Genomic DNA, 112,822 nt, shown 5'->3' on the forward strand with positions numbered 1-112,822 from the left:
GGAAGGCCGCCGCGACCAGGGCGTCCCGCATGGGCGGCTTCGCGGCCGCGGCCTCTGCCTTGCTGCTGGAGCTCATGGAGGGGAACGTAGCATTCGGTCGGCGCTGATGGCACTCAGTTCCCTGTAGTGAGGGAACTGAGTGCTCCCCGTGAAGCCTCCCGGCAGATCCGGCGTAACCTTCCTGCACCGCCCGAAGCCCGCCTCCGAGGAGACCCCGCATGCCCGCCGCCCGCCCCCGCGTCCTCTACGTCACTGATCTGGCGTACCCGGCGCGCGGACGCCGCTACTGCGACGAGGACATCTTCCTCACCTCCCGGCTCCGCGCGGACTTCGACCTCGCCCTGTGCCATCCGCGGGACGCCGCCGCCCTGATGGATGCCTTCGACGCCGTCGTCGTCCGCAACAGCGGCCCCGTCCTGGCGTACCAGGAGCAGTACGACGCCTTCCGTGAGCGGGCGCTGCGCGGCGGGACACGCGTCTACAACCCGCTCACCGGCAGGGCGGACATGGCAGGCAAGCAGTACCTCCTCGACCTGAGCGCCGCCGGCCTCCCCGTCATCCCCACCGTCGACCGCCCGGCCGACCTGCACCTGCTGCCCGAGGCCGACCAGTACGTCGTCAAACCCAAGGTCGGCGCCGACTCCATAGGCCTGCGCATGGTCACCGCCGACCGCCTGCCCGGCCTCACCGACGGGACGGTCCTGGTGCAGCCCCGCATCGACTTCACGTACGAGGTCTCCTTCTACTTCGTCGACGACGACTTCCAGTACGCCCTGTACGCGCCGGACCCGGACCGGCGCTGGCAGCTCCAGGCGTACGAGCCCACCGACGAAGACCTGGAGTTCGCCCGCGGCTTCATCGAGTGGAACACCATCGGGCACGGTATCCAGCGGGTCGACGCCTGCCGCGCTCCCGACGGGCGACTGCTGCTGGTCGAGCTGGAGGACCTCAATCCCTACCTGTCCCTCGACACCCTCGACGAGACCCGACGGGACGCGTTCGTGGCCGCGCTGACGCAATCCCTGCGCCGCTTCCTCGCCGGCTGAACCCGGGCGGCGGTACGCGCGTATCTCTCCCCGGGGGATCCGAGGTACCGAAGGAGAGCAGCGTGCCGACACCGCCCGAACCGGGGGAGCCGTACGACCGCCCGGTCCTCGAACCCATCCGGGTGCTGCGCCCCCGCCGCACCGACGCGCTCGCGGAGCTGTTCCGGGAGATGACGCAGGACGCCGCCTACGATTCCGTGCCGCTGCGCGGCGCGTCGCCCGCGGCGGAGGAAGAGACACAGGAACTTCCGCCCATGAACGACAGGCGTCCACGCGTCAGCCGCGGGCCGGGACTGCCCCGCGTCGCCGTCGCCGTCGGCGTGACGGCGGCGGCCCTCGTCGGCTTCGGCTGCGCCCTCCTGCTGCCCCGCATGAACGACGACACCGCCGCCGCGACGAGCCCGCCCGCCTCCGTCCCGACCTCCTCGGCGTCCACCGACCCCGACGGCGCCGGAACCCTCCGCGCGGGCGACACCGGCCCCGAGGTGACCGACCTCCAGGAACGCCTGCTGCGCATCCCGAACGTCTACGACCACGGAGCCACCGACGGCCGGTACGACACCGACCTCACCGCGGCGGTGGCCCGCTTCCAGCTCTGGTACGGCATCCGCGGCGACGAGTCCGGCGTCTACGGCGACGACACCCGCCGTGACCTGGAGTCACGCACGGGCGGCGGCTGAGACGGGCACATCGAACGCCGGGCAACATCTGGGAGGACGACGGTGACCGGGGCAGCGGCGGCCCCACGCCGAGCCGGGGGCCGACGCGACGGGGCGGCCGGTCCGCCTCGGACCGAGAGCGACTGCCATGACCGGCTCCCGCCTTCCGGGCCTGCTGTCGCCCGCCGTATCCCCGCCGACCCTCGTCGGGGCGTGTTCTGGTCACGGGCGGTATCGAAACGACGGCGGAACACGGCGTCAGCCGGAATCCGTCGGCACCCGGATGTCGACGACACACACGTCGTCCCGCCGCTCGCCCCGCAGCATCGAGGCGAGCAGCGGCTCCAGCGAGCCGGATACGCCGGTCCGGTGGGTCTCGGCGGCCCGGGCCAGTCGTTCCAGGCCACGGTCGATGCTCTCCCGGGGCCGCTCGACCAGACCGTCGGTGTACAGCAGGATCCGGTCGCCCGGCTCCAGGCGGCACTCGGACTCCTCGAAGACGGGGGAGTCGCTCGCCCCGAGCAGCATGCCGCCCGGCCGGCCGAGATGGCGTGCCTTTCCGTCGCGCAGCAGCAACGGCGGCGGGTGTCCCGCCTGGGCCCACACCAGCCGTCGTTCGGCGGGGTCGTAGCGGGCCAGGATCATGGTCGCCGTGCCGTGCGGGTCGCGGGAGTGCAGCAGCAGCGCGTTGAGCCGGGCGAGCGCACCGGTCAGCGACGACCCTGTGATGATCATGCCCTTGGCGGTGAACCGGAGCTGAGCCATCGAGGCCACCGCGTCGATGCCGTGACCGGCCACGTCGCCGACCACGAACAGGGCCTCGCCGTCGGGAAGTTCGATGGCGCTGAACCAGTCGCCGCCCACGTTGAGATCCGACTGCGCGGGCAGATAGGCGATCTCGACCCGCAACCCGGCCAGCCGTACGGGCTTTTTGGGCAGCGGCAGCAGCGCGTGCTGCAAGCGGGCGGCCATCGTGCGCTCGGCCTGCAGTACCCCGTGCTGGGTGAGCATCGCCCGCTCGCTCTCGACGAGGGCAAGCTCCGCGCTGCGCTGCGCGGTGAGGTCCTGTACAAAGCCGTGCACCTCGACGGGCGTGCCACGGTTGTCCGCCACCGCCTCGGCCACGGCCCGTAGATGCCGGACGCCGTCCGCGGTCCTGATCCGGAACGGGAGGTCGAACTGCCGCCCCGAACGCATGAGTTCACCGACCGCCTCGGTCAGCGCGGGCATGTCCTCGGGCAACGCGAGCCCGGGCAGTTCGGCGAGGCGGACCGGGCCGCGCGCGGGATCCCGGTCGAGCACGGAGAAGGCCTGCGACGACCAGGCGGCCTCGTGCGTGAGCAGGTTCCAGTTCGCCCAGCCGAGGTTGCCCAGCCGCTGGACGTCGGCCAGCCGCTGCTCCTGCCGGTCCGAGGGGGCGTGCCGGAGCCAGGTGAGGATCAGCCCGTCGCCCAGCCGCGCCACCCGTACGGAGTACGTGGACAACTCCGCGACACCGTCCACCACCTCGTGCCGCGCGAACGGTTCGCCCTCGTACGGCTCTCCGGTGGTGAGCACGTGCAGGCACCCCGGCCACAACGATTCGTCCGCCACGGTCGGCCAGCACTCCAGCATCCGCAGACCGACCAGTTCGCGTCCGGTACGGCCGACGGCATCGACCGCCTCCGGGGTCGCGGCGTCGATGCGATAGTCCTTGACCTCGCCCGAGGCCGCGCGGTCGGGGGTGAGCAGGAGCGCCGTGCCCGGCAACGTGTCGAACACCGCCTGCATGGTGTCCGTGTCAGGGTCGCCGACGGGCTCGCGCCGGGAGTGGAAGGCGTGCAGACGGCCCACGCAGAGCCGGGCGACATTTCGCAGGTGTTCCCGGGCGGGCGGTGTGAAGGGTCCGCCCTGTCTGCGCAGAACCCCGATGGAGAAGTCCGTCGGGCCGCCGGTCACCACGGGCAGCCAGGCGCGGGACAGCCACCGCTCGGGCGGGCCCCCGATCAGCAGGTACCGCTTCCGGTCCTCCTCGAGGTCCTCCAGCCAGCGAGCCTCCCGCGCCTGGAGCGCGTCCAGAGCGGCCACACCGGCCAGCGGCGGCACCTGGCGCCACTGTTCGGCCAGCGTCTCGTCGATCCCCGCGTGCCCGACCAACTCGAGCCCGCCGGTGGGCAGCTGGGCGTAGATGATGACCGCGTCGGCTCCCACGCTCGGCGCGAGGTGCTCCAGCAGGCGCGGGGCGAGATCCTGCGTGGTACGTACCCGGACCAGGGCCTGGCCTAGCCGGCCGAGGGCCTCGGTGTCCTCCGTCGCGGCCGGGTCCCGTGCGGCGTCGTCGCCGTCGGCCGAGGTGCCGGTGGTGGCAGGAGCCGGCTCCGGTTCGGCGGGGTGCGGTGCCGGCAGCCTCCCGAGGGTGAGCCGGCACTCCTCGAGCAGGGTGCGGTTTCCGGTCTCGGCCCGCCGCAGCAGTTCCTCCTGCGCGGCGTCCGCGGTGCAGCCGGTCAGCGCCATCACCACGCCCTTGGCCCGTTCCCGCACGGCCGCTGTCGCCGCCAGGTCGTGCAGCCGGTCCAATTCTGCGCGCTGGCGGGCCACGACCTTGGTCAACGCGACCAGATCGGGCACGGCACCGGACTCCGCCGGGATCGCGGGCTCGCTCGTCACGCGATGAGCATGGCACATGAAACGCGGTTCGATCGCGGTCGTGGTCCTCGGACTTGGCTCCACCGCGCTCCTGCGCGTGCTGCCCGGAAGGATCACGCCGGCGGTGCCGCGCGACCGCCGCTCCCCGTGGGTCCGGGTCTCCGTCCCCGTGGTCGCCCGGCGTTCGTTGCCGGCCTCGGCGGCGACGCCTTCGACCCACGCGTGTCCTGGTCACCGGGGGTGCCGCGCAGAGCGCCGCTCAAGCGGCCGGACCGGCTCCGGCGGTCAGCGGGCGGTGCTGTGGTCGGCCAGCGCCTCGGTGACCGCCCGGACACTGCGCGCGATGTGCTGGAGTTGCAGGACCTCGGCCGCGTACAGCTTGATCGTGTGCTCGATGACCGACTCGGGCAGGCCCAGCCGCGGCAGGTCGGCGCGCGCGGTCTGCAGGGCGGTGCGAGCGACGCGGACCTCCTGCTGGATCTGGATCTGCGCGTGCCGGGCCAGGAGTACGGGGTGACGCAGCAGCACCGGGTAGCTCGCGTAGCGCGCCGGCACCAGTTCCCGAAGCCACTTGGCCGCCGAGCGTTCCCAGTCGTAGCTGCCGGGCACCTTGACCTGGCACGGCCAGTCCGGGCTGATGCGCGTCGTCGTGAGAGTCATGATCATCGCTTCCGGGTGTGCGGCGTCGGGACGGGTGGTCCGACGTTGGGGGGCGGCCCCGGTCCAGGGGATGACCGGGGCCGCCATGGGCGCTGGCGCAGGCGGCGCCCGACCGGGCGCCCCGGCGCCGACGTGGGTAGGGGACGGCGGCCTCGGGGCGGTGCGGCCGTGAGCAGTATTTATATATGCCGTCGGCTTTGCAAGGAGCATGAAAATTTTCATGCGCGATATGCGTTGAACGCTCCGCATGTTGATGCCGTTCGACCAGGGCCGACTGTGTGCCGTCGGGCGCCGTCGTCATTCTCGCAGGAAGAACTGGTGCTGCTCGGAGATCTGCTCGTACTCCTCCAGCCGCGCCTGGGTGCGCTCGGGTCCGGCGTCCGTCATGGCCTGGAGCAGCGCGGCGGCCAACACGCCCGGCGCGGCATAGGAGTCGAAGACGAGCCGGGAGCCGGTGCCGGTGGTGAAGGTGACGTCGGCCTCGTCGGCGAGCTCCCCCAGCGCCAGGTCGGTGATCAGTGCGACGCGCAGCCCCGCGCTGCGCGCCACCCGTACCGCGGCGAGGGTCTCGTGGGCGTGCCGGGGCATGGAGAACGCCAGCACCCAGGTACCGCCCGCCTCGCGGGACTGCAGCAGCGCGTCGTAGGCGACGCTGCCGCCGCGCGTCACCAGCCGCACGTCGGGATGGATGCGGCGCGCCGCATACGCGAAGTACTCGGCCAGCGAGACCGAGATGCGCAGCCCGAGAACCGTCAGCGGCGTCGACTCCGACAGCTCGCGGCCGATCTCGATGACCTGGTCGGGGTCCGCGAAGTCGCGGCGCAGGTTCTCCAGGTTCTCGATCTCCGCGTCGACCGCCGCCTGGAGTTCGTTGCTCCGGTTCACCTCGGCCGGTCCGGGTCCGCCGGCCAGGGTGCCGAGCGCGATCGCCTGGAGCTTCTCCCGTAGCGACGGGTAACCGCTGAAGCCCACCGCGGCGGCGAACCGCGTCACCGAGGGCTGGCTGACGCCGACGCGCTCCGCGAGGTCGGTGATCGAGAGGAAGGCCGCCTCGGTGATGTGCTCGATCAGGTACTGCGCGATGCGCCGCTGCCCGGGGGACAGATGGGGCCCGTCGAAGAGCGCCCTGAGCTGGGAGGTGGGGGAGGCCTCCGCCTCGGGGGCCGTCTTCCCCGACGTGATCGCTGAGGCCTGTGCGCGTGCCTGCTGCAGCGAGGGCACCGGTGCGTCTTCTTTGTCTCCCACAGGGACTCAACATAGCTCACTCACCGTGGCGACCAGGGCTTGTGGCCCAGGCCGACCGGGACGCGCGGGGGATATCCGGACGCGGCCCGGGCACCCGACGCCGAGGAACAGCGACGCCGAAGCAGGCAGGTGACCTCGCATGGGTGCACTCAGTGCACTGGAACTGACCCTGGAGCAGCACTGGGCGGCCCTGTGGGCCCGCATCGTCGGCAAGGAGCCCGTCGAACTCCTCGCCGCGCTGCGCCGCGAGTGCGACGACCACGCGGTGGTCTGCAGTGAGCGCCTCGTCGTGGTCCCCAACGCCTACGACATCGAGCTCGACGCCACCGTCCACGACGAACTGACCCGCCGGGGCAGCCGGGTGGGCCAGGCCCTGACCGACAACCTGGTCCGGCACGCGGAGCGCCAGGGTTACGAGTGGGCGGGGCCGCTCACGGTCCACATCGCGAGGTCCCGGAACGTGCCCAACGGCCGCTATCGGGTGGCGAGCCGCGTGATGCCGCACGTCAGCGCCGAGGGATTCGAGGACGCGGCACGCCAGGAGCGTCACCGCCGGTAGATCGTGATCGAGTGACCGACCTCGTCGACCGCGCGACTGCCGTCGACCAGCTCCGCCAGCCGCCCCTTCGCCTTGGCCACCGCGGAGTCGGACACGACCAGCAGCCCGTGCACGTCCCGGGCGGGCACCGATCGCGGATCGGACGCGTGGATGCCGTAGAAGGACGGCACACCGCTGCCCTTGTACACCAGCCAGATCCGCTCGCCCGGGTACCGTTCGCGCAGCCGGTCCGCCAGCCTGCCCAGGTCCTGGCCCCAGTCCACGTTGGAGTCGTGCAGCCGCAGATGCGTCCTGGCCGGCCCGCCGAACGCCTCGTTGGAGTACGGCAGATATAAGGGAAACGTCCGCAGCGAGCTGACCGCCACGAACAGCACCAGGGCCCCCGTCACCGCCGGCCCCCACCGCCACCGCACCGCCAGGACACAGCCCGCCGCCACCGCCAGGAACACCGGCATGAAGAGCGCGTAGCGCGTACCGAAGTCCCGCGAGCCCTGCATGGCCGCCGCCAGCAGCACGGCCGTGGGAGCGAGCAGATACGGCGCGGCGGGCCGCAGCCGCCGTACCGTCACGAGCGCGACCCCGCCCGCCGTCCACAGGGCGAGCATGCCCAGAGGCGTCTTCACCAGCAGCGCGACCGGCAGGTAGTACCAGAGCGAGCCCGTGTAGAGCCGGCCGAACAGGAAGCCCTGCCAGGGCTCGTTCTCGAAGCCGAACTGAATGCGCATGCCGTCCCGGTACGCCGCCGGGAAGGGCAGCAGACGGACCAGCAGCCCGCGAAGCCCGTGCACGGCGGGGACGTGTTGCCGGGACGTCCACCGCAGCTGGGGATCGACCACCAGATAAGCCGCCCATACGACGACGACCGCGGCCAGTGCCACCATGCCCGCGCCTGTCGCAGCCCGCAGAAGCTGCCTGCGCCGGTCCGCGGGACGTCCGTGCCACACGGACCCGGCGGCCAGCGCCAGCAGCACCGGAGTCGCGGGCAGCGCGGTCATCTTCGTGGCCAGGGCCGCGCCGAGCGCCACGCCGCCGAGCGGCAGATACGGCAGCGCGCGTCGACGGGCCCGCCACAGCAGCCAGACCGAGGTGAGCAGGAACCCGGTCGCCGGGGCGTCGAGCGTGGCAAGCGAGCCGTGTGCGATCACGTCGGGGGAGAAGGCGTACAGGGCGAGCGCCGCCACCCCGCCCGTCGCGCCGACGAGGTCCCGGGCGAAGGCGAACACGACCAGGCCGAAGACCAGCGTCAGCGCGATCACCGGCAGCCGGGCCCACAGCATCAGTCGCCACGGGTCGTTGCCGGACTCGTACAGCAGATGGCGCCCGACCTGGCCCTGGTCGCCGGCGAAGGACGTGTCGACGTGCGGGTCGGCGAGCGCCACACCGACCGCGATCACCAGCTTCCCGAGCGGCGGATGCTCGGGGTTGTAGCGCAGGCTGTGCTCGTGCAGATAGACGGCGGCCGTGCCGACGTACACCGGTTCGTCGATGGTCGGGGTCTGCCGTACGGCCGTCGTCACCATCGCCACGGCCATCTGGACGAGGAGCAGAGCCACTACGAGCGGCAGCAGCCACCGCCGGTGCCGTCGCAGCCGCCGCCCGGCCGGATCGCGGGTGGTCACCGCGGCGGAGTGTTCGTCACGGTCGAGAACGACCGCCTGCTGTTCGCTCGCCATCATCCGCCCCGCGGCCCCGCCGGCCCGCGCGGTGGCGGGAGTGATCCGGAGCCGCCTCATGGGGCCACTCTGCACCAGCTCCCGCCACTGCGGGCGTCACCGCTTCAGGAGACGTACCGACAGACCTTCCGTCGTGTAGACAGGTACGGCCCGCAGCGTGTCTGAGTTCAGCTCCACGCGGTCGAACTGGCCGCGCAGTACCTGGGCGGCGATCACGGGAACCGTGGTGCCCGCGACCGGCGGACGCTCGGCGTCCAGGCGCAGCGACAGCACGCTGCCCCGGCCGAGCAGCACGCGGCCGGCCACGGTCAGGACGGGGCCGTGGTTCTTGCGCAGCGTCAGATCCAGCACCGCGCCGGACTCCTGGACGTACGCCCCGCGCACCCGCACCGGGCCGCTCGCCCGCAGCGTTCCGCCCAGGACCCGGACCTCCCCGTGCCCCAGCGCCTTCGCCGAACCGGCGACCAGCGTGCCGTCCGCCACCACGGTGCCGCCGGTGTACTGGTTGGCCCCGGTCAGCGTCAGCGTGCCGGTGCCGCGCTTGACGAGCCCGCCGCGCCCGTCGATGTCGTTGCGCCAGCTGTCGTCGGCGCGAAAGCCACCGGCCGCCGCGTCCAGCGTGACGGTCACGTCGGAGTCGAAGGAGCCGTAACCGTCGGCCGCCGCGAACAGGTTGAGGCGCCCCCACTGCTCGAAGCCGTCAAGAAGCACGTACCCGGAGGGCAGCGCGGTCGTGCGCAGCACCTCGCGCCGCTGCGCCGCGTCCAGGTACGGCAGCCGTGTCTCCAGCAGCACCTCCGCGCCCTTGGGCACGGTCAGCGGTTCGTCACGCCCGTGCCGGGTGAGCACGTACGTCAGCCTGGGCCTGAGTGCCCGGGCGTTGGCGTCCCGGTCGGCGTACGGGTCGGTGTCCGTGCCGGAAGCGTGGGCGTAGGCGTACAGCGTGTCCGCCGTCGTGCCCGTCTTCTGCTGGAAGTACGCGAGCGCCTGGGCGCGTGCCGCCGCCTTGAGGTCCGCGTTCGCCGGGTCGGCCAGCGTGGCGGCGGCCAGGGCGGTGGCCATGATGCGGCCGCCGATGACGTCGACGGTGGAGTGCATGCCGGCCATGATCCGGGTGTGGCTGAGCTCGAACGCTCGCGCCACCAGCTCCTGGAAGCGCTCGGGCACCGCGTAGGCGTAGGCCAGGCCCGCCAGGTGGAAGGCGTTGGTGTGCCCGCTGGGGAAGCCGCCGTCGTCGACCGGGGCGGTGCTGCGCTGCCGCAGCAGCTGCGGGGCGACGACCACCTTCGAGTCGTAGACCGGGTAGCCGAGCGCGTCGGTCCGCCCGGTGTCGACGACCTCGCTGTCCTCGTTCATCCGCCACGGACGCGGGTACTGGAAGGCGTACTTGCCGGGGTTGCCCGAGGCGTACGGGCCGCGCACGGTGTCGACCAGCTTGGCCACCTGGCCGAGGTCCGAGGTGTACGAGCCCGCCCCCAGCGCGGACCCGGCGGGCGCGTCGGCCGGCACGGCGTCGCTGATCGTGGTCGCGGGGGTGGTGTCCGGCGCGCTGGTGATCGAGGTGACCGCCTTGGCACCCGACCGGTACAGCTCGGCCAGCGGGCCCAGACCACCGATCATCGCGTAGCTCTGGTGCTGCCGGTCGTAGAGGAAGGCCTGCTTCGCCTGGGCCTCGGTGCGGGCGCCGGTGATCCGGGCGCAGTAGCGCATGTTGGCGCGCAGCACCTCGGGCCGGAGCGGGGTGCCGGTGTTCCAGGCGGAGCCGGTCTTCCACACCTCGGACATGCCGCCGAGGATCCGCACCACCGCGTTGGTCTCGGGCGTGAGGTTGGTCAGGACGTTCGTCCTGTAGTCGTCGACGAACGCGGCCGGCGCCGTGGCGGCCTTCGCGTCGGCGGCGGCCAGCCAGGTGGTGAAGGTGGGGGCGGCCAGCAACGCCGCCGACCCGCCCAGGGAGGTCCTGAGGAACTGTCTGCGGTTCACGGCGGATGTCGGCATGCGTGTGCCTCTCTTGAGTTCTTCGGCCGTGTGGCCGGTGAGTTCTTCGGCCGTGTGGCCCGAGGAGGTCGTGCGATCGAGGTGACTCGTGATGAGTTCTGTGCGGTGACAGACGAGTCAGGTGATGCGTACGAGCGAAGATCTACGGCCGGGTCGTGTCCCGTCGGCGAGAGCGCGGCGGCTGTGACGTGTCCTGCGGGTGAACGAGCCGTCCCCGTCCCACAGGAACGAACACGGGCACCGACGGACGGGCACCGGCTGAGGCGGACTCAGAGCAGCGAACGCGCCAGCGCCACCGCCCCGTCCACCGGCGGCACCCACAGCGGCATCGGCCGGGCCGAGGGCACGGCGTCGGCGAGCGATGCGGTGAAGGCGTCGTACAGGGCGGGCTGGGCGAGCACCGTGCTGCCCGCGACCACCACGTCGTCCACGAAGACCCCGCGGTCGGCCAGCCGGGCGACGAGCGCGGCCAGCGACCGGCCGGCCTCGGCTATCACCGCGCGGGCGAGCGATGAACCCCCGGCGGCGGCCGCGAACACGACCGGAGCGTGCCGGCCCCACTCGGCGGAGACGTCCGTGGCGCTCTCCAAGGCCGCGCCGAGCCCGGGTACTTCGGGTACGCCGAGCGCGGCGACGAGCCCGAGCGCGAGCGCGTCGGGCTGCTCACCGCGGTCGTGCGCCGCCCATGCGCACCGCGCGGCCTCGCGAACGAGGCCGGCCGCGCCACCCTCGTCGCCGAGCACCGCACCCCAGCCCCCGACTTGAACGGGGCTGCCGTCGGGCAGCCGGCCCACCGCCACGGAACCGGTGCCGGCGACCAGGCCGACACCCTTGTCCAGCCCGGCGGCGGGGACGAGGAGTTCGGCGTCGCCCACGACCAGGGCGGGCACGTCGAGGAGACCGGTCAGCGCGGAACGGATCCCGGCGCACTGGCGCGGGGTCTCGCAGGCGTGTCCGCCCACGGCGACGGCGGCCGGAACCGCGCCTGGCGGGAGGGCCTCGCGGACCAGTGCGGTCAGCCAAGCGGCGGCGGCCCGGGGTTCGTGGGGCCGCCATCCACCGCTCGTGCGGACATGGTCGGCGACCAGGTCGTCCCCCGCGAGAGCGCGGAGGCGCGTCTTGGTGCCGCCCACGTCGATACCGACCGCAAGGGGTGTGGAGTCCTGCACGGATCCTCTTTCGTCGTTGCGATGCGCTGCCTTGCGCTGCGACGGCGGGCGAACCGTGCCTGGATGAAAGGGAGTTGAAGAATTCGGGAAGCCCCGGGACGGGCCTCTGACGGACCACGGCAGGCGAGTACCGTGAAGTTCGTTAGGAAGTTAACTAACGAAGTAGGGTGCGTCAAGGGGTGGCCGACACCCGGCCCCTGAGCGGTGAACGCCCCGAGGGGCCGCGCGCAGTGGTGACCGCGCGCTGTCAGGACATTCAATCATTCGTAACTTGGCGGACACAATCCATCGGGGTGTGCTGCCGAGGAGGTGTGGGGGTGCTGTGGAACGCGACCTGAAGGCAGGGCCGCGCCTGAGCGAGAGCGCGGGCGCGGTGTTCGCGGTGCTGGCCGGGGCCGGGAGCGCGACCCGCCCACAACTGGCGGCCCTGGCGGGCCTGTCCAAGCCGACCGTGTCCGCGGCCGTCGCCGAACTGGAGCGCACACGGCTCGCCGCCCGCTCAGGCACTGCCCACGGCGCCACCGGCCGTTCGGCGGCCCTCTACCGCCTCGGCCCCGCCGCGGGCTGTGTCCTGGCCATCGACCTCGGCTCCACCCACACGGCGGTCCGCGCCTGCGCCCTCGACGGCACGATCCTCGCGGCCCGCACCACGTATGGCGGCGGCACCGGGCCCGCGGACTCCGCCCGCGCCGAGCCGGGTGGTGAGATCCGGCCCGGGGGCATCGGTCTTGTCGAGCCGGGTGGTGAGATCCGGCCCGGGGGCATCGGTCTTGTCGAGCCGGGTGGTGAGATCCGGCCCAGGGGCACCGGTCGCGCCGAGCCCGACAGTGTCACCCGGCCCGCCGACTCCGCCCGCGCCACGCCCGCCGTCGGCACCCGCCCCCGCGACACCGTCCGTGCCGTTCTCGACGAGCTGGACCCGGGCACGGTGCGGGCCGTTGTCATCGCCGTCCCGGACGTGGTCCGCGAGGTCGCCGCCCTGGGCCCCCGGCCCGCCACGCCCGCGATCGCCGCCGCCGTCGATGCCCTCGACCTGCCGCCGGGCGTCGCCGTCCACATCGAGAACAACGTCAACTGCGCGGCCCTCGCCGAGCTTCATGAGGGCGCGGCCCGTGGCCGGCACACCTTCGGCTACCTCCAGGTCGGCCACGGCATAGGCCTCGGCATCGTGGTCGGCGGCCAGGTGCTGCGCGGGGCGGGCGGCGCGGCCGGTGAGATCGCGCGGTTGCCCTACCCGTGGGCGCAGGGGCAGGACTCCGTGCTGGAGGGCATGGAGGAGTACGCCGGTGCCGGCTCTCTCATGCGCCGCGTGGCCGCCGGCTGGAGCGACGAGGACGGCCCGGCGCCGCGGGACGCCGCCGAACTGTTCGCCCTGGCCGGCGACGGGCATGCCACGGCGCGCCGCTACGTCGACACGCATGCCCGCGAGGTCGGCCGCCTGGCCGCCGCGACCACGGCGGTCCTGGACCCCGGCCTGATCGTCCTGGGCGGCGGCATCGGCGCGAACCCACGGCTTCTGCCCGGTGTCCGCGCCGAGCTCGCCCGTCTGAGCTGGCCCACCGAAGTGGTCGGCAGCGAGGTCGGCGACAACGGCACCGTGGCCGGTGCGGCCCGCCTGGCGGTGGCCGGAGGAATCCAAACCGTGACCCAGGCCGCGGCAGCCAAGGATTGACGGGCTCCGGCTCGGTCTGCCAATGTCCGGACAAGCGCTTTCTAAGCCGGTCGGGACACCGGCTTGGGGTGAGCTTCCCGCCCGTACTCGACGTACGGCAACCGCACCAGGGCGTGCTTGTGCGGCGACGGCCACAGCGGCCGGGGACCCTCTCCTGTCAGGATGACGCGGCCGGGCGAGGCCGCGCCCTCGGAAAGCGAATTTCCTGCAAAATGCAGCACCCGTGCCGCCTCGGTCGGCGCCGTGCTCCGTCCCCTACGACGAAACAAGGGATCGAAGATGACCAATGTGGGTGTGCGGGGCTCCCGCCGACTCGGCCGCGGCGGCATAGGCCGCCTGGTTCCCCTCGCTGCCGTGGCCACGGCAGGTGCCCTGCTGCTCTCCGGCTGCGGGTCCGGATCCGACTCGGGCGGGACCTCCAAGTCGCTGACGTTCTGGATCTCCACGGTTCCGGGGCAGGACGCGGGCTGGAAGAAGATGGTGGCGCAGTACAAGAAGGAAACCGGCGTCAACGTCAAGCTCGTCAACATCCCCTACGACGGCTACGCGACGAAGCTGCACAACGCCGCGCAGGCGAACTCCCTGCCCGACGTGGCGGCCGTGCCGGCGCTGGACCCGATCTGGTCGAGCAAACTGATCGACCTCAGCTCCATCGCCAACAACAAGACCAACAAGATCAACGCCAACTTCCTCGCCAAGGACTCGTCCGGAAAGGTGCTGTCCATCCCCTCGGACGTCACCGCGTCCGGCCTGTACATCAACAAGTCGCTCTTCGAGAAGGCCGGCGTCTCCTTCCCGACCTCGCCCCAGAATACCTGGACCTGGACCGACTTCATCAAGGCGGCGGACGAGGTCCGCGAGAAGACCAAGGCCAAGTACTCCCTGACGTTCGACCAGTCGCCGTCCCGGCTCCGCGCCATGGTCTACGAGATGGGCGGGCAGTACGTCCACGCGGACGACTCCGGCAAGTTCTCGGTGGACGACGCGACCAAGAAGGCCGTGAACACCTTCGTCGGATGGAACGACGACAAGACCATGCCGAAGTCGGTGTGGACCAGCGGCGCCGACCCGTCGGCCATGTTCCAGAGCGGTGACGTCGTCGCCTACTGGTCCGGCGTGTGGCAGGTTCCCGCCTTCGCGGAGAGCATCAAGAAGTTCGAGTGGGCGAGCGTCCCGACTCCGGCCCAGCCGGTGCAGGCCAGTGACGTCAACAGCGGCGGCATGACGGTGGGCTTCAACAACAACGCCGACGCGTCCGCCGCCGCGAAGAAGTTCCTGTCCTGGCTGTACGAGCCGGCCCACTACCAGGCGCTGTGCGAGGCGTCCGGGTTCCTGCCGGTCGAGAGTGGTCTGAACCCGACGTACCCCTTCAAGTCCGAGGCGGCGCAGGCGGCGTTCAAGCTGTACAACGAGTCGATCCCGCTCTACGCCCCGATCTCCGGCTACTTCAACGGCGCGCAGACGAACTGGGTGCTGAAGGGCAAGAGCCTCACCGAGGACCCGACCAAGACGGAGCTCGGCAAGGCGGTCAACGGCCAGCAGTCGGCCGACAAGGCCCTGGAGAACATCGTCGCCGGCTACAACCAGCAGGTCGGCGGCTGATCGTAGGCCGGCGGGCCGGGCGGCGGGGTCTCGACACCGCCGCCCGGCCCGGCCGCCCGGCCAAGGCCGGGCTCATGGCGTGAGCCCCAGGAATCCATTCCACCAGCACGGAGTCAGGAAGATGACAAAACGCGCCTCGGACGTGTCCGCGAGCCCGCCGAGCCCGTCCAGGAGACGCAGCAAGTACACGCTTGCGCCGCTCGTCCTCATCGCCGCCAATGTCGTGCTCTTCGCACTGTTCTTCGTCTGGCCGGCGGTGATCGGGCTCGTCTACTCGTTCACGAACTACACGGGAGTGGGGGCGTTCCAGTTCATCGGACTGGACAACTACAACAACCTGTTCGGGGACTCCACGTTCTACGACGCGCTGAGCCGGACGCTGCTGTACGCCGTGCTCTTCGTACCGCTGAACTTCGCGGTCTCGCTGCTCGCCGCCAACCTGCTGGTGAGCAAGAACGCCAAGGGCGGGTCGGTCGCGCGCGTCATCTTCTTCATCCCATGGCTGCTGTCGCCCATCGTCGTGGGTGTCCTGTGGCGGTGGATGTTCGGTGAGAACTTCGGACTGGTCAACTACGTCATCGAGAAGTTCGGCGGCAGCGCCGTTCCGTGGCAGTCGAACGCGGACCTCTCGCTGATAGTGGTCGTGATGGCGGCCTCCTGGGCCTGGACCGGATTCTCGATGCTGCTGTTCATCGCGGCGATCAAGAACGTACCGGTGTCCTACTACGAGGCGGCCTCGCTCGACGGCGCCGGCCCCTGGCGCCAGTTCTTCAGCATCACGCTGCCGAGCATCGCGCCCACCTCCTTCATCGTCATCCTGCTCAACACGATCAACGCGATGAAGGAGTACCCGGTGTTCGTCGCCCTCAACAACGGCGGACCCGGCACGTCGAACAACCTGCTCGTCCAGTACATCTACGAGACCGGCTTCAAACGGGGCCAGATCGGCTACGCGAGCGCCGCGTCGTTCGTGCTCATGCTCATCCTGATGGCCGTCGCGATCATCCAGCTGATCGTCAATCGGCGGGTGGAGAACCGATGACAACTACAGATTTGCCACGTCCGGTCGACGCCGATCCCAAACGAGCCGTCTCCAAGAAGCGGCCCCGTGGGGCGGCCAGCGGCGGGCTCCGGCGGGCGGTGGCCCCGACGACACTGCTGTGGATCCTGGCGTGCCTGTACGGGTTTCCGGTGCTGTGGTTCATCCTCAGCTCCCTCAAGCCGTCCAGCGACCTGTTCTCCTCTCCGCTGACGCTGGTTCCGCACAACCCCACCCTGTCGGGTTTCAAGGCAGCGTGGGACAGCGCCAACTTCTCCCAGTACTTCATCAACACGGCCATCGTGTGCGTGATCACGACGATCCTCACGGTGGGCGTCAGCTGCTGCACCGGGTACGCGCTGGCCAAGTACGACAACAGATGGCTCAAGGCGTTCTTCATCTGCATCCTGGCCACCACGATGCTGCCGTCCGAGGTCATGCTCGCCCCGGAGTTCCTGGTGGTCCGCAACCTCGGCCTCTACAACTCGTTCGCCGGCATCATCCTCCCGGCAGTGCTCACCGCGACCGGATGCTTCATGTTCCGCCAGTTCTTCCTGACGGTTCCCGACGAACTCGTGGAAGCCGCACGCATCGACGGCGCGCGTGAGCTGGCGATCTTCGCGCGGATCATGGTGCCGCTCTCCCGGCCCATCATGCTGACCCTCGCCATCCTGTCCTTCCAGTGGCGCTGGAACGACTACATCTGGCCGCTGCTGATGCTCAACGACCCGAACAAGTTCACCGTGCAGATCGGCATCCAGAGCATCGTCGGCGCGCAGAACATCAACTGGTCGGTACTGCTGGGCGCCTCGGTCATCTCCATGATCCCGCTGATCCTCGTCTTCCTGGTCTTCCAGCGCTACGTCATGGGCGCCGACATCAACGCCGGACTGAAGGACTGACCGTGCCCACTCCGCTCGACCACGAGTTCGTCCGCGCGGCGGCCCGCGCCGCCGACCGGCCGGCCGCCCCGCTGGCGGCCCGCCCCGACGAGGAACCCGCCGGTGTGCCGCACCGTGGTCTGGCGCGGCGGGTGAAGACCCTGATCGCGGCGTACCGGTCCCCGGACTCGGAACTGCACGGCAGCGGACAGGCCGTCGCCGCCGCGACGACCCACCTGCGTGCCCTGCGGGCCACGCAGACCGGCACCGGCCTCTTCGCCGGCGGCGACAACGTGCAGTCGCCGCCGGACTCCGGCTTCACCGTCAACGACGTGTGCGACGCGCACGTCCTCGCCGCAGGCGCGGGCCCGGAACTGCGCGACGTCACGGCGGCGCTCGCCGAGATCGCCGGCGCCGCCACCGGCAGTCTCCTCACCGGTGGGGTGCACACCCCGAACCACCGCTGGGAGCTGTCCGCGGCGCTGGCCCGGCTGCACCGGTCGTTCCCGGACGACCGGCTGCTCGACCGCGTCGAGGAGTGGCTCGCCGAGGGCGTCGACATCGACGAGGACGGCCTGTACTCGGAACGCAGCGCCAACTACGCCGCCCACGTGTCGAACCCGTCGCTGCTCCTGCTGGCCGAGGTCCTCGGTCGCGCCGACCTGCTGTACGCCGTCGAACGCAACCTCGCCACCACCCTGGACCTGATCAGGCCGGACGGCACGGTGGAGACCGTCCACTCGCGACGACAGGACCAGAACCACCCGTTCCCGCTGGCGCCCTACCTGCCGCACTACCGGCTGCTCGCGATCCGCACCGGCCGGGGCGACTTCGCCCGGGTGGCGCGGCTGGCGGCCGCCGGCGGCATCGACGACCCCGACCTGCTCGCCGAGACCCTCCTCACCCCGGACCTGTGCCGTGTCCTGCCGGCCCCGGCCGCGGAGACACTCCCGCGCGACCGGTACCTCACCACCGCACGCCTCGCCGCACGCGCCTCGGCCACCGCGCACACGGTGCTGTACGGCGGTTCCGACGTGCCCGAGCACCGGCGCATCCGCTCGGGCCTCGCCTGCAACCCCACCTTCCTGCGCCTGTTCGCCGGCGCCGCCGTCCTCGACGCGGTCCGCCTCTCGCGCGGGTTCTTCGACCTGGGCCCCTTCCGCGCCGCCGACATGGAACAGCCCGCCGACAACAGCTACCGGCTCACCCAGACCCTCACGGCCGCCTACTACCAGCCGCTCCCCAAGGACGAGAGGCGGGACGACGGCGTCTACCGACTGGTGGACGACGGACGCTTCTCGGCCTCGATGGCCTTCCCGGACCGCCCTCAGGACGAGGTCTCACACACGACCCGCGTCGAGGTGGACCTGAGGGAAGACGGTGCCGACCTGCGGATCGACATCAGCGGACCACCGGTGCCCTGGGCCCTCGAACTGACCTTCCGGCCGGGCGGGGTGCCAGAGGGCGCCGTGCCGATCGGCGACGGACGCTGGTGCCTGACGGGCGGGCCGATGACCTACCGGGTCGGGGACGACGAGATCCGGGTCGAGGCCGACGTCGAGGCAGGCGGACCGCTCGCCGGGCCGGACCGGAGCGACGTACTGCGCTACGACCCGGGTGAGGACTACACCGTGGTGGGCGGCACCGATGCGACGACCGGGAACCGCGTCTACATCGGTGGACATGGCCCGCACACACTGACCGTCGCACTGCACGCCCACCGGCCCGCACCTGTCGGGTGACCCCGACGAACCACGCCATGGCCACCCCAGGCATGAAGGGTTGATCCCCGTGCACCTCACACCCCCTCCCGTGCACCTCCTCCACCAGCGCGGCCCCCTGCACGACCTGCCCGACACCCCGCAGGCCTACGACGCCGTCCTCGCCGACATCACCGAGCAGGCGCTGGCCCGCCTGACCTCGGAAGGCAACCTCGAACACCCCGACTGTGTCGACGACATCGGCGACACCTCGCTCGGCATCACCGCACTGCTGGCGCTCGCCTGGCAACGCTCCAAGGACCCGCGCCTGCCGGAGACGGTCCGCCGCAGCCTCGCCTTCCACCTGCGGGAGCGGGTGTACCGGGAGGACAACCCCGGCTACCCGAACCTGAAAGCGCGGGGCACGGGCCTGCCGTACGCCCGCTACGTCCTGGAGGCCGGCGCGCACCCCATCGGTGACTGGCCGAGCACGGTGTGGGCGCTGCTCCAGGCGGTGAACGTGCTGGACACGGCGGACGGACTGGTCGCCGACGAACAGCGCGCGGAACTGATCGAGGTGGCGCACGGCTACTGGCGCTGGCTCACCGAGGCGACCTTCTTCAACCCGCAGGAGGCCGGCAACCAGGCCATCGGCTGCGTCGTGGGCGGCCTGATGCTGGCCCGACACCTCCCGCCGGCGGAGGGGAAGGCGGTGCGCTCCCGGGCGATCGAGTTGTACGCCGACGAGATCCGCGCCCACCGCGTACGCGACCGGGGCGCACTGCTGCCCCCCGAGCACGGCGGCGCGTACGACAACAACTACGGCCCGATCTCGTTGTCCTTCCTCGCCCAGGCCCACCGGGTCAGCGGCGAGGAGATGTTCGCCGAGGACGGCGACGCGCTGGCCCGCTACATCGACGCGCGCCTGACCAACGGCGGCTTCGACAACGGCGGCCCCCGCTACAGCGAACAGCACTCCGCCTTCGAGTCGGTCCTCGGCCTGCGCTACTTCGGCCGGCGCATCGGTTCCGACCTGGGCCGCTACCGGGGTGACAGCCGCTGGGGCCGCCACGCGGTGAACGCCGACGGCGGCATCGACGGCCACTTCGCCTTCATGCTGGTCTGGCAGATCCAGGACAGCACGCGCTGGCACCGGACGCCGTCCGCCTCGACGGCGCGGCACCAACTGCGCGCGGGCACCGTCTCGGTGGCCTTCGACGACCGGATGACCCCGGCGGTGGTCGAGGCCGCGGGCACGTACTACCTGCCCGCGGCCGTGAACCGCCAGCACGGCTTCGGCCCGGTACTCGACGGCTTCCTGCTGTGCCGCCCCATGGGCGAGGTCCGCGTCCGCGACGTCCGCGCGGACGGTCTGACGGCCAAGCTGGTCACGAAGCCGGTCGTCGGCCGCGACCACGTCCTGCGGCACGTGCGGTCCCTGTATGTCACGGACGGCACGAGCCTGTGGCTGACGGTCGCCGTGGAACGGCTGGACGGGACGCCGTACCTGCTGGCCGGCCTGCCGTACGCCACGGACGACGGGGACCGGGTACGCAGGACCGCGCAGGCGCAGGTGACGAGTGCGGGTGCCCTGCGGCTCACGCACCCGCGGTCCGAGGGCGTCGACCACTTCGACGCCCGCACGGAAACCACCCAGCAGCAGGCCGCCTTCGCCCTGGCCGCCGATCCGCGCGGTTACGGCAACCCCGACGAGGGCTGGCGGCACCTGGTGTCCTCCACGGCCCTGGAGGCCGACCCGGCCCCCGACGCCCCGCAGGAGCTGCACGTTTTCGCCGTGCGCTACGGCCCCAAGGGCCTGTTCACGCCCGCATTCGAGCATGGTGAGGCCGGTCTGACCGTGCGGACGGAGGCCTACACCGCGGTGATCGGGGAGGCGGCGGGCGACGCGTCCGGGGAACCGGAGTTGACGTTGCACGGATGAGGGCCCGCGACCGGCTCCGTCAGATCGGCGGACCGAGGAGCGCCCCGTCCCCGCTCCCCGGTCTCACCCACGACCATGGCCGTCCACTCGCGCGGCAGTACAGCGAACTCGTCGAATCCCGGTCGGCCGCGAGCACGGTGACGGTCCGAGCCCCGTGCGCTCAGCCTCTCGCCCCCGCGGCCGGCAGCGCGGCAACCGGCACGACCAGGTCGGCTCGCCCCCGGGTCTCGGCCACCAGGTCGGCGTTGCGCTGGTCCGTCCCCAGCACCCACGCCACGGCCTTCTCGTGCTCCTTGCCGAACTCCTCGTGCCGGGCGATCAGCCGCCGGATCCGCTCCTGCTCGTCCACCTCGCAGAACCACACCTCGTCCAACTGCGGCCGCACCCGTGCCCACGCACCCGTCTCCAACAGCAGGTAGTTCCCCTCGGTCACGACCAGCCGGGCCGCCGACGGCACCGCGATCGCCCCCGCGAGCGGCTGCTCCAGGACGCGCTCGAATCCGGGGGCGTACGTGATCTCGTCCCCGTCCGACTCCTCCCGCAGCCGCCGCAGCAGCGCCGCGTAGCCCGCCGCGTCAAAGGTGTCGGGCGCGCCCTTGCGGTCCCGGCGCCCGAGCCGTTCCAGTTCGACGTCGGCGAGATGAAAACCGTCCATGGGGACATGCGCGACCCAGTCGGGGCCGCCCCCGTTCAACTCCTGGACGAGACGCTCGGCGAGCGTGGTCTTGCCCGCCCCCGGACTCCCCGCGATACCGAGAATCGCCCGGCGGCCGCCGTTCTGAGCCAGCGCGCGAGCGCGGATGAGCAGGTCGTCGAAAGTCAGGGGCACACAGCAGAGTGTGTCACCGATGAACCGCGGTACGGCGAGGAGTCTCGCCGGCAGCGGGCTTCGGCGGGCTGCGCCGCCACGACGGCACCCTCCGGTTCGCGCCCCGCCTGCCCGAGCGGATCGGCCGCCCGGCCGTCACGCCTTCACGCTCCGACTCCGCTCGCCGTCGGCGGTTTCGGTGACGCGTTGGGCCTGTCCACGGCGACGACCGCGTTCAGCGTGCTCGTACCCGCCGCGGTCCTCGCGGGCGGCGGGTACGCGGCGACCCGGCGCGGGCTGCCCGACTGACGTCGCCCGGCCGTACGGGGTCCGGGTCCCGGTGGCCGGTTTCCCGCCGGGCCGTGTCAGGTAGTAGTGGTGTGTCGGAAGGTCCGGAGGCGAGGGGGAGTGGCATGGCATCGAATGACAGCGGCGGCCGTTTAGGGGAGGACTTCCTCACCCCGGGGAGCTCGTCGTTCAGTGAGTTCCTGGCGGCGCACCGGCCGGAACTGCTGCCCACGCGCCGTCCGTTCCCCGACGGCGTCCGCGCCGCGCCGGACCGGTTCCCGCACGGCACCACCGTGCTGGCCCTCGCCTACCGCGACGGCGTGATGATCGCCGGCGACCGCAGGGCCACGATGGGCAACCTGATCGCCCAGCGCGACCTGGAAAAGGTGCACCCGGCGGACGACTTCACGGCCGTCGCCTTCGCCGGCACCGTCGGACTCGCGCTGGACATGGTGAAGCTGTACCAGGTCGAGCTGAAGCACTTCGAGAAGATCGAGGGCATTCCCATGACGTTCGGTGCGAAGGCGACCCGGCTGGCGGGGATGATCCGGCAGAACCTCGGCCAGGCCATGCAGGGCCTCGCCGTCGTCCCCCTGCTGGCCGGCTACGACGTCGGTGCCCGCGACGGCGGACGGGGCCGCATCTTCGGCTTCGACGTCGCCGGCGGCGCGTACGAGAAGTCGGACTTCCACGCCGAGGGCTCCGGCTCCCCGTACGCCCGGGGCGCGCTCAAGAAGCTGTTCCACGCGGGCATGACCCGGCGTGAGGCCGCCCTCGCCGCGCTCCAGGCGCTGTACGACGCGGCGGACGACGACTCCGCGACCGGTGGGCCCGACATCAACCGGCGGATCTTCCCCATCGTGTCGGTGATCACTGGGGAGGGCTTCGAGCGGCTGCCGGAGCCGGAGACGGAGGAGCTCAGCCGCGAGATGGTCGAACAGCGCCGGAGCAGGCCGGACGGCCCGAACGCCGCGCCGTGAGTTTGGTGGACGGCTACGTCGGACACCGCCGGACGACGATGTCCGACGAGCTCCGCCAGGCCAGGGCGCACGCGCGGCAGACCGCCGTGACGCACCGCGCCACCCATCTGACCGGCCCCGCCGTCACACGCGCAGCTCCAGCTCCTTACGCCACTTGAGGATCTGCTGCCGCGGATCCCCGGTGTACGACCACGGTGTGCGCGTCGCCCGCCGCCCGAGCATCCGCAGCAGCGCGGCGGCGACGTCCTCGGCGCCCGCCAGACAGGCCGCGTGCGCCAGGTAGTTGAAGTCGCGCAGCTCACCCGGCTCGATCGGACCGTCCGCCCGGGCCGGGATCCAGCGCTGCCAGGTGCGCCGTACGTCGCTCACGGCGCCGTCGTGGTTCCAGTGCTGCCCGAGACCCACCGCGGCCTGCCTGCCCTTCGCGGCGTCCAGGGCGTAGCGGTACTCCTCGACCCGGGCGTACTGCACCAGGACCGGCAGCGCACAGCCGGGCGGTGCCGCGCCGGCCGCGTCACGGGCGAAGTCGTACATGAGGCCGTGCGTGCCGTGCCAGCGTGAGGAGTAGTAGTGCAACACCTGGAGGTGACCCTCCACGCTGTACGGGTCGCGCTGGTGCAACTCGTCCCACCAGCGCGCCAGTTCCTGCCGCCGCACACCCGACGGATACAGCCGGGCCACGGAGATCAGGGAGATCCACGGCGTCGGGTCCTGCGGCGAGGCCTCCACCGCCCGCAGGCACGCCAGCACCGCGGCGTCGACCCGCTGTTGGTCGATGGGCACGCCTCGGCCCGCCGCGATGGCCAGGTTGAACGCCCGGGCCGCCTCCGTCGCCGCCCGCAGCACCTGTGCGTCGGCGCTGTGCGGCTCGGCGGCCAACCAGGTCTCCACCGTCGAATTCTCCGCGCAGGCCTGCGCGAGCAGCCGGACCCGGTGGCCCCGCGCCGACCAGTCGGGGCCCGTGGCCCGCAACAGGTCCCGCAGGCCCTGCCAGCGGCCGATGACGATGTCGTGCCGGGCGGAGGTGAGGGGCGTGTCCCCGCAGTCGGGGTCGAAGTCGGGAGCGAAGCGGTCTCGCGCCATCGGGTTCCCCCTCAGAAGTCGGTGGGGAGACCCTCATGGGCGACCGAGCCGGCGGTCGCACGGTCGGCGCGGACGTACTCCGTCTCGACGGTGCGGGTGGCGTCCAGCCGGGCGGGCCGGTAGTAGTCGCTGCCCTGCTTCCAGTACCAGAACATCGGGACCAGCCCGACGGCCAGCCCGCCGATGCCGATCGCGACGGCCGCACCGCTCAGGTCGCCCAGCGACTCGACGAAGATCCAGAACATGAACAGGGCGCCGAACAGCGGCCACACCCCGCCGAGCAGGAAGTTGGCCGGCGACCTCAGCAGCATCTTGCGGTAGGCGACGACCACCGCGAGGCCCGCGAGACCGTAGTACACGGCGATCTGGAGACCGATCGCCGAGATGGCGTCCGCGAGGATCTCGCCCACCGAGCCCAGCGCGTTGGAGGCGACGAACATCGCCAGCGCCACCCCGCCGACCACCGCGATCGCGACCCAGGGGGTGTTCCAGGTGCGGTGAACCCGGCCCAGCGCGGCCGGCATCGTACGGTCCCGGCCCATCGCGAACAGGGAGCGCGTGACCTGGATGAGCGTGGTCTCCAGCGTGGCGATGGTGGACAGCATCACCGACACGATCAGCAGCTTCCCGCCCCAGCCCGGCCAGATCTCCTCGCCGAGCGCGCCCAGCACGTTGGCGCCGTTCTCCTCGATCTGCTCGGACGACAGGATCACGTTCACCGCGATGGTGAACACCTCGAAGAGCAGGAAGACGATGCCCACACCGATGAGGCCCGCGAGTCCCGTCGTACGACGGCTGTTGCGGGTCTCCTCGCTCAGGTTGCTGGTGACGTCCCAGCCCCAGTAGTAGAACGCGGCGACCAGCGCGCCCGACGCGAACCCCGCCACCCCGTCGAAGTGGCCGAAGCCCAGCCAGGACCAGTCGAAGGCGCGGGCGTTGCCCGAGTGGAAGAGCGCGAGCACCGCGAACAGGGCCAGAACGGCGAGCTCGACGCCCGACATCACGAGCTGAGCGCGGACGGTGAGCCGGGCGCCGCCCAGCACCACGCCCAGCATCACCAGGAACCAGGCCGCGCCGACGAGCGTCGACAGCGCGGTGTCGTCGGCGAGGTTCTCGTCGAAGAGGGCGAGCGTCATCGACCCCGCCGGCAGTGAGCCGGCCACCATGAAGATGGTCGCCGAGACCACCAGAGCCCAGCCGCTGATGAAACCCAGAAAGGGGTGGAGCGTTCGCCCCACCCACGAGTAACTGGCGCCCGCGTTCACGTCGATGCGACCGAGATAGCTGAAGGCCAGCGCGATGCCCAGCATGGGTATGGCGCAGTACAGCAGCGCCGCGGGGCTGGCGAGACCGACCGCGCCCACCAGCACCGCGGTGGTCGCGGCCAGCGAGTACGCCGGAGCGCTGCCCGCGACCGCCATCACCACCGTGTCGAACGTACCGAGGGCGTTGGCCTGCAGCCCTCTGCCCCTGCTGTTGCTCATGGTTGTGCTGCTTTCCGTCGTGCACGACGCGAGGGCGAGGCGACCTGGCCCCGACGACGTATGGGGGTGGGGGGTTGCGGCCGCCTTGAACCGGAGAGGGTTGGCCTCGGGTCAGGGACGGCGAAAGAGCCGGTGGTTACCGTTCAACCGCTGCGTCGGCGGACGGTCACACCGAGTGTGCGAGTGATGATAGCCCCCGCGCTCACCTTGGCAAGACGGTGGCAGACGCGGCCCGGGTCGGGGGCGGAAGGACGAGTTCCGCGGTCAGTCCCCGATCCGGTCGAGTTGGCGCAGCTTGTTGGTGGCGTCCAGGGCCGCGACCTTGTAGGACTCCGCGAGCGTCGGGTAGTTGAACACCGCGTTGACCAGGTAGTCGACCGTACCGCCGCACCCCATGACGGACTGTCCGATGTGGATCAGCTCGGTCGCCCCGGTGCCGAAACAGTGCACGCCGAGCAGTGTGCGGTCCTCGGGGGAGACCAGCAGCTTCAGCATGCCGTGCGCGTCGCCGATGATCTGCCCGCGGGCCAGCTCGCGGTAACGGGCGATGCCGACCTCGAACGGCACACGGTCCTCGGTGAGCTGGTCCTCGGTCCGGCCCACGAAACTGATCTCCGGAATGGTGTAGATGCCGATCGGCTGAAGGCGGTGCATCTGCCCGACGGGCTCCCCGCAGGCGTGGTACGCCGCAGAACGCCCCTGCTCCATCGACGTCGCGGCCAGCGCGGGGAAGCCGATGACGTCGCCGACGGCGTAGATGTGCGGCACCTGGGTGCGGTAGTGCTCGTCGACCGCGATCCGGCCGCGCGCGTCGGCGGCCAGTCCCGCCTTGTCCAGGTCGAGTTCGTCGGTGAGACCCTGTCGGCCCGCCGAGTACATCACCGCGTCCGCGGGGATCTTCTTGCCGCTCTCCAGGACCGTGAGCGTGCCGCGCGGATGACGTTCGACGGCTGCGACGGTCTCCCCGAACCGGAAGGCGACCGCGAGGTCCCGGAGGTGGTACTTGAGCGACTCGATGACCTCGACGTCGCACATGTCGAGCATCCCGGCCCGCTTCTCGACCACGGTGACCTTGCTGCCGAGCGCGGCGAACATGGAGGCGTACTCCATGCCGATCACGCCCGCGCCGACGATCACCATGGACCGCGGGACCCGTTCCAGGGTCAGGACGTTGTCCGAGTCGAGAATCGTCCGCCCGTCGAACTCCACGGTGTCGGGCCGCGCGGGCCGGGTTCCGGTCGCGATCACGATGTGCTCGGCGCTCAGCAGCCGTTCCTGCCCGGTCACTTCGCGCAGGGCGACCGTGTGGTCGTCGACGAAGCGGCCGGTACCGGAGTACAGGGCGATGTGGTTGCGGGAGAGCTGGTTGCGGATGACGTCGACCTCGCGGCCGACCACATGCTGGGTGCGTGCGGTCAGGTCGCCGACGGTTATGTCGTCCTTCAGCCGGTAGCTCTGCCCGTACAGATCGCGCTGGGTGAGTCCGGTCAGGTACAGCACCGCCTCCCGCAGCGTCTTGGAGGGAATGGTGCCGGTGTGGATGGAGACCCCGCCGACCATGTCGGGGCGGTCGACGACGGCGACCCGGCGGCCGAGCTTGGCGGCGGCGATGGCGGCCTTCTGGCCGCCGGGTCCTGATCCGAGGACGAGCATGTCGAAGTCGGGCACCCTCAGGAGTCTGTCAGTCCGGAGGTACCTTTCGAAAGGGTGTACCGGGCTTGCGGTACCGGGCTTCTACGGCAGCAGCTTCTCGATGGCGGCGGGTCCCTCCCGGTCCAGCTTCCGCTGGGCCCATTCCAGATTGCGCGGGGTCAGGTCCCGGCCCGTGGCGAGCACCAGGTCCTCCGGTGCCACCTCCGTGCCGGTGCGGGTGTGGAGCAGGCTGTCCGGGGTGACGCGCTCCTCGGACGGCCGGGACGCGTCGGGCTGTGACGTCTCCATGATCTCTGCTCCTCGGGGTCCGGTGGGGACTGCTTCGGCCCGGTGCCGGCACCGGGCCCACTATCACCATTCATCGTGCGAGCCCGGTGCGCATCCGGAGGCGCGAGTGCCCCGTCACGGGCCCGGGACACCTGGGTCATCGAAGCGGCGTCCCATGGATGACGAGAGCGGCCGTGGACACCGCGGTGGCTGCACCGGCCGCTGCCGCACTGCGACGCCGACAGGGAGCAGGAGGCGCCGTCCGCCGGCCTCAGCGACCCCGCGGCGGCTCGAGAGCGAGAACGAGCATCGTGACGTCGTCGCGTGCGGTCGTCGTACCGCAGAACCGCAGGACGTCGGCCCAGACATGGTCGGCCAGGGCCTGCGGGTCCACGGCGTGCTCGGCGGCGAGGGCGGCCAGCCGCTCCGGCAGGGGGTAGAAGGCACCGGTGGCGTCCCGAGCCTCCCAGACGCCGTCGGAGGCGAGCACCAGCTGGTCGCCGGGCCGCAGGCGCACCGTGATCGAGTCGTGCGCGGTCGGGTCGGGCAGTCCGATACCGAGTGGCGGCCACGGCGTGCTCGCGATCTCCGTGGCCGTCCCGTCGCGCAGCAGCAGCGGCGGCGGATGACCGCAGATCACGATCTGCACGGTCCCCGCGCCGGGCGAGAAGTCCAGCAGCACGGCGGTCGCGAACAGCTCGTCCCGGCGGTTCTGCGCCGCGTCCAGCAGCAGCCGCCGGTCCAGGCGGCCGGCGACCGCCTTGAGGTCGGGGTGGTCCAGCGCCGCCTCCCGGAACGCCCCCATCAGCAGCGCCACCGTGGCCACGGCCGCCAGCCCGTGCCCCTGCACATCGCCCAGGACGGCCCGTACGCCGTGCGGACACTCCCGCACGTCGAAGAAGTCCCCGCCGACGAGTGTGCCGCGCTGCGCCGCCCGGTACAGGGTCGCGCAGCGCACCGGCCCGACCCGTTCGGGAACCGCCGGCACGACCGCGCGCTGCACTGCCTCAGCGACCGTGCGCTCCAGATCCAGCTGGGCGTCTCGGCGGCTGCGCACGAACGACACGAAGACGCTCAGCACGGCGACGAAGCAGATGGTGAGCAGGTCGGTGTTGCCCGGGTGGTTCAGCCGGAACGCGGGGACGATCAGCACCGTGACCGCGACGAGGCCGAGCAGAGCGGTCGTCATCGGCCCGTACGACAGCACCGCCAGCGGCGGGATGGCGCCCAGGAGAAAGCCGATGTCGAGCGGATCGGGGCTCAGCAGCGTGGCGACCGCCACGCCGGCGATCAGGGCGGGTGGCAGCGCCCGCACCCACCGGGGCGGCGGCGCGCCCCGCAGCCAGCCCCGCCGGTCGCGGCGGGACGACATGGCGCGCAGGCTTCCCACACCACCACGCTCCTACGGCGGGCCGCGAGCCGCACGTCCGGGCACCGCCCCGGCCCGCCCACCCACGGAACCTCGATCGACCCGGCACTGCCCACCTGCCCGACGGTGCTCCCGCCCCCGCCCCCGATGTCGGTGGCGGGTGCCATGCTGGGGCATCGGAACCAGGCCCGGTCCCCTTCGATGTGCAGCCGCGACGATCCGCTGGAGCGAGGGGCCGCCCACAGGTAGGTCCCTGCTCGTACGGGATGCAGCCGACGCCCCCTCGCCGGACCTGGTGGAACGCCCTGTTCAGGCGCCGTGGGCGGTCAGCCGGGCCTCGGTCGCCGCGAGGATCTCGGTGACCCGGAGGGCGAACGCGGCGTCGCACGGATGCGGGCTGCCCGTGCGGGCGGCTTCGCGGAGGCCGTCGATGGCGCGGGTGAAGGCGGAGAGGGGGCCTTCGGAGCTCTCGGGGAGGAGGGTCACCCCGTTCTCGCCCCGGAGCTCGACGGCCGCCCCGGCCGCGGCGGGCGGCGCGGTGAGGCTGAGGGTCAGGGTGCTCGAGGCGCCGCCGACGTGCTGGAGAACCACGTGAACGGTGTCCCCGGGCCCGTGCGCCGCGGCGGCCACGTGCCGGACGTCGCCGAGCACCGGGAGCAGCACGGACAGGGCGTGCGGGCCCACGTCCCACAGCGCGCCCTTCTCCCGCCGCCACGGCGAGGCCGCGAACGGGCTGTCGCCGGTGTACAGCGCGCCGAGCCACTGTGCCCGGCCGGTGAACCAGCCGTCCGCCCGCGCCTGTTCGGTGATCCAGGCCTCGGAGTCGGACCGGAAGCGGGTGGTGAAGAAGACCACCGAGGCGACACCGGCTTTTTCCGCCGCCTCGACCACGGCCCGCCCCTGCTCGACGGTCGTGGCGATGGGCTTGTCGAGCAGCAGATGACAGCCGGCCCGCGCGGCCCGCGCCGCCAGGCCGGCCTGGACGTCCGGAGGGAGGGCCACGGCCACGGCGTCGACATCGGCGAAGAGGGCGTCGACGTCGTCGTAGGCCCGCGTGCCGTGAAGGTCGGCCAGATCCTTCGCCGCGTCGGCGCGACGGCCCCACACACCCGCGAAGTCGACCTCGGCGTGGGTGCTGAGGGCGGGGGCGTGGACCATGTGCGCCCAGGGGCCGGTGCCGAGCAGTCCGATGCGCATGCCGTCGCCTTTCCACGGTGCCGGGCGAGATGCCGACCGGTGCCGTAGCGGTGGCCGGTCGTGAGCGACCCTCGCACACGAGACCGCTGCCGCACAGCCCGTCGGCCGGTTCCGTGGCTCAGGCCGCGCGAGGTGCCGGGGGAGTCTCGGTGTCCGCTTCGGGCGCCGGGCCGGGCGCCGCGTCCCTGTGGCCGCCCCGCACCAGGCGCAGCGGCCGCCGTCCGGCGGCATGCCGACGCTTCGAAGGAGTGGGATCGAGCAGGCGGTCCTCCACGCGGTCCATCACGATCAGCAGGACGGACAGGAGTGGCAACAGCAGTACGGCGACCAGGAGCATGGCATCCCCCTCGACCAGGCGACACCATGCGGGTGCTCCGATCCCGACCGCTGATGCGTGCCCGGCAGGTGAAGAATCAGTGACGGTCCGCACGTCACCTCAACACAGCAGCCGACGGCGACCGGTTGACCTGTCCTCATGAGCAACCTGCCATCAGTGCAGGGTCTTTACGTCGAAGACTGGAACCGCCGAAGGTCAAGTCCCTACGATGTACTGTCTGTCACGCCGGTCCAGTTGGCGCGGCACCGAGCTGGGGGAGCGATGAACACCGAGAATCAGCTGTCCACGAAGATCGACGCCAATGTGCCGACAGCCGCGCGGATGTACGACCACTACCTGGGCGGCAAGGACAACTACGCGGCTGACCGGGCCGCGTGCGAGGAGCTCGACAAGGTCGTCCCCAGCACCCGCCGTCTGGCCGTGAACAACCGGCGCTTCCTGCAGCGGGTCGTCAAGACGCTGGCGACCGACTACGGGATCCGCCAGTTCCTCGACCACGGCTCAGGCCTGCCGACCCAGGACAACGTGCACCAGGTCGCCCAGCGCATCGACCCCAGCACGCATGTCGTCTACGTCGACAACGACCCGATGGTGCTGGTGCACGGCCGGGCGCTGCTGGAGCAGGACGAGCGCACCACCGTCATCCACGCCGACATGCGTGCCACCGAGGAGATCTTCTCCCACCCGGACACCCAGCGTCTGATCGACTTCTCGCAGCCGGTGGCCGTGCTGTTCAACTCGGTCTTCCACTGCGTCCCGGACAGCGAGACCGACGGTCCGCAGGCCGTCGTCCGCCGCGTGACCGAACGGCTCGTGCCTGGAAGCTACCTCGTGATGTGCCAGCTGGTCAGCGAGGACGCCCAGGTCCGGGAGTTCGTCACGGACTTCATGGACAAGGCCACCCAGGGACATTGGGGCCGGGTGCGCCAGGAGAAGGACGTCGCCGAGTTGTTCGAGGGCATGGACATCCTCGAGCCGGGGCTTGTCGAGGTGTCCACCTGGCGGCCGGACAGCGAGGTCGCTCCCCGTCAGCTGACCCAGGAGTGGATCGAGTTCGGCGGCGTGGCCCGGCTCCGCTGAACCACGACCGACACCGACCCCCACAAACCAGAACGCAGTGCCACCCACGGCCGCGCGCGACGCCGGAAGTGAAGCGCGCGGCCCGGGCGGCGGTCACCGTCACGGGCGCGGGTAGCGCCCCTCCATCGTGTCGCGCAGCAGCCTCAGCGAATCGCGTGGGTCAAGGGCCTCATCCGCCAGCCGGTCCAGCGCGAGCCGGTACTCTTCCGTCTCGTCGCGGTCCTCGAGGAAGTTCGCGCTCCTTATGTGCTCGAGGTAGACGACGTCGGGCAGGTCCAGGCCGCCGAAACGGAGATACGTGATCGGTATGGCGGGTGCCGACGCGTTCGTCACGTCGAGGGGGACGACCTGCACCGTCACATTGGGCCGCTGAGCCATCTCGGCGAGGTGGGCGAGCTGTTCGCGCATCACCGCGCGGTCGCCCAGCACCCGCAGCAGGACCGATTCGTCGACGATCGCCCACAACTGCGGGGCGTCCGCTCGTGACAGCAGCTGCGCCCGGCGCATACGGAGCTCGACCCGGCGCTGCACCTCGCCGGCCGGAACGTTCGGCAGACCCCGCTCCACCACCGCCCGGGTATAGGCGGGCGTCTGCAACAGGCCGGGCACATACTGGATCTCGAAGGTCCGGATGGTGGCGGCAGCCTCCTGCAGCCCGACCAGACGGTCGAACCACTCCGGCATCAGGCGCTTGTCGTAGCGCTGCCACCACCCCGGCTCACCCGCCCGCTGAAGCAGCTTGAGCAGCACCGAGGCCTCGTAGGCGTCCGTGCCGTACAGCTCCAGCAGCGCGCGGACGTCCCGCTCCGTCGGCGGCCTGCGGCCCTTGCCCGACTCGATGCGCGAGAGCTTCGCCCCACTGAACCCCAGGGCGCGTGCCGCCTGGTCCTGGGCGAGGCCCGCGTCCTCACGGAAGCCGGCCAGCTGGACGCCGACCAGCATCTTCAGCAGGGTCGGCGCGGGCTCCGGTCTGTCCAGATAGGGTTCGAGGCGGGAGATGCGATGCGACTCGGCGGACATCCTGGCTCCCAGTGGACCGGCAGAAGTGGCAATTACCCTACCGCAATCCTTCGGTCCCTTTCGTATGGAACGCGAAAGTCAGGGAGTCGGGTTCCGCCCCGGTGCGCGCCCGGCAGTCGTCGGCGCTCAGGCAGCGCGGTTCACAGCAGATGGTCGAACTCCCCCTCCTTCGCCCCCGCCAGGAACGCGGCCAGCTCGGACGGCGTGTAGACGAGCGCGGGCCCATCGGGATCACGGGAGTTGCGCACCGCGATGTCTCCGTCGGTCAGCGCGGCGACTTCGACACAGTTGCCCTCGGCGTTGCTGTGCCGACTCTTGATCCAGTAGGCGCCCAGCGAGCTGGCGCGCACCCCGTTCCGCACTCCTGGCACCGAAGTCTCCTTGCTGTTCACGTTCTTCGAGGTGCTTCGCGCACGCCCGGCTGATTTTCGCGCAATTTCTCATGCAATTGCACGCGGGCGCCGTCAGCGTGGATAATAGCCGCGGCGTCAACCCCCGTGTGGACGCCGGGAACCTGCCCTCACCTCAGGGAGATGTCGTGTCGTCACCTGCGTCCAGAGCGGTCCGGTCGCTGAGCGAGGGCGCCATACGGTCAGGTGGCACCGGCACCACCGAGGCGCCGGCGCGAACGGTCCACTGCGCGCACCCCGGGGAGCGGCCGCTTCCGGAAGCCGGGGCGCCGAGCGGCTCCCGTGTCTCGGCCGCACTGCACATCACGTGCGACACCGAGGGGTTCGCCCTCGCCCGTGCCTTCACCCGGGGCACGCTGCACGACTGGTCACTCGACCACTGCGCCGACGAGGTGCTGCTGGTGATGAGCGAACTCGCCAGCAACGCCGCCGAACACGCGGTGCCCCAGGCGGTGGACGGCGACCCGGACGTCCGGCTCGGGCTGGACCTCGCGCCCGCGCACCTGTTGCTGACCGTCTCCGACCATGCCGACAACCCGCCCGTGCACCAGCCCGACGATGACGTCGCTCTCGCGGAGAGCGGGCGCGGCCTGAGCATCGTCGAGGCCTTGTCCGAGGATTGGGGCTGGACCGCCAGACCCCCCGCGGGCAAGACCGTCTGGGCCAAGTTGTCGACCCGTCTCCTCACCTGACACGACTGCCGTGGAAAGGCCCCTGCCATGCGCCCCGCTCCGATCGGACAGCCGAGTACGAAGCGCGCAGATCGCGACACGCCCGCACAGGGAGTGGCCAGGGCCGCGCCCCTGATGGCGCTGGGACAGGTGCCCTGGCACGAGATCAAGGACTCCTCCGGCTCCGCCGCCGCGATCCCGCTGCTCCTCAACAGCGTCGCCTGGGGCGACGCCGACACCGCCCGGAGCGCGCTCGACGACTTGCGGAAACGCATCTGCCAGTACGGCTTCGTCGTCGAGCAGGCCACCGCCGCCACGGTCCCCTTCCTGTGGGAACTCGCCCAGCTGCCGCACGTCACCTGCCGGGCCCAGATCATCCAGTTGCTGAAGAGCATCGCCGATGCCCGGCAGTGGGAGAGCACGGCCGCCGTCTACCCCAAACTGCTCAACCACCGTGAGAACCACGTCGTGTGGGAGCGCAAGGCACGGCAGGCCGTCCGCGCCCGCCGCGGTGAGCTGCGCCGCCTGATGGCCGAGGACGACGCCGAGGTCGCCCGCGCCACGACGGAGCTCGCCCGCACGCTGGGGGAGTGAGACACCCGCTGCCTGACGGCACGGTCGAACGCCTGTCACGCCGCGCTGCTCCTGCGGGTCCGGTCCCGGCATGCCGAGTCGTGGTCGGTGCCCAGGCTGGTCCACCAGCGCTCGCAGCACGCGGCGTCCAACTGCGTCCGGACCGCGACGTCGAGGGCCGTGCCGACGTGCGCGGGCGGCGCGGCGTTCAGCCGGCGCAGCCGGGCCACGGCCCTGCGGTGGTCGCACAGGACGCTCTCGCGCAGCACGGCGATGACCGGCACGAGACTCGCGGCCGCGAACAGGCACCCGGCCCACGCGGACCCGTACCGGAACTCGAGGGCGGCGGCCCAGGCCAGCCCGGCGCTGGTGGCGAGGTAGAGGGCGCAGAGGAAGCGGCTGGAGCGGGGCATGACGTACACCGTTCGTTCAGAGGGGCGTGCCCTTGTTCAACTGCTTTCTGGGCATTTGGAAGCGGTCGGTTTCGGGCGTCATGCATGCCCGGTGCCGGTCAGGGCGCGCTGCTGACCCGGCCGGAAGCCCGGTCTGTCGGCGACTGTCCACTTCTCTCCCGGAATTAACACCCAGGTGGGCGAGGGCGCCTAGACTCGGCAGCCGTGCCGAGGCGCAGCAGCGCTCGAGGCGTACCAGACGAAAGGCGCGTTGCCGGGTGTTCCACGATTCCCCCATCTACGACCGACTCATCGCGGAACGCGGCGATGTGCCCACCCAGGTGCGCCGGGAGGCCGAACGCGTCAGCAGGGAACTGGAACTCGTGCTGCGACCCACGCATGCGCTCGGTTACCCCGACCCCTCACCGCGCCCGTCCTCGCCCGGTGCCGGATGGCAGCGGACGGCCCTGCTGCCCGGCCAGCTGCCGCACTGATCAATCGTCGAACGATTCAGCCGTTCGCCATACCCGAGCAGTTGACATGCTCCGGCCGCTGCTCCGGCACCGACTGGGCCAGCCATTCCGCGATGCCGCGGGCGATGGGCTGGCCCGTGTCCACCTCGACGAAGCCGAACTGGCCCGACTGGTTGCACTCCAGGAACCACCAGGTCCCGTCGGCGTCCTCGGCGAAATCGAAAGCGCCGTAGGCCAGTTCCGCCTCGCGGAGGTAGGCGTGCACGCCGGTGGCGATGCGCGGCGGCACCTCGACGGGGTGCCACGGCACGGCGGACGAGGCGTAGCGGACGTCCACCTGGTCGGGGTCGGCGTTCGGGTCGGTGGCCTTGCGGGCGGCCAGCATCCGGTCGCCCGCGACGGTGAGCCGGATGTCGGCACGTTTGGTGACCCGGCGCTGCAGCAGCGTAGGGCCGTAGGCGACGGCGGTGAAGTCGGCGTCCGGGGCCACCCGGCTGGTCGGCACCGCCCTGGGCGGATCCTGTGGGTGCGCGCCCGAGACGGGTTTGACCACCAGGTCCGGATAGCGTTCCGCGAATTCGCGGGCGGCCTGCGGGAAGGTCGTGATCAGGGTGGCCGGGACAGGCAGTCCGGTGCGCTGGGCGAGCCGCAACTGCCAGGGCTTGTGCCGGGCACGGAAGGCCGCGTCGGGATGGTTCATCCAGCGTGCTCCGCTGTCGCGGAGCATGCCGTAGAGCGCCTGTGAGGACTCCTCGGTCAGCCAGGCGGAGGACCCGGCGGCGCGTGCGGCCGGGGCGCCGGGCCTGCGCACCCAGACCGAGCGCAGACCGTCGATGCTCACCAGGCGGCCCGCGGAGGACAGATGGCCGCGAAAGGTGCCGTGGACATACTCACCGGAGAGCGCGACGCCGTTGGTGAGGTCGGCCGGATCGAGCCGGACCACGGGGACGCCGGTCGCGTTCAGGTGGACGACCACCATGTCCGCCGTGACGTCCTCTTCACAGGTCAGGATCAGTACGGTCATTGTCGGCGGCTCGTGTTCAGTCGTCGAAGTGGGTCTTGGAGCCCGCCGTCGAGGTGGTGGTCCCCAGTTCTCTCAGCAGGGCGTGGTCGCGGGCGGCTATCCGGCCGTCGAAGAGTACGTTCAACTGCAGTCCGGAGTCGTAGGCATACGGAGTTGCGAACTCCAACTCCGCCGCCGGGCGTGCGTAGTTGAGCGCGAACGGTTGCATGGTCTCTCCCTCTTCGGTACTGCCTCGATCAAGCGGTGTCGCCCGGCCACCACACTCGGCCCGCTGTCTTGCAGCGACCCCCCAGGTACTTATACGAATCGAACGAGTGATTGGTTTCCTTACTCTGCGTGACGATCGGCGCTTGGGGCGCCGGTGCGTCAGCCCTCGGCACCGGTACGGTCGGGAGAGCGGTGCAGGGTGCGGAGGGCGAGCAGGAGCACGCCGATGTCGTCGAGATAGACAGGATCGGGCAGCACGTCGGTCGGCAGTACGAAATACAGGACCGCGCCCCAGAAGACCCAGCGCGGTCCGGTCGGAAGTCCCGCGCGCCGCAGGCCCCGTCGGGCACGGACCAGCCGCACCAGCACGCCGACGGCCACGGCGAACAGGGCCACCGCCGCTACCACGGCGACGGCGACGAACGTGGTGGTCGAATCCACGGACCCTCCCTCGCGCGGTATACCGCGCCGCGTCTGGTCTTCCCCGTTTCTTTCCCCCGCTTTTGTTAGTCGAATGCCCGTTTTTGTTGGAGGAACGCCCGTTTCCGGCAGGGGCTTCACCAGGCTGCTTCACCCACGTGGCGAGATGGGCGACGGGTGCCCAGGAAGGGGCAGGGGGCAAGGGACTTGTCCGCTGCGCGCTCAGGGGGCGCCGGTGAGGTCCTTCAGCCCGTCAGGCCGAGGTGGGATCGGCCTCGTCGATCCAGTGCGCCTCGATGTCGGGGACGTCGGCGTGCGCGGGCACGCGGTAGCACCCCAGGTCGGACTCCGACCGAAGGGGGATCGCTCGTGCTGTCCTCGGTCAGTGCCCTGCCGACGACCCGCCCCAGCCGTCGGCCGGGGGCTCCGCCCCGGCTCCCCGGTCGGTGGCGTCGGCAGTCCCCGCCGGGCGCAGGCCCTTCGGGCCGCTCTTGAAGCGGTCCAGGGTGCGGGTCAGCTGCTGGAACGGGAAACCGCCCTGCCTGCCCGGCACGGGCCGTGCAGCGCCGGCGGACTCGCGGTAGGCGGCCAGGGCCTCGTTGGCCCGCTCGGCGGCCTCCCGGTACAGGTCGCGGGACTTCGTCATGGCATCGAGCGCCTCGGCGTACATCGCCACGAGCTTGCGCTCGCGGTCGAGCTCCTCCTCCAGCGTCAGCAGCCGCCAGTCCTCCCGCAGCGCGGTGAGGGCAGCCTCGGCACCGGTCGGCAGCGGCCTCGGCAACGCGGCGAAACGTGTCACCGCGTCTAGGAGGTCGGTCGGCTCCGAGCCGTCCAAAAAGACACTGCGTACGGCGAAGTCGGCGCCGTCGTACTCGGGCGCGGCCGGGCTTCCGGGCAGTACCACGGCGCCGCCGCGCGGCAGCTCCACACCGAAATCGCGCAGGGCCCAGTTCACGGCGCGCAGTTGGTGCGGCGCGGCGCGGTGCTCCACGACACGGTGGTGCAGGCCGGGTCCGAGCAGCGGGGTCAACGGGCGGCGGCCGCGCTGGTCGGGGGTCATGGCCTCGTGGACGACGACGTGGACGGCCCAGCTGCCGCGCACCGCGGTGCGCAGCAGGCGCCGTAGCTCCTTGTCGTCCTCGGGGAGCGGGTTGGTGTCGAGGAACCTCAGGCGCGTGGCCGCCTCGTGGTCCCAGGCGGTGTCGCGCTCCTGGGGCCAGAACATGGTGGCGGGGGAGGGCCAGCGCTGGTCCCACGGCTGCTCGGCCTCCGCGACCAGCGCCCAGTCCTGCCCGAAGGCCGAGTCCTCCGTGAGCGTCAGCCGGGCCCGTACGGTCACGTCCGGCGCGACCAGCCAGCGGGCCTCGAAGATCCGTTCGTCCGTGGCACTCTCGGACTCCGGCACCTCCAGGAAGTCCCGGATCGCCTCGGCGTCCTTGAGCAACTGGAGGTTCTTGCGCAGGACATCGGCCGCGGCCGGTCCGAGATGGCGGCCGCGGACGAGCCAGACCGTGGGGGGAGTGGTGGGGTGCGTGGTGGGAGTGGTCGGCATAAGTCCATTTTGGGGCGGGGGCGACGTGCGACTGCCAGTATGTCGCCGCGCGTCGCGCACGATCAGGCGGGGGTCGCCCTGCGGGGACGTGAATCGTCGGAGAAGGTGGGCAGGAGCACACCGGCCGACCGCACATCCGAAGGAGTGATCCATGAAGCTGGACCTAGAGGGACGGACCGCGCTGGTGACGGGCTCCTCCCAGGGCATCGGAGCGGCGATCGCGGCGGGCCTGGCCCGCGCCGGAGCCCGGGTCGGCGTCAACGGCCGCGACCCCGACCGGCTCGCGAACAGCGTCGAGGACCTCCGGGCCGAGGTGCCGGACGGGGTGTTCGTGCCCGTCGCGGCGGACCTCGGCATGGAAGAGGGCGCCGCCCGCGCGGTCGACGCGTTGCCCGACGCCGACATCCTCGTGAACAACCTCGGCATCTTCGGCGCCCGCCCCGCGCTGGAGATCAGCGACGACGAGTGGCGCCGCTACTTCGAGATCAACGTCCTGGCGGGCGTCCGGCTGACGCGCGCCTACCTCCCCCGGATGACGGAGCGCGGCTGGGGGCGCGTCCTGTACATCGCGAGCGACTCGGCCGTCGTCATCCCCGCCGAGATGATCCACTACGGTGTGTCGAAGACCGCCCTGCTCGCGGTGGGCCGCGGTTTCGCCAAGGAGGCGGCCGGTACCGGCGTCACGGTGAACTCCGTCATCGCCGGGCCGACGCACACCGAGGGCGTCGAGGACTTTGTATACCAGCTGGTGGACCGCGACCTGCCCTGGGACGAGGCGCAGCGCGTCTTCATGCGCGACCACCGCCCGCAGTCGCTGCTCCAGCGGCTCATCGAGCCCGAGGAGATCGCGAACCTCGTCGTGTACCTGAGCTCGCCCCTCGCGTCCGCCACCACGGGCGGTGCCGTCCGCGTCGACGGGGGATACGTCGACTCGATCCTTCCGTAGCGCATCCCCCGGTCGGCCGACCCGGTGCCGCCCGGCGCGTGCCGCACACCGGGTGCGCGGTGTTCACTCCACCCCACCGGCGTTCACCCGTGTTCGCGGCACGCTCCGGCCCCGACAATCGTCTGGCGAAGGGGACCCGCCCACCATCCGCGTCGGGGCGGGTTCCGTTCGCCCCCGACCACATCCGCGCATGCGCCACCGGAAAATCTGGGCTGCGTCCCCGGAGCGCCCCGGTCGTGCCGCCGGTGTGGAAGAAGGAGGGAAGGCACGGACATGAACACCAATGTCCTGCGTACCGCCGACGGCTGATCACCGGAACGGGCCACGGCTCGGTGATCGCGGCCGGTGTGCAGGGCGTCGGAGTAGTGATCGGCGCACCAGGAGGGAGCGGAGGGTGGGAGCGGGGCGCGTGGTGACGGCCTGATCCGGCCACCGCCGCCGTGGCCGCCGTGTCGTGCGTGCTGTTCGCGGCGCTCATCGGCCGGTGACCGCCCGCAGCCGGCCCAGTTCGGCGGCGAAGCGGGTGCCGGGTGCGGACGCTGCGACCGCCTCCGCGTCGGCAGCGGTGTCGACGTCCCGAAGGAGAGGCAGATCGCGGACGCGCAGACCGGCGGCGACGAGTCGTTGCCGCTGGACGGTGCCGGTGGTGGGCGTCGACATGGGGACGCCGCGCAGCAGGGCCGGGTCGGGGGAGGCGAGGCCGAGGGACCAGAATCCGCCGTCCTCGGCCGGTCCGAAGTACGCGTCGTGGTCGGCGAAGTCCACGGTGAGCAGCTCGGGTGTCACCTGGGGGGTGTCCATGCCGATCAGCAGGGCCGGGCCGTCGCATCCGCCGAAGGCGGCGGCGAGGCGCTCGTCGAGGCCGCCCGGACACTGCGGTACGACGTCGAAGCCGGGCGGCAGCCAGGGCCCCGGCCTTCCGGCGAGGACCAGGAGGCGTCGCTCGACGGGGGTTCTCAGCACCGTGCGCAAGGTGTCGGCCAGCGCGGCTTCCGCGAGGAGCGCCGCTTCCCGCGGGGTGAACGGCGGCGTGAGCCGGGTCTTGACGTGTCCCGGCAGCGGCTCCTTGGCGATGACGAGCAGGGTGGTCATCGGACGGTTCCTCCTCGTAGTGGTCCTCGCGGTGCCGCGGACGCTCGCGGTGCTTCGGCCAGGACGCGTCTCATGTCCCGTACCGCCTGCCAGGTGCCGCGCCAGGTGCCGGTCACCTTCGAGGCGCCGGCGCGCGGCAGGTACGGCACGTCGTGTTCCGTGATGCGCCAGCCGGCGTCGGCGGCGCGGACCACCATCTGGAGGGGGTAGCCGCTGCGCCGGTCGGTGAGGTCGAGGCCGAGCAGCGCCGAGCGGCGGGCGGCGCGCAGCGGCCCGAGGTCGTGCAGGCGCAGTCCGGTACGTCGGCGCAGCATCCGGGCGAGCGCGAGGTTGCCGACCCGGGCGTGCGCGGGCCAGCTGCCCCGACCCTGCGGGCGGCGTCGCCCGAGCACCAGGTCGGCGTCGCCGTCGCGCACCTCGTGGACGAAGGGGACGAGCAGCGCCGGGTCGAGGGAGGCGTCGCAGTCGCAGAAGCACACCGTGCCGGCGGTGGCCGCGGTCAGCCCCGCGTGGCAGGCGGCGCCGAACCCGCGGCGCTGCTCGCGGACGACGGTCGCGCCGAGCGCGCGGGCCAGCTCCGCCGAGCCGTCCGTGGAGCCGTTGTCCACGACGAGGGCGCGCCAGCCGGGAGGGATGCGTTCCAGCACCCAGGGCAGGGCCTCGGCCTCGTTCAGGCACGGGAGGATCACATCGACGTCGGGTGGTGCGGTAGAGGTCGTCACGGTCTTCACTCCACGGACGCGAAAGCCGCATATCGGGCGTCTGTTCCTTACGGTACGCGGACGTCGGAGGTGGTGGGCGGCCCGGGCGGGGGCCTGCTGCGACGCCGGCCGTATGGAGCAGCAACCGTACGAGCCGACGGCCGCCCGGGCCGTCGCTGCCGGGCGTGGGCCGGCCGGAACCGCCCGGGTCCTCGTCGTCGACGACCCCACGGTCTCCGAGGTCGTCCCGGATACCTCGACCGCGCCGGCCACCCGGTGGACCGGGCCGCCGGCGGACCGGCGCCTGGTTACCGGGCGTCCCCGCGCAACCGGGCCCGCGCGAACTCCCGCATCCCCTCCGCGAACCCGATCCCCGCCTTCCAGCCGAGGTCGGAGCGCAGCCGGGAGGAGTCCGCCGTGATGTGGCGGACATCGCCGAGCCGGTACTCCCCGGTGACGACGGGCTCCGGCCCGCCGTACGCGGCGGCCAGCGCCCGCGCCATTTCGCCGACGGTGTGCGGCTCGCCGCTACCGGTGTTGTACGCGGTGAGCGCTCCGCCGGGCGAACTCCCCTCCAGGGCGGTCACATTGGCCGCGGCCACATCCCGTACGTGCACGAAGTCCCGCCGTTGCCGCCCGTCCTCGAAGACGCGCGGCGCCTCGCCCCGGGCGAGCGCGGAGCGGAAGAAGGAGGCGACGCCGGCGTACGGGGTGTCGCGGGGCATCCGGGGGCCGTACACGTTGTGGTAGCGCAGCGACACCGCCGAACCGCCTGTCGACCGGGCCCACGCGGCCGCCAGATGCTCCTGGGCCAGCTTGGTCGTCGCGTACACGTTCCGCGGGTCCACCGGGGCGTCCTCCCCGACCAGGCCGGGCGACAGATCCTCGCCGCACACGGGGCAGGCGGGCTCGAAGCGCCCGGCCGCCAGGTCGGCGACGGGCCGCGGCCCCGGCCGCACCACCCCGTGGCGCCCACACACGTAGCGCCCCTCCCCGTACACCACCATCGACCCGGCCAGCACGAGCCGTCGTACGCCAGCCTCGGCCATGGCGGTGAGCAGTACGGCGGTGCCGAGGTCGTTGTGGGAGACGTACTCAGCCGCGTCGGCGAAGCCGCTGGCCAGCCCGACCATGGCCGCCTGATGGCAGACGGCGTCCACCCCGGACAGGGCACGGGAGACCGCCGCCCCGTCGCGGACGTCGGCGCCCGGGTCCTCGCGCACGTCGAACACGACGGCCTCGTGCCCGTGCTCCGCCAGCGCCTCGACGACATGGGACCCGATGAACCCGGCACCGCCGGTGACCAGTACACGCATATCCGCACGCTAGGCCCCGGCCCTCGGCTGCCACAGCGCCACGCCGGGCACGTTGCCGTGGGCGGGGACGCCGGCGAGATCCTTCAGCACTCGGGCCAGGTGCAGCAGGTTCCAGGCCATGAAGGTGGTGCTGCGGTCGGTGAAGAAGTTGTCCGGGCCGCCGGTGCATCGGTGGCGGGCGACGAAGCGGTCACACAGCCCTCCCAGAGCCTGCCGCCGCACGTCGCGCGGCGACGCGTCCACATCCGGGTATCCCTTGACCTGTGGAAAAGCAGGTAGGGCGGTTGCGACCCGCAGCACCCCCGGGTTGTGCCGCATGTTCCACTGGAAATTGCCAAAGCCCTCACCTGAAGCCGACACATTCCGTAGTCTCGGCGTCACGTTCGCGGTACATCCGTGCGGGGAGGGGGTTCCTGCATGCCCGGAATCGACGAGAGTCTGCTGGACGCCATGCGTGTGCCGGGCGCCCGAGGAGCGTCGGTGGTCGACTGGATCAGTGGGCTCGCCCTGGGCGTGGTCGGCGAGGCATCGGGCGGAGACCACGAGGCGACGGCCGTGGAGACGGCGGAATTCGCCCGCGCGGCCCTCGAAAGCCGCGCCTTCGCCCCGGCGGGCGACGATGACCGTCCGGAGCCGGATCCGGGCGTGGCACCGCCCGTTGAGGACCTGATCGTCACGACCGCCGACTCCTACCACGTGCTCCGGTTCGTCGTCACACCCTTCGACAGCAGCGTCTTCCTGCACCTGTGGCTGGACCGCACCGCCGGAAACCTGGCCCTGGCCCGCATTCGGCTGGCCGAGACGGCGGACCGACTGGTGCTCGGATGAGCCTGTCACCGCTGACGGACGCCACAGTCCTGAACTCCCTCGAAACCCTCGCCGCCGACCGCGCGACCGGCGCCCTCACCAGCGAGCGTGGCACCTTCTACCTCCTGGCCGGAGACGTCGCGCACGTCGACTCCCCCTTCGCCCCCGACCTGGGCGTGCTGCTCACCGGCAGCGGCGCCGTCGACCGCGACGGCTGGCGGGAGGCACTCGACCAGGGCGGCACGCGCCGGCGCGTCGGCCGTCAACTCGTCGACAGCGGACGGCTCGCCGCCGGGGCACTGGAGCTGTGTCACCTCGGCGTGCTGTTCGACGCCGCTTACTTCGCCCTCGGCCACACCGGCCGCGCCCCGCGCTTCCGGCCCGGCATCGCGCACTGGCTCGGTGCGGTGCGTCCCGTACCGGTGGACACCGTCGTACGCGAATCGCAGCGGCGGCGTGAGCAACTCCAGCGCATCTGGCCCGAGCCCGACATCGACAGCTCCCCCCTCGTGCGGGTCCCCGGCGCCCACGCGGAAGCGCTGCCCACCCGGCGCGACCGCACGCTGGCACAGGTGGACGGAGCGCGTACGGCGGCCGAGATCGCGTCGGCGCTGGCCTGGCGGACGTTCCCCACCCTCGTCGAACTGCGCCGCCTCGCCGCCGACGGACTCGTCACCGCCGTATCCGCCCAGCCCGTGCCACCCGACCCGAGCCTTCCCTGGCACACGGCGACCCAGGACGAGGTCGACACAGCCCTGCTGCGCCGGCTCCGAGACGCCTTGGAGGCACTGTGATCCGCGCGCGCCGACAGCGTGCCGAAAGGAGACTGTTCATGGCCGTCGAGGCCGACGTCCTGAGCGAACTGCGCCGACTGCGCACCCGCATACCCCAGCTGACGGGGTCCCTGGCGGCCAGCGCCGACGGTCTCGTCCTCGCCCAGGACCTGCCGGACGCCGAATCGGAAGGACTGGCGGCCCTCACCGCGGCAGCCCTCGGCGTCGCCCACCGCATGGTGGACACCGCCAGGCGCGGCGAGTTCTGCGAGCTGCTGGTGCGCGGCGCCGACGGCTACGTCGCGACATACGCGGCGGGTCCGTCCGCCGTGCTCACCCTGCTCGCCGACGGCCGCGCCAACGTCGGCCGGCTCCATCTGGAGGGCCGGCGCAGCGGTGCGCGCATCGCGGAACTCGTCGCGGCCCAGGCCGATGCCGACCCGGTCGCGCACGCCCCCGGGCGGACGATCGCCGCGAGCGACACGACGGCACCCGCCGATCAGGGCCGCACCCTCGGCACACTGCCGCTGCGCATACCGCAGCAGTCCCGGCACCGGCTCCGGCCGGACACCGGCGGCTGAGCGCACCGCACGCCCGATCCCACTCTTCACCCCCTTCACCACTGACTGATCCGGAAGGACCTGACGCATGGCCAACTTGGAGACCTCGCTCAAGGAATGCCTGAGCTCCATCGACGGCGCGACCGCGGCAGCCCTCGTCGACCACACGAGCGGCATGGCGCTGGGCACGATCGGCGGCGGCAAGGACTTCGACCTGGAGGTCGCCGCAGCGGGCAACACCGACGTCGTCCGGGCCAAGCTGCGCACCATGGAACACCTCGGTCTCCAGGGCGAGATCGAAGACATCCTGATCACCCTCAGCACCCAGTACCACCTGATCCGCCTGCTCAAGGGCCGCGACGGCACAGGGCTGTTCCTCTACCTCGTGCTGGACTCCGGACGCGCCAACCTGGCGATGGCCCGGCACCAACTGCGCAAGATCGAGAGCGACCTGGAACTCTGAGCGTGCCGCTCCAGGTCAGCGCCGGCCGCGCCGGCCGGGCATCTCCCGGTCGGCGGCGTCGCCGACCGGCGGCCCGCTGAATCCGCCGGGGACGAGGCGCGGCGGCCCCACCCGAGGCGCCGACGTCGTGGGCGCGGAGCGCTGCTCGGGCGGCTGCCCGAGCGGTGCCGCCCGGCCCAGCACCCGGGTGTGGGGCATCAGCGGGGCACACACGGAGCAGACCTCGCTGAGCGTCCACACCTGGCCCACCGACGGATCGTGGCGCAGGACGAGGACGACCACACCCCCGCAGGAGACCCGGGTGCCCTCGTGCAGCACGCACCTGTGCTGGCGGCACGAGCAGGCGGCGTCGGGACGTACCGCCGCCGCCCTGGCATGGGCGGCGGCATGGGCTTCGGCGAACCGGCGCAGGGCGGCGACGTCGCGGGAACGAGGAGGCATGCTGCAGGGCGAGGAGCAGCTGACAGAGGCGGTGCGGTCGCGATGACCCGTCACCCGGATCGTCCAGGACCGACCGGGGCGACGAGCCGAGGGCGCGTCAGGGTACGTGAGAGCCAAGACCACATGTCCTTCGCGGGAGGTCGGGAGGTGTCGGGCGGAAGAGCCGCTGAAGGAGATCTACCCGGACTCACGTCACTCACAGCATGCGCGAGACGTCGGATTTTCCCACGCCGGCGCATACCGGCAGACGGCTCGTCGACGGCTGCCTGAACTCGTCGCACCGCCGTCCGCGACCGAGTTCCGGGGCGATTCGGTCGCCCCATGTCTGACGCCCGATTGACCACCTCCTCCTTCTCCTCCTTCCTCGTGCCCGGCATCTTCCGGGCCTGGCCCGGGCGGCGGTCCCGTTCAGTGAGGGAAGGCGCGTGGCGGGCGTTGCCTCGGCACCTCGTCGCGGAACTCCTCGATGACCGAGCTGATCTGTCGGGTGAGGGCGGTGTTCTCGAGCCGGTCCAGGTAGAGGTTGCGGCGGGCCAGGCCGAGGGCGTCGACGCAGAAGTACAGGGCCATGAGCGGGTTGACGAACAGTTCGCTGTTCCTGGTCCGCTCGGTGAAGCGGACGTCGCCGAACTCGCCTCGTACGGCGGCGGCGACGGACCCGTTGACGATGCTGGGGTGGTCCGGCGTGCACTGCTGGGCGTGGGCCACCGCGTCGACGTAGAGGGCGCCCTCGCGGCTGTCGTACGGCAGGGAGAACGCCCCCAGATAGGCGCCCTCGCGTTGGAGAGCGGCCAGGTTCTCCAGCACCAGGGAGTGGTTGACCCCGTGGTACGCGTCCACCCCGAAGCCGAGGCACGCGACCAGCCGGTGCTCGACCTCGCTGAGTCCGGCGACCGCGCCCAGGCTGGCCATGTCCTCCTCGGGCGTGCCCAGTCCGTGCTCGTCCCCGCGCATCAGTATGTCGGTGCCGCCGTCCACCAACACGATCGCGTCGACTCCGCCCAGGTGCTGCAACAGTGCGCGGTACGCGGCTCGCAACGGAGTCACGCCGGTACGGGAGAAGGCGTACACCGTGGCCGGCAGGCCCTGCTGCTCCAGCCACCGCGCGAGGGTGCGCTCGGGGAAGTAGTCGCCACGCGCCGACGTGTCCGGGCGGACGGCGGCGACGTCCTGCTCCAGCCACACGTCCAGATCCAGGCCGTACAGGTCGGCGAAGGACAGGTTGGCCAGGTGGACCTCCTTGCCGGCCGACCGCAGGGCGAGGGCCAGCGGAAGCCCGGCGTAGACGTCGAAACCGCCGCCCGCACCGGCGACGAGGATCCGCCGTGCGTCACGCAGACGGGTGAAGAGGGGAGGCTCTTGGAGGGTGAACACCGGGGGAAGTTAACAGGGCTGCGGTACGGGACCCACCGGTTTTCGCGGATGGCTGTTCGAGTTCGGCGGGCCGGCGCTCAGACCGGTGCCGAGAACGCGAACCGGACGTCGGTCAGCCGCTCCGACACCTCCCACAGGCGGCGCCCCGTCCCGGCGTCGGCCGCGGCGTCGGACAGCCGTACCCGCTTCGGTGCGCCGCGCAGCTCGCCTCTGCCGTCCGGCCCGATGAACTCGCCGCTCTCGACGTCCGTGGCGGTCGCCGCGTACAGCTGGGGCAGCGCGCCCCGGTCCGGGGACTGCGCGAGCGGGGCGAGGACGCGGCCGTACAGCACGCGCACGAGGCCGACCGGTGCGCTCGTCTGGAGGTTCGTCGAGGTGTATCCGGGGTGCGCGAGCACGCTGCGCACCGGGCTGCCTGCCTCGGCCAGGCGGCGGTGGAGTTCCCGGCCGAAGACGGCGTTGGCGAACTTCGACTGGTTGTAGAAGGCCATGGGAGAGTAGCCGCGTTCGCCGGTGAGGTCGTCGAAACGCAGGCGTCCCTGCCGGTGGTTGAGCGAACTCACGGTGACCACACGAGGCTCGCGCCCCGCGCCCAGCAGGTCGAGCAGCAGGCCGGTGAGCGCGAAATGGCCCAGGTGGTTGCAGGCGAACTGCAGTTCGTGGCCCTGTGCGCTGAGCGTGCGTGGCGGTGCCATCACCCCCGCGTTGTTGACGAGGACGTCCAGACGCCGGTGATCGGAGCGCACCCGGTCGGCGAAGGCGTGCACCGAGTCGAGGTCGGCGAGGTCGAGGTGGCGTGTCTCGAGATGCGCGTGCGGTTGTTCGGCGGTGATCTGCGCGACCGCTCGACGGCCCTTGTCCTCGTCGCGTACCGCGAGGATCACCCGCCCGCCCTTGCGGGCGAGCGCCCGGGCGGTGGCCAGACCGAGGCCGCTGTTGGCCCCGGTGATGACGGACACCCGCCCGGTCTGGTCCGGAATCTGGTCGGCGGTCCAGCGCTGCTGCTTCGGCATGCGGCATACGCTGCCGCGCATGGCACTAGGTGTCAAGATGGCACTCGACGCCATGTGTGGCATCCAGGTATTGTGGTCCGGTGACCTCCCGTCCCGACATCAGCCTGGCCGAGCGCAAGCGGCAGCTCGTTGCGAACGAACTCACCGAATCGGCCTTGCAGTTGCTGGCGTTGAAGGGGTTCGACGCGGTCACTGTCGACGAGATCGTGGCCGCCGCGGGCGTGTCCAAGCGGACGTTCTTCCGCTACTTCGCGTCCAAGGAGGATGTGGTCGTCCAGTTCCTGGCCGGCATGGGCGCCGACATTCACGCCGAGTTCTGTGCCCGCCCGCGCGACGAGCGGCCCTCCGTGGCGCTCCGGCATGCTGTCCTGGCCCCCGTCGAGGCCTGCGCCGACCATCCCGACCACGCCCAACGGGCCCTGCGCGTGGTGCGGTTGATCCTGCGCACCCCCGCCCTGTACGCGCGCTTCCTGGAGCGCCAGGCGCAGTGGCGTGACGACCTGGCGGCGGAGCTGGCGCACCGTCTGGACCGCGACCCCGCCGGCGATCTGTACCCGCGGCTCGCCGCCGGAATGGCGCTCACCGCCTTCGACGCGGTGCTCGAACGCTGGAGCGGAAGCGACGGCGCCGAGGACCCGGCCGACCTGACCGACCGGGCCTTCGCCGTCCTCGCCCCCGCGCTGGACTCCGTCTGACGGGCGGGCAGCGACAGCCGTTCGGTGTGCGGGCGGCAAAAACGACGGGCCCGGCGGCAGAACTGCCTCCGGACCCGTCGGTGTCGGCCGGCTGCGGTCACCCGCGGCCGGCCGGCGTGCAGCGATTCACGCGCCGCTCTCCCTGAGCATGTCCTCACGCTCGACGAGCTTCACGCGTTCCCGGCCCTGGGGCTCGCCCAGCGCCTTCTCGGCGGCGTCCAGCTTGTACCAGCCGTCCCAGGTGGTGAAGCGGACGCTGCGCTCGGCGAGGAACGCGTCCACGGCCTCGGGCTCGGGCGAGGCCGGCGCGTGGAGGCGGCCGTTCGCGTGGTCGTCCAGAAGGTTGGACACCGTCTCGTTGGCGTCGCCCTTGGTGTGGCCGATCAGGCCCACGGGACCGCGCCGGATCCAGCCGGTGACGTAGACGGACTGCAGGTGCGCGCCGCTCTCCTCGATGACCCGGCCGCCCTCGTCCGGGACCGTGCCGGAGTCGATGTCCCAGGGCAGCTTGGGCAGCTTGTCGGACAGATAGCCGACGGCGCGATAGATCGCGGTGACGTCCCAGTCCTTGAACTCGCCGGTGCCCTTGACGTTGCCCGTGCCGTCGAGGGCGGTGCGCTCGGTGCGCAGGCCGACGACCTTGCCGTCCTCGCCGAGGACCTCCGCCGGCGACTCGAAGAAGTGCAGGAACAGCTTGTGCGGCCGGTCGCCGACGTCGCGGATCGCCCAGTTCTCCAGGGTCTTGGCGACCATGTCGGCCTGCTTGTTGCCGCGCCGGGTGGCGATGGAGCCCTCGTCGTAGTCGATGTCCTCGGGGTCGACGATGACCTCGATGTTGGGGGAGTGGTCCAGCTCCCGCAGCTCCATCGGGCTGAACTTCGCCTGCGCCGGTCCGCGGCGGCCGAAGACGTGGATCTCCAGCGCCTTGTTGGCCTTGAGTCCGTCGTAGACGTTCGGCGGGATCTCCGTCGGCAGCAGCTCGTCGGCCGTCTTGGCCAGGATGCGGGCCACGTCGAGCGCGACGTTGCCGACGCCGAGGACGGCGACCTTCTCGGCCTCCAGCGGCCAGGTGCGCGGCACGTCGGGGTGGCCGTCGTACCAGGACACGAAGTCGGCGGCGCCGTAGGAGCCCTCGAGGTCGATGCCGGGTATGCGCAGCTCCCGGTCGGCGGTGGCGCCGGTGGAGAAGATCACGGCGTCGTAGAAGGCGCGCAGGTCGTCCAGGCTGATGTCGGTCGGGTAGTCGACGTTGCCGAAGAGGCGGATCTGGGGCTTGTCGAGCACCTGGTGCAGGGCCGTGATGATGCCCTTGATGCGGGGGTGGTCAGGGGCGACGCCGTAGCGGATCAGGCCGAACGGGGCCGGCATGCGCTCGAAGAGGTCGATCGAGACACCGGGGTCGGCGGCCACTTCGGACTTCAGCAGCGCGTCGGCGGCGTAGATCCCGGCGGGGCCGGCTCCGACGATGGCTACCCGCAGGGGGCGGGGCATGATCAGGTTCCCTTCGAGCGGTGACAAGCTACTCGACGGGAAGCCTAAACTAAGGCAAACCTTAGTAGGTACGCGGGTCCGGTCTATGAGCTCATAAGCGTCATTTATGGGTCGGCGGTGGGTGTCAGGGCAGCTGCTGCTCCGCCCAGATGACCTTGCCGTTGGGCGTGTACCGGGTGCCCCAGCGGTCGGCCAGCTGTGCGACGAGGAACAGGCCGCGGCCGCCCTCGTCGGTCATGGCCGCGTGGCGCATATGGGGCGAGGTGCTGCTGCTGTCGAAGACCTCGCAGATCAGACTGCGGTCGCGCAACAGGCGGACGCGGACGGGGGCGCCGCCGTAGCGGATCGCGTTGGTGACCAGCTCGCTGAGGATCAGTTCCGTGGTGAAGGTCAGCTCGTCCAGGTCCCATTCCGCCAGCCGGCGCGTGACCCGGGCCCGTACGTCCTTCACCGCGGCCGGATCCATCGGCACCTCCCACTCGGCGACGCGGTCGGCGCCGAGCGCCCTGGTGCGGGCCACGATCAGGGCGATGTCGTCGCTCGGCCGGGCCGGAAGCAGGTCGTCGAGCACCACCTGGCAGGTGTCCTCGGGTGACGCCTCGGCGCGTGTCAGGGCGGTACGCAGCATCTCCAGGCCGGTGTCGATGTCCCGCTCGCGGTCCTCGACCAGTCCGTCCGTGTACAGCACGAGCCGGCTTCCCTCCGCCAGCTCCACCTCCGCCGTCTCGAACGGCATGCCACCGACACCCAGTGGCGGTCCGGCCGGGACGTCCAGGAAGTCGACCCCGCCGTCGGGCCGGACCACGGCCGGCGGCGGATGGCCGGCGCGGGCGAGGGCGCAGCGCCGGGAGACGGGGTCGTAGACGGCGTACAGGCAGGTCGCACCCGTGACGGGCGCGCCGGCCCCCTCCGCCGCCTCGTCCTGGTCGATACGGCCGACGAGTTCGTCGAGCAGGGCGAGGAGTTCGTCGGGCGACAGGTCGAGGGCGGAGAAGTTGTGCACCGCCGTACGCAGCCGGCCCATCGTGGCCGCCGCGTGCAGACCGTGGCCCACCACGTCGCCCACGACGAGCGCCACCCGGGCGCCGGACAGCGGCAGTACGTCGAACCAGTCGCCGCCGACCCCCGCCTGCGCGGGCAGATAGCGGTAGGCGATGTCCAGGGCGCCCTGGTCGGGCAGATTGCGGGGCAGCAGGCTGCGCTGCAACGTTTCGGCCATGCTGTGCTCGCGCGTGTAGCGGCGGGCGTTGTCGATGGAGACCGCGGCGCGGGCGACCAGCTCCTCCGCGAGGGCCACCTCGTCCTCGTTGAACGGTTCCGGCTGCTCCGAGCGCCAGAAGCTGACCACGCCCAGCACCAGGGCTCCCGCCCGCACGGGCACGGTGATCAGTGAGTGGATGCCGTACCTCACGACCTGTTCGGTGCGTTCGAGATCCTGGGCGCGCCAGCCCGGCGCCTGGTCGAGCCGGGGTTCGCTGACGGCCCGGCCGGTGGTGACGCTGCGCGCCTGCGGCGAGGACGCGACGAACCGGATCTGCTCGCCGACCGCGTAGAGAGGGGCGTCCTTGCGGATGCCGCTCGACGCCGTACGGCGCACCACGTCGCTCGCCTCCGGCTCCTCGCCGCCCAGGACGGCGTCGAAGAGGTCCACGGTGGCGAAGTCCGCGAACCGGGGGACGGCCAGTTCGGTCAGCTCCTCCGCGGTCCGGGTCACGTCCAGGCTCGTGCCGATGCCCACCCCGGCGGCGTAGAGCAGGTCGAGGCGCTCACGCGCCGCCTCCGCCCGGCCGGACAGGGCACGCAGTTCGGTGGAGTCGCGCAGCGTGGCCACGCTGCCGGGCGGGCCGCCCTCGAGGTCCGTGGGCCGCTGGTTGATCGCCAGCAGCCGGTCGCCGACCAGATGCACCTCGTCCGTCGCGACCCGGCCGGAGGAGAGCAGGCCGGCGGTGTCGGGATCGAGGCCGAGGTCGAGTGCATGGCGCCCCTCGGCGTCGTCGGGCAGGTCCAGCAGCCGACGTGCCTCGTCATTGACGAGCAGCAGATCGCCCTCGCCGCTGACGATGATCACCCCTTCCCGTACGGCGTGCAGGACCGCGTCGTGGTGCTCGTACATCCGGGTCATCTCGCGTGGCCCCAGGCCGTGGGTCTGCCGCAGCAGCCGTCGGCTCGCCAGCGCCGTGCCCGCCGTGGCCAGGGCGAGGCCCACGCCCGCGGCGCCCAGCAGGATCGGCAGCTGCCGCTCCGCGGCACCGCCGACGTGCGCCGTGGTGATGCCGGCCGACACCAGACCCTCGACCGAGCCGTCGGGCGCCTTGACCGGCACCACGGCCTGCACCAGCCGGCCGATGGTTCCGTTGATCTCCTCGACCACGGTGCCGCCGGCCAGCGCGGGCTGGAGCGTCCCGACGAACTTCTTGCCTATGCGGTCCGGGTTGGGGTGGGTGTAGCGGACCCCGTCGGTGTTCATCACGACGATGAAGTCGACCTTCGCCGCCTGGCGGGCCGCCTCGGCGCGTGGCTGGAGTACGGCCGTGGGGTGGGGGCTGCGCAGCGCCTCGCGGATCCCGGGGGAGTTGGCGAAGGTCTCGGCGACGGCGAGCGAACGGTTGCGCGCGTCCGTCGTACTGTCGTGCCGCACCTGGAGCACCAGCGCCACCACCGCGGCCACGACCAGCAGCAGCACGATGACCACGTTCAGTACGAACACCTGCGCGGCGAGGCTGCGTCCGCCCAGGGCGGACCGCAGTCCCGCGACTTTTCCCCACCGCGGTCGGCTCCCGCCGTCCCGGTGCCCGGCCGACGTACGGTCCACCGAGCCCGACCGCGTCTGCCGCTGGCGCTCGCGCGTGCGTCGGTAGCGGTCTGGAGCGCGCTGGGTGCGCTGACCGCCGGGACGGGTTGACCGAGGCTCCGCTCGACCCGGGAGTCGAACCATGTGCCATGTCTACACTGCCGGACGCCGGGTGGCGAGGGGCGTCACCCCTTGTTACAGACCGCATCCTCGCCGGGCGAAGGGCCTACGGGCCGTCCGTGGGACCGCTGTGGAAGCCGCCGCGTCCGTACGGCGGGCCGGCTGATCGGTGGGGTGAGCTGTGGGAGTTGCTGCTTGTGCGGTGGGTCGGCGGTGCGTTGCGGAGGCCGCTGTCCGCGCGTCGGGCGTGGCCGGACCGTGGCGTCGGCAGGGGACGCCCCCTTTTCTTGACGCGGCCCGGTCGGTCGTGGCGTCAGTCGGGCGGCCGGGGCATGGCATGGCGGGTGGCCAGCAGGAGCGCGATGTCGTCGGGCCGGTCGGCGGCGTGCCGGGCTGTCGCGGTGAGCCGGTCGGCGAGACCCGCCAGCGAGGGCTCTCCCTGGCCGGTGACGGAGGGACCGGCCCTTTCCAGGGCCACGCGCAGCGCACCGATGCCGTCGTCGATGTCGAAGCCGGGCCGCTCGACCAGCCCGTCCGTGTAGAGGGCCAGGATCGCGCCGGGCTCCAGCAGCAACTCCATCACCGGGTAGTGGGCGTCCGGAGTCACTCCGAGGACGACACCGCCGGGGATGTCCATGACGTGCGTACGGCCGTCGGAGCCGCGCACCAGGGGAGGCGGGTGCCCCGCCCGGGCGACCCGGAGCCGGCCGTTGGCGGGGTCCAGCCGCAGGTAGCAGCAGCTGGCGAACTGGCCGGGGTCGAGGTCGATGAGCAGCCGGTTGGTACCGCTCATGACCTCGTCGGGCGGACGGTCGCCGAGCGCGAACGCGCGGACGGCGCTGCGCAGCTGCCCCATGGTGGCGGCCGCCTGGACGCCATGGCCCTGCACGTCCCCGATCACCAGGGCCAGCCCGTCCCCTGCCTCGACGACGTCGTACCAGTCGCCTCCTACGTCCATTCCCTGGGTGCCGGGCAGATATCGCCCGGCCGTCTCCACCTGCGGGTGTGAGGACAGGCGCCGGGGGAGGAGGGCCTGCTGGAGGCCGCGGGCGAGGGCGGCCTCGCTGTCGTAGCGCTGTGCCTTCTCCATAGCGTGGGCGATCAGCCCGGCGAGGGCCGTGAGCACCGTGCGCTCCTCGGTGCTGAAGCTGCGGGGATGCTCGAAGCCGAGGATGCAGGAGCCGACCGGACGCCCGGAGGCGATCAGCGGCAGGAAGGCGCGCGCGCCCTGCGTGGCGTCCATCGCCATGCCGGGGTAGGCGGCCTGCATCTGCTCCATCGAGTCGAAGAAGAGCGGACGGCCGCTGGTGAGCGTCTCGACGCCCGGCAGCCGGGCGTCGAGCCCCACGCCCTCGAAGGGCGCGAGGAACCCCTCGGGGAACCCGTTCTCCCAGGCCAGGTAGAGGTGCCGGTCCTGCAACAGGTAGATGGCGAGCCGACGGCCGCCGAACGCGGGCAGCAGTTCCTGCGTCACCACTGCGGACACCTGTCGGGCGGTCACCGCCTCCGTCAGCGCGATCGCCAGCACGATGGGCCGGTACTGCGGGGCCGTCGGGGCGCCGGACGTGGGACTGCCGATCCGGGGCACGCCGTCGGCCGAGGGGCCGCCCGGTGCCGCCAGGTGCGGGTCGGCGAGGTCGTCCATGCGGCTCGACGGCACGACGGTGCAGGTCAGGATGTCCGGGCCGGGGTAGACGGACAGGGCGAGCCAGTCACCCTCGTACGACTGGTCCTCGTCCGTGGCAGGGCGCCGTACATGGAAGTGCACCGGGTCCGGCGACAGCAGGGCTCCCCGCAGATGGTCCTCGAACGCGGGCTGACGCAGCCAGGGGACCCCCTCCCACACCGCACGGCCGAGCAGCCGGGCCCTGGACCTCCCGAGCAGGTGCGCGGCCCGAGGATTCGCGTACATGACCAGCCCCAGCCGGTCCAGACAGAACACACCCTCCGGGAGCAGCCCGGCCGCCGCGTCGGCGGGCGAGTCGGCACTCGGGTCGCGCAGGACGCCTTTGGCGGGGGTGAGGGCGGACGGGGGATCGGTCCTGGCATCGGAGGGGGAACGCGCCGCGGCATCGGTGGCGGGATGGAGGGCTGGACCGGTTGCGGAACCGGGCGCCGGACCGACCCCCGAACCGGCCTCCGAACCACGCCCAGGCCCGGGGGGTCGCAGTTCCAGCAGCCGTAGTGCGCCGTCCGCCGCGCGTACCGGCAGCGGGAGGGGTGGTGGTCTGCCCTCGGCGGCTTCCCGTAGAAGGGCCAGGAGCTGGGGGAAATCGGAGGGGGCGAGGGTACGGGCCAGGTCGCGAAGGGTGGTGGGGAACTCTCCCGGGGGCAGGCCCAGGAGAGCGTGCACGTCGCCGTCGGGGGTGACCAGGTCCGTCGCCGGGTCCCAGGAGAAGTGTGCCGTGCGGCCCGAGCCCGGGCGCGTCGTCGGCGGCCGTACGGACAGAGGACGGTCGTCCCAGGTCAGGGGCGGTCCGTCGGCCTCCAGACGCCGCAGTGCCACCCCCAGGTCGGCGGCCAGGTGCGCCAGTCGGTCCTGGTCCGCCAGCAACTCGCTGGTGTCCGCGGCGGCGGTGCGCAGCATCGCCAGAACGCCGAACGAGGTGGACCCGCCCACGACGGGAACGTAGAGCGAGCCGAACTGGAAGGGCAGACCCGCCGCGAACTGCGGGTAGCGACGCATCGCCTCCGTGGCGTTCGGCAGGGCCACCTGGACGCCGAGCCGGTAGGCGTCGGCCACCGGGAACGGCCGGTCCGCGTGCAGCCGCCACCACGGGTGGAACAGCGGCGCCGGCAGCCCCGCGAGCACCGCGAGCCGCAGCAGCCCGGGTGTGCCGGCTCGCAGGTAGACACCCGAGACGCGTCCGCCGACCGTGCGGATCGCCTCCGTCGCGGCCTCGGTCAGCAGCGCGGCCAACCGTCCGGGTGTCCTTGTCCCGTGCCCGGCGCTCCCAGTCATCGGCCCTACCTCGTCCCGGCGCCGCTCGCGTGGGCTGCACACAAAAAGAATGCGCCACACCAGCACCGGCGCGCATCCGCGCGGCTCACGGAAACCGCGGGGCGACTCGGCTCGGAAGGCGGATACGGGCGACCCTCGGTGGGTCGGGGGCGGATGACGAAGTCCCTCCCGGGCGGGAATGCCCCGGGGAGGCCCGCTGTTGTAGCGCACGTGACTGACATGCACCGATCAGTGGGTGCGATGTCGGTGAGAGGAGGACCCCATGGCCCGCAACGAGGTCCGTCCCGTCGTGACGCTGAAGTCGACGGCCGGGACCGGTGTGACCTACGTGACGCGCAAGAACCGGCGCAACGACCCCGACCGGCTGGTTCTGCGCAAGTTCGACCCGGTGGCGGGGGCGCACGTCCCCTTCCGCGAGGAGCGATGACCGGAGCCTCCGCTCCGGGGCGCCGCTGACCACCGACCCTCGACCGAACCGAAGGAGAACGCAGCCATGAAGGTGCGCAAGTCCCTGCGCTCGCTGAAGTCCAAGCCCGGGGCGCAGGTCGTACGGCGACGGGGTGTGACGTTCGTCGTCAACAAGAAGAACCCGCGTTTCAAGGCCCGCCAGGGCTGACCCGGTCTCATCCCGAGCCGTCCGTGGGGGCGGCCGCCACGCGCTTCCTGCGAGCCATGCGCTCGTCGTGCACGAACAGCGCCAGCCCGCAGGACAGCAGTACGGCCGCCGCCCACACCGCGCGCACGCCCACGGTCGTGGTGAGCACAGCACCGCCGAGAGCACCCGCCATGAACGCCACGATCACCGCCGTGAACTGGCGGCCCCGGCGTGCCGCCTCCCTGTCGTGGCCCACGAAGGCCTCGTAGGCACTCTGCGTCGCGGTCCGGAGGTTCCCCGTCGTCATCGTGCTGTTGTAGGCGGTGTCCACGAGTTTGCGGAACGCGGTGATCTGCACCGACGCGGTGAACGCGATCAGCACGGTGACCAGCATGTCCGGGGCGCCGACGGGGACCAGCCCCACTCCCGCCAGCACCACGATCTCCAGCCCCAGCGCCGCCCGGGTGGGCCGGCGCACGACATGGGCCACCCGGGGATGCTTGAGCGTCTCCGCGGCCAGGACCCCGGCGACGAAGGCCAGGATCGGCGGCACATGGTGCAACGCCTGCCACCACTGCCTGTGCGCCGCCTCGATGCCCAGCAGGACCACGTTCGCCGTCTGCGCGCAGGCGAAGACGCCGCCCCGGCTCACGAAGGTGTACGCGTCGAGCGCGCCGCCGACCATCGCCAGGAGCACGCCCAGTCGCACCGACTCCGACGTCGGTGGCGGTTCCGGGACGCTCACCATCCACCTCCAGCGACCATGACTCGGGGCGGCCTTTTCCCTAAGCTCTCACCCGTCCCGTACTCCTGTTACGCGCGACACGGCTACGCCCCGAGCGTGGCCAGCGCCGCGAGCAGTCGGTCGACGTCGTCGTCGCTGGAGTACGGCGCCAGGCCGACACGTACCGCGCCCTCGCTGCCGAGCCCGAGTCGGACAGAGGCCTCCAGCGCGTAGAAGGAGCCGGCCGGCGCGTCGACTCCGTGGTCCGCGAGATGCCGCGACACGTCCGCCGACCGATGGCCGTCCACGGAGAACAGCAGGGTCGGGGTGCGGTGCGCGGCACGGGAGTACACCGTGATGCCGCCGAGGTCCGCCAGCCCGCGCTCGATCCGCTCCCGAAGGGCGTCCTCGTGGAACTCGATCGCCGCGAAGGCGGCCCGCAGGCGTTCCCGGCGCGTCCCTTCCGGGCCGGGCGCCAGATCGGCCAGGAAGTCGACTGCCGCGCGGGCGCCGGCGAGCAACTCGTAGGGCAGCGTGCCCAGTTCGAAGCGTTCCGGCACGGCATCGGTGGACGGCAGCAGCTTGTCGGGCCGTAGCGTCTCCAGCAGCTCGGGCCGGCTCGCCAGCACGCCCAGGTGCGGGCCGAGGAACTTGTACGGGGAGCACACCAAGGTGTCGGCACCGAGTTCGGCCAGGTCGACGGCGGCGTGCGCGGCGTAGTGCACCGCGTCCACGTGCAGGAGCGCACCGCTGCGGTGAGCCAGCTCGGCGATGGCGAGGAGGTCGGGCCGGGTGCCGATGAGGTTGGACGCGGCGGTGACGGCGACCAGCCGGGTGCGTGACGACAGCACCGCCTGGATGTGCTCGGGCCGCAGCTCGCCCGTGCCGGGATCGAAGTCCGCCTCCCGGACGCGAGCACCGACCGCTTCCGCCGCCTGTATCCAGGGACGGATGTTGGAGTCGTGATCGAGCCGCGTGACGACCACCTCATCACCCGTCGCCCAGGTCTTGGCGAGGGTGCGGGCCAGGTCGTACGTGAGCTGAGTGGCGCTGCGGCCGAAGATGATGCCGCGCGGCTCGGTGCCGGTCAGGTCGGCCAGGGCGGCGCGACCGGCGTTGACGATGGCCTCGGCGTTCCGCTCGCCCTCGGTGGTGTGCCCCCGGTTGGCCAGCGGACCGGCCAGCGCTTCCGCGACGGCGTCGATGACGGGCTGCGGCGTCTGGGTACCGCCGGGCGCGTCGAAGCGGGCGGAGCCGGACTTCAGGGCGGGGATCCGAGCGCGGAGCGCGCCGACGTCGAGGGCCATGTCAACTCCAGGGGCAAGGGGTGCTAGGGGCCTGCGTCCCGCTCGTACTCAGCGGTTATCGCACATGATCGCAGTTCGTGCGTACCGCCTCTGTCCCCTCCCTGTCTCCGTGGCCCCTGTCTCCCTGGCCCTGTCTCCCTGGCCCGTGTCGCCTGTTCTTCCTGTGCCTTGTAGAACGTCCCGGTAGAACGTCAGGCGTGCAGTTTGGCCCTCATGCCGCCCACCGCGGCGGCCGGGCGGGCGGTGGCACGAGCCGTGCCGCGCACCAGGTGCGCCTCGCGCCGCAGATCGTGGGCCGCGTGACGGCCGCGCCACAGCAGCGAGGGGGCGCCTGCGGTGTCGTCGGCCGCGATCAGCAGCCCGCCGAGCATCGAGAGGTTCTTGAGGAAGTGGATGCGCTGCCGGGCACGCTCGGCGGGGTCCTCCGCCTCCCAGAAACGGTGGCCGGCCAACGTGGTGGGCACGAGTGTGGCCGCGATGGCCAGGGCGGCCGGCCGCGGCACCCGGCCGGTGGCCAGCAGGAGACCCGCGGCCACCTGTACGGCACCGTTGAGCCGTACGACCTGTTCGGTGCGGTCCGGCAGGGCGGCCACATGCGCGGTGACGGGCCGGACGATCGGCTCGGCCATCGGTGCCAGCGGCTCGGGCCGCCGGACGGAGTCCAGACCACCGGCGACGAACATCGAGGCCAGCATGGGGCGGCCGACCCGGCGCAACAGACTCATGGCGCTCTCCAGACGTGTCGGTGCGGACAGAGACGTGTCGGTGCGGACAGCACCGGACGGGTTCCCACCGGGGCCGGAAGCATGCGGCAGCCCAGGACCTTGGAATGCTGAGTTCCCCTTCAGTGACTCCCGGTAATACCCCCTGCACGGCATATGAGGTTGCTGTGAATTCATGAGGCGCTTGAACGCACCGGGACCGGACTGCGTATGGGACGGGGGATTTTCATACCCAGAGCCCGGCCACGACGCGTAGGAGTACTTCCGTGGGACGCAGCACGCGCAGACGCCCAACAGGCGCACGACGCGCGACCTTTGCAGCCGCCGCTCTGATACTGGGCGGCGGCGGACTGGTCGTGGCGAACGTGTACGCCTCCGCGACCGAAGGTGGCCTGGGCGGCGACACTCAGCAGTCGGACGCCAACGGCGGTGCAGGGGAGGGCGCTTGGGGGCCCGGCACGATCGACTGCCCGGACGTCGGTGATCGTCTGACGGCGGTGCCGGACCCGGCGCGCCCGGAGGTCGACAAGGAACTCGCGCTGCTGGACCAGCAGATCGCCGACGCCTACCAGCGGCTGCAGCAATCGGCGGGCGCAGCACAGGAGGACAGCGGCTTCGCCGACAGCACGATCATGAATCCGCTGAAGGACAAGCGGGCCGCGACGATCGAGCGCATCGCGATCGCCATCGACCGAGTGGGGGACCGTCCGGAGGGCCTGGAGACCCTGGCGCCCTGCACACTGCGCGACCAGACGCAGGACCAGGACAAGGGGCAGGACCAGGGTCAGGACCAGGGTCAGGACCAGGACCAGGGGCAAAACCCGGGCGGCAACGGTGGACAGGCCGGAAACGGCCCCGTCGCCGGCGACTTCGCGGACATCACCACCGCCCAGCCCAACGCGCCGGGCCCGAGCCCCCAGGCGGACGCCTCCCGCGGCACGTTCACCACCAGTTGCGGGGTGAACGCGGAGGGACTGTTCAACTCCGACAACGTCATCGTCGCCCCGGGCGTCACCAATGGAGCCCACCACTTCCACGACTACGTCGGCAACCAGTCCAACAACGCCTTCTCCAGCGACGACGATCTGGCGAACGCCGACACCAGCTGCCAGGACGACGGCGACAAGTCCTCGTACTACTGGCCCGTGCTGCGCCTTCAGAACGGCACTCAGGAGCGGGACGCCGGCGCGCCCGGCGGCGGTACCGAGGGCAACGCCGGTGAGATCGTCACGCCCAAGGAGGTCACGCTGACGTTCGTGGGCAACCCCCGCGGCCAGGTCACGGCCATGCCGCGGCTGCTGCGCATCATCACCGGCGACGCCAAGGCGTTCGTCAACGGCCCCGCCAACGCCAACGCGTCGTGGAGCTGCACCGGCTTCGAGGACCGACAGTTGAAGGACAAGTACCCGCTCTGCCCGGACGGCAGTGACGTCGTGCGCACCTTCAAGTTCCAGAGCTGCTGGGACGGCCGGAACATCGACAGCGCCAACCACCGTACCCACGTGGCGTTCGCCGCCGCCGACGGCTCCTGCCCGGAGGGCTTCCGGGCCATCCCGCAGCTGGTGCAGCGCATCGTGTACGACGTGGACGCGCCGAGCGTCCAGGACGGCGGCCGGACGACCCCGCTGTTCGCGGTGGACTCCTTCCCCGAGCAGCTGCACAAGCCGGTAACGGACCACGGCGACTTCATCAACGTCTTCGACGAGGGCCTGATGCGGGAGATGGTCGACTGCGTCAACGACGGCCGGCAGTGCGGTGCCGGCGCCGCGCCGGGTACCGGGAACGGGGATGGCGACGGCAACGGCGACCAGGGGCAGCAGACACAGGCCCCGGAGCCTCCGAAGGGCGGGGACGGCGGAGCGGAGCAGCCCGGAGACACCGGAGACGACGACACCTCGGCGCCTCCCACCGACACGCCGAGCACTCACCTCACCGCCACCGCCACCGCCACCGGCGACGCCCAGCCGAAGGTCTACGCGTCCCCCTCGGCCACCGCACGCCCGAAGGACGCGTCGGCGCAGGCGGGTTCGGACGCCAAGGGCGGCAACCTCGTCACCACCGCCCCCGACGAGACGACCGCCTCCGAGCAGGCGCAGGACACGGGCGAGGGCGGGAGGGACACGTCCGCCGCGACGCAGACGCCACCCCGGACCGAACCGCAGACCGCACCCCAGACCGAACCTCAGGCAGTCAAGGGCGGCCTCGCCGAGACGGGGGCGCAGCTGTGGCCCGCGGCCGTCGGTGCCGTCCTCGCGGTCGCCGGCGTCGTCCTGCTCACCCGCACCCGGCGGCGCCCCATGTGACGCCCTCGCGGACGCCAGGGGCGCGGCGCCCGGATCAGTACCAGCGATCCGGGCGGCGCCCTGTCGGTCAGCCCGCGCGCCCCTTCTGCAGCCCACCGACCCCACCCGGGCGAGCTGTTCAGCCTGGAGTCACAGGACCTGCCGGTCCCGGCCGACCGCCGACCGCCCTCACGCCTGAGGGGCGAGCTCGGCCATCGGGCCCCAGCCGTGCTGGTCGGGCACGTTCACGTTGATGATCTCGGGCGTCTCGGCGACCGCGCCGGCCATCGCGGCAAGGCCCGCCTTGAAATGCTCGGACTGCACATGGGCGGCCCCGGCGTCCTCGTCCGCGAACGCCTCCAGCAGCGTGAACCTGTTCGGGTCGTCGACACTGCGCGACCAGTCGAAGAACAGATTGCCCGGTTCCGCGCGAGTGGCCTCGGTGAACGGACCCACCAGCGACAGCCACTCGTCGGCACGCTCGGGACGGACGGTGAAGCGTACGGCGATGAAAATCATGGCTCCACGATGCATCGGGCGACGGCGGAAGGCCAACCGCGGACACCCCCGGACGGCCGTGCACACGGCTCGACCGGACGGTACGGGTCGTGTGAAGGGCCCGACCGAGGGAAGCTGTAAACGTGGCCGCTCGCTCACCAAGGGGGGATCATGGCATTCTTCGCGACCTCACGGCGAGATCCGTTGCGACTGCAGTCCGTCACCGACCTCGCCCAGGACAACGAACGGCTCGAGGAGGAGAACGAGCAGCTCCGGCAGGCGGTGGCCTCGCACGCCGTCATCGACCAGGCCATAGGCGCCGTGGTCGCCCTGGGACAGATCCCGCCCGAAGAGGCCTGGCGGGTGCTGCGGGACGTCTCACAGCGCACGAACACCAAGCTGCGCACGGTCGCCGAGCATGTTCTGGAGTTCGTTCAGTACGGCGCGCTGCCGGAACCGGAGCTGGACGAGCTGAAGAAGGCGATCAACCGCTACCGGATGTGCTCTCGCACGCACCTGTCCGATCCCTGACCGTCACGCCCGCGACCCTGACCGTCACGTCCGCGCCAGGGAACGCGCGACGCGGAATCCGACGTCGTCGACCCGGAAGGTGGGGTGGCTGCGCCGCCGCACGGAGGCCCGGCAGCTCCAGTGCTCGTCGAACCAGCCGCCGCCGCGCAGCACCCGGTAGCTGCCGTACACCTCGGGGTCGTAGACGTCCCAGCACCACTCCCAGACGTTCCCGAGGAGGTCCGAAAACCCCCACGGGTTGGGCCGTCTGCCGCCCACCGCGTGGATCCGCTCCCGCGAGTTGCCCCGGTGCCAGGCGATCTCGTCGAGAGGGCCGTAGCGGGGGCCCGTCGTACCGGCGCGGCAGGCGTGCTCCCACTCCGCCTCGGTCGGCAGCCGGTAGCCGTCCGCCGACGTGTCCCATTCGACGTCCCCGCCGTCATCCCCGCCGCAGTCCTCGCCGCCGTCCCCTCTGTCGTCTCTGCCGTCCTCGAAGCGGTACGCGGGGGCGAAGCCGTCGCGGAGGGACAGGGCGTTGCAGAAGCGGACCGCGTCCCACCAGGAGACGCCCTCGACGGGCAGCCGGTCCCCTTGCGCGGTGCTCGGGCGCCGACCGGTCACCCGTGCGTACGACGCCTGGGTGACCGGTACGGCAGCGAGTCGGTAGGGCGCGAGCTCGACCGTCCAGCTGCGCCGCGTTCGCCGGTCGGACAGGGTTACCTGCCCGGCCGGGACCGTGACCAGCTCACCCAAGTCCCTTGTCGCGGAACCGAAGTTCACGCGGGCCGTGCCGCGCTGTGGATCGCGGTCTGCCCGGCGAAGAAGATCGACTCCTCGCGTACGGGAGCGCCCGGGCCCGGGGCGTGGATCATCGTGCCGTTGCCCGTGCAGACGCCGACGTGGCTGACATCGCCGTAGAAGAAGATGAGGTCGCCCGGCTGGAGGTCGGTGAGCGGAATCGCCGCGACCGTGCGGGCCTGGTCGATCGCCGTGCGGGGGAGCGCGACCCCGGCGGCCTTCCATGCGGCCTGGGTCAGGCTGGAGCAGTCGTACGACTCCGGTCCGGTCGCCCCCCACAGGCACGGCCTGCCGATCTGGGCGCGGGCGAAGTCGAGGGCCTTCGCGGCCTTGCCGCTGTACGTCGCCTCCGGCACGCCGACGGGGACGGAGACGACGCTGAACTGGCCGGTGTCGACAGAGGCGTTCTCGTACCCGGCGTCGAGCGGGAGGCTGAACTGCCCGGTGTCAGCACGGCTGTTCGGGTAAGTCGTGTCGGCGGTGAAGCTGAACTGACCGGTTGTGTAACCGGTGTCGAGGAGGGGGCTCTCGAGAGGGACGCCGAACTGGCCGTTGTCGACGGGTGCGTTCGTGTACCCGGAGCCGACGGGGAGGCCGGTGTCGAGGCCGATCGCCGGTTGCGTGAGCCAGCCGATTCCCTCGCCGCGCGGAGGATCCTGCTGCTCGGGGGCCGGCCAGAGGGGTTCGGCCGTCGGCGCGGCCACGAGCGCGGCGGGCGGTGCGCCCCGCAGGGAAATCTGCCGGGGCAGCAACTCCCTTGCCGCGGTGAGCTTTTCCTGGATCTGTTCCTTCGTCGCCCTCAACGCCGACTGCCGCGACGTGGTGACGGGCGCGGACGCGGGCAGCACGGCCGGGAGAGCCGGAGGAGCGTAGGGCGCCGAGAGAGCCGGGAGCGCGTCTCGCCGGCTCTCCGGCGCGGCCGGCAGCGCGGCTACGGGCCCGGCGGTCAGCTCCGGGACACGTTTGGCGGGTGCCTCCAGTTCGAGGCGCTGCGCCGGAACCGTGGCCGGGAGTTCCGTCGGGCGCGCGGGGCGGGCCGCGGCCGGAGGGGCGGGCGTTCTGTCGGCCGGCAGCGCCGCCGCGACCGTCGGGCCCAGCTTGGCGCGCGCCACGTCGAACCACTGCCGGGCGACGGTGTCGAGGGCGGGGTCGGCCTGCCTGCGTTCCGTGGCGCGCATCGATGCGGCGGGCCTGCGTGTCCCCGCTGTCATCGCGCGGGTGGCGTTGTAGTTCCCCGTGTCGGTCTCGGCGCGGTCGTAGAGCGTGTTGATCCGCTGCCGGATCTCCTCGCGGCTGACCGCGTCCGTTCCGGGGAGGCCGAGACCTTCGGGGCGCGTGTCGCGTTCCGGCGCCATCGGCGACGTACTCCTTCCGTGCACCGCCTACCGAGTTAGCTGTCGGGTTCGGGCGGAGGTTCCGGAAGGCGTGCCCTACGGCCCTTGCCCCGCAGGGCAGTTGGGCCGATTCACCCCAAAGATCGGTCGGGTCCCCGGCTCCGGCGGCCGCAGTGGTTCACCGGACTCGGCGGAGGCTGCACGGCCCGGCGGGATTCGCCGGAGGGATCCGAGCGGCCTGACGCCAACTTAGCTAATTTGTGCGGCTCGTGTGAAGGTTGAAGAGCGGAATGTCCGATACGTAATTGTGACCTTCGTTTCCCTGTGGCCTCTTCCGGGCCGGGCGGCCGCCACCGGAGCTGTTGAGACTGCGCGTCCTCCGGTTCCGCCAGGCCGGGCGGGGTTGCGGCCGGTCCGAAGGACCTCCTGGACTTCGTCAACGACGTCGTCAGACCGATCGACGGACTCCGGCAGGTGCGGTCCTTCCTGCACTTCGGGATCCACACCCACCGGTTCCTCTGGACGTCGGCTGACTTCGGGGCAGGTTCAGATACGGCGCACGGTGTGCAGCTTCGTGGCGTACGTGCCCGTGCCGTCGAGCAGCGACGCGCCGCCCAGGTCGGACATGGTGGGCCCGTTGACCGTCTTGCGGCTGGAGACGAAACGGCGCTTGCCGGCCGCGTCCGTGCCCAGGTAGATGCCGACGTGGTCGACGGTCACGGTGTCCGTTTCGGCGTCGTCGTCGCCCGAGTCGGCGTTGAACAGCACCAGGTCGCCGGGCTGGAGCAGCGCCGCCGCGGGCGGATTGGTGCCGTCGGTGCGGTCGATGACCACTCCGGGTGCGTAGTCGACGATGTGGCGCGACTTGCGCGGGATCCGGTTCCCGGAGGTGTCCTCGCCGGCGGCCAGGGGCACGCCCATGTGGTAGCCGTAGACCATCCGCGTGTAGCCCGAGCAGTCGAGGTTGCCGACCTGCTTGCTGGACGGTCCGGTGTAGGTCCCGTCGGGGAAGGTCCAGCCCACGTTCATGTACTCGTGGAAGTCGGCGCCCTCGTAGCGGTAACCCTGCGGGTCGAGGTAGCCGTACCCGGCCTCGCCCAGCACCTGCTTGCCCTGGGCCGGTCCGGCCCCGGCCGTGACCGCCGGAGCGTCGCCGAGGAACATCGCGGCGTAGGCGAGGACATCGGGGACGGTGGAGCCCGCCCAGCCGCGGATCGTCTGCTCCAGCTGCGTCGTCCACGTCCCGTCGAACGGCTCGGGCAGCACCCGCACCCAGTCGCCGTGCGTGACGGTCGGCGGGGTCTCCCAGTTCGCGGCGTCCACCTCGTAGCGGCTGACGGACAGCGTGACCGGCAGGTTCGTACAGCCCTTGTTGGCCAGGGCGCGCAGGCCCACCCGTCCCTTGGCGAAGGTGGGGTCGGTGACGTCGACGGCCCACGCGGTCGGCTCGGCCGACGCCGACCGCCAGGCCTTGGCCTGGATCCTGGTGCCCTCCCGGCGCACCCGGATCGTCCAGTCGGTCCCCGCGGGCACGCTCGTGTCGAGCGTGAGGGCGGCGGCCAGCTGGGTCACCGCGTCGTCGACCTCCTTCTCGACGCGCAGCTCGACCGCGCCCGAGGTCAGGAAGGACAGCCGGGCGCGGTAGTTGCTGTGGGTGGTCTGGTAGCCGAAGGTCAGCCCGAACGAACACGCCTGGCCGGTGGGCACCTTGTCGAACCGGGCCGTGCAGCGGGCGTCGACGTCGGTGATCTCGTCGTCGCGCAGGCTGGCGTGCCGGCTGTAGTTCTCGGTGGTGAGGCTGACGACGCCGCTGCCCGGCACGACCGAGTAGTCGGTGTCCGCCGGCCCGAGCGTGGACCAGCTGCCACCGCCGGGCGAGGTGCCCCAGTACTTCCGGTCCGCCAAGTCGAGCGAGAGGTCGGGCAGAGTGCGCTGGAAGTCGTCCACGAAGGGCCGCTTGTTCTCCGCGAACGTGCGCTGCGGGCCGGGCAGTACGACGGTTCGCGCACCGTGGGTCAGCAGCGCGACGCGCCTGCCGCCGGAGGTGACCTCGGTGCGGGCCGGGGTCCCCGGGAGCACGGTGGCGGTGAGCGGGCTGCTCAGCGTCACCGGGGTGAAGTAGGAGGCGTCCAGTGGCGGCAGGGTCACCGAGGAACGGGCCGAGGACAGACCGGCCGGACCCGAGAACGGCTCCACGGCCGTGGCCGCCCCGGCGGCACGGGCCGGAGCCGAGGCCGCTCCGACGAGCGGCACGGACGCGGCAGAGGCCGCGAGAGCGGCGAGAAGTCTTCGTCGAGAGGTATGAGACATAGGGATCATGATCGGGGTAGGCAGGGCACACGGACGGCGGCCCCCTGGCTTCGACCGTTATCGGGTGGAATGGCTGCGGCGTCCGGAGCCCATCCGGCGGGCCCGGTGCGGTCGGTGAGGCCGGCGAGGTCGTTAAGGTCGTTGAGGGGGGAAACAAGGTGGCTGACTGGATGCCGCGGGAGGAGTGGGTGAGGACACAGCCGCAGGCGCTCATCGCCGCGTGCGTCCTGGTGCTGGACGGGGACGGCCACATCCTGCTGCTGCGTTACGCGCCGGGCCAACCCAACAGCGGGAACTGGTGGCTGCCGGGCGGGATGCTCGACCACGGCGAGGACCCGTGGACGGCGGCCCGCCGTGAGATGCGCGAGGAGACCGGCATCGAACTCGGGTCCGAACCCGCTCTGATCGGCATCGACCACCGGGTCGATGTGCTGGGCACCGGCCCGGTTCTCGACTGCTTCTTCCACGGCGGCACCCTCGCCGACGACGTACCCGTACGGCTCAGCTCCGAGCACGACCGGCACGACTGGTTCGCCCTCGGCGAGCTGCACAACACGCCACTCGCCGCCCAACTGCCGACGCTCGCCGCGCTGCACTCGGCTGCGGCGGGCGGAACGGTGGTGTGTCTGCGGGAAGGGCGTCCCCTGTGACAGCCGGCCCCGCCGTCCAGGTCGGCTGCGCGTACCTGGGCGATCCAGTGCACGACGGCTCGCAGATAATCGGCTGTCCCGGCGGCCCCAACGGCAATGGCCGCAACTGCTCCTGGCGCTGGTGGTACCCGGATATCACTGTGGCCACCGGTAATCTTGGCGTCCATTTCTGACGCATCGGACCGCTCCCGGCCTACTTCGGGCCCTGGGCTGACGGTGTGAATTGCTCTCCAGGGGCCGCGACAGCAGTCCCGCGCTCCACCACGACGCGGCTGTCGTAGTGCTTCGACAGCCGTGTCGCTTCCGCGTCCGTTCCCGCCTGCGTCATCATTTCGACGCCTGAACCGTCGCTCAGCGGTCCGCCCCCGGTGATGACGATGCCCCGCTCCCGCCAGTACCCCGTGTCGGCCATGATCTTCCGGACCAGGGCCAACATGGTCATCTCGGACAAAGCCGAGTCTTTGAACACCAACTTCACTCCAGACACACGGGAGCGGACGGCCGTGTCCAAGTCGCTTCCCGGCTTCCGGTAGACGGTCATCACACCGCCTCGGTGATCGAGGACGGTACTCGCGTACCAGTCCTCATACCGAGGGCGGACGATCGTATCCACCTCATCCGCTGCCGCCGAGAGCGTGGGATCGTTACTCACCGCGGAAGGCGGCGCCGACGGTCCTGCCGACTCTGCGCCGATTCCTGACGCGCCACTGGAGGCAGCGCCGCATCCGACCAACACAGCGCCTATGGCAACTACTCCAGCCAGCCGCTGCACGACACACCAGCGCTTCACACGCGCCTCCCTGAGACTCGGCGTACGTAGCTACGACGTAGCACCCGCCTCTTGGTTCATCACAGGCCGAATGATTCTTGACAAACTTGATTCCACATAATGGACAACCTCTACGACGGCTCCTATCGCACGGCCCTCCGCCCGCGCCCCTGCCCTCGCCGTCTGCGACTGTCACATCGGCTACGTCCACCTGGAGACGCTGCCGCTGTACGACGTGTTCGCGGGTGGCGTCCTGGAACGGATACCGGTGTCACAGAAGGGCAGGGCGGGCGGTGACTGAGGCACCGGGGCGTCGTCCACATCGTGGTGGACGACGAGACGCGAGGAGACTGCACGCGGTGACGGCGTGCGAGTTCGTCACGCCGGACGCCCCGCATCGCCCCCCGCGCTGCGATTGGGCATGGCGAGCCATGCCCTCACCAGGACCGTCAAGGACCGGCCCGGCGGTCCGCGTTCGGGCCGACACGGGGAGCCGAAGGAGGCCTTCCGCGTCCTGGCCGCCCTTGCGCCGAGCACTGTCGCGTCGTCGGTTGCGATCGCGGCGCGGCGTCCGGCCTTCCGGCTCGGCTTGCGGTGGGGAGGCCGGGGCGGCAGGGTTCGGGGATGTGCCCACTCTGCTGATCGTGCATCACACACCCTCGCCCAACTGCCAGGCCATGTTCGAAGCCGTCGTCTCCGGCGCCACGGACCCGGAGATCGAGAACGTCGACGTCGTACGCAGGGCGGCGCTGTCCGCCACGGCGTCGGACGTGTTGTCCGCCGACGGATACCTGCTGGGCACCCCGGCGAACCTCGGCTACATGTCCGGCGCCCTGAAGCATTTCTTCGACCAGGTCTACTACCCGTGCCTGGACGCGACCCGGGGACGGCCGTTCGGCTTCTACGTGCACGGCGGCAACGACGTCACGGGAGCGGTGCGCGGCATCGAGTCGATCACGACGGGCCTCGGCTGGCGGCGCGCCGCCGAACCGGTGACCGTGACCGGGGAGCCGGGCAAGGCCGACGTGGAGGCGTGCTGGGAGCTCGGAGCGACGCTGGCCGCCGGACTGATGGACTGACGTCCTTCGTCACCGGCGCATCTCCTCGTGCCACCCGGCGGCGACCGCCCGCGTGCCGCCACCCGTGGCTCACCTCGAGGAACGCCCGGAAGGACGGGGCAGCCGGTGCCCGATCCACCCCTCCGACCGTCGGGCAGCTGGGGGACCGGCGGCCGGCCGTCGAGCCCCCGCAGGTCAGTGTCCGCCCAGGCCCGGCAGGCAGGATCCGTCGGCTGTGCGGCCGATGACCTCCGCGGTCGCCCGACCCGTGCTGTCGACCGTGCCGTTGACGCACACCCGGCCTTCGCCGCCGCCGACCAGCATGTCCCGCAGCGGGTCGAACTTGTCGCCCTGCACCTCGATCTTTTCCGACCGCATCCCGAGGGCGTCGGCGGCCGCGGCGCGCAGGCCTTCCTCCGTGGTCCCGGTCGCCGCGAGCTTCTTCAGGGCCGAGGCCAGCCGCTCGGCACGCGGTGCGGCCTGCGCCTTCTGCTGGGTGGTGATGGGCATCGGCGAGCGGTACGCGTGGTTCTCCGCCACCCGCTGGTTCCAGTCGAACGTGATGCACGGGGTCGGCGTCGGCCCCTCTTCCTCGGGAAGCGGACAGTAGCCCTTCGCCGCCGCCGACGCTCCTGGACCACCCGCGCGGGGATCCGCCGACGGATCGGCGCATCCGGTGGCCGTGACGGCGATCAGTACAAGGAGCGGGGCCGCGACGAGCTGGGGCCGTATCCGTGTCATGCGCCAATCATGGCAGGTTCATGGCTCCCCCCTTCGCCTCGGCAGGCGTCGTGTTCCGGCGGCGCCCGAGGAGCGGTGATGCGAGACTCCCCGTACGGTCCGGAGTTCCGGTCCCGGAACGCGGCAGGGGCCGGACCGCAGTCCTGCAGGAGGTTCGCGGTGATGGTGGAACAGGTCGACGCGGCGGACGAGGCCGAGGCTCTCACCGGCGTGTTCCTCTTCCGCGTGCCCGAGAACGCCTGGTGGTGGTCCGACGACATGTACCGCATGCTCGGCTACCACCCCGACGAGGTGCCGGCGACCGGCGACATGCTGGACCGGCACGTGCACCCCGACGACCGGAAGAACATCCGCGGGGTGTGGGACCAGGGGCTGAGCACGGGGCTGCCGTTCAGCACGTACTACCGGCTCCTGACCCGTGCCGGGGAAGAACGGCACGCCGTGCTCGTGGGCGACGGCCGCGTCGACGACGGTTCGGTGGTCGTGCTGCGCGGGTTCGTCGTGGACGTCACCGAACCGGTCCAGAAACAGGCCCAGAAGTCGGCGGACGCGGACATCGCGCGCGCCCGCGCCTCGCAGGAGGACGTGGACGTGGCGCGCGGTGTCCTGATGGCGTTGTACGGCGTGAACGAGGACGTCGCCCTGCGAGTGCTGCGTCGTCACTCCCAGCAGACGAACGTGAAACTCCGAGCGCTCGCCCACGCGGTCGTCGACGCCACACCCACGCCTCCCGGGCACGGGCAGCACGACCTCCACCAGCGGATCGCGCGGGCCCTGTATCCGGAGGAATGAGGGGGCGGGCCGACCAACGGCGGCTCCAGTCTCCTTCCGACGCCTTCGAACTCCTTCCCAGCGGCCCCGATCCGGTCCGTGATCGGCATTGTCAGTGGCCGCAAGTATGTTCAGCCGTGTCCCGCCGATCCGGGGTGACAGTCCCCTGGGCGCAAAGGAGATGGCGCGTTGTCAGATTGGGAGAGGTCGAGCACGGCACGGGTGATCCCACCCGCCCGGCCGCGCAAGCTCGCCAAGGTCCCGTTCGTCGAACTGGCCGACGGACGCCTGCAGGGCGTGGTGTCCAGCGGCTCCGACATCGAGCGGGTCTATGTCTCGTCGGTCGCGGCCCGGACGTACGCGTTCGCCTGCAGCACCAACAACAACCGGCCCTGCGGCGGAGCGCGCGGCTCGTTCTGCAACCACATCCGCGCCCTGATCAGCGAGGCGGTGCTGCAGTACGGCGCCGAGCGCGTCGCCCGCTATCTGCGGGTCGAGTCCGTGGACGGAGAGCCCAGTGCGCAGAGCCTCGCCTCCGACATGATCGGCACCCGCCCCGCACAGGCGGACAGCACGGCCGCCGCTCCCGTCTTCAGCCGGTTCCTGCGTCACCTGGCCTACCTGGAACTCGCGCCGACCACCGTCCCGTTGCCGGAGATGCAGTGGTTCCCGCCGACCAGGGCGGTGGCGACAGGGGTGCCCTCGCGCGAACTCGGTTCGAGCGTGGAGGAGCGTACGGACCTGCTCGCCGAACCGATCACAGGGCTCGACGAAGCCCTGGCCGCCGTCGACGCCTTCGACCGGGCTCTCGTCGGCGGTCTGCTCCGCCCCCGGTCCACCCAGGCCGCCGAGCTGACGGAACTCGCGCACGCCGTCGCGGGCACGCCCCTGGCCCCCAGGGTCGCCGAAGCCGCCGAGAAGGCGGCGGCCGGAGCCGCGGGCGAGGACCACTTCGTCGCCCTCGCCGCCGCGCGTACCGCACTCCTCGGCTCCGTCCACGACGCCCTGGTGACCCGGGTCGAGGAGGCGACGGGCCGGGCGCGTGGTGCGGAGACGGCCCCGACCCCCGCCGAGCAGCAGGCCGGGAACCTGCTGGCCGCCGCCCGCTCGTGGCTCTCCGACCTGGCACGCACCGGATGGCAGGGGATGGACCACGACGTGGTCTCCGGATCGGCACAGGTCGTCTCCGCGATGCTCCCGGACCCGTCCATGCGCCGTCTGGCGACCCTCCTCGACGGGTTCGCCGCCGAACTCGCCGCATCCTGCCCTGGCACGGCCCTGGAACGGATCCCGGCACGCCGCTGGGCCGACCTGTGGTCACGGGCGATGCTCCTGACGCTGCCCGGTGCCGCTGACGTGCCCGCCGCGGGGACGGCCACCGGCCGCCTGCTGCCCCTCGGCGTCGACATGCACGAACACGCGACCGCCGCACAGGCCCAGGTCCACGCCGTGTTCGAGCCCGCCGACGGCGCCTCGCCCCGCCTGGTGCGCGCTGGTGTCGCGGTGCCGAAGCCGGACACGGTCGTCGGCGCCGGAGTCTGGCAACTGCTCCGCCCGCACATGTCGTTGCTGGCCGCCGTCGGCGAGGGCCGCTCGATGGACATCGCCGACATGCCGATCACCGCCGAGGGCGACCTGATCTGGAGCGACGAGCACGCGCGTCCGGGCGAGCCGGCCGACGCCTTCGCCACCGCCCGCGTCGCCCTGTCCACCGCGAAGGCCTCGGCGACCGCACCGCTGGACCGGCATCCGGCGCGCATCGCCGTCCCCGTCTTCCTGGAGGGCTACACCGTCCGGAAGGGCGAGCAGAAGCACACCGCACCGGACGGCCGACCGGGCGACGGCATACTGACGTTCACTGTTGCCGGGCAGCCTCTCGCCGTCGACACCGACCGCATTCCGGCCGCCGGCCCGCTCACACCCGACGCCGTCGCGGCTTCGAGCGCGTGCATCGGGCTGCTGCGCTGGGACGCCGGGACGTTCGGCGTCCAGCCCCTCGCCGTCGAGACGACCGTACGGAAGAAGGCCGTCGCGATCCACGCCGGGGGATGGGCCGGCGGCACGACGGACAAGGCCGGCGCCAAGGCGGAGAAGGCGGCCACCGACGCCATCGTGGTGTTGCGCGAGCGCGCCGGAAGGCTGCTGCGGAAATGACCGACCGGACGAACGAGCAGAACCCGGAAGCGGCACCGCACGACAATCGCCGTCAAGTCCTCTACTGGCGGCTGCTCGCCCGTCTCTTCGACCACGAGGAGCAGGCGACCCTGGAGTCGTCGAGCCTCGCCGTCGTCGAGAACATGGGCTTGCCGCCCGCGCTGCTGGACCCGCAGGCGTCCGTCGACTCGATCGTGCAGCGCCACCCGGAACTGGCCGCCGAGTTCGACGGCCTGATGGTCCCCGAGACCGAGGCCGAGTCCACGGAAGAAGGTGACGGCGGACGCGACCGTGCGGCCGAGGTGCGGCGTGCCGCACTGGTGTCGAAGGTGCTGCTCAACGTCTTCGCCTCCGCTTCCGGCACCGTGACCGCCGGACAGCTGTCGCGCTGGCAGTCCGACGCGGGCTGGCTGGAGCGTGCCCTCGGCTGCAAGCCCGGCGAGCTGCGCGGCGGCCGGGCCGGCAGAAGCGCCGGGGGACCGGGCGTGAGCCCGACCGGCTCCGGCGGCGGCGGTACGACGCCTGACCTCAGCCGGTTGATTCCGGCGATCGGGCCGGAGCTCGGTGCCATCGAGGCCGACCTCGTCAAGCGGATGCACCTGCGCGAGGTGCTCGCCGACCCCAAGCTGGCAGCTCAGCTGACGCCCAGCATGTCGCTGATAGAGCAGCTGCTGCGGGACAAGAACAACCTGTCCGGTGTGGCCCTCGCCAATGCCAAGGACCTGATCCGCCGCTTCGTCGACGAGGTCGCCGAGGTGCTGCGCACCCAGGTGGAGAAGGCCACGGTCGGCGCCCTGGACCGCTCGGTCCCGCCCAAGCGGGTGTTCCGAAACCTCGACCTCGACCGCACGATCTGGAAGAACCTCACCAACTGGAGCCCGGAGGAGGAGCGGTTGTACGTCGACCGCCTCTACTACCGGCACACCGCCCGCAAGACCACGCCCCAGCGGCTGATCGTGGTCGTGGACCAGTCGGGCTCGATGGTCGACTCGATGGTGAACTGCACCATCCTGGCGTCGATCTTCGCCGGGCTGCCGAAGGTGGACGTCCACCTCATCGCGTACGACACCCAGGCGCTCGATCTCACACCGTGGGTGCACGACCCTTTCGAGACCCTGCTGCGCACCAACCTCGGCGGCGGCACCGACGGCACGGTCGCCATGGCGCTGGCCCGGCCGAAGATCGCCGAGCCCCGCAACACCGTCGTGGTGTGGATCTCCGACTTCTACGAATGGCGGACCGAGCCGCTGTTCGAAAGCATGGCCGCCATTCACCGCTCCGGGGCCAAGTTCATCCCCGTCGGCTCGGTGACCAGCTCCGGCCGCGCCAGCGTCAACCCGTGGTTCCGGGAGCGCTTCAAGGACCTCGGCACACCGGTCATCTCCGGCCACATCCGCAAGCTCGTCCACGAGCTCAAGACGTTCCTCGCTTAAGAATTTTTCAGAAAGGCACTGACATGTCCGACCTGTTGCGCGCCCCCGCCGAGCTCAAGTACGCCGAGGAACTGGACTGGCTGGAGTCGATCGACGACGGCCCCAAGCCCTTCGCCTGGCGTCTGTCGCCGAAGATGGTCCGCCTGTTCGTCCTCGGTTCCGAGCCCTCGGACGGCCTGGACCGGGAGATCTCGCAGAAGTGGTTCGGCGACCGCAGCTTCGTCGAGCGTTCCATCGTCACCCTGGCCTCCGACCGCGGCCTGCTGCTCATCGGCGACCCCGGCACCGGCAAGAGCTGGCTGGCCGAGCTGCTGTCCGCCGCGATCAGCCGCAACTCCACGCTCGTCGTGCAGGGCACGGCAGGCACCACCGAGGACCACATCAAGTACTCGTGGAACGTGTCCATGGTGATCGCCAAGGGCCAGTCGAGGGAGTCGATGATCCCCTCACCGATCATGACCGCCATGGAGTCCGGCGCGATCGGCCGTTTCGAGGAACTCACGCGCTCCACCAGCGACGTCCAGGACGCACTGATCTCGATCCTGTCCGAGAAGTACATCTCCGTCCCGGAGCTGGACAGCGACAACATCGTCTTCGCCAAGCCGGGGTTCTCCGTCATCGCCACCGCCAACAGCCGCGACCGGGGCGTCAACGACCTGTCCTCGGCGCTCAAGCGACGCTTCAACTTCGTACGCATCCCGGTGATGACCAACAAGAAGAGCGAGGCGGAGATCGTCCGCTTCCGCACCGAGGAACTGCTGCGCCGGCACCAGATCGAGCTGGACGTACCGCCGACGCTGCTGGATGTGCTGCTGCAGAGCTTCGCCGACCTGCGCGCCTCCGCGGCCGCGGCCGGCAGCGACGACGAGAAGCTCGAGTCCGCGCTGTCCACCGCCGAGCAGATCGGCGTGCTCGAGGACGCGATCCTGCACAGCAACTTCTTCGGCGAGCGCGCGCTGACCGCCCACACACTCGCCTCCTCGCTCGTGGGGTCGCTGGCGCGCCGCGAGCCGGAGGACCTGGCCATCCTCAACAAGTACCTGCACGGTGTCGTCGAGCCGCGCAGCAAGGAGGAGGGCGGGTCCTGGCCGGAGTTCCTGGAGGGCGGCCGCGACGCGATCGCCACCCTGTCATGAGCGGCCCGAACGAGGGTACGTTCACCGCACTGCGCACCCAACTTCAGGAAGCCGCCACGGCGTTCGCCGACGGACCCGGCGCGTTGGAGGGCATCCTCCTCGGCATCGTCGACGACGTCGACCGCGCGGTGCGCGAGCCGCTGGAGATCTTCCCGGTCTGCCATCACTCGCCCGCCTCGGCGATCGCGATGGCCCGCAGGCTGCGCGAGAAGCAGCCGAAGGTCGTGTACCTGGAGCTGTGCGAGGACATGGCACCGCTGCTGACCGAACTGCGCAACTGCCGGCTCCCGGTGGCGGTGCAGGCGTTCGCGACGGAGACCGAGGGCTTCCCGGCCGAGTGGTCGCCGCTGTCGGTGGTCGCGCCGATCACCGAGGCGTCGGCCGAGTACCAGGCGATCGCCTACGCCCTCGACACGCCGGGCGTGGAGCTGGTCCTCGTCGACCGCTCCTCGGACCACGTGTTCCAGTGGGACGCGCGCGGGGCGCAGTCCGCCGAGCCGGCCGATCCCGATGCCCCGCCGGCCGAGGAGGAGGCCGCGCTGCACGGCGACGCGGTCGGCGTGGAGATCGGCGACCTGCGGCCGCGCTTCGCCGAACTGGAGGAGCACCTGCTGCGCCACGGCCGGGTGCGGCACTGGTCGGAATGGTGGCACCAGTACGTCGAGCTGCCGCTCGGCGACAGCGACCACGACACCTACCGGCAAGTAATGCTGCTGATCGGCAGCCTCTTCCGGCGCCTCGCTCCCGGTGACCCCCACCGGGTGCGCGTGGACGAGGACCGCGAGCGCTACATGTGGACCAGGATGCGCGAGCACCTGACCGCGACCGGCACGGATCCGGCGGACTGCCTCTACGTCTGCGGCGCGTTCCACGCGGCCAGCCGTGTCGCGGAGTTCGGTGTCCAGGGCGCCGACACCTTCGAGATCGGTCCGCGCACCGCGACCAAGTGGCAGCACGGTCTGATCCCGTCCAGCCACGCCGCGATCGAGGCGCAGTTCGGCCTCGCCGCCGGCTCGGTCTCGATCGCCGCCACAGTGTGGGCGAAGAACGTGCGGCGCACGCGCGTGGAGCCGTTCCGCCTGGCCGGACAGGCGGGCACGAAGAAGACCAGGGCCAAGAAGGCCGCCGCCGCTCCGGTGCCGACGGCTCCGGCCGCGGACAGGCTGTCCGGTTTCCTGCAACGACCGCCCGTCCTCGACCGCCTCGACGAGGCCGAGCTGCTCGGCTGGTCGGTGGAGATCGTGCGCGCCGCACGTCGCAACGGCTACCTCGCCTCCACCGCCGACGCCATCGCGGTGTTCGAGACGTCGATCCTGCTCGCGGGCATGCGCGACCGGGCCAAGCCCACGCCGTACGACTTCCAGGACGCGGCCGTCACCTGCATCGAGAAGGACACCGTGCCGGGCCGGCGCGACGTACGCCGCCTCGTGGAGATCATGATGGGCGGCGACCGGATCGGCCAGGTCGGCTACGACGCGCTGCCACCCTTGGCCCGCGACGTGCACGACCGGCTCACGCCGCTGAATCTGAAGCTCCAGCAGCGCGGCGTGCAACGGGCGTTGCTGGACATCGCCTCCCGGCCGGAACTGGAGCGCTGCTCCGACGCGCTGTGGATGCTGCGATACCTGATGCCACAAGGCGCCGCGCGCCCGATCATGGGGGAGCGGCGCCTCGGCGAGCGGCCGATCCAGGAGTCGTGGGACCTTGCGCTGGGCACCCACCAACGTGCCCTCATCGAACTCGGCTATGAGGGCGTGAGCATCGAGCAGGTACTGGAGCAGCGCCTTCGACGCACGGCGTACGGCCCGCAGGCGACCGCGGCGACCGTCCTGGCCGCCGTCGAGGACGCGACGCTGTACTTGCGCAGCCGCCGCCTCGCCGACGAGCTGGGCACCCGCGCCCTGGAGGTCCTGGCGGCCGAACGCAGCGTCGACGGCGCGCCGGAGGTCCTGCGCCGGGTACGCCGGCTGCTGGCGTACTACCGCACCAGCGAGCCCGTACTGCCGCCATGGATCGAGTCCTTCGTCAAGGCGGGATACGCGCACTACTGCACCCTGTTGCCGACGGCGTTCACCGACGAGGACGCGACCGTCCGCCAGGTCGCCGCGATGCTCGGCTTCCTGTTCAGTATGGAGAGCCTGGCGCTGTCGCTGGGCTGCGACCGGACCCAGCTGGAGCTTGCGGTCGCGCAGTCTCATCCCCAGGACCCGTCGAAGACGGCGCTGCTGTGGGCGGCCCAGGCGCAACTCGGGCACCTGTCCCGGGCTGACCTGCGGACACGGTGCGACGAACTGCTGGGCAACCCCCTGGTGGTGCCCGCCTATCCGCGCTACCTCAGCGGTTTCGTGCACGCGCTGGAGCCGGTACCGAGCCTCACGGACTTCGTCGTGGAAGCGGTGTCGAACGCGTTCGCACGGTTGCCGGATCCCGTCCTCCTGCCGTGGCTGCCGACCCTGATCACCACCCTGCGGTCCGGCGGCGCCGAGCTGGCCCCGCTCCTGATCCGTGAGGCGGGCCGGATCTTCCCCGGCCGGCTCGAGGCGCTGGACGAGTGGGTGCCGCCGTGGCGGGAACGGCAGGAGCCGCAAGCCGGGCGGTCGGCGCGACGCGCGGGCTCCGGCCGGGGTGCCGTGCTCCTCGCCGCCCACCCCGCGACGTGCGACGCCGTGGCGAGCCTGCTGGGCTGCGACGGGACCTGGGAGACGGCGGATCCCGGCCCGCAGGGCGTGGCGCTGGTGGGCCGTCATCCGGATACGGCGACAGCCCTGGAGGCACTGCTGGCGGCGCGCTGACTGCTGCGGGGGAATCGGGCAGCGGGGCCCTCATGCCGGATCCGCCGTGGTGACGCGAGGGCGGATCCGGCTCGCGCGGAGCGGGAGAGCGGGAGAACAGGGGAGCGCGGGAACAGGAGCGCCGGGGGAGGAGGGGAGAAGCGGAGGCGGAGAGGCGGGGGCGGACCGGCTATCGGGGCGTCAGCGCGCCCCGCAGGCCGGGAGTGACGGGAGCGCCCCGCGCCTGCTCGACTCCGGACAACGGAACGGCTACGGGATCGACGGCCGGCATGCCGGAGAAGATCTCCGGCATGCTTCGCGACCGCCGGTCCCGGCCGCTGCGGTCGAGCACCGGGGCGGCAGGCGCTTAACCCGACTGAGCGCCCTGAATGGTGCGATCGATCGGCGTGACTGACGGTAGATCACGTCAAGGTCGGGTCAAGTCAGCTGATGAAGCGCCAGCTGCCCGGCTGCGATGGAAGGACCCTCACATGCGATCTGCCCGCATGCTGCTCGCCACGGCAGCGGCCACGGCTGCCCTTGCGGTCGCCACACCCGGGGCTCACGCGGCCGGCGACGACCGGGACAACGAGGACTCGTCGTACAGCAAGGAGCAGGACAAGGACAGTGACCAAGACTCGTCCTACAGCAAGGAGCGCGACGAGGACAGCAGCTACGACTCGCCGCGCGGTGGAGTTCACGCCGGTGGCGGTGCGCTGACCGCCCTGAGCAGCGACGACTGGGGTTCCGCGTCGGACTCGAAGCAGGACTCGGAGACGGACAAGGACAAGGACAAGGGCCAGGACAAGGACAGCGGGTACGACAAGGACAAGGACAAGGACAGCGGGTACGACCAGGGCAACGACAGCGGGTACGACAACGACGAGGGGAGCGACGAGCGCGACAAGCCCAGCGGCGGCATGCACACCGGAGGGGGTGGGCTGGCCGCACCGGGCGTCACCGCCGGCGGGCTGGCCGTCCTCGGTGTCGCAGCGACCGGCGTGTACGCGTTGCGTCGAAAGAAGGCAGCCGAGGGCGCGGCCTGACCATGCCTGACGTGATAGCAGCCGGGTCGCCACCGGTTGCCTTCCGTGGCGGCCCGGCCTGCTTCCCGCATGCCGTGCCTGCTCAGCTGCCGAGCCAGAGTGAGGTGGTCCCCATGGCAGCCAGTCCTCCTCCCCCTTCCGGAACCCAGCCGGCGCCCTCCGACGAGGGAACCCGCTCCTCCACCACATGGCTGTGGGGCGCGGCCTTCATGGTCCTGGCGGTGCTCATGCTCAGCGGCCGCAACTCGTCGTCCGATCCCGCTTACCCACCGCGCACCACACAAGCCGGCGCGTCGGCCTCGTCGGCCGCGCATCCGGTGGGAAAGCATCTGCCGAGATCCAGACCGAAGCGCCTGCTCATCCCCAAGATCTCCGTCGACGCTCCCTTCACCGACCTCGCCCTCGGGAGTTCGGGGCACCTGCAACCCCCGGCCGCCGACGACGTCAACCTGGTCGGCTGGTACGCCGAGGGGGCGTCCCCCGGAGAGGCGGGCACCGCGATCATCGCCGGGCACGTCGACACGGCGACGTCCGCGGCCGTGTTCGTGGACCTCTCCGAACTGGAGAAGGGTGACAAGTTCTACGTCGCGCGGGCAGACGGACGCAAGGCGTCGTTCGTGGTCGACGACGTCGAGACGTTCGAAAAGGATGACTTCCCCGACCGGCGTGTCTACGCCGACACCCCGCAAGCCCAGGTTCGACTCATCACCTGTGCGGGGGACTACGACCGTGACGTGAAGGACTACACCGAGAACCTGGTGGTCTTCGCCCATCTCATCTGATCAGGCCGACAGTCCAGCAACGGGGCGACGGACGCCGCGCGCAGAGGTGAGGTCAGGAGGTCGCAATGGTGGCTCCCGGAGATGTCGGGCGCCCGCAGCTGCGGCACGTCGTCCTTGTCGACGATCACGGCGCCACCGTCCCCGTTCGACGAGGCCCGGGCCCGTGCGCTGCCGCGCACCGCTCACACGAACCTGACGGGATGGACGTCCGTGCGCGCGACGGCCGCGTCACGCTCGGCGGCCAGGGCCGTGCGGCGTTCGTCGGACATGTAGCCGTCGTAGCCGGCCTGTGAGGTGAACTCGATCAACTGGATCTCGGTCGGGGCCGGATCCTGGCCGTCGGTGCGGGCCCGCCGCACAATCCGGCCGCCGTGCTCCTTCAGGAGCGCCAGAACCTTGTCCTCGTAGGCGACCAGGGCCTCGGTCGCGCCGGGCCGCGCCCACAACAGCACGCACAGTTGTATCTCCACGGCCCCCGACCCTATCCGGCTTTCCGAAGAGCGGAACGGCCCCGACCTGCATCACCGACGAGGTCTCCGCGTCCAAGCAGAGGGAGACTCGTCCGAGAGGCCGGGAGCTACGGTGATGACCGGTACCAGGGAAGGGCCGCGCGGTGTGGACCGGCGGCGTGAGGTTCGCAGGCGAGCCGCGGGGGTGCCGGCCGCCCGCCGCTCTCGGAAGCGGGCGGAGCGCCGGCGCCGTACGCCGGGAACGTCGGCGGAAGTCCGCCGCCGCGGTCGTGCCGTGAGGCGGCGGGTGTGGGGATCGCTGGCCGCGCTCCTCGGCGTCGTACTCATCGTGTTCGCGGCGATGACACTGCACGCGCCGGGGGACAATCCGGAGCTGTCCGTGGGAGTCGCGCTCGCCCTGCTGGCGCCGGGTGTCTACGGCGTGTGCGTGGGCGTCGTCGTCCTGCGCCGTGCGCGCGAGGAGTTGCCCGAGTCGCTCACCATGTGGGGACTGATGACATGGTTCGCCATGGTCGCCGCGATCCCGGCAGTCGCCTACGGGTCCACGTTCGGCGGACCGCTCATCGTGGGAGGGGTCTGGGGCGCGTTGCTGCTCCTCGGCTGCCGGCTCGTGCGCCGCGAGACGGACGACTGACCACGGGTGCTGTCGGCGGCCTCTCAGCATGTCGAGAGCGGTGAGCGCGCCATCCAGTTCGATGCGCTGCTCACCGGACTTGATGTCGCGGCCGAGGAGGCTCGCTCGATGGTGCGCAGGAATTGGCCATCATGCAGGAATCGGCCACCATACCGGCCACTACAAGGCGCAGGACCGGCTGCGCCGAGTTCGCCCTGGGCCCCTCAGGCCGATGTCGGCCGGGCGGCTCCCCGGGCGTTCGCCGCCGCGGTCCGCACATCGAGCGTGGCGGCCAGCAAGGGCAGTGCCCGGGCGAGTTCGCCGTGGTCGTCGATGGCGTCGAGGAGGCCGGTCTGTTCGGCATGGACGCGGTCGGCGGCGCGCTCGTGCAGGGCGCGGCCGCGGGCGGAGAGGTAGAGCAGGACGCGGCGGCGGTCGGCGGGGTCGGGGCGGCGGTAGACGAGGTTGTCGGCGACCATGCGGTCGACGAGCTTGGTGAGGCTCGGCGCGGGCATGAGCGCGTACTCGGCGATCTCGGTCATCGGGTGGCCCCGGCCGTCGGAGGTGCTCGACAGGACGCGCCACTGCTCGACCGAGCACCCCTCTTCGGCCAGCACGGCGGCGAGGCGCTGGACAAGGCGCCGCTCGGCATGGCTGAGCAGGTGGGCGAGATCCTGCGACGGTACGGACCGCATTGCCGGTGTCCTTCCGGTAGGTCTACTGTCCGACAGGTTAAAGGGCCTCCGCGAGGGCGCCGGGGCCGAGAGCGGGATCCGCGTCCCCCTTGCCCTCATGGAGGTGGGCTGTGCATCTGGGGCCGCCAGTACGGAACGGCAGCGCCGGCGAGACGCTGGCCGTGGCCCTGGTCGTGCCCTTGCAGGGCCCGGCGGGGGTCTTCGGGCCGGCCTGTGAACTGGCCGCGCAGCTGGCGGCGGAGGAACTCAACGCCGCGGGCGGGGTACTGGGGCGCGAGGTCCGGCTGGCCGTGGTCGACGGCGGGGCGCCGCCGGAGCGGGTGGCGGCCGAGGTCACGGCCCTGGTGTCGCTGGGCGCGGTGGACGCGGTGGTGGGCTGGCACACCTCGGCGGTGCGCCAGGCGCTGGTCCCGCGCCTCGCGGGCCGGGTGCCGTACGTGTACACCGCCCAGTACGAGGGCGGCGAGCGCGCTCCGGGCGTGTTCCTCACCGGGGAGACCGACGCGGCGCAACTGCTCCCGGCGATGCGGCTGTTGGCCGAGTCCGCCGGCGTGCGGCGCTGGTGCACGGTCGGCAACGACTACGTCTGGCCACGGGTCACCGCACACACGGCTCGCCGGTACGCCCGTGCGTGCGGTGGCCGGCTGCACGACGAGGTGTTCGTGCCGCTGGGGACGTACGAGTTCGGGCCGGTGCTGCGGCGGATCGAGCGGTGCGAGGCGGACGCCGTGCTGATGCTGCTGATCGGGGACGACGCCGCGCGCTTCAACCGGGCGTTCGCCGCGTGCGGACTGCACCAGCGGTGCCTGCGGCTGAGCACGCACATGGACGAGAACATCCTGCTGGCCACCGGCGCGGAGTCGACCGACGGGCTCTGGGCGACGGCCGGGTACTTCGAGACGCTGGCCACCGCCGAGAGCCTGGACTTCGGCGGTCGGTACGCGGCGCGGTTCGGAACAGAGGCCCCGGTCGTGGGCAGTCTCGGCGAATCGTGCTTCGAGGGCCTGCGGCTGCTCGCGGCGCTGGCGGAAGAGGCCCGGTCGCTGGACGTACGGGCGATGTGCGCGGCCGGCGACACGGTCTCCTACGAGGGGCCGCGGGGAGCGCTGCGGCTGCGTGGCAACCATCTCGACCAGCGGCTCTATCTGGCGCGGGCGGACGCCTTCGCGTTCGACATCGTGGCCCAACTCTGACCTCCCCTCCCACGTACCCGTTGACATTAACCCGTCGCAGAAATATTTTCTAGGGGAAGTATTTGACGCGGACCGGATACTGGTCGGCCTAGTTTCCAGAAATAAAGGGCCCGCTCATCAAATTCTTTAAAAGGCCAGCTCAGGCCGGTATCTACGCGCGTCGCAGAAAGTTTGGACAAGGCGCCTCCTTTTAAAGAACACGAAACCGTCGAGAAACAATGCGGCTGGAATCTTCCGTGGACCGCCCCGGGTCGTCCGGGGCGGCGGCCCTGGCTACGGAAGAGGGAAGCGCCGTGACGGAGATTGTCGACAACCAGGCACCGCCGGGAGTGGCGGACGCATCCGTCCGGGAGGCCGGTACGAGCGGCCGGAAGTACAACGGCTGGACGCAGAACGACACCCTGGAGGACTACTCGCTGCGCTACGCGCCCAAGTCCTTCCGCCGCTGGACGCCCTATGTCGTGGCGACCACGGCCCTGGGCGGCATCGCCTATCTGGCGGACTTCGCCATCGGTGGCTCGATCGCCATCTCCCACGGGTTCTCCAGCGCCCTGGTGGCCATCCTCGCCGCCGCCGTGACCATCTTCCTGACCGGCATCCCGATCTCGTACTACTCGGCGAAGTACTCCATCGACATGGACCTGCTGACCCGGGGCGCGGGCTTCGGCTATCTCGGCTCGACGCTGACCTCGGTCATCTACGCCAGCTTCACCTTCATCTTCTTCGCCCTCGAAGGTTCGATCATGGCCCAGGCCCTGGAACTGGGCCTGCACATACCGCTGGCCGTGGGCTACGTCATCTGCTCGCTGATCATCCTGCCGCTGGTGGTCTACGGCATGACGGCGCTGTCGAAGATGCAGGTGTGGACCCAGCCGATCTGGCTGGTCCTGATGGTCGCCCCGTTCGTGTCCATCGCGATCCAGGAGCCCGGGAAGTTCTCGGAGTTCACCCACTTCGCGGGCAACTCGCCGACCGGGTCGAGCATCAGCATGCTCGGCGTCGGGGCGGGTGCCGGCGTGGCCCTGTCGCTGATCGCGCAGATCGGTGAGCAGGTCGACTACCTGCGCTTCATGCCGGACAAGACGCCGGAGAACGCCAGGAAGTGGTGGGGCGCGGTGCTCTCCGCGGGCCCCGGCTGGGTGGTCCTCGGAGCGGCGAAGCAGATCGGCGGCGCGTTCCTCGCCTTCTACATCGCGGGCAGCGTGGGGCTCGCGAAGGCGAACGAGCCGATCCAGCAGTACGTCTCCGGGTTCAAGACGTTCGCCGCTCCTGTCGCGCTGGGTCTGGCCACCTTCTTCGTCATCCTCTCCCAGATAAAGATCAACTCGACGAACGCGTACTCCGGTTCGCTGTCCTGGTCGAACTTCTTCTCCCGCCTGACCCATCGTCACCCCGGCCGGATCGTCTACATCTTCCTCAACGTCGGCATCGCCCTGGCCCTGATGGAAGGCGGCGTGTTCGGCTTCCTCAACACGGTCCTGGGCTTCTACTCCAACGTCGCCATCGCCTGGATCGGCGCGGTCGTCGCCGACCTGGTCATCAACAAACCGCTGAAGCTCAGCCCCTCGTACATCGAGTTCAAGCGGGCCCACCTGTACAACTTCAACCCGGTCGGCTTCGGTTCGATGCTCATCGCCTCGGCGGTCTCCATCGCCGCCTACTTCGAGGCGTTCGGAGACTACGGCAAGGCCTACTCGCCGTTCATCGCGCTGTTCCTGGCCATGGCGCTCTCCCCGCTGTTCGCGGTGCTCACCAAGGGCAAGTACTACATCGCCCGCATCGACGACCTCGAAGAGCCGCTGCTCGCCGCGGACGGACTGCCCTCGGCGGCCACCCTGACCTGCTCGGTGTGCACGGACACCTTCGAGCGGCCCGACATGGCGAACTGCCCGTTCCACGCGGGTGCGATCTGCTCCCTGTGCTGCAGCCTGGAGAAGGACTGCCACGACTCCTGCAAGAGCGGCTCGGCCACCGGTCCGGTCGACCTCGCCCTGCCCACCGTGCGGTCCGCGGACTGACCTCCGCTTCGTCCGACGACGCCCGGCCGAGTCTCGCGACCCGGCCGGGCACGGTGCCACGGACGCGATCCGCAAGCCGCCACGGTCCCTTCGCTACGTCGACGAACGCGCGCCGAGAGCCGCCGTGAACGGGGTGACCGGGTGCTCCAGGCGTGCGTCGTCCACCGTGATGTCCACCGTCTCGTCGAAGAAGGCGAGAAGTACCGCGACGGCCGCCACCGCGGGCAGCGGCTGCGGGTAGCTCCGGAACGGACCCGAAGCCGAGCCGTCCGGGTCGGCGAAGGCGGGCAGCGGTCGTCCCGGCCGTGGCCGGTGCGGCACTCGCGGACCACTGCCGTGCCGGGGGAAGATGAGACCCGTAACCCATGGTCAACCGATACGGAGGAACGGGCAGATGCCGCACGAGCGAGCGGGCAGGCCGGCCGGACCCGAGGACCTCATCGACGTCGCCCGGCTGGTCACGGCGTACTATGCGCTGCACCCCGACCCGGCCGACCCGGGGCAGCGCGTGGCGTTCGGTACCTCCGGGCACCGAGGATCCTCGCTGGCGACGGCGTTCAACGAGGACCACATCGCCGCCACCAGCCAGGCCATCTGCGAGTACCGCGACTCCCAGGGCACCGACGGCCCCCTGTTCCTGGGCGCCGACACCCACGCCCTGTCGGAGCCCGCCAGGGTCACCGCCCTGGAGGTGTTCGCGGCGAACGACGTGACGGTGCTCATCGACAGCGGAGACGGATACACGCCCACTCCGGCGGTCTCGCACGCCATCCTCACCCACAACCGGGGCCGTACCTCCGGCCTCGCGGACGGGGTGGTCGTCACCCCCTCGCACAACCCGCCCGCCGACGGCGGCTTCAAGTACAACCCGCCGAGCGGCGGCCCGGCAGGCTCCGACGCGACCTCCTGGATCCAGGACCGGGCCAACGAGATCATCGCCGGTGGCCTCAAGGACGTACGGCGCGTTCCTTACACCCAGGCGCTCGCTGCCCCCGGCACCGGCCGCTACGACTTCCTGGGCACCTACGTCGCCGATCTGCCCAGCGTGCTGGACCTGGACGCGATCCGCGCGGCCGGCGTGCGCATCGGTGCCGACCCGCTGGGCGGCGCGTCGGTCGCCTACTGGGGCCGCATCGCCGAGCAGCACGGGATCGACCTGACCGTGGTGAACCCGCTCACCGACCCCGCATGGCGGTTCATGACACTGGACTGGGACGGCAAGATCCGCATGGACTGCTCGTCGCCGTACGCGATGGCCTCGCTCATCGAGCAGCGCGACCGGTTCCAGATCGCCACGGGCAACGACGCCGACGCCGACCGGCACGGCATCGTCACCCCGGACGCCGGGCTGATGAACCCCAACCACTACCTCGCCGTCGCCATCTCCTACCTGTTCTCCCACCGCGAGCAGTGGCCCGCCGCCGCAGGGGTGGGCAAGACGCTGGTGTCGTCCGGGATGATCGACCGGGTCGCAGCCGACCGCGGCCGTCAACTGGTCGAGGTGCCCGTGGGGTTCAAGTGGTTCGTGGACGGGCTGGTCGGCGGATCGCTCGGCTTCGGCGGAGAGGAGTCGGCCGGCGCGTCCTTCCTGCGCCGGGACGGCTCGGTGTGGACCACCGACAAGGACGGCATCATCCTGGCCCTGCTCGCCTCCGAGATCACCGCGGTCACGGAGCTGACGCCGTCGGAGCACTACGCCGCGCTGACCGCCCGCTTCGGCGAACCCGCGTACGCGCGCATCGACGCCCCGGCGACCCGCGAGGAGAAGGCCCTGCTTGCCAAGCTGTCGCCGGCGCAGGTCCGCGCGGACACCCTCGCCGGGGAGCCGGTCACCGCGGTGCTCACCCAGGCCCCCGGCAACGGCGCGCCCATCGGCGGCATCAAGGTGACCACGGAGAACGCCTGGTTCGCGGCCCGCCCCTCGGGCACCGAGGACGTCTACAAGGTCTACGCGGAGTCGTTCCTCGGCGCCGACCACCTCAGCCAGGTCCAGGACGAGGCCAAGCTCGTGGTCCTGGCGGCGCTGGGCGGCTGAGCCGAACGGTCGGCCGTCAGCGCTCCGCAGCGGGCGCCGGGGGCCGGCCATCGGGGCGGCCGGGTGGCGGTGACGGAAGGCCGAAACGGTCGGCGATGATCCGTACGGTGTGGGCGCCGTCGGCGTTGAAGTGGGGATCGGCGTCGTACGCGGGGGTGTACCGGCCGACGATCCCCGCGTCCAGGAGCCCGCGCACCAGCAGGCGTGGTCGGCCGTGTACGCGTCGTGTGTCACCCAGGTCCAGCCGGACAGTTCACCTGCGGTACGGGGAGGACGCCCCGCTTCGGTGAAGACGGCGGTCAGGGTGGACAGGGTCATGCACCCCGGGGCCGGGCACTGACAGTCGGCCGTCGGCCGGCTCCTGTGACAGCGGATCTTCGAGTTTAGGCGTAGCGACAAGGGTCACCCGGTGCTGTGGAATCGCTTGTCGACAGCGGTTTGGAGTGAGTGACAGTGGCTCGAGACCAGAAGGCCAAGGCCAAGAAGGAGCAGCTCAAGGGCAAGGCGAAGGAGACGGTCGGCCGCGCGGTGGGCAACGAGACGATGGCTGTCGAGGGGCAGGCCGAGAAGTCGAAGGGAGACGCCCGTCAGGCGAAGGAGAAGGCCAAGGACGTATTCCGGGACTGAGGAGCGCATCGCTGTGCGGCAGGGCCCACCCGATCCGGTGGGCCCTGCCGCACAGCAATGCGCTCGATCTCGATCTCAACCCCGATATCAACTCCTGGGAACCCCGTCGGCCGCGCCCGTGCCGATCGTCGTGTCCTGTGTCCCGTCGACGGACAGCAGTTCCAGCTGGGCGGCGCCTTCGGTGCCGGGCGGGGCGGTGAACCACAGCAGGCGCCGGCGCCCGTCCTCGCTGAACGGCCCGACCGCCACCGGTCTCTTCCTCGAGGGCAAGGACGAACAGACCGTCGCCCAACTGGCCGCGCAGCCCCCGCCGGAGCGCCTCGGCGCCCCCGCCGACATCGCCGAGGTCGTCGCCTTCCTCGCCTCACCGGCCGGCCACTGGGTCAACGGCCAGGTCGTGCGCGCCAACGGCGGCATCGTCTGAGCGCGGGGATTCCTTGCCGGCTTCTCAACGCGATCTCGGCTCCATGGTGCAGGAGTTCCCGACCGACCCGTCGGACGATGTGGATGAACGGGTCACTCGGATCGCTGCCACTCTCGACCTCGCTCGAGCGGGGGCCCCATCGCCCCCGCTCACCGGAGTGCCAAGGGCTGTCGCTTTCCCGCGACTTGATCGGCCGGACGGGCCCTAGTCGAGGCGGGAGACCTGGTAGTGGCTGATGTACCAGCCGTCCTCCACGCGCTGTACCAGGACGCTGAGATTGAGGCCCAGTGTGGGCCGGTCGGTGAACGAGAAGTCGACCCTCAGGTACCCGAGCACGAGGTGGTCGGCGGGCCTCCTGGTTTCGAGAATCCGATAGGCGACCGTCATCCCGAGGGGTTGGGAATCGTAGTAGTCGGCGACGCCCTTCCGCCCGACGCTGTAGGGGTGCAGTCCCTGGAAGATCGCGTCCTCGGTGAAGATGGCGGCGATCCGCTGCGGCTCGTGCCTGTCGACGCCTTCCTTCCACTGGTCGAGGACGCCGCGCAGGATCGCCTCAGGGTCTGTCGTGCTGTTCATCAGGGTCTCTCCTGCCGAGTGAAATCGTTCCTGCCCACGGCTCTCCGGAGGTCAGTGGCCGGCGCTCATGCCGCCGTCCACGTGGAGGATCTCGCCGGTGACGAACGGGGCGTTCTCCAGGTAGATCACCGCGTCGACGATGTCGCTCTGCTCGCCCATGCGGCCGACCGGGTGCAGGCCTGCGAGAGCCTCATGGGTTTCCTCGGGGTGCATGGGGGTCTTGATGGTGCCCGGCGAGACGGCGTTGGCGCGGATGCCGCGGGTGGCGTACTCGATGGCGAGGGACTTGGTGGCGGACTGCAGGCCGCCCTTGGTCAGGGAGGCGAGCACGGAGGGGACGCGGGAGTCGGCGTTGTCGACGAGGCTGGTGGTGATGTTGACGATATGGCCGCCGCCCTGGGTGAGCATCTGTGCGATGGCCAGCTGGGTGATGCGGAAGAAGCCGGTGAGGTTCACGCCGGTCACGGTGGCGTAGTCGTCCTGGGTGTAGTCGGTGAAGGGCTTGGCGACGAAGATGCCCGCGTTGTTGACGAGGGTGTCGATGCGGCCGAACCGTTCGATGCCGGCGGCGATGACGCGTTCGGCGGTGGCGGGGTCGGCGATGTCGCCCTGGATGGTCAGGAGGTCCGCATCGCTGGAGGGGGCGATGGTGCGCGAGGTGGCGACGACGGCGTAACCGAGCTCGCGGTAGGCGTCGACGATGCCGGCGCCGATGCCCTGCGAGGCACCGGTGATGACTGCGACCTTCTGGTTCTGGGAACTCATGGTGACCTTCTCTGGTGTGTGAGGTGGTGCGACCGACGGCCGCTAGCCGACCGGTCGACTATTCAGACCGTAGGGGGCGGGTCGAGAAGAGTCAAAGGTCATCGGGGCCGTTTCCGGGACCGGCTACCTCCTAGCTGGTAGGCCCAGACTCCCAGCACAGGCCGGCGCGACAGCGACGGATCGCAGGTCTCGCGCTCGTCACCGCTCGACTGGCGGAGCTGCCCGGTTCCGGTACGGGTCGTCGTCGGGCAGCCAGGCGTCCGGGGCGTTGATGCCCAGGTCGCCGACGCCGTCGCAGAGGGCATCGACGACGGCGAGGACTGCGGCACGGACCTCGCTGCGGCGCCAGACCAGGGACCAGGTCCAGTGGATCTCCGGCGCGACCACGGGGCGTCGCACCAGGTCGGGCGGCAGCGGAGTGGTCTGGCCCTTGGGCGAGTTGATGAGCGGGCGGCTGCTGCGGCGGACGTGGTCGAAGAAGGCGGGGCCGGTGATGCCGCCGTCGGAGATGCGCACCGCGTGGGCCCCTGTGTCCTGGGCGAGTTCTTCGGCGTAGACGTTCCAGGACGCCCAGGAGGTGGTGTCGTCGTCGAGGACGACGGCGGTGTCCTGGGCGGGTATGTCGCTCGTGTCGCTACCGGTGGCGATGGCGTAGAGCCGGTCGGCGCCGAGGAGCCGGGCGCGCAGGCCGTGTCGCTCCAGGTCATGGCTCCGTACCCAGCACACCGCGAGGTCGAGACTGCCGTCGGCTACCCGGGCGGCCTGGGTGTGGGAGGGTGCGATCCATGCGTCGACATGGAGTTGGGCCACCGCGGAGGTGGTGGCGGTCAGGTCCGCGGGAAGCCAGTTGACGTAGCCGAGCCGGACAGGTTCCGATCCGGCCAGTCGGCCGGCGCGACGCTGGAGGTCCGTGGCCCGCTCCAGCAGGGCGCGGGTGTGCGGGAGCAGAGCGGCACCGGCCGGGGTGAGGGACACCGAGCGCCGGTCGCGGTCGAACAGGCGTACGCCGAGATCGCGCTCCAGGGCCTTGATCTGCTGGGACAGCGAGGGCCCGGCGATCAAGAGCCGCTCGGCGGCCCGCCCGAAGTTCAGCTCCTCGGCGACCGCGACGAAGTACCGCAGTTGGCGCAGCTCCACGCCCACCATGCTACGTCGGTGGGAGGTTGCGCCTACCAGCAGGGAGAACGCCGGTCGTGGCGTCCTCCGGGCCGGCAGGCACACGATAGGGGATATGGACGCTGCCGGTGCCAGGGCGGCGGCCACCGTACGACCACAACGGCCGCTTCGGCATCCGAGAACAACACCGCCTTCCCCCGTGGCGTGTCGGCGTGAGCCGGGCGCCCCACTGAACGGAGCAGGACCATGCGCGAATTCCTGGTTGAGATCACCACCACCGTGCCCGAGGGCACCAGCCAGGACGAGGTCGACCGGCGCCGCGCCGCCGAAGCCGTCCGCGCCAAGGAACTGGCCGCCACCGGCAACCTGGCGCGCCTGTGGCGCCCGGTCGGCGAACTCCGCAGCGTCGGCATCTGGTGCGCCGCCGACGAGGACGAACTCCACGAGAAGGTGCTCGGCACGCTGCCGCTGCGCCCATGGATGACTCTCACCGTCACCGCACTCGAATCCCACCCCAACGACCCGGGACGATCCGATCACCCCTCTGCGTGACGATCCACGCACCCGCTCAGTCGGCTCTCCGCCGCCCGGCCGCGGTTCGACCGCGAGCCGCGCGCCACGACCGTGAGCCGCACCCCACCTTGCCTTCGTATCCCCGTTGTTGAGGAACATGTCATGCGCGCAGTGCCCCTGCGACCCTCGTCCGTTCCCTCGGGCGGCTTTCTCCGCTCGCCCTGGGGCCACGTCGTCCAGGCCGCCGCGGCGCTCGCCGCGGGCATGGGGGTCGGCCGCTTCGTCTACACCCCGATCCTTCCCCTGATGCACGCTCAGGCAGGGCTGTCCGCCGGCGCCGGCGCGAACCTGGCCACCGCCAACTATGTCGGCTACCTCATCGGCGCGCTCACCGGCATTCTGGTGCCCGCACTGGTCCGCTCGCCCACGGTTCTGCGCGGCTCGCTGATCGTGCTGACCGGCAGCCTGGCCGCGATGCCCGCCACGCACGACACGGCTGTGTGGCTCGTGCTGCGGCTGCTGGCCGGAGCGGCCAGCGCGCTGATCTTCGTCGTCGCGGTCAGCTCACTCCTCAGCCACCTGAGGGAACACCCCGCCCACCTGCCCGGCTGGGCCTTCGGCGGAGTCGGAGCCGGAATCGCACTGTCCGGCCTGCTGGTCCTCGTCCTGCGGTCCGTTGCCGACTGGGAGGCCGCCTGGTGGGCCTCGGCCGTACTCGCCGCCGTACTCGCCGCCGTCTCGTGGAACCTACGCCCCGAAACGGCTCCGGCGACCACGCGGGAGTCCCCGACAGCTGTGGCCGGTCCGTCCTCGCCGCGCACGCACCGCTGGTTCAGCATCCTGTTCGCGAGCTACACCTTGGAGGGCATCGGTTACATCGTCGCCGGCACCTTCCTGGTCGCCGCGATCGGTCAGGGCTCCCCGGGCTGGATCGGCAGCGGCGCCTGGGTCCTGGTCGGCGTCGCGGCCGTGCCGTCCTCGGCGCTGTGGGCCTGGCTCGGGCGTCGCTGGTCCCGCCCGGATCTCCTGCTGGCGGCGCTCTTCCTCCAGGCGGTCGGCATCGCCCTGCCCGCCCTCGTCGGCGGCGTGGCGGCTGCCCTGGTCTCCGCGGTCCTGTTCGGCGCGACGTTCATCGGCGTGAGCACCATCGCCCTGGCCGCGGGTGCCCATCTGCGGTTCCCCCGCTCCGTCGCCCTGCTGACCGCCGGATACTCCGTCGGCCAGATCCTCGGCCCCCTGCTCGTCGCCCCCTTGCTTCATGACGGCTACCGGCAGGCCCTGATCCTGGCCGCCCTGATGGTGCTCGCCGCCGCTGCTGCCGCCGCCGTCCTGCGCATCGGCTTCCCCCACCACATGGCCGCCGTACGGCGCGCCGTCCCCGTACCACGGTCGGCACCGGCGGAGACTGTCGCGATGCGGGCCGACCGCCCCTGACGAAGCAGGTCTGCAGTCGAGCGGCGGGAAGCTCCCTTTCCCGGACACCGCCCGCGGCGTGCCGCCGGACCGACGCCCGCCGCGTTCGGCAGCGCACCCGGCACCGTCCCGGCAGCTCAGCGAAATGCAGTAACTCCGCCAATGTCTCTGATCTGGAGTCATTCATGACCACACCCACGGATCTGATGATCGTCGCCACGGACGTGAGGTCCGCCCGTCCGGTGGAGCCGGGCGACCTGTCGCTGGCTCTCGCGGGAGCCGAGGTGATCGACCTCCTCGGCGCGGAGGCCCTGACCCTGCGGGGCGACCACATCGTGCCCGGCCTGCAGCCGGCAATGGGTGATGACCTGTTGGACGAGGCGGCGTCCTCGCTCGTCCGGCAGGAACCGTACGAGTCGGTCGAGGACTGGTTGTGGCGCCGGGGCCGCGGCCTGTCCCGGGCCTACCTCGCCGCTCTGGAGAGAGAGGGAGACATCACCTGGCAGCGGCGCCGCTGGAATCCGCTTCGGACCACCCGGACGGCACGGGCCGACTCACCGGCCCGCCGCCACGCGGCCGACCGCTGGGCATCGGGCGAGCCGGTCCTCGCCGCCCTCGCCGCCGCCGTCGGGATCGTCGACCAACCGACCGAAGAATTCCCGGACGCAGTGAACGACGCGGTCGTGACCGTACTGGCCGCCGTCAACGACGCGGTGATGGAACTGGAAGCCGTACGACAACGGCGGGCCATCGAAGACGCCGCCTTCGACAACATCTGGCGCGGCGAATGACCGGGGCACCGCGTTCACACGGCTTGTCCTCGCCTCGCAGGAGGTTGGTCATGGGATCGGAGCCGGTTTCCCAGGCGGATATTCAGTACAATTATGAATGATATTTACCTTGTATCCCTGTCGGCTGGGGCCCCGGCCCCGCGATAGGAGCGCGGACATGGTTGAGCGGGACGGTCCGGAGAAGCGGCGGCGCCTGAGTCGCCCGCTGGTCCTCGCCGCGGCCGTCGCCCTGGTCGACCGGGAGGGGCTCGCGGCGCTGACCATGCGGCGCCTGGCGACTGACCTGGGCGTCGAGCCGATGGCCATCTACCGCTACACCGCCGGCAAGGAGGCACTGGTCGACGGCCTGGTCGAGGCCCTCTTCGCCGAGGTCAACGACCGGCTGCGAACCTCGGCGGAGGAGAGCCGCTCCGACCGGCGCACCGAATCCGCCGACCTGCCCTGGCGCATGGAACTGCGCCGGATCGCACGTGCCTTCGCCTCCGTGGTGCACGCCCACCCCGAGATCCTGCCCGTGGTGGCCACGCGCCCGCTCAGCGTGCCGGTGGCCCGGCGCCCGGCGCCGCTGCTCCAGCTCACCGAGCACATCCTCGCGGTACTCGGCCGGGCCGGCTTCGACGACGCCACCGCGCTGACGATCTACCGCACCTTCGTGGCCTGGAACCTCGGCTGTCTCCTGGTGGACAAGCGCCAAGTGGTCGACAACCCCGACGAGCCGGATCTGATGCTGCGTCTGGGCCTGCACCGGCTGCCCGCCGCCGAGTACCCGCGCCTGCGTGCGCTCGTCCCTCAACTCGCCGAGTACGACGACGAGCAAGAGCTGATCGCGGGCCTCGACTGCCTGCTGAGCGGGATGCCCGAGCCGCCCCTTGACTCGTTCTACGGTGGAAGCGCACCCTGAGGATACGAGGTACACATCGGACATATGTATACGTCAGCATCCGCGTCGTCGGCATCGCTGATGTGAAGCCGTCGGCGCCCGAAAGAGGCCCGCCATGTCCACCGCTCCGCACCAGACCCTCCGTGTCCGCGTCACCGCCAAGGACGCCGAAACCCTGCGCGCACTCCTGCGTGAGGCACATCCCGACGTCGGGGGGCGTCCCCGCCAGGCAGACGACGGAAGCTTCAGCATCGAGGCCTATGTCTCCCCCGAGCAGGCCGAGGCCCTCGAGCGCGAGGGCGTGTCGGTCAGGGCGCTCGAGGATGTCACAGCCACCGGCCGGGCCCGCCAGGCCGAGGTCGGTGAGGGAGACCGGTTCGCCCCCGAGGACGCCATTCCGCACGGGCTGGCCCTCAAGGTGAAGGACGCCTAGGAGGGACACCATGCCGTACCTGAACACCACCGAGGTCGAGTCCGCCGTGACCAGCCTGGCCACCGCGTTCCCGTCCGCATGCGACATCATCGAGCTGCCCGAGCCCTCGGTCGAAGGCCGTGTCTGCCACGCCCTGCGGATCGGCACGGCCCCGGCCGGCACGAAGGACTGCACCGTACTGATCGGCGGTGTGCACGCCCGCGAATGGGGCAGTTGCGAGGTCCTCGTCCACCTCGCCGCCGACCTGCTGGAGGCACACAGCGGCGGTACGGGCCTCGTCTACGGCGGTACGAGCTTCACCTCCGACCAGGTGCGCAGGATCCTCGACGACCTGGATGTCGTGATCTTCCCGCTCGTCAACCCGGATGGCAGGCACTACAGCCAGAACGTCGAACCGATGTGGCGGAAGAACCGCAACCCGGCGAACTCCGGCGGCGACCCCGCCCGCATCGGCGTCGACATCAACCGCAACTTCGACTTCCTCTTCGACTTCGCCACCGCCTTCGACCCGACCGCCGGGCCCCGGGTCTCCGCCGATCCGGGCGATCTCCAGGTGTACCAGGGCCCCAGCCCCTTCTCGGAGCCCGAGACCCGCAATGTCCGCGCGCTGCTCGACGCGTTCCCGCGGACCCGCTGGTTCGTCGACGTGCACAGCTACTCCGAGGACATGCTCTTCGTCTGGGGAGACGACGAGAACCAGTCGGTCGACCCGGCCATGAACTTCCTCAACCCCTCCTTCGACGGCACACGCGGAGTGGCCGGCGACCCGGCCTACGCGGAGTTCATCCCGAACGGCGACGCCGACGACGCCGCCGTGCTCGCCGAGCAGTTCTGCCAGGGACTGAAGGGTGTGCGCGGCAGTGTCTACACCCCGATGTCCGCCTTCCATCTGTACCCGACCTGCGGAACCAGCGACGACTACGCCTACTCCCGTCACCTCGTCGATCCCCACAAGGGCAAGATCCTCGCTTTCACCATCGAGTGGGGCGAGAGCTTCCAACCGCCGTGGCCGGAGATGGAGCGGATCATCCTGGACACCGACGCCGGGCTGGTGCAGTTCTGCGTGGCTGCTCTCAGCTAGGACCTGTCGGCACAGTTCCCTTCCTGGCCGAGTGTGATCGAGTGCGGTCGCCTTCGGCGCACTACTCCTTCGTCGTGTCCAGGCCCGCATCGAAAGCGGGGTCGGGATCGAAGGAGCGGTGGTAGCTCTCCGGCGGAGCGAGGTAGCTCGCGGGCAGCGTCCCTGGCGGACGGCGAGCGCGTTGCGATCCGCCCAGTAGTACTTGAGATTCATCAAGTACGCGCCGCGGATCGGATAGTCGACGAGTCCGTAGAAGGCGTCCCGGTAGGTGTCGGGGAGCTTGGCGCCGAGCGTCTGGGCGCGGGCCGGCACCTTCCGGCAGGCGGCCAGCCGGCGGTCCGCCTCGTCGCCGTGATGCACGGTCGAGAAGATGCCGCGGTCGATGAACTCCGGACGCCGTTCCGCAGCGAGGCGGTAGTACTCCGTGCGGATGGCGGCGATCTCCGGACCGTGGCGCTGCCCGAACTGCCGCCCGGCCCACTCCACCAGGAACTCCTCGACGCTCTCCGGACCCCGGCGGTCCACCCTCAACGGCAGTACCTGCGCCACCACCTGACCCAGTCGTCCCCGCCGGCCGGCGGGGGTCAGATCGCTCCGCCGGTCGGCATGCCGTACACGCGGCGGAAGCAACTCACCGGACCGACTGACTCAACTCCATTGCCCACGCTCAGGCCGCACACAGCGCTCGCCCAGCGCGCGGGGACAGAGTGCGAGGCATGTATGGCGCTGCTGGTGCCCACAAGGGCGCGGTCCGTGTGCTGATCGTCGACGACGAGCCCGAGCTCACCGAGTTGTTGTCCGTGGCCGTCACCGAGGCGGGGTGGCAGCCATTCCTTGCCGAGGACGGCCGCAGCGCGCTGAGCATCGCGCGTGGCTGCGCACCGCACGCCGTCGTCCTGGACTGGATGCTGCCCGACGTGGACGGCCTTCAGGTGCTGCGCAGGCTGAGGCACGAGAACACGAAACTGCCCGTGCTCATGCTCACCGCCCGCGACACCGTGGACCACCGGATCGACGGGCTGTCAGCGGGCGCCGACGACTACGTGACCAAGCCGTTCTCGCTGCAGGAGGTCATGCTGCGGCTGCGCGGGCTGCTGCGCCGCGCCGGCAGCGAGGAAGCGTCCGAGGACGAATCCGTGCGGGTACTGGGTGACCTCGTACTGGCCGAGAAGACCCGCCAGGTGCAGCGGGGCGGGACGCCGATCCCGCTCACCGCCAAGGAGTTCGACCTGCTCAGCTTCTTCATGAGCCACCCGCGCCAGGTGCTCAGCAAGGCACAGATCCTCGACCACGTCTGGAACAGCTCCTTCGACGGCGAGGGCAACCTCGTCGAGGTGTACATCTACAGCCTGCGATCGAAGGTCGACAAAGGCCGAGCGTCCATGATCCACACCGTGCGCGGCGCCGGATACGTGATCAGGGCCACGGAAGACAGAACATGACGACGCGCCAGGACCGTCGTCCGGCAGCGGCGGTCACCCGGTGGCGAGGGCGCTCGCTGCGCGCCCGTCTGTTGCTCTTCACCTCCGCCACGTTGATCATCGTCTGCGCGGCGATGGCGCTCACCACGGTGTTCGTCCAGCGTGTTTATTTGCTCGGGAATCTGGACCAGCGCGTCACCGAGGCCGCCGAACGCAGCCAGGGCGGGCTCCAGCGCCGGACGGGCGACGCGACGGACCTCGGCTTCCTCAATGAGCGCGGGCAACCCGCCGGCACCGTCGCGGCCCGATTTACCGACGGGCAGGTCATCGCCGCCGAAGTGGTGACCGAGGAGGGCCACCTTCAGGTCCTCACCGCTGCCCAGCGCGGCGCACTGGGCGGGATCCCCACGGACGGATCACGGCACACCCGAACCATCCCCGGCCTCGGCACGTACCGCGTGACCGCCATCAGCGGCGACGGAGTCCCCGTCCTGGCCGGGCTCCCCATGGACGACGTACAGGACGTGATCAACGGACTGGTCGCGGGCGAAGCCGCGATCGCCGCCGTCGGGCTCGCCGCCGCGGGCTGTGTCACCACGGTGGTCATACGACGCCAGCTGCGCCCGCTGGACCGGGTCGCGGCCACCGCCGTCGAGGTCTCGCGGGCGCCCCTGGACCGCGGCGAGGTCACCGCACTCACCCGGGTCCCCGCCCGCGACACCGACCCCGCCACCGAGGTGGGCCAGGTGGGCGCCGCGCTCAACCGCATGATCGACCATGTCGAGACCTCGCTCACCGAACGCCAACGCACCGAGGAACGCATGCGCCGCTTCCTCGCCGACGCCAGCCACGAGCTCCGCACCCCGCTCGCCTCCATCGCCGGCTACGCCGAACTCATGAACCACGGCACCGAGAAGATCGAGCCGCAGTTGGCCTGGCGCCGCGTGTCCGCCCAGTCCGAGCGTATGACCGGGCTCGTCGAGGACCTGCTCCTGCTCGCCCGGCTCGACGAGGGACGCCCGTTGCAGTCCGCCGAGCTGAACCTGGCGACTCTGGTCGCCGAGGCGGTCTGGGACGCGCAAGCCGCGGGCGGCGACCGTGCCTGGCAGCTCGCCCTGCGCCTGGACGCTCCCGCGCTGGTCGTCGGCGACCAGGCGAGGCTCCACCAGGTGGTGGCCAACCTGCTGGCCAACGCCCGCGTGCACACACCACCCGGTACGCGGATCACCGTCGTCGTGGAGGCCACCGACACGCACTGTGCGATCCGCGTACGCGACAACGGCCCCGGCATCCCGGCCGGCCTCCTCCCGTCGGTCTTCGAGCGCTTCACCCGCGCCGATGCCTCCCGCTCCCGCCTTCGCGGCAAGGAGAGCGGATCGGGTCTGGGACTGGCCATCGCCGCAGCGATCACGGAGGCGCACGGCGGTCGTATCGGCGTCGAGAGCGAGCCGGGGCGAACGGAGTTCGCGATCGAGCTCCCGCTGGCCGCCGGTCGCCGTACAGAGCCCTGGGCGGCCTCCACACCGCCATCCCTCGTGGGCCGCAAACCCTAAGCGTTTCCACAGACACGCAGGTCAAGCGCGTCCGCGTGGCTGTCGGAGCGCCGGTTCAGGCTGCCTTCCAGTCCCTGTTTCAGCCCTGCCTCAGGTGGCTGCCCCAGAGTTGGCATCCCCGAGGCCGACCACAGTGGTTGCGCCCGCAACGAAGGGAGCCACAGCCCATGACCGAGCCCGTGGAGTCCGTGGAGTCCGTGGTGACGAAGCCGGAGCCGGAGACCGGACGTCGCGCGCACGCGAGCCGTCGCAACTTCATGCGGAAGGTCTTCTTCGCCAGCGGCGCCACGGCGGTCGCGACGATGGGCGGCGCCGGTGCGTGGGCCGCCCTCGCGGAGGACACCACCGGCACGGCCGACGCCTCGGCCGGCCCCAGCGGCGCTCCCAGCGGCGCTCCCAGTGGTGGTCCGGGCGGCGGCGCCGGAGGTCCCGGCAACCAGTCGATCACCGAGGAGTTCTTCGGCCTGACCACCGACGGCAAGCGGATCGACGACCTGTTCACGATCCACTCCGCGGCCGTCGCCACCGCTCCCGTCATCACCGCGGCGAACGCCTTCCTCGACGGGCTCACCGACGATCAGAAGACCTCGACGCAGTTCACCGTCCACTCCACCGAGTGGCGGCTGTGGAGCAACGTCGACTCCTACGAGCGTCAGGGCGTCTCCCTCGCCGACCTGACCGACGATCAGAAGGATCTCGGCACCGCCCTGTTGAAGGCCGCGCTCAGCGCCGAAGGCCTGGAGACCACCGAGAAGATCCGCAAGATCAACCAGGCCGCCGGCGAGGCGATCAACAACACCGACTCCTTCAACGAGGACGCCTACTACTGGACCGTGATGGGCACCCCGTCCGCCACCGAGCCCTGGGGCTTCCAGTTCGACGGCCACCACCTGGTCATCAACTACTTCGTCCTCGGCAACCAGGTCGTCATGAGCCCCTGCTTCTGGGGCTCCGAACCCACCTCCATGGAGATCGACGGCGAGACCGTCACGGTCTGCCACGAGGAGGTCGTCGCCGGCCTCGCCTTCATCAACTCCCTCACCGAGGCACAGCAGAAGGTGGCGATCGCCTCCGCCACCAAGTCGAACGAGTCGATGAAGGCGGGCGCCTTCTCCGACAACACCGTCCAGGCGTACGAGGGCATCCGCGGCAACGCGCTCACCGGCGCACAGAAGAAGAAGCTCCTGGGCATCGTCGAAGCCTTCGTCGGCCGCGCCAAGGCCGACGTCGCCAAGGTCGAGCTGGCCGAGGTCCGGGCGCACCTCGACGACACCTACGTCACCTGGGCCGGCGGCACCGGCGACGACGACGCCTTCTACGTCCGGGTGCACAGCCCCGTGGTGTGGGTCGAGGTCGACTGTCAGGCACCGGGTCCCCTCGCGGGAGCCTACGGCGCCACGCAGGGCAGCGGCGCGACCCAGAAGCACGTCCACTCCATCATCCGCACCCCCAACGGCAACGACTACGGAAAGGAGCTCCTCCGGCAGCACTACCTGACGTCGCCGCACCACCGGTGACGCGGCGAGCGTCATCACGGATCGACCGTTTTCCTGTCATGCCCGGTGCCGCACCTTCCGAGGTGCGGCACCGGCGCGTCATGCTGCGAAGCCGGGTGTCGCGGCCCAGCTGTCAGGCTCCGCACCCGTCGTTCCGCCACGCCAACTCTCCCCGACATCCCGGACTTCACGGGCCGGGCAACCGATCCGCGGCCCGTGGACGCGCGACGCCGCACAACCTCGGTGTGGTACGCGAACAGCGCGTCGGTTCGGCCACCCAGGTGGTAGGCACGCTCCGACACCGCTGATGTCAGCGCGCGGACTGCCGCGCTTCTACGGTGGGAGGGCGGCAGCTCCTGCACACGCAGCGGCGCTGGCCGTTCCCGGCCGGACCGACTTCACCCACCACACGGTCCGGCCGGGAGCCACCCCAGCTCCCCACGGGCCGCACGGCAACCGGTGCACTCATACAGGGGGGCGTGGTCCGGCTCACATGGCACAACAGCCCTGTGGTCGACACCATGGTCCTCGTCACCGGCAGGCTGAAGGGATCCAGGATGTTCCGCAAGGTACTGGTCGCCAACCGTGGTGAGATCGCGATTCGCGCGTTCCGCGCGGGCTACGAACTGGGCGCGCGCACCGTCGCCGTCTTCCCGCACGAGGACCGCAACTCGCTGCACCGGCTGAAGGCGGACGAGGCCTATGAGATCGGCGAGCCTGGGCATCCTGTACGCGCCTATCTCTCTGTCGAGGAGATCGTCAGGGCGGCGCGCCGTGCGGGAGCGGACGCGGTCTACCCGGGCTACGGATTCCTCTCCGAGAACCCCGACCTGGCGCGCGCCTGCGAGGAGGCGGGCATCACCTTCGTCGGGCCGAGTGCCCGGACCCTCGAGCTGACGGGCAACAAGGCCCGAGCGGTGGCCGCCGCCCGCGAGGCCGGTGTGCCGGTGCTCGGATCCAGCGCCCCGTCCACCGACGTCGACGAACTCGTTCGTGCCGCCGGGGACATCGGCTTTCCCGTGTTCGTCAAGGCGGTCGCCGGCGGTGGCGGACGCGGCATGCGCCGGGTGGAGGAGCCCGCTCTGCTGCGTGAGGCCATCGAGGCGGCGTCCCGCGAAGCGGCCTCGGCGTTCGGTGACTCCACCGTCTTCCTGGAGAAGGCCGTCGTCGACCCCCGCCACATCGAGGTGCAGATCCTCGCCGACGGGCACGGCAACGTCATCCACCTGTTCGAGCGCGACTGCTCGTTGCAGCGCCGCCACCAGAAGGTGATCGAGCTGGCCCCCGCGCCGAACCTCGACCCGGCGCTGCGCGACCGCATCTGCGCCGACGCCGTGCGGTTCGCCCGGCAGATCGGCTACCGCAACGCGGGCACCGTGGAGTTCCTGCTCGATCCCGACGGCAACCACGTCTTCATCGAGATGAACCCGCGCATCCAGGTCGAGCACACGGTGACCGAGGAGGTCACCGACGTCGACCTGGTCCAGGCCCAGCTGCGCATCGCGGCCGGCGAGAGCCTGGCCGACCTCGGGCTGGCGCAGGAGACCGTCACCCTGCGCGGTGCCGCTCTGCAGTGCCGTATCACCACCGAGGACCCCGCCAACGGTTTCCGCCCGGACACCGGCAGGATCACCGCCTACCGCTCGCCGGGAGGCTCGGGTATCCGCCTGGACGGCGGGACCACGCACGCGGGTACGGAGATCAGCGCACACTTCGACTCGATGCTCGTCAAACTGACCTGCCGGGGCCGGGACTTCAAGGCGGCGGTCGGCCGGGCCCGGCGTGCCGTGGCCGAGTTCCGCATCCGCGGCGTCGCCACGAACATTCCCTTCCTGCAAGCCGTGCTGGACGACCCGGACTTCCAGGCCGGGCGAGTCACGACGTCGTTCATCGAACAGCGGCCGTACCTGCTCACCGCACGGCACTCGGCCGACCGCGGCACCAAGCTGCTCACCTACCTCGCCGACGTCACGGTGAACAAGCCGCACGGAGAGCGGCCCTCGCTGATCGATCCGGTCACCAAGCTGCGACCGTTGCCCGCCACCGAGCCGCCCGCGGGCTCTCGGCAGCGACTCGTCGACCTCGGCCCGCAGGGCTTCGCCCGGTGGCTGCGCGAGTCGCCGACCATCGGCGTCACCGACACCACCTTCCGCGACGCACACCAGTCGCTGCTCGCCACCCGGGTGCGCACCAAGGACCTGCTGGCCGTCGCGCCCACCGTCGCGCGGACCCTGCCGCAGCTGCTGTCCCTGGAGTGCTGGGGCGGCGCAACCTACGACGTCGCTCTTCGCTTCCTCGCCGAGGACCCCTGGGAGCGCCTGGCGGCACTGCGCGAGGCGGTGCCCAACATCTGCCTGCAGATGCTGCTGCGCGGCCGCAACACCGTGGGCTACACCCCCTACCCGACCGAGGTGACCGACGCCTTCGTACAGGAGGCCGCGGCCACCGGCATCGACATCTTCCGCATCTTCGACGCCCTCAACGACGTCTCCCAGATGCGGCCCGCGATCGACGCCGTACGGGAGACGGGGACGGCCGTGGCCGAGGTGGCCCTGTGCTACACCTCCGACCTGTCCGATCCGGCGGAGCAGCTGTACACGCTGGACTACTACCTCCGCCTGGCCGAGCAGATCGTGGAGGCCGGCGCCCACGTCCTGGCCGTCAAGGACATGGCCGGACTGCTGCGCGCCCCCGCCGCGGCGAAGCTCGTGTCGGCGCTGCGCCGTGAGTTCGACCTGCCGGTGCACCTCCACACCCACGACACCGCGGGCGGCCAGCTCGCCACCTACCTCGCCGCGATCCAGGCCGGTGCCGACGCCGTGGACGGGGCGGTGGCATCGATGGCGGGCACCACCTCGCAGCCGTCGCTGTCGGCGATCGTGGCCGCGACCGACCACTCCGAGCGGCCCACCGGCCTCGATCTGCAGGCCGTCGGCGACCTGGAGCCGTACTGGGAGAGCGTCCGCCGGATCTACGCGCCGTTCGAGGCCGGTCTCGCCTCGCCGACCGGACGCGTGTACCACCACGAGATCCCCGGCGGGCAGCTGTCCAACCTGCGCACCCAGGCGGTCGCGCTGGGGCTCGGCGACCGCTTCGAGGAGATCGAGGCGATGTACGCGGCCGCCGACCGGATCCTGGGCCACCTGGTGAAGGTCACCCCGTCGTCCAAGGTGGTCGGGGACCTCGCACTGCACCTGGTCGGCGCGGGGGTGGAGCCGGCGGAGTTCGAGCAGACCCCGGACCGGTTCGACATCCCCGACTCCGTCATCGGCTTCCTGCGCGGTGAGCTGGGCACCCCGCCCGGGGGCTGGCCGGAGCCGTTCCGCAGCAAGGCGCTGCGCGGCCGCGCCGACGCCAAGCCCGTACAGGAACTGACCGAGGAGGACCGTACGGGACTGGAGAAGGTCCGGCGCGCGACCCTCAACCGCCTGCTGTTCCCGGGGCCGACGCGCGACTTCGAGACCCACCGGCAGACCTACGGCGACACGAGTGTGCTGGACAGCAAGGACTACTTCTACGGGCTGCGTCCCGGCACGGAGTACGCCGTCGACCTCGAACCCGGCGTACGCCTCCTCATCGAGCTGGAGGCCGTCGGCGAGGCCGACGAACGCGGCATGCGCACCGTGATGTCCACACTCAACGGCCAACTGCGGCCGATCCAGGTCCGCGACACCGCGGCGGCCTCCGACGTACCGGCGACCGAGAAGGCCGACCGGGCCAAGCCGGGCCATGTGGCGGCGCCGTTCGCGGGTGTGGTGACACTCGTCGTCGCCGAAGGCGACGAGGTGGAGGCCGGCGCCACGGTGGCCACCATCGAGGCGATGAAGATGGAGGCCACGATCACCGCGTCCAAGAGCGGAAAGGTCACCAGGCTGGCGATCAACCGGATCCAGCAGGTGGAGGGCGGCGACCTGCTCGTCGAGATCGGCTGAGGCGCCTCGCCTCCGCCGGTGTGCGGCGGGCCCACGGACCGCGGCCCGGCGTGCCTCAGCTGACGACGTGCCGGAGCGGGGAGATGTCCTGAGCCGGCGGATTCCGGAGCGGCGAACACTTTACCCACCCCTAATGGCATGCCCCGGTCAAATCTGTCAGGCTTTCGGGCAGCCGCCGCCCCGACCCCAGGGGATGCGGCAGGAATCTCACCCCAGCGATCGCTCGAGCGATCCGCGCGACCCGCGGCTGTCCTCCGGCGCACCCCTGCCGGCCGGGCGGCCACCGAGCAAGCCGGAATCCCGGCCGCCGCAAAGGAGTTACGTGTGAGACCGACCCCCCACAAGGCCCTCGCCGCGAGCGTACTGGCCGTCGCCGCGTCGACCGCCGCCCTGCTCCCCGCCACCCCGGCGGCAGCCGCGCCGCCCACGGCCCCTCTGGCCGCCGCCTGCACACCGGCCCAGGTGGTCACCAACGGCGGCTTCGAGAGCGGGACTTCGCCCTGGAGCCAGTCGTCGACCTCCGTGATCACCAACCGCATCGGTCAGACCGCCCACGGCGGCACCAGCTTCGCCTGGCTGAACGGTGTCGGCAGTACGCACACCGACACGCTCTCCCAGAGCGTCACGATCCCGTCCGGATGCACCACCGCCACCCTCACCTTCTGGCTGCACATCGACACCGCCGAAACGACCTCGTCCACCGCGTACGACAAGCTGACGGCGAAGATCGGCAGCACGACGCTGGCGACCTACTCCAACCTCGACAAGGCCCCCGGTTACGCGCAGAAGTCCTTCGACGTGTCGGCGTTCGCGGGCCAGACCGTGAGCGTCGCCTTCACCGGCACCGAGGACTCCAGCCTCCAGACGAGCTTCGTCGTCGACGACATCGCCCTCGACACCTCCGGTGACACCGCCCCGCCCGCGGACTCCGCACGCACGCCCGCCGCGCCCTCGTACACCGTCAGCCTGACCAGCAACACGAGCGGCACCGTCTGGACCGGCCACGAGAGCGTGACCTTCACCAACGCCTCCTCCACCGCGCTCAGCGAGGTGTACCTGAGGCTGTGGGACAACTACCACGGCACCTGCTCCGCCCTGCCGATCACGGTCACCAACGTCACCGGTGGCACCGCGGGCGCCCTTTCGGTCGGCTGCACGGCCCTCCGGATCGCCCTCCCCACGCCGCTGGCCCAGGGCCAGAGCGCCACGATCGGTTTCGACCTGGGCATCACCGTCCCCAGCGGCGCCGACCGCTTCGGCTACGACGGCGCCTTCAGCTTCGTCGGCAACGCCCTGCCCGTCCTCGCGGTCAAGGACGCGGCGGGCTGGCACCTGGACCCGTACACGAACAACGGCGAGTCCTTCTACTCCCTCGCCGCCGACTTCAAGGTGACCCTCGACCACCCGAGCACCCTGCTGGTACCGGCCACCGGCGCCTCCGTCGACACCCCCGGCTCCAGCGGCCGCACGGTCACCACCGCCACCGCCGCCAAGGTCCGCGACTTCGCCTGGGCCGCCGGCCCCTTCACCAAGATCTCCGGAACCTCCACCGCCGGCACCCCGATCAACATCTACTCCGTCTCCGGCATCAGCTCGGCCAACGCCCAGTCGATGCTCACCACCGCCAAGACCGCCGTCGACGCCCACGCGTCGCGGTTCGGCGCCTACCCGTACGGCGAGTTGGACGCCGTGATCGACAACAACTTCTGGTTCGGCGGCATGGAATACCCAGGGTTCGTCCTCGACCTGGTCAGCACCACCGCGCTCACCCACGAGATCGGCCACCAGTGGTGGTACGGCATCGTCGGCGACGACGAGTACAACAACCCATGGCTCGATGAGGCGTTCACCGACTACGCCACCGACCTGGCGCTGAACAAGACCGGCACCAACTGCTGGAACAGCGTTTCCTGGGCCTCTACGGCGGAGAGGATCACCAACTCGATGGCCTACTGGGACGCTCACTCCTCCCGGTACTCCACCGTCGTCTACGGCTACGGCAAATGCGCCCTCCACGACCTGCGCCGCCTCCTCGGTGACACCGTCATGGCCAAGCTCCTTAAGGACTACGCCACTTCACACTGGTACGGCGTCTCGACCACGTCCGATTTCAAGGCAGCCGCCCAGGCCGCCACGACCACGGACCTGACCTCGTTCTGGACCCAGCACCGCATCGACGGCTGACAGCGCATCGGTTCGCCGCGGTGGGCGCTTGTCGGCGTCCCCGTGGCGAACCGATGGTGGGTGCCGAGCCGCGAAGTATGTGAGGGGGCGGCGAACTGATCCAAAGGCACGGGGACTTCTCTCCGCGGCGAAAGGGATCAGCTCTGACGAGGGGCTGACCCACCAAGGATGGCACCGCTGTTCGAGATGCCACCCGATCCATTGAAAAACGCAACTCCGCTGCGTGCCTCTCGCGGCTGGGGCATTCCCTTGATCGAATATGTCCCATCTGCGAACGGAGACGCCCGGTGCGAATCACCGACATCCAGCGTTGCGAGGTCCGGTCCGGCCGGCTCGTCGAGTGGACACTCAGTCCGACGACCGTCGAGGCGGCGGCGGACCTGCCAGAGGACTCCCGGCCGCCGGCGTACATCCAGGAGTCGCACATCAGGACGGCCCGGTCCGTGCGGGAGGACGGTCTGTTCGTGCCCACCTGGCTGGGCACGGCGTTCGAAATCCCGGGGACGGTCGATCTCGACGTGCTGCAGGAGGCGCTGCGGAACTGGACAGTGCGGCACGAAACGCTGCGCAGCGGGTTTCGCTGCGATGGCGACGAGATGCGCCGGTTCACGCTCGACGCCGACGCCGTGTCACTTCGGCGCGAGGTGATCGGTGACTTCCCCGACGCGGCGGAACTCGTCCAGCATCTCCAGAGCCGCTTCGACGTCGCGGCGGACGCACTTTGCTGGCCGAACTTCCTTTACGCGGCGGTCGTTCGGGACGACGGCGCCATGGTGTACATGATCTTCGACCACAGCAACGTCGATGCCTACTCCATCCACCGCATCCCAGCCGAGATCCACGAGCTGTACGCGGCGGGGGAGGCAGGCCGTGCCGCGGAGGAGACGCCGGTCAGCAGCTATGTCGACTTCTGCGAGATCGAGCGGGCGGACGCCGACCGCATCGACGACACCCACGCGACCGTCTTGCGCTGGCGGGAGTTCATCAAACGGTGCGACGGGAAGCTGCCGGACTTCCCCATCGACCTCGGCCTCGAACCCGGCGGCGGGCTGCCCGCCCAGAAGCTGATGCGCGAGATGCTCGTGGACGCGGATGACGCCGCCGCGTTCGAGGCGCACTGCCGTCCTTACGGCGGGAGTCTGGTCGGCATCCTGGCCGCCACGAGCCTCCTGGTCCACGAGATCGGCGGACAGTCCGTCTACCGCACAGTCGTGCCGTTCCACACCCGGGTGAAGTCCCAGTGGTCCGACTCCGTCGGCTGGTACGTCGGCGGCGCGCCGATCGAGGTCGCCGTGACGCAGGCACCCGACTTCTTCGCCGCCCTGAAGACCGTGCGCGCCGAGCTGCAGGCCAACAGGTCACTGGCGCGCATTCCCCTCGCCCGCGTACTCCGCTTGCTCGGCGCGGACTTCCGTCCGACATCGCCCGACCTGTACTCGATCATCTCGTACCTCGACGCCCGCGGCATTCCCGGATCAGAGCGGTGGGCGGAGCAGCAGGCGTACGCGTTGCTCAGGGTGTCGTACGGCGACCAGGTGTGCGTCTGGGTGACCAGGCTGCACGAGGGCCTGTGGTTGGCGAGCCGCTACCCGGACACCGACATCGCGTCCAAGAACATGCGGCTGTATGTCGAACGGCTGCGGGACGTCATCGTCTCGGTCGCCCGAGGCTGACCGCTGTCGGAGCAACGTCCTTCGCCGCTCAGCACGATGTGCCACCACCGTTCCCCGTGCAGACCGGCGTGGGACAGTCCGCCGTTGCGGCAGGGCCCGCGACACCGCGGTGACATTCCGCTCCTTCCGCCGAAGGCCGAACGGTGACTGGGACTTCGTTCTCGGTGGCAAAGGGAACACGGGCGTCAACGCATACGGCATCGAGGTGGAGTAGGTCATCCGTGCTCAAGCCCGGATGCTGCCGGCTGCCGTGACCGGAAACCTTCGCCGGGGGGATCGCGTAACCCGGCCGTCCTCGAGGGAGGAGACTGGCCTCATGGAGTTTGTCTTTTCCAGTCGAGTGATCGAATGGCGTGGACCGTCGCCGTACTACTTCGTTCCTGTGCCGGACGAGGAGTCCGCCGACATCCGCGAGGTGGCCGCAATGGCCACCTACGGCTGGGGCGTGATCCCGGTCAAGGCTCTGATCGGCGAGGTCGCCTTCCAGACGTCGCTCTTCCCCAAGGACAGCGGCTACCTGCTGCCCCTCAAGGTCGCTGTGCGCAAGCCGAACGGCCTCTCGGCAGGGGACGATGTGACAGTGAACATGACCGTCCGTCTCCAGCCCTGAAGGGCTGCAGAAGATCAAACCAGCGTCGGAAAGCTGAATTACGGGGGCCAGGCGGCGGTAGCCGGACCGCAGCGGAGCCGACGGCCGAAATTGCCTGGCAGATCGGGGCGAGGGTCGATAGCATCCCCCCGATGACGACTCATTCTGTTGGCAGATTGGGGGTCCCGTCCGCGCAAGGTGAGTGCTGATGCTCACTCAGACCGCGAATGGTGATTCCCGCCTTTCCTTCTGGCTGCGCGTGCGCGAGTTCGCCGTGCCGCCCTCCATGATCGAGACTGCGACCACTCGCCGTTGTGCCGGCGACTGGTCAGGGGCGTGTGCCGCCGCGGGTTTCGACGTCGACCTCAACCTGCGTTCCGTGGCGCGCACTCACGGGCAGGAACTCGCAGCCCAGGTCCGGGCCGATCTCCGCCATCTGGCTCCCGACCTGTTGCGCTGGCACATGCCGAGGATCGCTCCTGACGGGCTGCTGCGCCCAGGCCTGACCGTCGCTCTGGCTCGGTACGACGCGGCGGGGCGTGACGGCGTAGGTCCGGTGCACCTCGTAGCCCGCACTCCACCGGCATGGGCGGACGGCGGCCAGCGAATCAGCCTGGCGCTGTGGGACGGATCCCACTCCGAGCCCGGCGCCCACCGCGATCCACATCCCCATCCCAGCCGTCGGTTCCGCCTCGACCTGCACCGCCACCTGTGGGACGCGCGCAGGACCGATGAGTTGCGGATCCGGTCCGGGAACGGTCGACTTCCCCTCGACGGCCCTCCATTGACGGACCCGGATCAGCTGGGGACCGTGCCGCAGTGGCACCGCTGTGCCGTCGGCCGGTGGGCGGCAGAGGCGGCGATTCTGCTCCATGCCGAGGGGCGGCCGCTCACCGGCACCGTCACCGTGCGGCTCGGGGCCCGACATCGGCTGGTGTTGAACCTTCTCACGAACAGGGACGGCGTCGGGCCGCCCGCATTGCGGATCGCGACGGCCTCCGCGAAGGACGGCGCCGCCGCGCTGCCGGTCCTGCCCGACGCGGCGACCTGGGTGCTGCCCGACCTGGAACTGATCCGCACCGGTTCGATCGAGGCCGACCGGCTCCACCCGCTGGTCGCCTCGGCACTGGTACCGGATCATTCGCCGGTCCGTCCGTCCCGGATTCCGGACCGGGCAGGACAACCACATCTCGTGGAGTGCCGGGGAGCGCAGCACCGGATCGGCCTCATCGACGGGGTGTTGGCCGCGCTGGACCACGACCCGGCCGAGATCCGACGGGAGGAGCTGCTGGTCGCGCTGACCGGTACTCCGCTGCCCTGCCTGCAGGCAATCGACGAGGCGCACCGGCGGCCGGACTGCCTCACGGGTGTCCGCGAGCGCCTGGACCACGGCGACATCGTCGGCGCACTGGACGTCGTCGAGCGCCTGCTGGGACCCGCCGCAGTGCTCCGCGACGGCCCGCTGCGGGACGAACTGGAGGCGGCCGCGCAGCGGCGGATCACCTACGGGCTGTACAGGGCGGGCCTGATCGGACCCGGCCGCGGACCTGCCCGCAACCGCCCCGAGGACCGTCACCGCCCCCCGGACCGCCCTTCACGCCCGCGCCACGCGACCTTCCGCTGACCCCGAGACCTCCTCGTTCCCGCTGCCCCGGGGCGGGCCCTCCTTTCCCCGCACCCGTCTCACTCGGCTCACCACGAACCCAAAGGTGATCAAACATGCCTGTACACACCCCGCTCGCCGCCACCGACAGCCCCTCCGCTCCGGCCCCCGCCGACCAACTCGACGTCGCCGGCAAGTTGCTGACCCTGCTGCGCGACACAACCACCGAACCCCGCCCCGACACCCAACTCGAGGCCCTGACGCTGGCCGTGGCCGCCGACCTGCCCGTGCTGCTGTGGGGTGAACCGGGGATCGGGAAGTCCGCGGCCCTGACCCAGCTTGCCGCGGCCCTGGACCTTCCGCTGACCACAGTGATCGCCAGCGTGCACGAGCCGTCCGACTTCTCGGGGCTGCCCATCGTCGGAGACGATCCCGCGGAACAGGGTGTCCCGATGGCCCCGCCGGACTGGGCGGTTCGCCTGGTGCGGGTCGGCCGGGGGCTGCTGTTCCTGGACGAGCTGTCGACCGCACCCCCCGCGGTGCAGGCGGCCCTGCTGCGTCTCGTGCTGGAGCGACGGATCGGCGCCCTTCAGCTACCGCCCGGGGTTCGGATCGTGGCCGCCGCCAATCCCCGGTCCTCGGCGGCCGACGGCTGGGAGCTGAGCCCGCCGCTGGCCAACCGGTTCGTTCACCTTCAGTGGACCCACGACCACGAGGTCGTCGTACGCGGCCTCGGGGGGACCTGGCCCCGGGCCACCCTGCCGCAGCTCTCCCCTCGGAAACTTTCGGAGGCGGTGGACTTCGCCCGCCGCGCGGTGTGCGGGCTCCTCACCGCGCGCCCCAAGCTCGTGCACCAACTGCCCAGCAACGAAACGCGCCGGGGCGGCCCCTGGCCGTCCCCCCGAAGCTGGGAGATGACCCTGTGTCTGATCGCCTTCGCGACCGCGGCCGGCTCCTCCCGGGAGGTGCTCTCCCTGCTGGTCCGGGGCACCGTGGGAGACGGTCCGGGGCTGGAACTGCTGGCCGGTCTGGACCGGATGGACCTCCCGGACCCCGAGGTACTGCTCGCCGACCCGGCGGGTGCCGACCTGCCCGAGCGGGGGGATCTGCGCCAGGCCGTGCTCGACGGCGTGGTGGCGGCGGTCCGCAACCGCCCGGAGAAGTCCCGCTGGGACGCGGCGTGGGCGCTCCTGGTGCGTGCGTTGGAGACGGGAGCACCGGACCTGGTGGTCGTCCCCGCGACCACGCTCGCCACGCTGCGCCGCGAGGACTGGGACGTACCGGCATCGATCGAGAAGCTCGCCGGGGTGGTGTCCCTGTCCCGGCGGGCGGACCGGGCGGCCGCCCGGTCCGCGGTCGCCGTGAAGGCCGGCCGATGAGGCCGGACGCGGCGGACGCACCAGGGGCACTGGACCTCGACAAGCTCTTCGCCGCCCGACTGCACGCCGCCCGGGCCCGGCCCTACCTGGCGACCGCGCTGTTCGCCCTGCACACCGTCGAGTCGCGGCAGGTACCGACGATGGGCGTCGACCGGTACTGGCGGTGCTACGTCTCACCGGCGTTCGTCGACCGGACACCGGTGGAGGACCTGGCCGGTGTATGGGTGCACGAGGTGTCGCACCTGCTGCGTGACCACCACGGGCGCAGTGACCGGGTCGCCCGTGAGCGCGGGCTGACCGGCCCCGGGGAACGGCTGCGGATGAACATCGCCGCGGACTGCGAGATCAACGACGACGTCTACGGCGACGGATTGGTCCGGCCCCAGGGCGCGGTGCGGCCGAAGACCTTGGGGCTGCCCGAAGGGCAGCTCATGGAGGACTACCTGCGCCAGTTCCGGCTTGGACTGCGCACACAGAGCCTGGCCTGGCTGGACTGCGGCAGCGGCGCCGACGGACTGGAACGGGAGTGGGAACTGGGACCGGACGGCGCGCACGGCCTGAGCGCGCAGGAACGGGACGCGGTGCGGTTCCGGGTGGCGCAGGGACTCAAAGGCCGTCCGGGCAAAGCCCCGGACGGCTGGCAGCGGTGGGCCGAGGAGGTGTTCCATCCGCCGCAGCCGTGGCGGGAGTTGCTGGGAGCGGCCGTCCGCTCCGCGGCCTCCGGCCCCGGCGCGGGCGAGGACTACACCTACGGCCGCCCGTCGCGGCGCTCGGCCGGAGTGGCTGGCATTGTTCTGCCGAGCATCCGGCGCAGGCCGCCCCGGGTCTGCGTGATCATCGACACCTCCGGGTCGGTCAGTGACGCCGAGCTGGGAAGCGCTCTCATCGAGGTTGCCGCGATCTCCCGTGCCGTGGGCGGCCGTAGCGACCTGGTCACCGTGGTGCCGTGCGACGCGGCGGCCCGGATCGCTCACCCGCTGTGCCGTGCCGAGGGAATCCCGCTGGTGGGCGGCGGCGGTACGGATCTGCGCACCGGCTTCGCCAAAGCGCTCCGAACACGGCCGCGTCCCGATGTCGTCGTGGTTCTGACCGACGGGCAGACGCCCTGGCCGGCCACGCGACCGCCGTGCCGGACGGTGGTGGGCCTGTTCCCTCGGCAGCAGACAGGCTGGTCGTGGGACGAGAACGATCCCGATTACGTGCCGGACTCTCCGCCCGCATGGGCACGAGTGGTCGACATCGGATGAGCTCCCGCTCTTCGGTGAGCCCCCGCAGATGGCGTAACGGCTGCCAGGCATCGGCTGGGCACGCCGCGACGACATCCGCCGCAGGATCGACGACAATCCTCACCGAGGATCAGCCTTTCCGTGGCTCCTGCTCGCCCCCGCGCCTTCAGCATGTGCGAGAGGGCGCGGAACCGCTCGCCGAGACGCCCGATGGAATGACCGGCGAACTCACTTCGTGCCCCCGGCACGGGACGGCTCCCGGAGACCGAGGCGGAGCAGATGAACGCTGACGACCAGGGCCCAGACCGGGAAGACCAGTTCCGACCAGGGCACGCCGGAACCCAGGACGAGCAGGACCAGCCCCACGAGGTATCCGAAGAGGGCGAGCCCGCGCGGAAAGATGCGGAGGCGGTGCCCGATGGTCGAGGC

Annotated in this window: 103 protein-coding genes, 5 pseudogenes and 1 riboswitch (2 of these 109 running past the window's edge); of the genes and pseudogenes, 58 read left to right on the forward strand and 50 right to left on the reverse strand. The window is 71.2% G+C overall.

The genetic code is table 11. The features are described from left to right. On the reverse strand, positions 1-76 hold the 5' portion of the coding sequence (locus ACFY16_RS29480) for a TetR family transcriptional regulator (RefSeq protein WP_390650217.1). 659 nt of this gene lie to the left of the window's left edge; only the first 76 of its 735 coding nucleotides appear in the window; the start codon lies at positions 74-76; its stop codon lies off the left edge, out of view. Between the two features lie 142 nt (positions 77-218). Between ACFY16_RS29480 and ACFY16_RS29485 the strand changes: the two genes are divergently transcribed. Continuing rightward, complete coding sequence (locus ACFY16_RS29485; RefSeq protein WP_390650218.1) at positions 219-1,046, forward strand: hypothetical protein; 828 nt, start codon at positions 219-221, stop codon at positions 1,044-1,046. A gap of 62 nt (positions 1,047-1,108) precedes the next feature. Next, entirely contained in the window at positions 1,109-1,726 is a 618-nt protein-coding gene (locus tag ACFY16_RS29490) for a peptidoglycan-binding protein (protein WP_390650219.1), read from the forward strand. A gap of 237 nt (positions 1,727-1,963) precedes the next feature. Here the strand turns inward: ACFY16_RS29490 and ACFY16_RS29495 are convergent, their stop codons facing one another. From ACFY16_RS29495 to ACFY16_RS29505, 3 genes are all read right to left on the reverse strand, one after another. Beyond that, positions 1,964-4,369 (reverse strand): SpoIIE family protein phosphatase, encoded by a 2,406-nt coding sequence (locus ACFY16_RS29495; protein ID WP_390650220.1) that lies wholly within the window; start codon positions 4,367-4,369, stop codon positions 1,964-1,966. Positions 4,370-4,615: 246 nt separating this feature from the next. Next, positions 4,616-4,996, reverse strand: a complete 381-nt coding sequence (locus ACFY16_RS29500) for a hypothetical protein (RefSeq protein ID WP_390650221.1) — start codon at positions 4,994-4,996, stop codon at positions 4,616-4,618. Between the two features lie 291 nt (positions 4,997-5,287). Next, positions 5,288-6,211 carry a MurR/RpiR family transcriptional regulator gene (locus ACFY16_RS29505; RefSeq protein WP_390650222.1) on the reverse strand — a complete coding sequence of 308 codons (924 nt, stop codon included), beginning with the start codon at positions 6,209-6,211 and terminating at the stop codon, positions 5,288-5,290. Between the two features lie 163 nt (positions 6,212-6,374). Between ACFY16_RS29505 and ACFY16_RS29510 the strand changes: the two genes are divergently transcribed. Beyond that, the gene (locus ACFY16_RS29510) at positions 6,375-6,794 is read left to right on the forward strand and encodes a DUF3662 domain-containing protein (RefSeq protein ID WP_390650223.1); all 420 of its coding nucleotides are present in this window, start codon (positions 6,375-6,377) and stop codon (positions 6,792-6,794) included. Here the strand turns inward: ACFY16_RS29510 and ACFY16_RS29515 are convergent. From ACFY16_RS29515 to ACFY16_RS29525, 3 genes are all read right to left on the reverse strand, one after another. Further along, positions 6,782-8,326 (reverse strand): ArnT family glycosyltransferase, encoded by a 1,545-nt coding sequence (locus ACFY16_RS29515; protein ID WP_390650316.1) that lies wholly within the window; start codon positions 8,324-8,326, stop codon positions 6,782-6,784. The genes ACFY16_RS29510 and ACFY16_RS29515 overlap by 13 nt on opposite strands. A 237-nt stretch (positions 8,327-8,563) precedes the next feature. Next, positions 8,564-10,465, reverse strand: a complete 1,902-nt coding sequence (locus tag ACFY16_RS29520) for a phosphatase PAP2 family protein (protein ID WP_390650224.1) — start codon at positions 10,463-10,465, stop codon at positions 8,564-8,566. Positions 10,466-10,734: 269 nt separating this feature from the next. Then, positions 10,735-11,634 carry an N-acetylglucosamine kinase gene (locus tag ACFY16_RS29525; protein WP_390650225.1) on the reverse strand — a complete coding sequence of 300 codons (900 nt, stop codon included), beginning with the start codon at positions 11,632-11,634 and terminating at the stop codon, positions 10,735-10,737. A 382-nt stretch (positions 11,635-12,016) separates the two neighbouring features. Here ACFY16_RS29525 and ACFY16_RS29530 point away from each other — a divergent pair, with 382 nt between their 5' ends. The 6 genes from ACFY16_RS29530 to ACFY16_RS29555 all read left to right on the forward strand — a co-directional run bounded on the left by ACFY16_RS29530 (position 12,017) and on the right by ACFY16_RS29555 (position 20,470). Continuing rightward, complete coding sequence (locus ACFY16_RS29530; protein WP_390650317.1) at positions 12,017-13,306, forward strand: ROK family protein; 1,290 nt, start codon at positions 12,017-12,019, stop codon at positions 13,304-13,306. A gap of 279 nt (positions 13,307-13,585) precedes the next feature. After that, positions 13,586-14,908 (forward strand): extracellular solute-binding protein, encoded by a 1,323-nt coding sequence (locus tag ACFY16_RS29535; protein ID WP_390650226.1) that lies wholly within the window; start codon positions 13,586-13,588, stop codon positions 14,906-14,908. Positions 14,909-15,029: 121 nt separating this feature from the next. After that, positions 15,030-15,950: a carbohydrate ABC transporter permease gene (locus ACFY16_RS29540; RefSeq protein ID WP_390650227.1), complete on the forward strand. Its 921-nt coding sequence runs from the start codon at positions 15,030-15,032 to the stop codon at positions 15,948-15,950. Next, positions 15,947-16,849, forward strand: coding sequence for a carbohydrate ABC transporter permease (locus ACFY16_RS29545; protein WP_390650228.1), 903 nt, complete (start codon positions 15,947-15,949; stop codon positions 16,847-16,849). The genes ACFY16_RS29540 and ACFY16_RS29545 overlap by 4 nt, the downstream gene beginning before the upstream one ends. A 2-nt stretch (positions 16,850-16,851) precedes the next feature. After that, on the forward strand, positions 16,852-18,570 hold the full coding sequence (locus tag ACFY16_RS29550; RefSeq protein WP_390650229.1) for a hypothetical protein: 1,719 nt from the start codon (positions 16,852-16,854) through the stop codon (positions 18,568-18,570). A 70-nt stretch (positions 18,571-18,640) separates the two neighbouring features. Continuing rightward, positions 18,641-20,470 (forward strand): hypothetical protein, encoded by a 1,830-nt coding sequence (locus ACFY16_RS29555; RefSeq protein ID WP_390650230.1) that lies wholly within the window; start codon positions 18,641-18,643, stop codon positions 20,468-20,470. Between the two features lie 160 nt (positions 20,471-20,630). Here the strand turns inward: ACFY16_RS29555 and ACFY16_RS29560 are convergent, their stop codons facing one another. After that, a complete protein-coding gene (locus ACFY16_RS29560) occupies positions 20,631-21,299 on the reverse strand; it encodes a nucleoside/nucleotide kinase family protein (protein ID WP_390650231.1) in 669 nt (222 codons plus the stop codon). A gap of 392 nt (positions 21,300-21,691) precedes the next feature. On the opposite strand from ACFY16_RS29560, the gene prcB reads away from it, so the two are divergent. After that, the gene (prcB, locus tag ACFY16_RS29565; RefSeq protein WP_390650232.1) at positions 21,692-22,546 is read left to right on the forward strand and encodes a proteasome subunit beta; all 855 of its coding nucleotides are present in this window, start codon (positions 21,692-21,694) and stop codon (positions 22,544-22,546) included. A gap of 123 nt (positions 22,547-22,669) precedes the next feature. Here prcB and ACFY16_RS29570 read toward each other — a convergent pair whose 3' ends face one another. From ACFY16_RS29570 to ACFY16_RS29600, 7 genes are all read right to left on the reverse strand, one after another. Continuing rightward, positions 22,670-23,629 carry a hypothetical protein gene (locus ACFY16_RS29570; protein ID WP_390650233.1) on the reverse strand — a complete coding sequence of 320 codons (960 nt, stop codon included), beginning with the start codon at positions 23,627-23,629 and terminating at the stop codon, positions 22,670-22,672. 11 nt (positions 23,630-23,640) lie between these two features. Next, positions 23,641-25,113, reverse strand: coding sequence for an APC family permease (locus tag ACFY16_RS29575; RefSeq protein WP_390650234.1), 1,473 nt, complete (start codon positions 25,111-25,113; stop codon positions 23,641-23,643). A gap of 264 nt (positions 25,114-25,377) precedes the next feature. After that, entirely contained in the window at positions 25,378-26,781 is a 1,404-nt protein-coding gene (gene sthA, locus ACFY16_RS29580; protein ID WP_390650235.1) for a Si-specific NAD(P)(+) transhydrogenase, read from the reverse strand. Positions 26,782-26,847: 66 nt separating this feature from the next. Continuing rightward, the gene (locus ACFY16_RS29585; protein WP_390650236.1) at positions 26,848-27,054 is read right to left on the reverse strand and encodes a hypothetical protein; all 207 of its coding nucleotides are present in this window, start codon (positions 27,052-27,054) and stop codon (positions 26,848-26,850) included. 250 nt (positions 27,055-27,304) lie between these two features. After that, on the reverse strand, positions 27,305-28,405 hold the full coding sequence (locus tag ACFY16_RS29590; RefSeq protein ID WP_390650318.1) for a PP2C family protein-serine/threonine phosphatase: 1,101 nt from the start codon (positions 28,403-28,405) through the stop codon (positions 27,305-27,307). Between the two features lie 306 nt (positions 28,406-28,711). Then, on the reverse strand, positions 28,712-29,599 hold the full coding sequence (locus tag ACFY16_RS29595) for a Gfo/Idh/MocA family protein (RefSeq protein WP_390650237.1): 888 nt from the start codon (positions 29,597-29,599) through the stop codon (positions 28,712-28,714). Positions 29,600-29,717: 118 nt separating this feature from the next. Beyond that, complete coding sequence (locus ACFY16_RS29600) at positions 29,718-29,936, reverse strand: hypothetical protein (RefSeq protein WP_390650238.1); 219 nt, start codon at positions 29,934-29,936, stop codon at positions 29,718-29,720. A gap of 261 nt (positions 29,937-30,197) precedes the next feature. Between ACFY16_RS29600 and ACFY16_RS29605 the strand changes: the two genes are divergently transcribed. Further along, entirely contained in the window at positions 30,198-31,016 is an 819-nt protein-coding gene (locus ACFY16_RS29605) for an SAM-dependent methyltransferase (RefSeq protein ID WP_390650239.1), read from the forward strand. Between the two features lie 99 nt (positions 31,017-31,115). Here the strand turns inward: ACFY16_RS29605 and ACFY16_RS29610 are convergent, their stop codons facing one another. Together ACFY16_RS29610 and ACFY16_RS29615 are read right to left on the reverse strand one after the other, a co-directional pair. After that, positions 31,116-32,036 (reverse strand): helix-turn-helix domain-containing protein, encoded by a 921-nt coding sequence (locus ACFY16_RS29610; protein ID WP_390650240.1) that lies wholly within the window; start codon positions 32,034-32,036, stop codon positions 31,116-31,118. A gap of 140 nt (positions 32,037-32,176) precedes the next feature. Further along, on the reverse strand, positions 32,177-32,407 hold the full coding sequence (locus tag ACFY16_RS29615; RefSeq protein WP_390650241.1) for a DUF397 domain-containing protein: 231 nt from the start codon (positions 32,405-32,407) through the stop codon (positions 32,177-32,179). A gap of 167 nt (positions 32,408-32,574) precedes the next feature. Between ACFY16_RS29615 and ACFY16_RS29620 the strand changes: the two genes are divergently transcribed. Both ACFY16_RS29620 and ACFY16_RS29625 read left to right on the forward strand, forming a co-directional pair. Next, on the forward strand, positions 32,575-33,138 hold the full coding sequence (locus ACFY16_RS29620; RefSeq protein ID WP_390650242.1) for an ATP-binding protein: 564 nt from the start codon (positions 32,575-32,577) through the stop codon (positions 33,136-33,138). Positions 33,139-33,165: 27 nt separating this feature from the next. Beyond that, complete coding sequence (locus ACFY16_RS29625; protein WP_390650243.1) at positions 33,166-33,711, forward strand: hypothetical protein; 546 nt, start codon at positions 33,166-33,168, stop codon at positions 33,709-33,711. Positions 33,712-33,746: 35 nt separating this feature from the next. Here ACFY16_RS29625 and ACFY16_RS29630 read toward each other — a convergent pair whose 3' ends face one another. Then, entirely contained in the window at positions 33,747-34,103 is a 357-nt protein-coding gene (locus ACFY16_RS29630) for a hypothetical protein (protein WP_390650244.1), read from the reverse strand. Between the two features lie 257 nt (positions 34,104-34,360). On the opposite strand from ACFY16_RS29630, the gene ACFY16_RS29635 reads away from it, so the two are divergent. Further along, positions 34,361-34,576 (forward strand): hypothetical protein, encoded by a 216-nt coding sequence (locus tag ACFY16_RS29635; RefSeq protein WP_390650245.1) that lies wholly within the window; start codon positions 34,361-34,363, stop codon positions 34,574-34,576. A gap of 16 nt (positions 34,577-34,592) precedes the next feature. Here ACFY16_RS29635 and tgmB read toward each other — a convergent pair whose 3' ends face one another. The 4 genes from tgmB to ACFY16_RS29655 all read right to left on the reverse strand — a co-directional run bounded on the left by tgmB (position 34,593) and on the right by ACFY16_RS29655 (position 37,758). Beyond that, positions 34,593-35,579, reverse strand: a complete 987-nt coding sequence (gene tgmB / locus ACFY16_RS29640) for an ATP-grasp ribosomal peptide maturase (protein ID WP_390650246.1) — start codon at positions 35,577-35,579, stop codon at positions 34,593-34,595. Positions 35,580-35,595: 16 nt separating this feature from the next. Beyond that, the gene (gene tgmA / locus ACFY16_RS29645; RefSeq protein WP_385781546.1) at positions 35,596-35,787 is read right to left on the reverse strand and encodes a putative ATP-grasp-modified RiPP; all 192 of its coding nucleotides are present in this window, start codon (positions 35,785-35,787) and stop codon (positions 35,596-35,598) included. Positions 35,788-35,945: 158 nt separating this feature from the next. Then, positions 35,946-36,227 carry a YkvA family protein gene (locus tag ACFY16_RS29650; RefSeq protein WP_390650247.1) on the reverse strand — a complete coding sequence of 94 codons (282 nt, stop codon included), beginning with the start codon at positions 36,225-36,227 and terminating at the stop codon, positions 35,946-35,948. 361 nt (positions 36,228-36,588) lie between these two features. After that, positions 36,589-37,758, reverse strand: a complete 1,170-nt coding sequence (locus ACFY16_RS29655; protein WP_390650248.1) for a hypothetical protein — start codon at positions 37,756-37,758, stop codon at positions 36,589-36,591. Between the two features lie 151 nt (positions 37,759-37,909). Here ACFY16_RS29655 and ACFY16_RS29660 point away from each other — a divergent pair, with 151 nt between their 5' ends. Then, the gene (locus tag ACFY16_RS29660) at positions 37,910-38,704 is read left to right on the forward strand and encodes an SDR family NAD(P)-dependent oxidoreductase (RefSeq protein ID WP_390650249.1); all 795 of its coding nucleotides are present in this window, start codon (positions 37,910-37,912) and stop codon (positions 38,702-38,704) included. A gap of 474 nt (positions 38,705-39,178) precedes the next feature. On the opposite strand, the gene ACFY16_RS29665 is transcribed toward ACFY16_RS29660, so the two are convergent. The 4 genes from ACFY16_RS29665 to ACFY16_RS29680 all read right to left on the reverse strand — a co-directional run bounded on the left by ACFY16_RS29665 (position 39,179) and on the right by ACFY16_RS29680 (position 42,056). Further along, a complete protein-coding gene (locus tag ACFY16_RS29665) occupies positions 39,179-39,796 on the reverse strand; it encodes a DUF2064 domain-containing protein (RefSeq protein ID WP_390650250.1) in 618 nt (205 codons plus the stop codon). Beyond that, complete coding sequence (locus ACFY16_RS29670; protein WP_390650251.1) at positions 39,793-40,527, reverse strand: glycosyltransferase family 2 protein; 735 nt, start codon at positions 40,525-40,527, stop codon at positions 39,793-39,795. The genes ACFY16_RS29665 and ACFY16_RS29670 overlap by 4 nt, the downstream gene beginning before the upstream one ends. Before the next feature lie 278 nt (positions 40,528-40,805). Continuing rightward, positions 40,806-41,813 carry an NAD-dependent epimerase/dehydratase family protein gene (locus tag ACFY16_RS29675; RefSeq protein ID WP_390650252.1) on the reverse strand — a complete coding sequence of 336 codons (1,008 nt, stop codon included), beginning with the start codon at positions 41,811-41,813 and terminating at the stop codon, positions 40,806-40,808. Between the two features lie 9 nt (positions 41,814-41,822). Then, a complete protein-coding gene (locus tag ACFY16_RS29680; RefSeq protein ID WP_390650253.1) occupies positions 41,823-42,056 on the reverse strand; it encodes a hypothetical protein in 234 nt (77 codons plus the stop codon). A 174-nt stretch (positions 42,057-42,230) separates the two neighbouring features. Between ACFY16_RS29680 and ACFY16_RS29685 the strand changes: the two genes are divergently transcribed. The 4 genes from ACFY16_RS29685 to ACFY16_RS29700 all read left to right on the forward strand — a co-directional run bounded on the left by ACFY16_RS29685 (position 42,231) and on the right by ACFY16_RS29700 (position 44,416). Continuing rightward, a complete protein-coding gene (locus ACFY16_RS29685) occupies positions 42,231-42,641 on the forward strand; it encodes a hypothetical protein (RefSeq protein WP_390650254.1) in 411 nt (136 codons plus the stop codon). Further along, the gene (locus ACFY16_RS29690; RefSeq protein WP_390650255.1) at positions 42,638-43,414 is read left to right on the forward strand and encodes a hypothetical protein; all 777 of its coding nucleotides are present in this window, start codon (positions 42,638-42,640) and stop codon (positions 43,412-43,414) included. The genes ACFY16_RS29685 and ACFY16_RS29690 overlap by 4 nt, the downstream gene beginning before the upstream one ends. 38 nt (positions 43,415-43,452) lie before the next feature. Beyond that, entirely contained in the window at positions 43,453-43,974 is a 522-nt protein-coding gene (locus ACFY16_RS29695; protein WP_390650256.1) for a roadblock/LC7 domain-containing protein, read from the forward strand. Positions 43,975-44,041: 67 nt separating this feature from the next. Beyond that, positions 44,042-44,416: a hypothetical protein gene (locus ACFY16_RS29700; RefSeq protein ID WP_390650257.1), complete on the forward strand. Its 375-nt coding sequence runs from the start codon at positions 44,042-44,044 to the stop codon at positions 44,414-44,416. Between the two features lie 15 nt (positions 44,417-44,431). On the opposite strand, the gene ACFY16_RS29705 is transcribed toward ACFY16_RS29700, so the two are convergent. From ACFY16_RS29705 to ACFY16_RS29715, 3 genes are all read right to left on the reverse strand, one after another. Beyond that, complete coding sequence (locus ACFY16_RS29705) at positions 44,432-44,857, reverse strand: hypothetical protein (protein ID WP_390650258.1); 426 nt, start codon at positions 44,855-44,857, stop codon at positions 44,432-44,434. Positions 44,858-45,265: 408 nt separating this feature from the next. Then, positions 45,266-46,231 carry a DUF1152 domain-containing protein gene (locus ACFY16_RS29710; RefSeq protein WP_390650259.1) on the reverse strand — a complete coding sequence of 322 codons (966 nt, stop codon included), beginning with the start codon at positions 46,229-46,231 and terminating at the stop codon, positions 45,266-45,268. A 77-nt stretch (positions 46,232-46,308) separates the two neighbouring features. Further along, positions 46,309-47,244 (reverse strand): oxidoreductase, encoded by a 936-nt coding sequence (locus ACFY16_RS29715; RefSeq protein ID WP_390650260.1) that lies wholly within the window; start codon positions 47,242-47,244, stop codon positions 46,309-46,311. A gap of 80 nt (positions 47,245-47,324) precedes the next feature. Between ACFY16_RS29715 and ACFY16_RS29720 the strand changes: the two genes are divergently transcribed. Beyond that, positions 47,325-47,939 carry a TetR family transcriptional regulator gene (locus ACFY16_RS29720; protein ID WP_390650261.1) on the forward strand — a complete coding sequence of 205 codons (615 nt, stop codon included), beginning with the start codon at positions 47,325-47,327 and terminating at the stop codon, positions 47,937-47,939. A gap of 126 nt (positions 47,940-48,065) precedes the next feature. On the opposite strand, the gene ACFY16_RS29725 is transcribed toward ACFY16_RS29720, so the two are convergent. The 3 genes from ACFY16_RS29725 to ACFY16_RS29735 all read right to left on the reverse strand — a co-directional run bounded on the left by ACFY16_RS29725 (position 48,066) and on the right by ACFY16_RS29735 (position 55,303). Next, positions 48,066-49,430 carry an FAD-dependent oxidoreductase gene (locus ACFY16_RS29725; protein WP_390650262.1) on the reverse strand — a complete coding sequence of 455 codons (1,365 nt, stop codon included), beginning with the start codon at positions 49,428-49,430 and terminating at the stop codon, positions 48,066-48,068. Positions 49,431-49,554: 124 nt separating this feature from the next. Beyond that, complete coding sequence (locus ACFY16_RS29730) at positions 49,555-52,365, reverse strand: SpoIIE family protein phosphatase (protein WP_390650263.1); 2,811 nt, start codon at positions 52,363-52,365, stop codon at positions 49,555-49,557. 289 nt (positions 52,366-52,654) lie between these two features. Further along, a complete protein-coding gene (locus tag ACFY16_RS29735; protein WP_390650264.1) occupies positions 52,655-55,303 on the reverse strand; it encodes a SpoIIE family protein phosphatase in 2,649 nt (882 codons plus the stop codon). Between the two features lie 262 nt (positions 55,304-55,565). On the opposite strand from ACFY16_RS29735, the gene rpmG reads away from it, so the two are divergent. Next, the gene (gene rpmG / locus ACFY16_RS29740) at positions 55,566-55,730 is read left to right on the forward strand and encodes a 50S ribosomal protein L33 (RefSeq protein ID WP_390650265.1); all 165 of its coding nucleotides are present in this window, start codon (positions 55,566-55,568) and stop codon (positions 55,728-55,730) included. A 66-nt stretch (positions 55,731-55,796) separates the two neighbouring features. Next, positions 55,797-55,919: a type B 50S ribosomal protein L36 gene (gene ykgO, locus ACFY16_RS29745; protein WP_046586208.1), complete on the forward strand. Its 123-nt coding sequence runs from the start codon at positions 55,797-55,799 to the stop codon at positions 55,917-55,919. A gap of 7 nt (positions 55,920-55,926) precedes the next feature. Here the strand turns inward: ykgO and ACFY16_RS29750 are convergent, their stop codons facing one another. From ACFY16_RS29750 to ACFY16_RS29760, 3 genes are all read right to left on the reverse strand, one after another. Then, on the reverse strand, positions 55,927-56,646 hold the full coding sequence (locus ACFY16_RS29750; RefSeq protein WP_390650266.1) for a YoaK family protein: 720 nt from the start codon (positions 56,644-56,646) through the stop codon (positions 55,927-55,929). A gap of 80 nt (positions 56,647-56,726) precedes the next feature. Continuing rightward, the gene (locus tag ACFY16_RS29755) at positions 56,727-57,929 is read right to left on the reverse strand and encodes a cysteine desulfurase-like protein (RefSeq protein WP_390650267.1); all 1,203 of its coding nucleotides are present in this window, start codon (positions 57,927-57,929) and stop codon (positions 56,727-56,729) included. 191 nt (positions 57,930-58,120) lie between these two features. Beyond that, on the reverse strand, positions 58,121-58,654 hold the full coding sequence (locus ACFY16_RS29760) for a DoxX family protein (RefSeq protein ID WP_390650268.1): 534 nt from the start codon (positions 58,652-58,654) through the stop codon (positions 58,121-58,123). Between the two features lie 263 nt (positions 58,655-58,917). Here ACFY16_RS29760 and ACFY16_RS29765 point away from each other — a divergent pair, with 263 nt between their 5' ends. Then, complete coding sequence (locus ACFY16_RS29765; RefSeq protein ID WP_390650269.1) at positions 58,918-60,954, forward strand: DUF1996 domain-containing protein; 2,037 nt, start codon at positions 58,918-58,920, stop codon at positions 60,952-60,954. Positions 60,955-61,122: 168 nt separating this feature from the next. Here ACFY16_RS29765 and ACFY16_RS29770 read toward each other — a convergent pair whose 3' ends face one another. Beyond that, on the reverse strand, positions 61,123-61,452 hold the full coding sequence (locus ACFY16_RS29770) for a putative quinol monooxygenase (protein WP_390650270.1): 330 nt from the start codon (positions 61,450-61,452) through the stop codon (positions 61,123-61,125). A 150-nt stretch (positions 61,453-61,602) separates the two neighbouring features. On the opposite strand from ACFY16_RS29770, the gene ACFY16_RS29775 reads away from it, so the two are divergent. After that, positions 61,603-61,962 (forward strand): ANTAR domain-containing protein, encoded by a 360-nt coding sequence (locus ACFY16_RS29775; RefSeq protein WP_390650271.1) that lies wholly within the window; start codon positions 61,603-61,605, stop codon positions 61,960-61,962. 24 nt (positions 61,963-61,986) lie between these two features. Here ACFY16_RS29775 and ACFY16_RS29780 read toward each other — a convergent pair whose 3' ends face one another. Both ACFY16_RS29780 and ACFY16_RS29785 read right to left on the reverse strand, forming a co-directional pair. Further along, positions 61,987-62,685, reverse strand: coding sequence for a formylglycine-generating enzyme family protein (locus tag ACFY16_RS29780; RefSeq protein ID WP_390650319.1), 699 nt, complete (start codon positions 62,683-62,685; stop codon positions 61,987-61,989). A 32-nt stretch (positions 62,686-62,717) separates the two neighbouring features. Then, positions 62,718-64,094 (reverse strand): C40 family peptidase, encoded by a 1,377-nt coding sequence (locus ACFY16_RS29785; RefSeq protein WP_390650272.1) that lies wholly within the window; start codon positions 64,092-64,094, stop codon positions 62,718-62,720. A gap of 8 nt (positions 64,095-64,102) precedes the next feature. Then, positions 64,103-64,276, reverse strand: a riboswitch (cyclic di-AMP (ydaO/yuaA leader). Between the two features lie 199 nt (positions 64,277-64,475). Here ACFY16_RS29785 and ACFY16_RS29790 point away from each other — a divergent pair. Next, positions 64,476-64,595, forward strand: a pseudogene (locus ACFY16_RS29790) (AsnC family transcriptional regulator); the annotation flags it as partial. Positions 64,596-64,619: 24 nt separating this feature from the next. Here the strand turns inward: ACFY16_RS29790 and ACFY16_RS29795 are convergent. Then, positions 64,620-66,383 (reverse strand): NlpC/P60 family protein, encoded by a 1,764-nt coding sequence (locus tag ACFY16_RS29795; protein ID WP_390650273.1) that lies wholly within the window; start codon positions 66,381-66,383, stop codon positions 64,620-64,622. Between the two features lie 158 nt (positions 66,384-66,541). On the opposite strand from ACFY16_RS29795, the gene ACFY16_RS29800 reads away from it, so the two are divergent. Beyond that, positions 66,542-67,033 carry an NUDIX hydrolase gene (locus ACFY16_RS29800; protein WP_390650274.1) on the forward strand — a complete coding sequence of 164 codons (492 nt, stop codon included), beginning with the start codon at positions 66,542-66,544 and terminating at the stop codon, positions 67,031-67,033. Positions 67,034-67,226: 193 nt separating this feature from the next. On the opposite strand, the gene ACFY16_RS29805 is transcribed toward ACFY16_RS29800, so the two are convergent. After that, positions 67,227-67,685, reverse strand: coding sequence for a hypothetical protein (locus ACFY16_RS29805; RefSeq protein WP_390650275.1), 459 nt, complete (start codon positions 67,683-67,685; stop codon positions 67,227-67,229). Positions 67,686-67,922: 237 nt separating this feature from the next. Between ACFY16_RS29805 and ACFY16_RS29810 the strand changes: the two are divergent. Then, positions 67,923-68,103: pseudogene (locus tag ACFY16_RS29810) on the forward strand (radical SAM protein); the annotation flags it as partial. Between the two features lie 325 nt (positions 68,104-68,428). Next, positions 68,429-68,881: a flavodoxin family protein gene (locus tag ACFY16_RS29815; protein ID WP_390650276.1), complete on the forward strand. Its 453-nt coding sequence runs from the start codon at positions 68,429-68,431 to the stop codon at positions 68,879-68,881. A 174-nt stretch (positions 68,882-69,055) separates the two neighbouring features. On the opposite strand, the gene ACFY16_RS29820 is transcribed toward ACFY16_RS29815, so the two are convergent. Next, positions 69,056-69,601: a precorrin-3B C(17)-methyltransferase gene (locus tag ACFY16_RS29820; RefSeq protein WP_390650277.1), complete on the reverse strand. Its 546-nt coding sequence runs from the start codon at positions 69,599-69,601 to the stop codon at positions 69,056-69,058. A 162-nt stretch (positions 69,602-69,763) separates the two neighbouring features. On the opposite strand from ACFY16_RS29820, the gene ACFY16_RS29825 reads away from it, so the two are divergent. From ACFY16_RS29825 to ACFY16_RS29860, 8 genes and pseudogenes are all read left to right on the forward strand, one after another. Beyond that, positions 69,764-70,393 carry a PAS and ANTAR domain-containing protein gene (locus ACFY16_RS29825; RefSeq protein WP_390650278.1) on the forward strand — a complete coding sequence of 210 codons (630 nt, stop codon included), beginning with the start codon at positions 69,764-69,766 and terminating at the stop codon, positions 70,391-70,393. Between the two features lie 168 nt (positions 70,394-70,561). Beyond that, positions 70,562-71,062: pseudogene (locus ACFY16_RS29830) on the forward strand (hypothetical protein); the annotation flags it as partial. A gap of 33 nt (positions 71,063-71,095) precedes the next feature. Beyond that, positions 71,096-72,526, forward strand: coding sequence for a hypothetical protein (locus ACFY16_RS29835; protein WP_390650320.1), 1,431 nt, complete (start codon positions 71,096-71,098; stop codon positions 72,524-72,526). After that, complete coding sequence (locus tag ACFY16_RS29840) at positions 72,523-73,959, forward strand: VWA domain-containing protein (RefSeq protein ID WP_390650279.1); 1,437 nt, start codon at positions 72,523-72,525, stop codon at positions 73,957-73,959. The genes ACFY16_RS29835 and ACFY16_RS29840 overlap by 4 nt, the downstream gene beginning before the upstream one ends. Positions 73,960-73,982: 23 nt before the next feature. Beyond that, positions 73,983-75,095 carry an AAA family ATPase gene (locus ACFY16_RS29845; protein ID WP_390650280.1) on the forward strand — a complete coding sequence of 371 codons (1,113 nt, stop codon included), beginning with the start codon at positions 73,983-73,985 and terminating at the stop codon, positions 75,093-75,095. After that, on the forward strand, positions 75,092-77,887 hold the full coding sequence (locus ACFY16_RS29850; RefSeq protein ID WP_390650281.1) for a hypothetical protein: 2,796 nt from the start codon (positions 75,092-75,094) through the stop codon (positions 77,885-77,887). The genes ACFY16_RS29845 and ACFY16_RS29850 overlap by 4 nt, the downstream gene beginning before the upstream one ends. Before the next feature lie 470 nt (positions 77,888-78,357). Further along, positions 78,358-78,912 carry a hypothetical protein gene (locus tag ACFY16_RS29855; RefSeq protein WP_390650282.1) on the forward strand — a complete coding sequence of 185 codons (555 nt, stop codon included), beginning with the start codon at positions 78,358-78,360 and terminating at the stop codon, positions 78,910-78,912. A gap of 113 nt (positions 78,913-79,025) precedes the next feature. Next, a complete protein-coding gene (locus ACFY16_RS29860; RefSeq protein ID WP_390650283.1) occupies positions 79,026-79,694 on the forward strand; it encodes a class F sortase in 669 nt (222 codons plus the stop codon). Between the two features lie 182 nt (positions 79,695-79,876). Here the strand turns inward: ACFY16_RS29860 and ACFY16_RS29865 are convergent, their stop codons facing one another. Beyond that, complete coding sequence (locus tag ACFY16_RS29865; protein WP_390650284.1) at positions 79,877-80,164, reverse strand: hypothetical protein; 288 nt, start codon at positions 80,162-80,164, stop codon at positions 79,877-79,879. 274 nt (positions 80,165-80,438) lie between these two features. Here ACFY16_RS29865 and ACFY16_RS29870 point away from each other — a divergent pair, with 274 nt between their 5' ends. After that, positions 80,439-80,798 (forward strand): hypothetical protein, encoded by a 360-nt coding sequence (locus ACFY16_RS29870; RefSeq protein ID WP_390650285.1) that lies wholly within the window; start codon positions 80,439-80,441, stop codon positions 80,796-80,798. A gap of 203 nt (positions 80,799-81,001) precedes the next feature. Here ACFY16_RS29870 and ACFY16_RS29875 read toward each other — a convergent pair whose 3' ends face one another. Continuing rightward, positions 81,002-81,472 carry a MarR family winged helix-turn-helix transcriptional regulator gene (locus ACFY16_RS29875; protein ID WP_390650286.1) on the reverse strand — a complete coding sequence of 157 codons (471 nt, stop codon included), beginning with the start codon at positions 81,470-81,472 and terminating at the stop codon, positions 81,002-81,004. A 110-nt stretch (positions 81,473-81,582) separates the two neighbouring features. Between ACFY16_RS29875 and ACFY16_RS29880 the strand changes: the two genes are divergently transcribed. Beyond that, positions 81,583-82,665: a substrate-binding domain-containing protein gene (locus ACFY16_RS29880; RefSeq protein WP_390650287.1), complete on the forward strand. Its 1,083-nt coding sequence runs from the start codon at positions 81,583-81,585 to the stop codon at positions 82,663-82,665. Between the two features lie 293 nt (positions 82,666-82,958). After that, positions 82,959-84,683 carry a purine-cytosine permease family protein gene (locus ACFY16_RS29885; RefSeq protein ID WP_390650288.1) on the forward strand — a complete coding sequence of 575 codons (1,725 nt, stop codon included), beginning with the start codon at positions 82,959-82,961 and terminating at the stop codon, positions 84,681-84,683. Positions 84,684-84,776: 93 nt separating this feature from the next. Here the strand turns inward: ACFY16_RS29885 and ACFY16_RS29890 are convergent, their stop codons facing one another. Next, on the reverse strand, positions 84,777-85,004 hold the full coding sequence (locus ACFY16_RS29890) for a hypothetical protein (protein WP_390650322.1): 228 nt from the start codon (positions 85,002-85,004) through the stop codon (positions 84,777-84,779). A 73-nt stretch (positions 85,005-85,077) separates the two neighbouring features. Between ACFY16_RS29890 and pgm the strand changes: the two genes are divergently transcribed. Continuing rightward, positions 85,078-86,718, forward strand: a complete 1,641-nt coding sequence (gene pgm / locus ACFY16_RS29895) for a phosphoglucomutase (alpha-D-glucose-1,6-bisphosphate-dependent) (protein WP_390650289.1) — start codon at positions 85,078-85,080, stop codon at positions 86,716-86,718. 16 nt (positions 86,719-86,734) lie between these two features. Here the strand turns inward: pgm and ACFY16_RS29900 are convergent, their stop codons facing one another. Continuing rightward, positions 86,735-86,914, reverse strand: a complete 180-nt coding sequence (locus ACFY16_RS29900) for a hypothetical protein (RefSeq protein ID WP_390650290.1) — start codon at positions 86,912-86,914, stop codon at positions 86,735-86,737. A 257-nt stretch (positions 86,915-87,171) separates the two neighbouring features. Between ACFY16_RS29900 and ACFY16_RS29905 the strand changes: the two genes are divergently transcribed. Then, positions 87,172-87,345 (forward strand): CsbD family protein, encoded by a 174-nt coding sequence (locus ACFY16_RS29905; protein WP_390650291.1) that lies wholly within the window; start codon positions 87,172-87,174, stop codon positions 87,343-87,345. A gap of 87 nt (positions 87,346-87,432) precedes the next feature. Here ACFY16_RS29905 and ACFY16_RS29910 read toward each other — a convergent pair. Beyond that, positions 87,433-87,579, reverse strand: a pseudogene (locus ACFY16_RS29910) (transcriptional regulator); the annotation flags it as partial. Position 87,580: 1 nt separating this feature from the next. Here ACFY16_RS29910 and ACFY16_RS29915 point away from each other — a divergent pair. Beyond that, positions 87,581-87,769, forward strand: a pseudogene (locus ACFY16_RS29915) (SDR family oxidoreductase); the annotation flags it as partial. Positions 87,770-87,973: 204 nt separating this feature from the next. Here the strand turns inward: ACFY16_RS29915 and ACFY16_RS29920 are convergent. The 3 genes from ACFY16_RS29920 to ACFY16_RS29930 all read right to left on the reverse strand — a co-directional run bounded on the left by ACFY16_RS29920 (position 87,974) and on the right by ACFY16_RS29930 (position 90,256). After that, a complete protein-coding gene (locus tag ACFY16_RS29920; RefSeq protein ID WP_390650292.1) occupies positions 87,974-88,345 on the reverse strand; it encodes a YybH family protein in 372 nt (123 codons plus the stop codon). Between the two features lie 51 nt (positions 88,346-88,396). Further along, positions 88,397-89,110, reverse strand: a complete 714-nt coding sequence (locus ACFY16_RS29925; protein ID WP_390650293.1) for an SDR family NAD(P)-dependent oxidoreductase — start codon at positions 89,108-89,110, stop codon at positions 88,397-88,399. A gap of 198 nt (positions 89,111-89,308) precedes the next feature. Further along, positions 89,309-90,256, reverse strand: a complete 948-nt coding sequence (locus ACFY16_RS29930; RefSeq protein ID WP_390650294.1) for a LysR family transcriptional regulator — start codon at positions 90,254-90,256, stop codon at positions 89,309-89,311. A 216-nt stretch (positions 90,257-90,472) separates the two neighbouring features. Between ACFY16_RS29930 and ACFY16_RS29935 the strand changes: the two genes are divergently transcribed. The 16 genes from ACFY16_RS29935 (at position 90,473) to ACFY16_RS30010 (ending at position 112,414) form a co-directional block, all read left to right on the forward strand. After that, positions 90,473-90,778 carry a muconolactone Delta-isomerase family protein gene (locus tag ACFY16_RS29935; RefSeq protein ID WP_390650295.1) on the forward strand — a complete coding sequence of 102 codons (306 nt, stop codon included), beginning with the start codon at positions 90,473-90,475 and terminating at the stop codon, positions 90,776-90,778. A gap of 123 nt (positions 90,779-90,901) precedes the next feature. Continuing rightward, positions 90,902-92,173, forward strand: a complete 1,272-nt coding sequence (locus tag ACFY16_RS29940; protein ID WP_390650296.1) for a YbfB/YjiJ family MFS transporter — start codon at positions 90,902-90,904, stop codon at positions 92,171-92,173. Between the two features lie 164 nt (positions 92,174-92,337). Then, a complete protein-coding gene (locus ACFY16_RS29945; RefSeq protein WP_390650297.1) occupies positions 92,338-92,943 on the forward strand; it encodes a GPP34 family phosphoprotein in 606 nt (201 codons plus the stop codon). 157 nt (positions 92,944-93,100) lie between these two features. Continuing rightward, positions 93,101-93,844 (forward strand): TetR/AcrR family transcriptional regulator, encoded by a 744-nt coding sequence (locus tag ACFY16_RS29950; protein ID WP_390650298.1) that lies wholly within the window; start codon positions 93,101-93,103, stop codon positions 93,842-93,844. Positions 93,845-93,938: 94 nt separating this feature from the next. After that, the gene (locus ACFY16_RS29955) at positions 93,939-94,256 is read left to right on the forward strand and encodes a hypothetical protein (RefSeq protein WP_390650299.1); all 318 of its coding nucleotides are present in this window, start codon (positions 93,939-93,941) and stop codon (positions 94,254-94,256) included. A gap of 10 nt (positions 94,257-94,266) precedes the next feature. Next, positions 94,267-95,337 (forward strand): M14 family metallopeptidase, encoded by a 1,071-nt coding sequence (locus ACFY16_RS29960; protein WP_390650300.1) that lies wholly within the window; start codon positions 94,267-94,269, stop codon positions 95,335-95,337. A 716-nt stretch (positions 95,338-96,053) separates the two neighbouring features. Next, on the forward strand, positions 96,054-96,779 hold the full coding sequence (locus ACFY16_RS29965) for a response regulator transcription factor (protein WP_390650301.1): 726 nt from the start codon (positions 96,054-96,056) through the stop codon (positions 96,777-96,779). Continuing rightward, complete coding sequence (locus ACFY16_RS29970; protein ID WP_390650302.1) at positions 96,776-98,311, forward strand: sensor histidine kinase; 1,536 nt, start codon at positions 96,776-96,778, stop codon at positions 98,309-98,311. The genes ACFY16_RS29965 and ACFY16_RS29970 overlap by 4 nt, the downstream gene beginning before the upstream one ends. A 167-nt stretch (positions 98,312-98,478) precedes the next feature. After that, positions 98,479-99,828, forward strand: a complete 1,350-nt coding sequence (locus ACFY16_RS29975; protein WP_390650303.1) for a DUF3500 domain-containing protein — start codon at positions 98,479-98,481, stop codon at positions 99,826-99,828. A gap of 536 nt (positions 99,829-100,364) precedes the next feature. Beyond that, positions 100,365-103,739: a pyruvate carboxylase gene (locus tag ACFY16_RS29980; RefSeq protein WP_390650321.1), complete on the forward strand. Its 3,375-nt coding sequence runs from the start codon at positions 100,365-100,367 to the stop codon at positions 103,737-103,739. 324 nt (positions 103,740-104,063) lie between these two features. Beyond that, the gene (locus ACFY16_RS29985; RefSeq protein ID WP_390650304.1) at positions 104,064-105,923 is read left to right on the forward strand and encodes a M1 family aminopeptidase; all 1,860 of its coding nucleotides are present in this window, start codon (positions 104,064-104,066) and stop codon (positions 105,921-105,923) included. A 287-nt stretch (positions 105,924-106,210) separates the two neighbouring features. Beyond that, positions 106,211-107,596, forward strand: coding sequence for a condensation domain-containing protein (locus ACFY16_RS29990; RefSeq protein WP_390650305.1), 1,386 nt, complete (start codon positions 106,211-106,213; stop codon positions 107,594-107,596). A gap of 316 nt (positions 107,597-107,912) precedes the next feature. After that, on the forward strand, positions 107,913-108,206 hold the full coding sequence (locus ACFY16_RS29995) for a DUF1905 domain-containing protein (RefSeq protein WP_390650306.1): 294 nt from the start codon (positions 107,913-107,915) through the stop codon (positions 108,204-108,206). A gap of 187 nt (positions 108,207-108,393) precedes the next feature. Next, on the forward strand, positions 108,394-109,809 hold the full coding sequence (locus ACFY16_RS30000) for a hypothetical protein (RefSeq protein WP_390650307.1): 1,416 nt from the start codon (positions 108,394-108,396) through the stop codon (positions 109,807-109,809). Between the two features lie 95 nt (positions 109,810-109,904). After that, positions 109,905-111,167, forward strand: a complete 1,263-nt coding sequence (locus tag ACFY16_RS30005; RefSeq protein WP_390650308.1) for an AAA family ATPase — start codon at positions 109,905-109,907, stop codon at positions 111,165-111,167. Beyond that, positions 111,164-112,414 (forward strand): VWA-like domain-containing protein, encoded by a 1,251-nt coding sequence (locus ACFY16_RS30010; RefSeq protein ID WP_390650309.1) that lies wholly within the window; start codon positions 111,164-111,166, stop codon positions 112,412-112,414. Before ACFY16_RS30005 ends, ACFY16_RS30010 begins: the two co-directional genes overlap by 4 nt. 207 nt (positions 112,415-112,621) lie before the next feature. Here ACFY16_RS30010 and ACFY16_RS30015 read toward each other — a convergent pair whose 3' ends face one another. Beyond that, positions 112,622-112,822, reverse strand: partial view of a hypothetical protein gene (locus ACFY16_RS30015; protein WP_390650310.1) — the 3' portion only. Its footprint extends 429 nt past the window's final position; the window shows 201 of its 630 coding nt (coding positions 430-630); the start codon falls outside the window, past its right edge; its stop codon occupies positions 112,622-112,624.

Origin of the sequence: Streptomyces sp. NPDC001315 (assembly GCF_042896175.1) — a bacterium.
Lineage (GTDB): Bacteria > Actinomycetota > Actinomycetes > Streptomycetales > Streptomycetaceae > Streptomyces.

Bases quoted from the DNA above. Each gene is read 5' to 3' on its own strand.
- ACFY16_RS29585 (WP_390650236.1), bottom strand. From the start codon at position 27,054: ATGGAGACGTCACAGCCCGACGCGTCCCGGCCGTCCGAGGAGCGCGTC.
- ACFY16_RS29755 (WP_390650267.1), bottom strand. From the start codon at position 57,929: ATGGCCCTCGACGTCGGCGCGCTCCGCGCTCGGATCCCCGCCCTGAAG.
- ACFY16_RS29850 (WP_390650281.1), top strand. From the start codon at position 75,092: ATGAGCGGCCCGAACGAGGGTACGTTCACCGCACTGCGCACCCAACTT.
- ACFY16_RS29860 (WP_390650283.1), top strand. From the start codon at position 79,026: ATGGCAGCCAGTCCTCCTCCCCCTTCCGGAACCCAGCCGGCGCCCTCC.
- ACFY16_RS29660 (WP_390650249.1), top strand. From the start codon at position 37,910: ATGAAGCTGGACCTAGAGGGACGGACCGCGCTGGTGACGGGCTCCTCC.
- tgmA (WP_385781546.1), bottom strand. From the start codon at position 35,787: ATGCAACCGTTCGCGCTCAACTACGCACGCCCGGCGGCGGAGTTGGAG.
- ACFY16_RS29665 (WP_390650250.1), bottom strand. From the start codon at position 39,796: ATGACCACCCTGCTCGTCATCGCCAAGGAGCCGCTGCCGGGACACGTC.
- ACFY16_RS29715 (WP_390650260.1), bottom strand. From the start codon at position 47,244: ATGCCGAAGCAGCAGCGCTGGACCGCCGACCAGATTCCGGACCAGACC.
- ACFY16_RS29760 (WP_390650268.1), bottom strand. From the start codon at position 58,654: ATGAGTCTGTTGCGCCGGGTCGGCCGCCCCATGCTGGCCTCGATGTTC.
- ACFY16_RS29705 (WP_390650258.1), bottom strand. From the start codon at position 44,857: ATGCCTCCTCGTTCCCGCGACGTCGCCGCCCTGCGCCGGTTCGCCGAA.
- ACFY16_RS29730 (WP_390650263.1), bottom strand. From the start codon at position 52,365: ATGGTTCGACTCCCGGGTCGAGCGGAGCCTCGGTCAACCCGTCCCGGC.
- ACFY16_RS29690 (WP_390650255.1), top strand. From the start codon at position 42,638: ATGAGCCTGTCACCGCTGACGGACGCCACAGTCCTGAACTCCCTCGAA.
- ACFY16_RS29575 (WP_390650234.1), bottom strand. From the start codon at position 25,113: ATGAGCAACAGCAGGGGCAGAGGGCTGCAGGCCAACGCCCTCGGTACG.
- ACFY16_RS29750 (WP_390650266.1), bottom strand. From the start codon at position 56,646: ATGGTGAGCGTCCCGGAACCGCCACCGACGTCGGAGTCGGTGCGACTG.
- ACFY16_RS29610 (WP_390650240.1), bottom strand. From the start codon at position 32,036: ATGTCCGCCGAGTCGCATCGCATCTCCCGCCTCGAACCCTATCTGGAC.
- ACFY16_RS29595 (WP_390650237.1), bottom strand. From the start codon at position 29,599: ATGCGCATCGGACTGCTCGGCACCGGCCCCTGGGCGCACATGGTCCAC.
- ACFY16_RS29840 (WP_390650279.1), top strand. From the start codon at position 72,523: ATGACCGACCGGACGAACGAGCAGAACCCGGAAGCGGCACCGCACGAC.
- ACFY16_RS29685 (WP_390650254.1), top strand. From the start codon at position 42,231: ATGCCCGGAATCGACGAGAGTCTGCTGGACGCCATGCGTGTGCCGGGC.
- ACFY16_RS29535 (WP_390650226.1), top strand. From the start codon at position 13,586: ATGACCAATGTGGGTGTGCGGGGCTCCCGCCGACTCGGCCGCGGCGGC.
- ACFY16_RS29735 (WP_390650264.1), bottom strand. From the start codon at position 55,303: ATGACTGGGAGCGCCGGGCACGGGACAAGGACACCCGGACGGTTGGCC.
- ACFY16_RS30010 (WP_390650309.1), top strand. From the start codon at position 111,164: ATGAGGCCGGACGCGGCGGACGCACCAGGGGCACTGGACCTCGACAAG.
- ACFY16_RS29725 (WP_390650262.1), bottom strand. From the start codon at position 49,430: ATGCCCCGCCCCCTGCGGGTAGCCATCGTCGGAGCCGGCCCCGCCGGG.
- ACFY16_RS29820 (WP_390650277.1), bottom strand. From the start codon at position 69,601: ATGACACGGATACGGCCCCAGCTCGTCGCGGCCCCGCTCCTTGTACTG.
- tgmB (WP_390650246.1), bottom strand. From the start codon at position 35,579: ATGACCGTACTGATCCTGACCTGTGAAGAGGACGTCACGGCGGACATG.
- ACFY16_RS29590 (WP_390650318.1), bottom strand. From the start codon at position 28,405: ATGTCGTCCCGCCGCGACCGGCGGGGCTGGCTGCGGGGCGCGCCGCCG.
- ACFY16_RS29925 (WP_390650293.1), bottom strand. From the start codon at position 89,110: ATGAGTTCCCAGAACCAGAAGGTCGCAGTCATCACCGGTGCCTCGCAG.
- ACFY16_RS29655 (WP_390650248.1), bottom strand. From the start codon at position 37,758: ATGCCGACCACTCCCACCACGCACCCCACCACTCCCCCCACGGTCTGG.
- ACFY16_RS29785 (WP_390650272.1), bottom strand. From the start codon at position 64,094: ATGGCGCCGGAACGCGACACGCGCCCCGAAGGTCTCGGCCTCCCCGGA.
- ACFY16_RS29970 (WP_390650302.1), top strand. From the start codon at position 96,776: ATGACGACGCGCCAGGACCGTCGTCCGGCAGCGGCGGTCACCCGGTGG.
- ACFY16_RS29695 (WP_390650256.1), top strand. From the start codon at position 43,453: ATGGCCGTCGAGGCCGACGTCCTGAGCGAACTGCGCCGACTGCGCACC.
- ACFY16_RS29950 (WP_390650298.1), top strand. From the start codon at position 93,101: ATGGTTGAGCGGGACGGTCCGGAGAAGCGGCGGCGCCTGAGTCGCCCG.
- ACFY16_RS29510 (WP_390650223.1), top strand. From the start codon at position 6,375: ATGGGTGCACTCAGTGCACTGGAACTGACCCTGGAGCAGCACTGGGCG.
- ACFY16_RS30000 (WP_390650307.1), top strand. From the start codon at position 108,394: ATGCTCACTCAGACCGCGAATGGTGATTCCCGCCTTTCCTTCTGGCTG.
- ACFY16_RS29980 (WP_390650321.1), top strand. From the start codon at position 100,365: ATGTTCCGCAAGGTACTGGTCGCCAACCGTGGTGAGATCGCGATTCGC.
- ACFY16_RS29540 (WP_390650227.1), top strand. From the start codon at position 15,030: ATGACAAAACGCGCCTCGGACGTGTCCGCGAGCCCGCCGAGCCCGTCC.
- ACFY16_RS29500 (WP_390650221.1), bottom strand. From the start codon at position 4,996: ATGATCATGACTCTCACGACGACGCGCATCAGCCCGGACTGGCCGTGC.
- ACFY16_RS29515 (WP_390650316.1), bottom strand. From the start codon at position 8,326: ATGGCCGTGGCGATGGTGACGACGGCCGTACGGCAGACCCCGACCATC.
- ACFY16_RS29940 (WP_390650296.1), top strand. From the start codon at position 90,902: ATGCGCGCAGTGCCCCTGCGACCCTCGTCCGTTCCCTCGGGCGGCTTT.
- ACFY16_RS29855 (WP_390650282.1), top strand. From the start codon at position 78,358: ATGCGATCTGCCCGCATGCTGCTCGCCACGGCAGCGGCCACGGCTGCC.
- ACFY16_RS29965 (WP_390650301.1), top strand. From the start codon at position 96,054: ATGTATGGCGCTGCTGGTGCCCACAAGGGCGCGGTCCGTGTGCTGATC.
- ACFY16_RS29955 (WP_390650299.1), top strand. From the start codon at position 93,939: ATGTCCACCGCTCCGCACCAGACCCTCCGTGTCCGCGTCACCGCCAAG.
- ACFY16_RS29605 (WP_390650239.1), top strand. From the start codon at position 30,198: ATGAACACCGAGAATCAGCTGTCCACGAAGATCGACGCCAATGTGCCG.
- ACFY16_RS29700 (WP_390650257.1), top strand. From the start codon at position 44,042: ATGGCCAACTTGGAGACCTCGCTCAAGGAATGCCTGAGCTCCATCGAC.
- ACFY16_RS29920 (WP_390650292.1), bottom strand. From the start codon at position 88,345: ATGAACAGCACGACAGACCCTGAGGCGATCCTGCGCGGCGTCCTCGAC.
- ACFY16_RS29845 (WP_390650280.1), top strand. From the start codon at position 73,983: ATGTCCGACCTGTTGCGCGCCCCCGCCGAGCTCAAGTACGCCGAGGAA.
- ACFY16_RS29770 (WP_390650270.1), bottom strand. From the start codon at position 61,452: ATGATTTTCATCGCCGTACGCTTCACCGTCCGTCCCGAGCGTGCCGAC.
- ACFY16_RS29795 (WP_390650273.1), bottom strand. From the start codon at position 66,383: ATGTCTCATACCTCTCGACGAAGACTTCTCGCCGCTCTCGCGGCCTCT.
- ACFY16_RS29825 (WP_390650278.1), top strand. From the start codon at position 69,764: ATGGTGGAACAGGTCGACGCGGCGGACGAGGCCGAGGCTCTCACCGGC.
- ACFY16_RS29625 (WP_390650243.1), top strand. From the start codon at position 33,166: ATGCGCCCCGCTCCGATCGGACAGCCGAGTACGAAGCGCGCAGATCGC.
- ACFY16_RS29600 (WP_390650238.1), bottom strand. From the start codon at position 29,936: ATGCTCCTGGTCGCCGTACTGCTGTTGCCACTCCTGTCCGTCCTGCTG.
- ACFY16_RS29960 (WP_390650300.1), top strand. From the start codon at position 94,267: ATGCCGTACCTGAACACCACCGAGGTCGAGTCCGCCGTGACCAGCCTG.
- ACFY16_RS29995 (WP_390650306.1), top strand. From the start codon at position 107,913: ATGGAGTTTGTCTTTTCCAGTCGAGTGATCGAATGGCGTGGACCGTCG.
- ACFY16_RS29675 (WP_390650252.1), bottom strand. From the start codon at position 41,813: ATGCGTGTACTGGTCACCGGCGGTGCCGGGTTCATCGGGTCCCATGTC.
- ACFY16_RS29935 (WP_390650295.1), top strand. From the start codon at position 90,473: ATGCGCGAATTCCTGGTTGAGATCACCACCACCGTGCCCGAGGGCACC.
- ACFY16_RS30005 (WP_390650308.1), top strand. From the start codon at position 109,905: ATGCCTGTACACACCCCGCTCGCCGCCACCGACAGCCCCTCCGCTCCG.
- ACFY16_RS29875 (WP_390650286.1), bottom strand. From the start codon at position 81,472: ATGCGGTCCGTACCGTCGCAGGATCTCGCCCACCTGCTCAGCCATGCC.
- ACFY16_RS29495 (WP_390650220.1), bottom strand. From the start codon at position 4,369: ATGTGCCATGCTCATCGCGTGACGAGCGAGCCCGCGATCCCGGCGGAG.
- ACFY16_RS29945 (WP_390650297.1), top strand. From the start codon at position 92,338: ATGACCACACCCACGGATCTGATGATCGTCGCCACGGACGTGAGGTCC.
- ACFY16_RS29975 (WP_390650303.1), top strand. From the start codon at position 98,479: ATGACCGAGCCCGTGGAGTCCGTGGAGTCCGTGGTGACGAAGCCGGAG.
- ACFY16_RS29570 (WP_390650233.1), bottom strand. From the start codon at position 23,629: ATGGCGCGAGACCGCTTCGCTCCCGACTTCGACCCCGACTGCGGGGAC.
- rpmG (WP_390650265.1), top strand. From the start codon at position 55,566: ATGGCCCGCAACGAGGTCCGTCCCGTCGTGACGCTGAAGTCGACGGCC.
- ACFY16_RS29630 (WP_390650244.1), bottom strand. From the start codon at position 34,103: ATGCCCCGCTCCAGCCGCTTCCTCTGCGCCCTCTACCTCGCCACCAGC.
- pgm (WP_390650289.1), top strand. From the start codon at position 85,078: ATGCCGCACGAGCGAGCGGGCAGGCCGGCCGGACCCGAGGACCTCATC.
- ykgO (WP_046586208.1), top strand. From the start codon at position 55,797: ATGAAGGTGCGCAAGTCCCTGCGCTCGCTGAAGTCCAAGCCCGGGGCG.
- ACFY16_RS29545 (WP_390650228.1), top strand. From the start codon at position 15,947: ATGACAACTACAGATTTGCCACGTCCGGTCGACGCCGATCCCAAACGA.
- ACFY16_RS29930 (WP_390650294.1), bottom strand. From the start codon at position 90,256: ATGGTGGGCGTGGAGCTGCGCCAACTGCGGTACTTCGTCGCGGTCGCC.
- ACFY16_RS29485 (WP_390650218.1), top strand. From the start codon at position 219: ATGCCCGCCGCCCGCCCCCGCGTCCTCTACGTCACTGATCTGGCGTAC.
- ACFY16_RS29775 (WP_390650271.1), top strand. From the start codon at position 61,603: ATGGCATTCTTCGCGACCTCACGGCGAGATCCGTTGCGACTGCAGTCC.
- ACFY16_RS29520 (WP_390650224.1), bottom strand. From the start codon at position 10,465: ATGCCGACATCCGCCGTGAACCGCAGACAGTTCCTCAGGACCTCCCTG.
- prcB (WP_390650232.1), top strand. From the start codon at position 21,692: ATGGCATCGAATGACAGCGGCGGCCGTTTAGGGGAGGACTTCCTCACC.